The organism is Streptomyces sp. NPDC039480 (assembly GCF_055597165.1).
Genome location: NZ_JBVITX010000014.1, coordinates 115,344 through 228,271 on the forward strand (window position 1 = coordinate 115,344; position 112,928 = coordinate 228,271).

The following is a 112,928-nucleotide window of genomic DNA, read 5'->3' on the forward strand; positions in this document are numbered from 1 at the left end:
GCCATCTCCGTCACCGCCACCGCCTGCCAGTCCTCGTCCGGTGACGGCGCCGCGGGCTCCGCCGGGAAGGGCACCCCGTCCGCCGCGTCGGGAGCCGCCGACTACAACCCGACGGCGTACGACAAGCTCAAGGACGGCGGGACCTACACGACGGCGGGGACGTTCGACGAGCAGGGCAACCCGTTCAACGTCAACGGCACTCTGACGGCGTCCCGGGTGTGGGCCTGGTACAACGCGAACGCGATCACCTTCTCGCCGACCGGTGAAGTCCACTACAACCCGGACTACTTCAGCGATGTGAAGGTGTCCGTCAGGGGCGGCAACCAGAAGGTCGTCCTGACGATCAACAAGAAGGCCACTTTCAACGACGGAACACCCATCGACTGGACCGCGATCAAGGCCACGTGGAAGGCCAACAACGGTTCCGACAAGGACTACGCGGCCTCGACCACGGACGGCTATGACCAGATCACCGACGTCGCGCGGGGCAAGGACGACAAGCAGGCCGTCATCACCTTCAAGGGCGTCAACGCCTCCTGGCCTAGCCTGTTCTCCACGTTCCTGCATCCGAAGGCCGCGAAGGTCGACAACTTCAACAAGGCGTACGTGAAGAAGGCGCATCCCGAGTGGGGCGCGGGCCCGTACACGGTCGGCAAGTGGGACACCCACTCGGGCAACATCACCTTCGTCCGCAATCCGAAGTGGTGGGGCAGGAAGGGCAAGCTCGACAAACGTGTCTACGTGAACCTGGAGTCGACCGCGGCGGTCAACGCCTTCAAGAACGGTCAGCTCGACTACGTCTCCGCGGTCGACGCCGAGAGTCTGAAGCAGGTGAAGGGGATCAAGGGCACCGAGACCCGGAGCGGTGGCAGCCCGTTCGTGTATTCGCTCTACTTCAACACCAAGTCGTCGGTTCTCGGGGACAAGGCGGTGCGCAAGGCGATCCAGGAGAGCGTCGACCGCAGCCAGATCGCGAAGATCCAGTTCCAGGGCCTCGACTACAAGGAGCCGCTGCCCGGCTCGGCGCTGCTCTACAGCTTCCAGAAGGGGTACGAGGACAATGTCTCGGCCGTCCTGAAGTACGGGCCCGACCAGGCGAAGAAGGACCTCGACGCGGCGGGCTGGAAGCCCGGGAGCGACGGGATCCGGGAGAAGGGCGGCAAGAAGCTGGAGGTCGGCTACACGCTGCTGGGCGACGACCCGCTGGACAAGGCCACGGCCGGCGCCCTGACCGCGATGCTGAAGCCGGTCGGCGTACGCCTCACCGTCAAGAAGGCCGACCAGGCGGACTTCGCCGGCATCCTCAACGAGCGGAAGTTCGACCTGATCCTCTCGGGCAACCGCTCCATGGACCCCTTCGGGGCCCGCTACCTGTGCGAGACGTACTGCTCGGACCGTGACTCCAACCTCACCGGGGCCGGGTCCCCGGCGCTGGACGAGGAGATGCGCGCCACGGCGGACATCGCCGACCCGGACAAGCAGGCAGCGGCGGCGAACAAGGTGGAGCAGAAGGCCCTGCGGGACTACGCCCGGCTCCCGATGTTCAGCGGCCCCTCGACGTACGGCGTGAAGAAGGGCCTGGCGAACGTGGGCGCGACCATCTTCCACAACCCGCTGCCGGAGACGGTGGGCTGGGAGAAGTAGGCCTCTCCCGGGCAGCCGGGTCCGCTCACTCCCTCGCCCCTGACGCCCCCTGCCCAGGTGCCGCCGTCCCCGGCGCCATCGGGTCCGGGGGCGGTGGCGGCGGTGGCCCCACCGTGCCCTCGCGAAGGCGTTCGAAGACGAGGTCGAAGGTGAAGCCCGCCGTGAAGCCGAGCGGGATGGTGAAGAACAGCAGGCGGCGCACGTCGAGGGTGTCGAGGAGCGTGGGCACGCTGAGGAGCTGGGAGGCGAAGTACAGCAGGACCGAGACCAGGCCCGCTCCCAGGCCCCGCACCGAGGCCCGGCCCCATCGCGCGTCGCCGTCGAAGGAATTGCGGATGATGGCGCCCGCCGCCGCGGCCACCAGTGGGGCGCCCACCAGGACCACCAGGTCCTGCACGCGGGCCGGGCGCGGCGGACTGGCCGTGACCAGGCCCGTCAGCGCCGTGACCAGGCACACGGCGGCCGCGGCCAGCCCGGTCGCCGCACGCCGCGTCGCCGCGTGCTGCTCGCTCTCGGCCTCCGCGAGCCGCCGCAGTTTCCGCTCGCGCTGGCGCTGAAGGCAGGCGACGAGCCTGGCGGCGGAATCCGCGGACCAGTTGTCGCCCATGAGGCGGATGTCGGCGTCGTCCGCGTCGTTGCGCACCCGGTCGAAGTTGACCCACACCTGGCCCGCTCCGCCGCCGAAGGCCGCGACCGGTACCAGCGGCAGCCGCTGCGACAGGGCGACGATCCCCGCCACCCTCGTGGACTGGCCGCCGCCCATCAGCAGGACTCCGTCGCACACCAAGAGCGTGCGGTAGAAGGCGACTTCCCACTCACCGCTGGTGTCCCGCAGGATCTCCACCCGTACGTGCGCGCGCGGCGACAGGCCGAAGTCCACGTCGCGGTGGCGCGGCGGGTACGCGGCCACCCGGCCGGGCAGCCCCTCGGTGCAGGCGTCCGCGTAGCCGCGTACGACATCGGTCTCGATGTACTCCGGGTTGCTGGAGAAGACCGCCACGTCGCACCCCGCGCGGGCCAGTTCCGCACCCAGCTGACGGCAGGCCTCGGGCGCGAGGTGCGACGCGACGAGCGGGTGGGCGAACGTACGGTTCGGGTCCACGCTGCCGATCACGGCAATGAGCGGACGCGGCGCGTGTGACGAAGGCATGCTCCAGTCTAGCCATGTGGGGCCGTACGGCACCGGGGCGCGGGAGCGGTCCGCGAGCGCCCGTGGTTCCGTCCGCGGTTCCGTCGCCCCATGGTGTACTCCACGCCCGAAACGGGGAGGGAAAGGAACATGTCCGGCAGTAGCCGTATCCGCCAACAGGCGCGCATCCCCGCCTATTTCAGCCACAGCTACTGGGCGGAGGACCGGGAGCTGAACGAATACTTCTGGGACCTCTTCTGGGACGAGGGCTTCACGTTCGCCGTCGACCCGAAGACGAATCCGTTGTCCCCGACCCACCTCGAACTGCTGATGCGGCAGAGCGCCTGCCTGGTGGGCGTGGTGACCCGCCGCGAGGAGGAACGGCGTTACCGTGCCTCGCCGTTCATGGTCCACGAGCACGATTTGGCCCTGCAGGCGAAGAAGCCACGCCTGGTCTTCATGGAGAACGGCGTCTCGGCCGGCTTCTTCCCCGCCGCCGACGAGCAGCGCGTCGTCTTCAACCGGCGCCGGCTGCCAGGCCCGGAGGAACTGCGCCCCGCCATCGCGCGGTTGGCCGCGCGAAGCGGACCGGAAGGGCATACGGCCAAGGGGCTGATCGGCACGGTCGGGCTGATCCTGCCGGACGATCCGGCGTACCGCGCCGCCCTGCCGTACATCCGGGACTCGATCGCCCACGCGGGCTACGCATCACGGGAGATTCCGCTGGACTTCCAGGACGTGTTCGAGTTCCTGCTCGCGGTCGACGCCTGCGACTTCGTCATCCTCGATGTGGCCTCGCCCCACGCGGCGGACTGGGTCTTCCCGCTGCTGCACGGCCGGTTCGTCCCCACGCTCAAGCTGATCCACGAGCCGCCGGACGGGAGTTACGTGCCGCGTCCGTCCCCTCTCCTCAGCGGCGCCGCCCTGCGGGCCGTCGAGCAGGCCGACCGCATCGCCGTGTACTGGACCCATCCCGAACAGCTCGGCGGCCGGCTCCAGGAACTGGTGGACCGCTTCTACCGCCCACGCCTCGAGTTCGAGACGTACGAGGAAGGCATCGGCTACTTCCGCAGCCTGGGCCGCGCCGAGGGCAGCGTCTTCCTCAGCAACGCCTTCGAGGACAACTCCCTTGCGCAACAGGTATGCCGCGCCTTCGATCTCCACAACCTCCCCTACTTCCACTACCTGCGCCGCAACTCCATCGAGCTCGGCGCGGACTGGCACAGCCAACTGTCGGCGAACGTCGCGGCCTGCCGCGTCTTCGTCCCGCTGATCAGCCAGCGCTACTGGGACAGCAAGTACTGCCGGGAGGAGTACCGCATCGCCGAACGCCTGCGTGCGGACGGCCAGTTGGTGATCCTTCCGTATTTCCTGGAGGCCGGGGTCGCCGGGCAGGTCAGCTTCCAGGGGCGGTCCGTCGACCTGCTGGGCCGCGACGAACAGGTCGCCGTCATCGGCCAGGACGTCGACCGTGAGTTCGTCGAGCGCCGCAGGCTCCGGGAGCGCCTGGATCCCGGGCGCTCCATGCCGCCGGACGGTGCCCCGGCCGGGCGGCACGCCGACATCGCCGTCATCAGCCTGCTGCCCGAGGCGCACCAGGCGCTGCGCCGGCATGTGGAGACCACCGGTGCGCGGATGGAGTCCGTACGGCGCGGCGCCGGCCGCACCTGGCTGCGTGCCGGGATCGAGGCGGTCGGCCGCAGTACCGCGTACGAACTGGTGCTGGCCGAGCCCTGCGGCGGCCCGGACGGCGTGGGGGGCGCGTTCGCCGCCACGATCGAGGAGTGGCGGCCGGAGGCGGTGGTCTTCGTCGGTGTCTGCTGCGGCCTCGGAGCGGACCTGGCTCCGGGCGATGTCGTGATCTCCAGCCGCGTCCACGGCTACACCCTCGACGAACTCGACCAGGCCTGCCTGCCGCGCACCGACCGCAGCCATCTGGCGCACGAGGGGATCATGGCCCTGGGTGAGAGCATGCACCTCAACCACGCCTCCTGGGCCGCGAGTATCTATGAGCAACCGCCCGCCGCTCCGCCCCGGCAGGGCGGGCCCGGCATCCTCGTCGGCGCCGTCGCCTCGGGGGACTCCCCCGTCGGCGGGAGCGCGGACCCGGCACTGCGCCCGCTGCTCGCCACGTGGCCCGACCTTGCCGCGGTGGAGCTCGACGGCTCCGACGCGGCGGGGGCCGTCACCCAGGTCCGCCGCGCCGGTCGCACCCATGTCCCCGTCTCGCTGGTGTGCGGGGTGGCCGGTACGGAAGGAGCCGGGGCAGGGGCCGGTTCGCACCGTCCGGACCAGGACAAACTGTGGAAGGCGTACGCCTCCGATGCCGCCGCCACGCTGCTCGTCGAAGCGATCCGACGGGCGTGGCCGAGCCCGCCGAGGAGCGCCGGATGAACTTCCGCAGACACCGGACCCACCGCTCCGAGCAAGGGAGTTGGGTGCCCGCTCCGGCGAAGACGGACGGCGTGGAGGTCCCCGAGGGCCTGCACGCGCTGGTCGAGGTCCTCGCGGAGCACGCGCACGACAACTGGGCGCGGCAGCGCCTGGCGGAGGGCTGGCGGCACGGCCGCCGCCGCAGCGACCGCAGACGCACCCATCCGCTGCTGGTGCCGTACGCGGATCTGACGCACGAGGAGCAGGAAACGGACCGCCTGCTGGCTCTGGAAACGGTCAAACTGATCCTGCTGTACGGCTACACCTTCGAAGAACCGGACCCGGACAGGAAGTGACCTTGCGCAGTCTGACCTTCGTCATCGGAACGGGCCGAAGCGGCTCCACCGCGCTGTCGGGCATCCTCAACAGCCACCCCGACGTGCTCAGCCTCAACGAATACATGGCCTCGGTCGGGGACACGGCCTTCCCCGAGGGTTCCGTGTCGGGAGCGGAGTTCTGGGAGGCCCTCTTCCGGCCCACTCCGTACTTCGCGGGCATGATCCGCAGCGGGGTGCTGATGCCGGAATTCCTCTACACCCGCCGCCCCGGGCGGTACGCGGCCGAGACCACGGGCATCCCTGCCCTCTCCCTGATGGTGCTGCCCCACCTCACCGACGATCCCGACGGTCTGCTCGACGAGATCCGTACGGCGGTCCTCGGCTGGCCCGACCGCACCGCCGCCGCACACCATGAGGCGCTCTTCGCATGGCTCGGCGCACGGTTCGGCCGCTCCCACGTCGTGGAGCGTTCCGGCTACTCGACGGGCTGGGCGGCGGGGCTGCGCGCGGTCTTTCCGTACGCGAAATTCGTGCATCTCTTCCGGGACGGGCCGGACTGTGCCCTGTCCATGAGCCGCCATCCCGGGTACCGCGTGATCACCTTGATGCGTGAGATCCGGGAACGGACGGGGGTCGACAGCTTCGCCGATCTGACGGCCGAGCAGGTGCGGGCCCTGCCGCCGGAACTCGCAGCCCTGCTCGGCGACCGCTTCGACCCGGCGATCGTACGAGACCGTGCATTTCCCCTGCGCCGTTTCGGTGAGCTGTGGTCCGAACTCATCGTCGAAGGGGTCCGCTTCCTCGACGACCTGCCGCACGACCGGCGCATGGCGCTGGCCTACGAGGACCTCATCGACGCGCCGCGCCAGCAACTCACCCGCCTCGCCGCGTTCGTCGGGGTGGAGCCGTCCCCTCAGTGGCTGGACGGGGCGTGTGCCCGGCTCGACGCCGGCCGCCGCGGCTCGGCCGAGAAGCAGTTGACGGCCACCGAACTCGACGAGCTGAGGAACAGCTGCGCTCCGGGCACCCTCGCGCTGCGGAAGCGGCCGGACCGGCCGGACCCCCTGTGACCACCGCTCTCGATGAGGAGCGGTGGTCACAGGGCCGTGTGCCGGGTTACGGCAGGCGGACCGACTGGGCGTGCCGGAAGATGTCCTTCGGGTCCCACGCCGCCTTCGCCTTCTGCAGGCGGGCGTAGTTGCCCTTGTAGTAGAGGCTGTTCCACGCGGTCGACGAGGTGTTCCAGGCGGCGTCGCCGAGGTCCTTGTCGGGGTAGTTCACGTAGCAGCCGTCGTTGATGTCGTTCGGCACCGGGACGCCGCCGGTCTCCGCGTACACGTCCTTGTAGAAGTCGCGGATCCAGGCCAGGTGCCTGGCCTCGTCGGCCGGGTCGGTCCAGTAGGTCTGGTACTGGAGCTTGAGCACCGAGTCGCGCTGCGGCACCGCGGTGTCGCCGGGCTTGACGCTGTTGATGCGGCCACCGTACGAGTCGACCTGGAGCAGCGCGTCGCCGTTGCTGTAGTCGGTGCGCGTCAGGTGCTTGTACATCGCCTTGATCTGGGTGGCGGAGAAGCCCTTGCGGGCGTACGCCGACTTGTACTTGCCGTACAGCGTGGGGTTACCGCCGCTGAGGTAGTCGGTGGCGATGTACCAGGGCAGGGTGCGCGGCTTGGCGAACTGCGGCATGGCCGCGTGCTCACCGGACCGCTGGGTCATCGCCCGGCGGGTGACGCCCACGCCCGCGGAGACCGCGGCGAGATAGTCGTCCAGGAGGGCCTGGGCATCGGGGACGGTGGCGTCCATCTGCGTGAGCAGGACGATCTCCGACCGCTCGGCGTTGGCGCGCTGGTTCAGCTTGAGCAGGCCGAACAGGGAGTTGTACTTGGAGTCCGGCGCACTGTTCCGCTCGTGCCAGGTGCCCCAGTTCTGCAGGAGCCGGGTGAAGGACGCCTCGGTCATGTCCTTCCAGGGGAAGGCCGTGGCGTGCACGAAGACCTCGGACGGCGGCTTCGGTAGCAGTTTGGAGGGGTCGGTGCCGGTGGCGCCGGGCGTGCGCAGCCAGTAGCGGGTGATCAGGCCGAAGTTGCCGCCACCGCCGCCGGTGTGGGCCCACCACAGGTCCTTCAGCGCGGTGTCGGTGGAGTCACGGGTGGCGACGACGGCCTTGGCCGTGCCGTTCTTGTCCACGGTGACGACCTCGACGCCGTAGAGGTGGTCGACGGTCAGGCCGTGCAGGCGGGAGAGCAGGCCGTAACCGCCGCCGGATATGTGGCCGCCGGCGCCGACGGAGGCGCAGGAGCCCGCCGGGAGCGTGACGCCGTACAGCTTGTAGAGCGTCTCGTATATCTGGAGGTTGGAGGCGCCGCCCTCGACCGCGAAGGCGTTCCTGCCGCTGTCGTAGTAGACCTGCGTCATCCCGGACATGTCGATGACGACCTGGACGTCCTTGTTGAAGACGAAGTCCTCATAGCAGTGGCCGCCGCTGCGGACGGTCAGCCGCTTGCCCGCGGCGACCGCGTCCTGGACGGCCCGCACGGCCTGGGCGGTGGTGGTGACCAGGCGGACGTAGTCGGGCTTGGCGACCCAGCGCTGGTTGATGCCGCGCACCAGGTCGGGGAAGCGGGCGTCGCCCGGGGCGACGGTGATGTAGTCGGGCGTGGCGGGGGTGGTCTGCGCGCCGGTGGCGACGGCGGTCGCGGCCACTCCCCCGGGGCGCGCGGGTGCCTGGGCGGCCGCGGACGGAGCGGCGGTCAGAGCCGCCCCGCCGGCGACCGCGGCGGCGCCGGTGAGGAGGGATCTTCGACCTACCGATCCGCCCCGCTTCTCCGCACTAGAGTCGATTGTCTTGTTTGTCTTTCGCATGGACACACTCCACCAACTGGTCGTGTTGCAGGGGAAGTTGAAGACGCATCGAACGATGATCGATCACGACACTAGCCCAGCGAGGCAGGGGCGACGCAATAGCTTCAATGAGAAAACTGTCCGAACTGCCGGTCACGCCATGGTTGGTTGCAACATGTGCAACTATGCGTGCCCGATCGCACCCGAGAACAAGGCCGACGGCGTGCCAGGGGTCACTTCTTGGGGCAGGTTTCCTGGGTCACCTTGCCGCCCGAGTTGGCGTGTTGCCGAAGGGGACCGTGGAAGAGGTCGGGGTAGTCCTCCACGTAGCCCTCGAAGGGGCCGGCGTTCTTGTAGGGGCACTCGGCCCTGAACGTGCCAGCGGGTGGGACCGTCTGCGCGGTCCGGCACCGACGGCGCGGGGGGTGGGGCTGAGCATGGGACTCCTGTCCAGAGCTGGGCTGTACACAGCCCAGCCTCGACCCCACTGCTCACGTTTCGCTCACGTTTCACACACGCCCTGCCCACACACCCCGCGCCGGTCTGCTCGGCCGGCACTTGGCTTCAGTACACGGCCGAGCCGGGGTCAGAACCGGGTGTCGTCGGCCACCGGGACCGAGGCGGGGGCCGGGGCGGGTGAGCGCTTGAACTTGGCGGCAGCGGGGGGCTTGGTGCCGCAGAAGGCCGGTTCGAGGGTGTTGGTCAGGGCCTGGGTGACCCCGCTGTTGTTGGAGGCGTTGGCGAACGCCACGACCGTGCGGCGGCCGTCGCGGGTGGCGAAGGACTGGGTCTGGTAGCCCTGGACGATGCCGCCGTGGCCGTACACCTTTCCGCAGGACAGGGTGATCTCGCGCAGCCCGAGCCCGTAGGAGACCTTCGCCGTCGGAGTGGGCAGCGCGGTCGTCATCTGCCGTACCGACTCGTCGGAGACCAGACCGCCGGCGTCGCCCGCGAGCAGCGCCGACAGGAAGGTGTCCAAGTCGGCTGCCGAGGAGATGACGGCACCGGCGGAGCCCACCCAGGAGCCGTTCTGCTCGGTGGAGTCCAGGAGCGGCTTGGTGCGGTCGTCGTTCGTCAGGTAGCCGGTGACGTGCGCCCCTGTGATGGTCTTGCGGGGAACCACGTAGGACGTCTTGCGCAGGCCGAGCGGCTCGATGATCTGCTTGCGCAGGGCCTGCGCGTAGGACGTGCCGGTGATGTGCTCGACGGCCATGCCGAGCAGGACGTAGTTGGTGTTCGAGTACGAGTAGCGCGCTCCCGGCGTGAACTGCTTGCCGTGCTTCACCGACAACGCCACCAGCTCGGCGGGCCGGTAGACGGTGTTGCGGATGCGCTGCTCGAACGCGCTGGTGGTCTCCTCCCCCGGCTGCTCCAGGAGGTCGTTCGTGTGGTCGAAGACCCCGGAGCGGTGCTGGAGGACCTGGCGTCCCGTCATGTCCCAGTCCGCGGGCAGGGTGCCGGCCGGGAGGTAGTCGCGCAGCGGTTTGTCCAGGTCGATGCGTCCCTGCTCGGCGAGGCGCAGCACGAGGACGGACGTGAACATCTTGGTGTTGCTGCCCACCCGGAACCGCCGGTCGGTCTTCATCGCCGTGCCGTTCAGATTCGACTTGCCGACGGCGACACGCAGGTTCCGGCCCGCGTCGTCGCGGTCGCGCACGACGGCGAAGGCGCCGGGGGCGCCCGCGGCGACGGTGCGGTCGAGGGCGGCACGCACCGGCGCCGGGTCGGTCTGCGAGCTGCCCCCGGGCTCGGCCACGGCCGTCGTCGCGCCGAGCGCGGCGAACACCGCACCGGTCACGGTCACCGTCGCGGTACGGCGGAACTTGGTTCTTGTCATCAGGTGTTGCCCCCACCTTTGGTGCGCTCGATGCGCTTCAGAGAGCGGGCATCGGTCGGTGCCCGCCTGGCCATGATCGTAACGACAGTCGGCCGACGGCTCGGCCTACGGCACGTGAATGGCAGGCCAAAAGGGCGGCGCCCGTTCCGGACGCCGCCCCTCACTTGACCGATTCAGGGGTTACTTGACGTTGACGCCGGTCCAGGCGGCGGCCACGCGCTTGTACTCGGTGGAGTTCGCGCCGTAGAGGTCCTTCGCCGCCTTCAGCGTGCCCTTACGGGCGGCCTTGTAGTCGGTGGTCGAGGTGAAGTACGTCGTCAGGGCCTTGTACCAGATCTTCTCGGCCTTGCCGCGTCCGATGCCCAGCACCTTGGAGCCGTCAGCGGTCGGCGAGTTGTACTCGACGCCGTTGATCCGCTTCTTGCCGCTGCCCTCGGAGAGCAGGTAGAAGAAGTGGTTGGCGATGCCCGAGGAGTAGTGGACGTCGACGTTCCCGGCGTTGGCGCTCCACTTGTCCAGGGAGCCGCCGTCCTTGCTCGGCTTGTCCATGTACCGCAGCGGGGTGCCGTCGCCGTTGATGTCGATCTTCTCGCCGATGAGGTAGTCACCGACGTCCTTGGGATTCTTGGCCTTGAACTCCACGGCGGCGGCGAAGATGTCCGAGGTGGCCTCGTTCAGGCCGCCGGACTCACCGCTGTACTCCATGTTGCCGGTGGCCGAGGTGACGCCGTGCGTCATCTCATGGGCCGCGACGTCGATCGACGTGAGGGGCTTCTTGTTACCCTCGCCGTCGCCGTACGTCATGCAGAAGCAGCTGTCGTCCCAGAAGGCGTTGACGAAGTTGTTGCCGAAGTGCACGCGCGACGTGGCGCCCTTGCCGTCGCCGTTGATGCCCTTGCGGCCGTGGACGGACTTGTAGTAGTCCCAGGTGAGCTGGGCACCGTAGGCGGCGTCGACGGCGGCGGTCTGCGCGCTCGAGGGCCGACCGTTGCCCCAGACGTCGTTGGCGTCCTTGAAGAGCTTGCCCGAGCCGCTCTCCGCGTGCTTCATGTCGTAGGTGCGGTGGCCGCCACGGGCCTTGTCGGTCAGCTCGTAGCCGCTCGCGACCTTCTTGGAGCCCACCTTCACCTTGCCGCTGTACTGGCTGTTGCCGGTGCCGTTCTCGATGTCCTGGTACTGGTACAGCTTCTTGCCGGTCGCGGCGTCCGTGATGACGTGGAGCCGGCTGGGCGTGCCGTCCTTCTGCACGCCGGTGACGACGGTCTCGTACGCGAGGACGGGCTTGCCGGAGGCGGCCCAGATCACCTTGCGCGGCGCCTGCGCGTCGGCCTCGGCGGTCTTCGCCTTCGCGGCGGACGACTCGGCGGACTTGGCGACGGAGGACTTCGCCAGCTTCGCGTCCGTGGAGGCGACCTTGACGGTGGCCTCGGTCGCCTTGGTGACACCCTTCAGCTTGCCGCTCTTGGCGGTGTGCACGACGAGGTCGCCGCCGAGGACGGGCAGACCGTCGTAGGTGCGCTCGTAACGGGTGTGGGTCGTACCGTCGGCGTCCTTGATGACGTCACGGACGACCAGCTTCTCCTTGGCACCCAGACCGATCCGGTCCGCGGTCGCCGATCTGTCGGCGCTCGCGTCCTGGAGGAGATCCGCGCGGGCCGACACCGACAGGGTGACCGGGGAGCCGGACGGCTCGGTGTCGTTGTCCGGCTGGGCCGAGGCACCGGTGGTCAGTCCGGTGGTGAGCAGCGCTCCGGCGACAACGGCGGTGGCGATCGCGAGTGTCGAACGCTTACGGGATATGTGAGAGGTCACGCGGGCTCCATCTGTGGGGGCCCGGGAGGCATGGAGTGCCGCCCGGGGCAGAAAAAAGACGCGACGCGGGCGTGCAGCGTGTTGCTGTACGAGCACCGTGTTGCGGGGAAGCGTGCCATTCGAGCCAGGTACATGTCAGCATTTGGGCTGGATGTTGGCCGAATATGGTCCGTTGAGCGATGGTCGACATACGCAATGCGAACAGGCCGTTAACGCGGACGGCACCGGCAACGCGCGCGCCGCCCCAGGGAGTTGTGCACCCGGGGCGGCGGCGTGTCTCGGTGAGGGCGGAGCCCTTGTACAGAGATGGGATTACGGGAAGGTGACTTTCCGGCTGCTGACGCAGCTGTGTCCGGCGCGCGGCAACGGACGGAACCCCGGCTCGAGGGGCCGTTCAGTCCTGGTGGACTTCGTTGCGGCCCGGCCCGCCTGACAGCTTGTCGGTGCCCGTCCCGCCCCACAGGACGTCGTCGCCGCTGTTGCCCCACAGCGTGTCGTCGCCCGCCTCGCCGTACAGCTTGTCGTTGCCCTTGCCGCCGTAGAGGACGTCGTCGCCGCCCTTGCCGTGCAGGACGTCGTTGCCGTCCTCGCCGTGCAGCGTGTTCTCCTCGCCGGTGCCGGTCAGGGAGTCGTTGCCGGGGCCGCCGAAGCAATCCTGGCTGCAGCGGGTGAGGGTGTCGTTCCCGGCGTCGCCCCACGGGCCGAAGCCCATCGGGCCGCCGCCACCGTCGAGGCGGTCGTCGCCGTCGCCGCCGTGCAGGAGCGCGGACTCCGACGCCTTGATGACATCGTTGCCCTTGCCGCCGTAGACCCCGGCCCAGGCTTGGCTGTCCAGCCCGAGGGACGCGGTGTCGTTCATGTCGCCGAGGTCGATGTCGTAGCTGTCGGAGTCGTCCGAGTTCTCCGGGATCTTCACCGCGCAGCGCACGGCGGTGCGGTCACCCTCCTCGGGATACGCGCACTCGTCCCACTCCGCCGCGTCGGCGGAGATGGTGATGTCGTACTGGTCGTGGAAGGTGAGGACGTAGTAGGAGTCGTTCTCGCCACGGTGGTCGATCTTCTCGTCGACCGTCACCTTGTTCTGCTGCCCCGGCGCCGCCTTGTACCAGAGCTCGCCGTCCGCGACGACGACGGAAGCCGTGGACCGAGCGGCGGACGGGGCGGCGGCTTGGGCGGTCGACGCCGTTAAGGCGGCCGTGCCGAGAGTCAGGGCAAGAGTGGCGGTGGCCGCGATGGTCCGGTGAATGCGCATGCGGAAGTGACCTTTCGAGAGGTACGTGTGCGGTGGTGCTTTGGTCACCCGGTTAGACAGGAGGCCTGGAAACGGAGTTGCCCGGCCGCTCATGAACAGCGGCGGACAGTGTGGTGACCGGTACGTGGACGGCGCCGCTGCGAGGGCCGTCCACTATTTGAGTGAACGGATCCCGGCAGACCTCTGGAATCGGCACGGCCGTTGGGGCGGCATCCCGCGTGCTCGGCCCGGTTCGGCCAACTCGCCCGGCGGCGGCAGGCCCGGCAAAAAGGCCTTCGTACCGTCACGTCTTCGGAGAGAGTGATGGCCCGTTAGAGGTAGCATCGCTCGCCTCAAGTGCGAGCCTTCGACCCAAATGGGAACCCCATGACGAGCCTTGGCGCATCCGTAGCCCGAGCCCTGGAACTGCTGGCGAAGGACCTCTCGGTCGACCAGTATGTCGAGGCGCTGCTGTACGAGACGGGTGCGAGGCGTCGGCTCGACCTGGCCGACCTCACTCCGGAGGAGCAGGCGAGCCTGATCGCCGGCCGCGCCGTGGGGGTTCTGCCCTCCGAGGACGCCCTCGCGGGGGCCGTCCGGGCCGCGCGGGAGGAGGGTCGGCCGCTGCGCGTGAAGCTCGGCATCGACCCCACGTCGGCCGATGTCCATCTGGGGCACGCCGTGCCCATGATCGTGCTCAGTCGCTTCCAGCGCATGGGCCACGACGTGGTGCTGATCATCGGTGACATCACGGCGAAGATCGGTGATCCGTCCGGCCGGTCCGACGAGCGCCCGCCGCTCACGGACGAGGACATCGCGCACAACCTGGCGACCTACCGGGACCAGGTCGCGCCGTTCTTCGACTTCGAGAAGGCCGCGTTCCGCCGCAACAGCGAATGGCTCACCGAAGTCCGCCTGCCCGAAGTCGTCCGCATCCTGTCGCAGATCCCCGTGTCGATGTCACTCCAGCGGGAGGACTTCCGTACCCGCCTCGCCGAGGGGCACGGCCTGGCCATGTCGGAGTTCATCTACTCCGTGGTCATGGCGATCGACTCCGAGCGCGTCGAAGCCGACATCGAGCTCGGGGGCTCCGACCAGCTGCTGAACATGCAGATGGGACGCAAGGTCATGGAGATCGCCGGGCAGAAGCCCCAGCTCGTCATCACCATGCCGTTGATCGAGGGCACCGACGGCACCGGCGCCAAGATGAGCAAGAGCAAGAACAACTACATCGCGCTCACCGCCACGGCCGACGACATCTTCGGCAAGATCATGTCGATCCCCGACCGGCTCATGGTCCCCTACCTCAAGGCGTGGACCGAGTGGACGGACGCCGAGGTGGACGCCGCCGTCGCCCGTGTCGAGGACAAGAGCCTGCACCCGATGGACCTCAAGAAGGTCCTCGCCGGCGAAGTCGTCGCCGCCGTGCACGGTCTGGACGCGGCGATGGCCGCTCGTCGGCACTTCACGGCCCAGTTCTCCCGGCGCAGTTTCGGGGACGTCGACTCCTTGCCCCTCGTCGACGCGTCTCATGGCGGCGACAGTGTCGGCTCCGTGCTGGCCACGCTGGAGTTCACCACCAGCATGTCGGCAGGCCGTCGCCTCGCGAAGCAGAACGGGCTGCGCTTCGTGCTCGAAACGGAGAATGGCCCCACGGATGTCACATTGTCCGAGGACGATATCGCACGGCCCTTGCGTGAGGCCATTAGTGAGGCGCTTGCGACAACCGGTCTTTCCGGCTCCGTGGCCGGTATCTACCTCAAAGCCGGGCGCAAAGTAGCCAAAATCAACGGCATTCTCTAAGGGCATTACCCCGGGCTATTGCGGGCTGATCAATACCTTCGACCACCTGCAACAACCGACGACGTCGCCACTGGTCATCGTCGCGGACGGGCCGACACCGCAACAAATGCCATGTCTCGATCCCTCCTCTTAGCCGGTAGTTGACCGTTGACCCTATGTGAAGGGGCTGCTAGCGTTCGAGCTCCCCTTACTCGTGCAAGCACCACCCACAATTGGGAGGTCACAAGAGTGAGTACTTCCATCAATGCCAAACCCAGGTTGGCGGTCGGCCAGGTCGGCGCCGAAAGCCTTTCCTATTTGCGGGACGAGGCCGACGGCCTCGGCAAGAAGGCGATGGAACTGACGGATTCATGGGGCCAGGCGATGTTCATCCTGGACCGCGAGACCGTCGAACGGCTCTTCAGCGTCATCGGATTCTCCGATGACGTCGTCTCCGGCGTGTACGACGGTGTCTGCGACATCGCGTACGTCGAGCACAAGGTGACGGGCGAGGCCGCCCGCGCCGAGTTCACCTACCATGCCCTGGACGCCGCCTGCCTGGTGCTGCGTGGATTCTCCGACCTCGGCACGGCCCTGGGCGAGGTCGACGACAGCAACGCGGAAAAGCTCATCACGACAGAGCGCGCCCTGTTCGACCGCATCATGGACAGCCTCCCGGACTACTGCCGGAACCTCATGTTCTCCCCCGAGGTCGCGGCCAGGGTGGTCACCTCGCTGGGCGGCAGCGTAAGCGCTGACACGCTGTACGAACTCGCCCTGCAGTTCGGCGGCCAGAGCACCAAGGATCTGGAGGGGCGCCGCGGCGTCTCCACCCAGTTCATCCGGGCCTTCACCCTGACGCTCTCGGCGACGGTGTAGCCCTCTGACGCTGTCCAGCCGGCCCGGAGTCGGCTGGACAGCCTTTTCCATGCCTCTTTCTCACCTCCTGATGTCTGGATCACCTGATGCGCGGCCTCACGCAGCAACAGATGGAGCATTACCGGAGAGAGGGCTTCGTAGCAGTTCCGGCGCTGCTGCCCGAGGAAACAATCCGGCTCGTCGACGCCTCCATTGCGGAACTCGCCGAGAAGACGGACGCCGAACTGATCGACCGTGTCTTCGAGTTCGAGCACGAACCCGTCGACGGGAAACGGGTGCCCCGCCGCCTGTACAACCCGTACGAGCAGCACGAGAACTTCCGGAAGCTCGCCGCGGACGAACGCATCACCGACTGCGTGGTCTCGCTGCTCGGCCCGGACCTGGCGTTGCAGCACAGCAAGCTGAACCTCAAACCGGCCAAGGTCGGGGCCCCGGTCGACTGGCACCAGGATCTGACCTATTTCCCGCACACGAACGATGACTTGGTGGCAGTCCTCATCTACCTCGACGACGCCACCGAGCAGAACGGCTGCATCGAGGTGCTGCCTCGGCGGCACCGGCGTTTCCTCGACCACACCCTCAAGGACGGCACCTTCGCCGGCCGGATCACCGAGGACCTCGACGAGGAACGGTACGGCGCCCCGGTCGCGGTGGAGGGCACGGCCGGCAGCGCGATCTTCCTGCATCCGCTGGCCCCGCACCGGTCCGCGAAGAACGTTTCGACGGAACGGCGCCGGGCGCTGATCTACCAATACCGAGCGGCCGACGCGTTCCCCATCTACACCGGGCCGCATGTAGTGGACGTGGAGAACTGCGCACACCACATCCGGGGCGAGCGGTCTTCCGTCGCGCGTTTCGGCGGCCCGCAGCCGGTGATCCACCGGCCCAAAGGCAGCCCGAAGTCGCTGTATCAACTCCAGGAGATGTCGCAGAAGTAGCGTCCCCACCGAACACCCGAGTGCGTCACCCGGGTGAAAATCTCCGGAAGGTGACATGCTGAGCTCGAACCTGCTCGAAGAATTCGCGGACCAGGGCTATGTGATCGCCAGGAACGTCCTTGATCCGGATACGGTGCTGCAGCCCGTCATCGACGAATACGCGTCCGTCGTCGACCGGTTGGGGAAGCAATGGATCCCCGACACATACGACCCGAGCGCGCCCCCCATCGAGCGCATGCTGCAACTGATGCGGGAAACCCATGGCGCCTGCTTCCAGGCCATGGACATCACACTTCCGCTCGAGGACGACATCCTCCCGGACACGCCGATGCATCTGGGCCCCGCGGTCTTCCATCTGCTGCGGAACGAAGCGCTGCTCGACGGTGTGGAGTCATTCATCGGCCCCGAGATCCTGTCCAACCCGGTCCAGCACATGCGGATCAAGCCTCCGCAGCGCAGCATCTCCGCGAAGAACCAGGCGCACACGCTGACGCTGACCGGTAAGACGTCCTGGCATCAGGATCTCGCCGTCGTGACGGAAGACGCGGATCAGACGAACCTGATCGGCGTATGGCTCCCTCTCAACGAGGCGACCACGGAGAACGGCTGCCTGCTGGTCATTCCGGGAAGCCACAAGCTCAACCTCGTGCATCACTGCGACACACCGACGTTCCAGGGAATCCCCGAGCACCTCATCGGCGAGAAAAAGGTGCCCCTGCCCGTTTCCCCGGGGGACGTCATCTTCCTGCACCCCCTGATCATGCATGCCTCCCTCCCGAACGTCAGCGACGGTGGGCGGTGGAGTTTCGACCTCCGATACAGCCCTGTCGGCCAGCCGACCGGCCGCCGCTGGTACCCGGAATTCGTCGCGCGGAGCCGCGCCCACCCGGAAACCGAGCTCACGGACCCGGAACAGTGGGCGGAATCCTGGCGGTCGACCCAACGCGCCCTCGCGGGCAAACCGCGCCCCGCCTTCGCCCGTTGGGATCCGGCAGATCCTCTGTGCGCCTGAACCGAAAGGTCATCGCGATGATTGACCTGGATACGCTCAGCCGCGGCAGCGGGTTCTCCCTCCACGAGGGCCCGCCCCGCCTGGCCCTCGTGCACCATGGATTCCGGGCGAATCAGATCGGGTTCGCGGACGCCCGGCAGGACCGCTTCACCGACCGGTACGCCTCGCTGGGCCTCCTCAATCTGGCACGCTCCGCACAGGCGGACCACGAGTCGAGAAGAATCCCGTACCGCCCCGAGTTCCGGTATTTCGACGAAGACCACTACGCGGACGACGCACGGCTCGCCGAGGACATCACCGCGTGGCTGCGCCCGGCGAAAGCACGGTTCGTCCTGGTCAGTCTGTATTCACTGGCGTTCGAGCGCACCGCGAAAATGCTGGCGACGCTGGACCCTGCGGAGGTGTGCATCGTCATCGGCGGTGCGCACCCCACGATGGCTCCCCGGGCGGACTTCGCCCATGTGGTGGTCAGGGGGGAAGGCGGCGCCGCGCTGCGGCACATCCTGACCGAGTTGCTGGAGCCGTCCTTCGGGGAGGGCCCCGAGGCCCGCGGCATCTGCTTCACCCGCGGCGGCGAGTCCCATATGAGCCCGCCGGCGTTCGACCGGTCCCTCGCCACGATTCCCGCACCGGCCTTCCGGTACGACCTCACCAGGTCACCGGACAACTCCGTCGAGCGAGTCCGCGTACGCTGGTGGAAATCCCTCGGCAGGCGCCCGCAGATCTACATCTGCACCCAGAGCTGCCGTTCCCGCTGTTCGTTCTGCTCGACGTACGTCATCCACGGAAACCTGGTCTCACGCCCGGCCGCGCTCGTATCGGCCGATCTCGACTACATCATCGACGAGTTGGGCCATGACTCGATCGAGTTCCACGACGACGATCTGCTGCAACACGACGAGCTGGACGAGCTCCTCGCCACCCTCGGCGCGCGCCACGTGCCCTGGAGCTGCAACGCTCGCGCCGAGTTCATGGACTCGGAGATCGCCGGAAAACTGTACCGGGCGGGCTGCCGGAAGGTGTTCCTCGGCATCGAATCGCTGAACCAGCGCACACTCGACTACTACCGAAAAGGCACGACGGTCGAGATGAACCAGAACGCGGTGAGAGCGCTCGACGCCGCCGGAATCGGTGTCGTCTGCGGCTTCATCATCGGCGCCCCGCACGACACGGTGGACAGCATCGTGTCCGACATCGACCGGGTCCTCGAACTGCCGATCGTCTTCCTGAGTTCGGCCATCCTCACCCCGGACATCGGCACCGCCGAGTTCAGCCGGGCGAAGAAGCGGATACCCCTCCTGAACTCCCTCGGCGACGAAGGTACGCGGATGAACATACGGCCGCGGCCGGACCTGTTCGGCGCGGAAACCCCCTACGGACTGCCGACCGTGTGTGAGGCGGTGTCGAAGAAGCAGCTCAACGAGCTGTACGCGCTGGCCAACTGCTCGTTCTTCCTCAAGCCGTCCAGCGTGGCCCGTATCGCCCGTCTGACGCCGGCCGACCGTATGGAGGAAGCCGAGGCATGGTGCTCGGTCCAGCTGGAGCGGGCTCGGGAGCTAGCGGAATCCGCGGAGCTCGACGTTGTCCGCACCCGCGCCGCCCAGCTGCTGGCAGCACGCATATGACGGCCACCGGCCGGACCCCGCTCCCCGGAGGGCTGCGGGCCTGCTTCGACGCCCTCGCCGACCCCGAACGTCGTATCGCCGCGGAGTTCCTGAGGGACAGAAGCCTGGGAATCTCCACGCGACAGCGTCGACACCTCCTCCAGCAGCACTACCTCGCTTCGCGCTCTCTCATCAGTCCCCACACGACCGGCGAGATCCTCGGCTTCTGCCGGACGATTCTCACGACTCCGCCGGAGGTCGCCGGCTGCGTCGTGGAAGCCGGCAGCTACAAGGGGTCGAGCTCGGCGAAGTTCAGCATCGCGGCCGGCTTCGCGGGCCGGCGCCTGATCGTCTGCGACTCCTTCGAAGGGCTTCCCCGTATCGACGAGCAGCATGGTCTGAGCATCACCGGACGACCGGTGATCTTCAACGAGGGAGACTTCGCGGGGTCCTTGGACGAGGTCCGCACGAGCGTCGCGAGATTCGGCACCCCCGACGTGTGCGACTACGTTCCCGGCTGGTTCGAGGAGTCGCTGCCCTCGTGGAGCGGGCCGATCGCGGCCATGTACCTAGACGTCGACCTGGCGGCCTCCACACGAGCCTGCCTGAAGTACCTCTACCCGTGGGTGTCACCGGGTGGCCGGGTCTTCTCCCAGGACGGCCATCTCCCCCTTGTCCTCGAAGTGTTCGAGGACAAGCGGTTCTGGAACGAGGAACTGGGGGCTGATCCGCCCACGATCACCAGGATGGGCGGCGAGAAACTGATCAGCTTCACGAAGCCGTGACAACTCTCTCAGTACACGGAACGCTTTTGCTCAGCAGGGCCTCTCACTACCTGTACGGCTGTACCCCTGTGAGAGGAGTTGTTCTGCACAATGCGTCGCTTTCGTGTACTGCTGCTGACCGCGCTGGTGTTGGTCACGGGCTCGATCATCTCGTCCCCTCCGGCCTTCGCCGTCATCGGCGGAGCCAAGAGCACCTACGGTCCGTGGGCGGTACGCATGCTCGTTGACGGCAAACCGGCGTGCACCGGAACCGCGGTCGCCCGCCAGTGGATCCTCACCGCCTCGCACTGCTTCTACGAGCAGGCGCAGCCGGTCGCCGACAAGCGGATCTCGTTCCGGGTCGGCAATCTCGACATGCGGAGGGGCACCACGGTCCGCCCCATACCCCGCAAGCGCGTGGGCAGCGCGCACGCCGACATGATGCTCGTCAAGGTTCCGCCGATGAACATCCCCACGGCGCGCCTGGCCACGGTCGGCGTCAAACGCGGCCAGGCCGTGCGGGTGTACGGATGGGGTGCCACCTGCACCACGGACGAGAGCGCCTGCCAGTCCCCCGTCCTCAAGCAGTCGAACCTGAAGGTCGTCCGGCCCAACGACCCCCTGTGCGCGGGCCACACCGCGCCGGGCGGCCCCGACTTCTGCATGAAGAAGGTCTCGGGGATTCCCGCCGGGGGCGACTCCGGAGGCCCGGTGATGACCGTCGGCCCGCGTGGCACCGAAACTCTCATCGGCGTCTTCAACGGCTCGGACCGGGAGAAGAGCGCAGAGGCCGGGGAGGTGTCCCAGCAGCTCTCCTGGATCCGCTCGGTCATCCGCCGCTAGCGCCGCCACGTGACGCGGCGCCGGCATGACACCGGCGCCGCGTCACGATCGAGGTCGTCCACGCATCGGCCCGTGGCCGTTCGTGGCAGAGTCGTCTCACATGATCGATACTTTCGCGAAGGATTACCTGCACAACGAGCTGCGACTGATGCGCGAGGCACTGGTCTGGAAGCTCGACGGGCTCGCCGAGTACGACATCCGACGCCCGCTGACCTCGACCGGCACCAACCTCCTCGGCCTGGTGAAGCACCTGGCCCTCTGGGAGTCCAGGTATTTCGGCGAGGTCTTCGACCGGCCGTTCCCCGAGGCGCTGCCCCGATGGGACGACACCGCCGAGCTCGGCACCGACATGTGGGCCACCGAACACGAGACCCGCGAGGAGATCGTCGACCGCTACCGTCGGGTTTGGAAGCACGCGGACGCGACGATCACCAGCCTCGCCATCGACTCCCCCGGCCACGTGCCCTGGTGGCCACGCCCCGACGTACAGCTGTTCAACATCCTGGTCCACGTGCTCACCGACACCAGCCGGCACGCCGGGCACGCGGACATCCTGCGCGAACAGCTCGACGGCTCGACAGGGACGTCAGCCGAATACGCGACCCAGCAGGGCGATGCGGCCTTCTGGGAGGCTCGTCGAGCGGAGATCGAACGAGCCGCCAAAGCAGCCGACGCCGCGTCCGGCCGCTGACGTGGTCCTAGGTCGGAGGTCGGTGGGCAAGAGGCGCGTGGCACCCCAAGATTGGCGGCGTGACATCTCGTAGCTTCGACGTGGACACGTTCCTGCAGCAGCCGCTCATCGCTCGCATGGCCACCGACGGGCCGACCGTGCGCCCGGTCTGGTTCCTGTGGGAGGACGGCGCATTCTGGGTGCTGACGGGCCCGTGGACCCGCTTGTTCGACCGGGTGAAGAACGACCCGAACGTCGCGCTCGTGGTGGACGAGTGCGATCTCGTGACGGGTCGCGTCCAGCAGGTGATCGCCCGGGGGCAGGCTGAGCTTGTGCCGTTCGACGTGCCGCGGGGTCGACGCAAACTGGCCCGTTATCTGGGAGCGGACGAGGCTCTGTGGGATGCGCGGTTCGTGAGCTATCTGTATGACGACCCGAGCGAGCGAGGCACGATGTGGCTGCGGTTGTCGCCCGCCTCGCTCACGGCCCAGGACCTCAGCTATGCCGTCGTCCCGTCCTGAGCCGTGAGCCCTTCGTCGCTGCCGTGGATCAGGTCCCCGGCTTGCGGCCGTACACGAAGACGTCGTCGCCCTTGCGCAGCGTGTTCCAGTACTTCACGGCGTCCTTCTTCGTCATGTTGACGCAGCCGTGGGACCCCGGCGGGGACCACACGCTGATGCCGACGGAGTGGAACGCCTGGCCGCCGTCGAAGAACTGGCTGTAGGGCATCGGCACGTGGTAGATGCTCGACACGTGGTCGATGTTGCGCCAGTAGACCTTCTTCAGGCCCGTGCGGGTCTCGTGGCCGTTGCGGCCGGTACGCACCGGCACCGGACCGTACTTGAGGTTCTTGCCGTCCTGGATCCAGCTGAGCTGGAGCGTCAGGTCGACACAGGCGATGCGCCCCTTGTCGGTCGGGCACTTGCCCGCCTTGTTGGGGTTGTCGCCCACCGCCTTCTGCTTGTTCATGAGGTTCATGACGCCCCAGGTGACGCTGCCCGCGTACCCGGCGTTCGGGCTGATCTTGTGTTTCGTCTGGAAGGCCTTGATGGCCTTGCAGTCGGCCGGCGACTGCTTGCCGTCCACCGGGCGGCCGAGGAACTTCTCGACCTGCTTCTGGTACGGCCCGGTCTGCGTCGAGCACGATGCGGCCTGAGCGCTACCGGCGCCCACCGCCACCGTGAGCGGGGCCACCAGCATGGTGATCCCCAACGCCACGGCTCCTGATCTGCGTATGTCCCCCACTGCTGCCCACTCCTCATTCGTCACGCGGCATGCGTCGTTCGTCCGCGGGTCGGATTCCACCTGCTAGACAGGCCGGACCCGTGGTTCGTTGCAGGACGAATTGGCACAGATGTGTAACAGAGGGGGATGCGACGAGGTGCACAGCGGACCCGACGTCGCTGACCACGACTCGGTGATCATCGTTCACGGAGTGCAGAAGGCGGCTGCCCGGTCCCGGCGGCCGTTTCGCCGGGGCCACCCGTGCTGTCGGGTGGCGTCGGCGACTGCTGGGGGATGACGGCGGAGCCGCCTTCGGCCTGGCACTCGAAGTCGTACAACAGGCAACTCGTCTCCGGGGGCGGGACGGTGCTCGGGCCGCTTTCCATCGTGTTGGTGGGGGCGCGGGACGACTCGGAGTCGGGCGTGGTGCTGCCACGGAACACGGCGATCGAGACGATGACGATGCCCACGCCGACGATGGTGAGCACCGCGCTCAGCAGGAAGCCGGTAGTGCGGCGAGAGGGCCGTGGCACGTTCACAGCGTTCCTTTCGAGGGGGGGCTGGGACGCCGGACGTCTGAATTTACGACGGACTCGGGGTGCGGTCACATGCCCGGTCGAAGCGGTGCAGGCAGGCTTGGCCGGTTTTCGATACCCGGTGTGAGCGGGCGAGCGTGCCAGCCAGCCAGCCACAAGATGACGTGATTCCGCAACTGCCCTGCGCCGGGACCTGCCATGCTGAGCAGGTTCGAGTCGACCCTCACACCCTGGAGGTTTGATGCGTGCAGGCGTCGTTGTCGCCGCGCAGCCCGGTGTCGAGGAACTCGCTGTGCGGGCCGAGGAGTTGGGCTTGCACAGCTTCTGGGTCAACGACACTCCGATGGTCCACGGCGACCCCTTCGTCGCCCTGAGCCTGTGCGCGAAGGCCACCAGCCGCATCAGGCTCGGTATCGGCGTGACCTCGCCGGCGCTGCGTTCGGCACCGGCCGCCGCGAGTGGGCTCGCCAGCATCAACGCCCTGGCACCGGGCCGGATCAGCTGCGGAGTCGGCACCGGAAACACCGCCCGGCGCACCCTGGGCATGCGGCCGACCACGGTGGCCCGGCTGGAGAACTTCACCGCCGCACTGCAGGACCTGTGCGCCGGCCGTTCGACCGAGTACCGCGAAGGTGACCGGGTCCGCGACATCCGGTTCCTGCACACCGGGGCGCAGGTGAACACCGTCGACCCGATCGAGTTCGTCGTGGCCGCGCTGCTCGGACCGAAGGCCGCCGCCGTCGCCGGGCGCCGCAGCGCCGGCCTCATCTCCGTCGGCCTGCTGGACCCCACCGCCTGGCACGCGCTGCACGAAACCCGCCACCACGCCGCGCCCCATGACCCCGACTCCCCTACGGACACCCGTGCGAACTCCTACTTGCTCACTGCACTCCACCTGCTAGACGAGGACGAGCACCCCCACAGCGACGCGGCCCGGGACGCGACAGGTCACCTCGTCCTGTCCCTGCTGGCCTTCGCCGCCGACACAGCCGCCGACACACCCGCCTTCTCCGAGCAGCTCGGCCCCGAGGAACGCGACGCGGTGCGGCGGCTTCTCGACCGGCGCGGCACCACCTCCACCGCGCCGGACCGGCACACCAAGCTCTACCCCAACTACCTCGGCCGCATCGCACCGCAGGACAGGGACCTCGTTCTGCCCTCACTGATGAACGCCCTGGCCCTGGTCGGCACCCGCGACGACCTCCTGGCCCGCATCACCACCCTGGAACAGGCCGGCGTCGACGAACTCCTCATCCAGCCGGTGATCGACCCACCCACCGAGATGGCCCAGCTCGCGAAACTTCTGACCTGAGTTTCAACAGTCGAGTTGGTCGGCCAAGTCAGCCAGGTCGTCGGCGTGCATGTCGAACCTGTCCGAGGAGGTGGGCGGGTCGCCGACGGGACGGGCGACGTATGCGGTGCGCAGGCCGAGGTTCTGTGCTCCGCGCAGGTCCCAGGCGTGAGCGGCGACCATCAGGAGCCGCTCCGGCGGTCGTCCGGAGACGGTGACGGCCAGCTGGTAGACCGCTGGGTTCGGCTTGTACGTCTGGGCGTCTTCGGCGGACAGCGCCTGATGCCAGCGCAGTCCGGCGTGGGCGTTGAGTCCCAGCAGCGCCGTCCGGCTCGCGTTGGAGAGTCCGATCAGCGGGAAGCGTTCGGCGAGTCGGGCGAGCCCTGCCACGGTGTCAGGCCACGGCGGGAGCCTGCGACCTGACAGGGCCAGCGCCGCTACGGCGGCCGGGTCGTCGACTCCGGCGGCGTCGGCGACGCGCCGGGCGGCTTCCAGATCGAGGGCGTCACTGGGGAGGTAGGGCCGGACGCCGTCGAGGATGCGGCGTTGCTCGCGCTCGATGTGCTGCTGCCACAGCGACAAGAGCTGCTCGGCCTGGGGATCGTCGATCGACGGGTCGAGTTCGCGAATACCGGCGCGGATACCGGCGGGTTCGTCGACGAGCGTGCCGAGCACGTCGAACACGACGGCATCGATCTCCAGCTTTGACATGGGAGCGGTCTCCTGGACGAAGCAGGGGCGTAAGAGGGGCTGTTGGCCGAACGCAGCGGCAGCCGCCCTGATTCCCGAACCACCGATCACACAGCTGATCCGGGTTTCCTGCGCTGGTTCGCGTTGAAGCGTGCCTTCTTCTCACGGTTCCCGCACGTGTTCATGTCGCACCACTTGCGGGTGCGACTCCGACTCGTGTCGAAGAAGGCCGCTCGGCACGTCGGCGACGCGCACAAGGCCAGCTTTCCGTCTCGTTCGCCTGCGATGATGCTGACCGCGTCGGCGGCGATCACGCTGAGGGCGTCCTCCACGCGGGACGCCGAGCCGAGCTGCCAGCGCCGCTTGCCCTCGGGCGTCAGGATCGCCGCGGCCCGGCCCTGAGCGCTGCGGTCATTGATGACCTGGACAGCGGCAGCGGGGAGAGCGTCCTGGCTCGCGGCGGCTGTCGCGGCGGCGTGAATCGACTCCCTCAGCTCGCGGGCGAGGTCGAGCTGGGCGGGGGTGCAGGAGTCCACGGCGAGGCCGCTCACCGCCAGCCAGTCGACGAGTCGCTCCGGCGTGGGAATGCGTTCCACCGCGTCGCCATGACGCTCCGACAGAGTGCCCGTGAAGCTGGTGGCCAGCACACTGCCGAGGCGGAAGTCAGGGAACGCTGCACGCATGGAACCACCATAGCTGGTTGCGGCGCGGCTCGATGTGCTGCTAGAACCGTCATTGCCGGTTCTCGACGGATCGTGGCCGGTTCCGCGATGGCCAGGAGGTCTCATGCCCCGCCCGACCAGCGACGTACAAGCATTTGAAACCCACGCGACCGACGCCGACCTCGACGATCTCCGCGCGCGACTGGCCGCGGCGCGGCTGCCGGAGGCCGAGACGGTCCATGGCGCCGCGCCCGGCCCTCGTCGATGGGAACAGGGCGTTCCTCTCGCCGACCTCGTCGACGTCGTGAATTACTGGCGTACTGAGTACGACTGGCGGCCGTTCGAAGAGCGCCTCAATCGAATCGGCCAGTTCCGTACGACCATCGACGATCTGGGAATTCACTTTCTGCACCGCCGGTCCGCGCGCGCGGATGCCACTCCCCTGCTCCTGACACACGGCTGGCCGGACAGCATGGTCCGTTTCATCGATGTGGTGGACGAGCTGGCGGATCCACGGAATGCGGACGCGCCGGCTTTCCACGTCGTGGTCCCGTCGCTGCCGGGATTCGGTTACAGCGACAAACCGACCACCACGGGGTGGAGCACCGAAAAGATCGCGGCCGCGTGGGTGGAGCTGATGGAAAGGCTCGGCTACAGCCGCTTCGTAGCCCACGGCGGTGACTGGGGAGGCAATATCACCACGGTTCTCGGCGGCAGGTTCCCGGCGCACGTCATCGGCATCCACAGTACGTTCGCGGAGGCGCCGCCCGGGTCGACGACGGACGGGCTGACGGCGGTCGAGCGCCAGTGGGCAGAGGAGACCCGTGACTTCTGGCGCCACCGCGCAGCGTACGCGAAGCAGCAGGCGACCCGGCCGCAGACCATCGGCTACTCACTCGTCGATTCACCGGTCGGGCTCCTCGCCTGGATCCTCGACAAGTTCGCCGAATGGTCGGACACCGAAGACAGCCCGTTCGAGACGATTTCCATGGACGCCCTCCTCGACAACGTCACCCTGTACTGGCTGACACGGACCGGTGCGTCGGCGGCCCGCATCTATTACGAAAGCCACAACTCACTGGACCCCGAACTCCGCGTCGACGTCCCGGCGGCACTCACCATGTATCCCCACGACGTCGAGAAGTGCCCGCGCCCCTGGGCGCAGGAGCGGTACCGGCAGATCGTCCGATGGAGGACACCCGAAAACGGGGGCCATTTCCCGTCGCTGGAGATTCCCGAGTATTTCGTCAAGGATCTGCAAGAGGGTCTCGCCGCAGTGCTGGCCGCCCATCGGTGAACGCGGCTCGTGCCGGGTGAGGAAGCCGGCTGAGGAAGCCGGGTGAGGAAGAAGCGGACGAGAACGCGCCCTTGCGGCTTGTTGGAATGTCCATGACCATGGGCCGCATGTCGCAGCAGACGGGCACTTCCCGGCGTACCGTCCTGACCGCGGCCGCGGCCGCCACCACGGCCGGAGCCGTCGGTCTGCAGACGGGCCCAGCCGCCGCGCGTGACGGCGGCAGGCCCACGGCCCAGGAACCGCCGCGTGAGCTGCGCGCGATCCTGCGGGAGATCGACCACCGACGCATCGAGGCGACGGTGCGGCGGCTCGCCGCGTTCGGGACCCGGCACACGCTGTCCTCGCAGGACGACCCCGTACGCGGCATCGGCGCCGCCCGCGACTGGATCCTCGCCGAGCTGCGGCGCCACGCTCGGGCCTCGGGCGGCCGGATGACCGTCGAGCTCCAGTCGTACGTCCAGGAACCGGGCCCCCGCATCCCCGCTCCGACGCGCATCACCAACATCGTGGCCACCCTGCGCGGTTCGGCGTCCCCCGACCGGCTGTACGTCGTCTCCGGGCACTACGACTCGCGCGCCAGTGACGTCATGGACTTCACGAGCGACGCGCCCGGAGCGGACGACGACGCTTCCGGGGTCGCGGTCGTCATGGAGCTCGCACGCGTCATGGCGACCCGGCGCGTCGGCGCGACGCTCGTGTTCGCGGCCGTCGCGGGCGAGGAGCAGGGGCTGTTCGGTGCGGCGCACATGGCGGAGCAGTTCAAGCAGCGCAAGGCCGACGTGCAGGGAATGTTCACGAATGACATCGTCGGCAGCTCCACCGCCGACGACGGCACCCGCGACCCGCGGACGATCCGCCTCTTCGCGGAGGGCGTGCCCTCGTCCGAGACACCGGAGGAGGCCGCCGTCAGACGTTCGGTGGGCGGCGAGAACGACTCGCCGACACGCCAGCTCGCCCGCTTCGTCGAGGATGTGGCCGCGAACGACGCGACCGGGATGCGGGTGCGCGTCGTCTACCGCCGCGACCGCTACCTGCGCGGCGGAGACCACATCCCCTTCCTCGAACGCGCCTACCCCGCGGCCCGGTTCACCGAGCCCGCCGAGGACTACGCCCACCAGCACCAGGACGTCCGTGTGGAGGACGGCAAGCAGTACGGGGACCTGCCGGAGTTCTGCGACTTCCCGTTCGTCGCGCGCGTCGCCCGCGTCAACGCCGCCGCCTTGTGGAGCCTCGCCCAGGCCCCCGGCACCCCGCGCGGCGCGAAGATCCTCACCGCCGCGCTGACCAACGAGACCGAGCTGGTGTGGGAGCGCGGCACCGAGGCCGATCTCGCCGGGTACGAAGTCGTGTGGCGCGAGACGACCGACACCGACTGGACCCATGTGATCGACGTCGGCGACGCCACCCGTCACACCGTCGACCTGTCCAAGGACAACGTCTTCTTCGGCGTACGCGCGGTCGGCCGCTCCGGCCTGCGCAGCCCTGTGGCGTTCCCCGCTCCGCAGCGCTGAGTCGCCACGAGGTCGGCGAGGGCCGCGTGGGACGGGGTGTCCTGTTCGGCCGCGTACGTGACCAGACACTGGTCGCCCTCGTCGGGCAGGCGCAGCGTCTCGCGGCGCAGGGTCAACTCACCGGCCGCGGGATGGCGCAGCCGCTCGACGCCGTGCGCGTGCTCCCCCACGTGGTGCTCGGCCCACAGGGCGCGGAAGTCCTCGCTGCGCACGGACAGTTCGCCGAGCAGGTCGCACAGCCGGTCGTCGCAGGAGTGCCGGCCCAGGTCCATGCGCAGGGCCGCGACGGTGCCGCGCGCGGTCTCCTCCCATGCCTCCCGGTCCGGGTACAAGCCGCGCACGGCCGGGTCGAGGAAGATCAGCCAGGCCGCGTTGCGCTGCCCGGGCGGCAGGGCGTCGAAGTCGGTGAACAGCGCCCGTGCCGCTCCGTTGGAGTCCAGGATGTCCAGTCGGCGTCCCAGGACGTACGCGGGCACCTCGCCGAGCGCCATGAGCAGCACCCGCACGCCCGTCCTGACCGGCTGCGGGTCGGGCGGCGTGGAGGACGGGTGACGCAGGGCGCGGGTGAGGTGGCCCAGGTGCGCGCGTTCGGCTTCGTCCAGGCGCAGGGCTCGGGCGACGGCATCCAGGACGTTGTCGGAGACGTTCTGGGTGCGGCCCTGTTCGAGCCGTACGTAGTAGTCGACGCTCACCCCTGCCAGGTCCGCCAGCTCCTCCCGGCGCAGGCCGGGCACGCGTCGACGGCCGCCGAACGGGCGTACGCCGAGGTCCTCAGGTCGCAGCCGGGCGCGGCGGGAGCGGAGGAACGCGGAGAGCTCGGTGCGGAAGTCCATGGATCAAGTGTCCGTCACAGGGTGGTTCTGCCAGACCCAGGGTCGAGCGGAGCCCTGGGTGGGCGTGTGGATCTCCGTCAGAGTCGGTACCGCAAGGCGGCGCATGCGCCGTGAGCCGACGAAGGACCTCGCACTGAGCCGGCGAAGGACCTCGCGCCTAGCGCGGTCCGGACACGCACGTCGGGTCTGGCGCCTCGCGCCTCGCGCCTCACCACTCGTACTTCTGGGAGACCACCATGACCATCACCACCGAGACCACCAAGACCACCGGGACCACCGAGACCGCCGAGCAGACAGCCTCCCTCACCCGCCCCCTCACGGGCCGGGTGGCCGTCGTGACCGGAGCCTCCAGCGGTATCGGCGAGGCCACCGCGCGCCAACTGGCCGCGCAGGGTGCGCGCGTCGCCCTGCTGGCCCGGCGCACCGATCGTCTGGAAGAGCACGTGGCCCGGATCGAGGCCGCCGGTGGCACCGCCCTCGCCCTGCCGACCGACGTGACCGACCCCGCCTCGCTCACCGCGGCCGCCACCGCCATCCACGCCCGGCTCGGCCGAGTGGATCTCGTCGTCAACAACGCCGGACTCGCCCTGCCCGACCTCCTGAACGGTGACGGGACCGTCGGCGCCAACTGGCAGCGGATGATCGACGTGAACGTCACCGGCGCGTTCGCCGTCGTGGAGGTGTTCGTCCCGGACCTGCTCGCGGCAGCGGCCGAGCGGGGCCACGCGGACCTGGTCAACATCTCGTCCGCGGCCGCCCAGACCGTCCTGCCCGGCTTCGCCGGATACGCCGCCTCCAAGGCCGCCTTCAGCCACCTCTCCCGGAATCTGCGGGCCCGGCTCAGCCCCGCCGACGTACGCGTGACGAACATCGAACCCGGCACCGTCGACACCGAGTTCCGTGACCACATCGACGACCCGGCCATCAGCGCCGCCGTGCAGGAGGCCGTGGGCTCCATCGAGGGCATCCCCTCCGGGGACGACGTCGCCGAGCTCATCGCCTTCGCCGTCGGACGCCCGCGACACGTCAATCTGTCCCAGATCTCCGTACTGCCCACACGAGAAGCGTAATCATCGACGTGCTCTCCCGGAGAGGGTCTTCTCCTTGACGCTACTCTCTCCGGCAGCATGCCCCTCCACCGGCCGGCCGCACCAGGAAGAAGGAGAAAGCAGCATGGCGATTCAGCGGATGGACAACGTCGGCATCGTCGTCGAGGACATGGACGCCGCCATCGCGTTCTTCGTGGAACTGGGTATGGAGCTGGAGGGCAGGGCGGAGGTCGAGGGTCCCGTCGCCGACCAGTGCACCGGACTCGACGGCGTCCACTGCGACATCGCGATGGTCCGGACCCCGGACGGCCACAGCCGGCTCGAGCTGGCGAAGTACCGCAGCCCGGCGGCGGTCGGCGCCGGGCCGCGCGACCGGCCGCACAACATCCTGGGCACGCACCGCGTGATGTTCGCCGTCGACGACCTCGAGGACACTGTGGCCCGTCTGCGCCCTCACGGCGCCGAACTCGTCGGCGGGATCGCCCGGTTCGAGGACAGCTATCTGCTCTGCTACCTCCGGGGCCCGGAGGGCATCATCGTCGGACTGGCCGAGCAGCTGGGCTGAGCAAGGTGCTCAAGGGCGAGGCGTGGTCGGCCGATGGCTGAGGCATGCACTCACTTTCTGTGATCAGGGATCGCCACCCTCTCGCCCGGCGCCTGCTCGGGACAGTTGCCGGACTGTCCGCCATCTTGCTGTTGGCCCTTGCGCAGAGTCCCGCGGCCCGACCGGCCGAGGCGGTCACGCCGCACCCGGCGGTGACCGCGGACGGCAAGGGTCTCCGAGCGTTGTTCGGCTCGGAGAACCGGGTGATCCGTACGCACGAACGGGTGATCGCCGTGACCTTCAACGCGGCCTGGAACGACGCCGGCCTCGGCACCATCCTCGGTGAACTCGCCCGCCACCGCGCGCCCGCCACGTTCTTCCTGACGGGCGACTTCGCCGACCGCCACCCCGCGGTGGTGAGGAAGATCGCGGCGTCCGGCCACGGACTGGGCAACCATTCCTTCAGCCATCCCTACTTCAAGGACCTGGACGCGGCGGGACGACAGCACGAAGTGAGGGCGGCGGGCGCGGCCCTCCGCGCGGCCGGGGCGGGCAGCGCGGTGACGCCGTTCTTCCGGTTCCCGTACAGCGAGACCAGTCCCGCCCACATCAGGGAAGTCAACGCTCTCGGGTTCGCAGACATCGAGTTCACCGCCGACACCAACGGGTGGAAGGGGACCGAAGGCGGCATGACGGTGGACCGCGCGGTGAGCAGGGCGCTGGACGCTCTGCGTCCGGGAGCGATCCTGCAGATGCACGTCGGCGCGTCACAGGGCCGCACCGAGGTCATCGACGCCCAGGCCCTGCCTCGTATCCTCGACGCGGTCACCGCACGTGGCTACCGCGTCATCGACCTGCGCACTCTGCTCACGCCGTGAACCCCCTGAGTCCCTGAACCACTCGCCGTCACGTGGGCCTGACCGAACACGCCTCGTCAAGTACGCTCGGCCACGCGTTCGGGAAGCCGGGCGCACCCAGCCGAAGAGTCCAACCCCTCCGGGGACGAGTCCAACCGCTCCGCCGGGTAGAAGATGTCGATGTCGACCTCCTCGCCGCCCACGATCTGGGTGTCCCACGCACCGCTGCGGACCAAGGTGTACAGCGTCTGACTGTGCAGCGTGTCCAAGTGCTTCAGGAGCGTCGCGTCGTCCGGCATGCCGGGGACCCGGGGCGCCAAGCGGTCGCGAATCGTGCGAAGTTGCGCCATGAGCGCAGCAAGGTCGGCCTCCCGGTCCAGGGCACGCCCTGGCTCCAGGGACTCCGACACACTCTCCTGGATCTTGTCCTTGATGGCCCGCGTCACCCCGTGCTCATCCGTAGTGATCATGGAGTTCCAGGCGCGGCTCTTGTGCCGGTACTGGAGCATCGACATGGCCGCCTCGTGACGGACGAAGTCCGCGTCGCGGAACGGTCGCCCCCGCCAGGTGCCGCTGAGGGACCGGGCAAGCGAGATGACCGATCCCCAGCCGCTGTTGAGGCCGCGGCCCGGCCAGAAGTGGATGGCGTTGGCGGCCTCCCCGAGCAGGAACCCGTACGTACCGGGGCCGGCGGCTGTCCTCGGATACAGCCGCGCGGTGAACCGGGGCCGCTGCACCATGTCGAGCCGGAACGCAGTGACAGCCGTCAGGTCCGACTCGGGCACGGCGAAGAGCGCCAGTCCCTCCTTGACCCGCTTCCACAGCGCCGACCCTTTGATCAGGGCGGGCAGGAAGAGGGTGCTGTGGGTGTCACAGCAGAAGTCGCCGTCCTCGCTCCGGTTCATCACGCACGGGCGTGAGGCGATGCACTCCTCGAACACCTGCCGGACGGGGTCGATCCCCACAACTTCACTCGCCTCCTCGTCGGTCAGCCGCATGTTGAGAAAGCCCTCGCCACGCAGGGAGTTGAGGAGGAAGCGGTTCTGGGCCACTGTGAGCAGCACGGACATCGGATCCGGGAGCCGCGACTTCACCTTCAGGCCGAGCACTACGTCCTGGAGATGCGCGCCTTCCAGTGAGTAGATGGACTTGTCGGCCTGCCCGAACTTCTCGGCGAAGTGCTCGCGCGTCCGGGAGCGGCCGCCTTCGCAGATGGCGAGCACGTGGTCCGCGGACGCGGTCTTCTCGTGCTGGAGCGCGTCGAACCGCTCCGGGATCAGGCGGATGCGGTCCGGCTTCTCGTTGGCCAGCTCGAGGAGGGTGTCCTCGACGTAGGCGATACGGATGTTCCGGGGGTTGTGCCCGTCGATCGAGTCCGGACCTGCCGGCCACATCTCGCTGTACGCCCCGTCCCTGAACAGCCTCGCCCGCACCTCTTGGGGAAGGCCCAGATACTGGCGGCTCTGGACGGTGACGACCTGCTGCCGCCGAACGTTGCCGTGCTTCGCGTCCTTCCAGACGATCCTGTCTCCAGCCCGGGTCCAGCGACCGTCGTAGACCGTGATCGCGCCCCGGGGACCCATGAGGGATTCGAGCAGCAGGGCGAAGGCCAGCCCGACGGGGCCGCCGCCCGACACCGTGACCTTGAGCACCGGTACCGGCTGCTCGGCAGGGGGAGGTGTGAGCACCTGGAGCACGGAGAGGTCGATGATGGTTTCCATCGGATCCGCCGCCTCGAAACGGAACGTTTCCTCCCCGATGGTGATCAGGTCGCCGGGCTGCAGCACGTGGGAGGTCGCGCGTTCTCCGTTGACGTACGTGCCGTTGCTGCTGCCCAGGTCGTACAGCATGAAGCCGTGCCCTTCACGCCGTACCTCGGCGTGGAACCGCGAGATGCTCACGTCGCGGATCACCACGTCGTTCGTCGGCTTGCGGCCGAACGTGAGGGGCTTCGTGCCAATCCGGAACCGCTCTCCGGCCAGGGCGCCTTGACGACTGACAATCTCAGGAGGCATGGGTCCTCAGATTCCCTTCACTCGACGAGCCGGGCCGCACAGCGAGGACGGCCTGACCGAGGCCGCCGTGTGTCCGTGTCTCACTGAGTTGATACGGGGGGCTGCGGGCGTGCGTTCAGTTGCACATTTCGATTGCCGGAAACCCGCCCCCACGCCCTTGTAGGTTGGCCGGATGCCTGAGCAGAGCGAGATCGAGCGGATCACCGCGGTGTGGGTCCGGCTTACCGGATGCTTGGCCGAGTGGGCGCCTGCCTCGTACGCCTCGTTGCTTCCGCCGGCGGCTGCGGACGCCGTCGCTGCCACAGAGGCGCGCCTGATACAAATTATGCGGAGGCGCCGACACGTTGCAGTCCGGGTTCCTCACTCGCCGGTCGCGCCGTCGATGAGTTCGCGCGCGACGTCGAGGTGGCCGACGTGGCGGGCGTACTCCTGGAGGAGATGGAAGAGGATCCGGCCGAGTGAGGGGGCTTGATCCGGTGTCTTGAAGCGGCCACCGACACGTGCCTTGTCGCTTAAGGCGGCGCCCGTCAGCAGGGAGTTCGCTGCGGTCACCTCCGCCTGATAGGCGGCCATGACCCGTGCGGTGGGCGTGCCGGCGGCGACCGTCCATTCCTCTGCGTCTCCGCCGGGTGGACAGGCGACGACGTCCACGGCGCCGAAACCCCACCGCAGCCACCGGCGTTCGACCCACCCAAGGTGCTGGACCAGCCCGAGAGGCGACCAGCCCAGCGGTTCGACAGGAGCGCGGAGGGCGTCGTCGGACAGTCCGGCGAGCTTGCGCATCAGCGTCTCGCGGTACCAGTCCAGATAGCCGAGGAGGAGTTCATGGGCGTCGGATACGTCCACCGCCGGGCCGTCGAGAAGCGCGGGAATCTTTTCCGAGGGCTGCGTCATCCTCCGAACGTAACGTGGGCACGGAGCAAACCGCACCTCCCCGGGGCATGGCCTTGGTGTGGCTGCGTTTCAAGGATGGGATCGACTGGAGCGACCCGCGCGCAGGGGGCCGGTACGGACACAACGTGGCCTCCAGGGACACCGCCTACGACTTCCTCGTCGAAGGGCTTTCGGAGGACATGGAAGCCCGCAGCCCGAAGCGCTCGGCCCAGGCCGTCACATCGGCGGTCGTCGCATTGCCGCCGCAGACCACCAAGCCGAGCCTGGCACCCTCGCCGACGCGCTCCAGTACCTGGCGTGCCGCGGGCAGCAAGCATCCGGCGGCCGGTTCGGCCCAGACCTTCGCGTGGTCGGCCAGGTCGAGGGTGCCCTGCACGGCCTCGGCGTCGGTCACCGTGAGGACATCGGTGACCAGCGCCGAGACATGTTCGTAGGTGAGCTGGGAGGCGCTGGGGGCGCTCAACGTCGAGACGATGGAGGACAGTTCGGCCCGCACGGGTCCGCCGAAGGACAGGGCCTCCGACATTGCTGCCGCGCCTTCGGTCTCCACGCCCCAGATCCGTACACCGGGACGGCGCGCGTGCAGCGCGGTGGCGACCCCGGAGATCAGACCCCCGCCGCCGATGCTGACGAGTACGTCGGTGAGCTCCCCGGCGTCCTCCGCGAACTCAAGGCCGACCGTGCCCTGGGCGGCGATGACGACAGGGTCGTCGAAGGGATGGACCGGGGTGAGCCCCTTGGCCCGGAGTTCGTCCACGAGGGCGAACGCGTCGTCCATGGTGTCGGCGACGATGACGCTCGCCCCGGCAGCTTCGGCGATGTCCACGGCGTGGCCGGGGGCGGACCGTGGCATGACGACGGTCGCCTTGATGTCCAACGCGCCGGCCATGACCGCGGTCGCGATGGCGTGGTTGCCGCCGCTCACGGCCACGACCCCGGCGGCGCGTTCAGCCTCGGTGAGTGTGAGGAGCTTCGCCGCCGCGCCACGTGCCTTGAAGGAACCGGTGCGCTGCAGGAGCTCCAGTTTTACGGTGACATTCGCGCCCAGCAGCGCGGACAGCCCGGGGCTCGGCACCGTCGGGGTTCGAATGACGTGCCCGGTGAGCCGCTCGGCTGCGGCTTCCACGTCCGCGACAGTGATCAGCACGTTTGCCTCCGTCACATGATCCGAGCCGCAGGGACATCGCGGCGGCCGTGTGGGCGCCGCGCGCACACGGCGATCAACCGCGCGGCAGTTCGATCATCCTACGCCGTGCATGCTCTGGCCGACACGGGCTGAGAGGCTCCGCTGTGCCCGCCGCCCGCCACACGTCAAAGCGCCGCATCGGTGTCGGTGTCGGCGTTGAGGGCGTCGAGCACTGCGTCGCCGTTCGCCCTCGCCCACTCGGTCAGCACGTGGATAGGTTCGATCAGCGTCTCCCCGAGCGGGGTCAGTTCGTACTCGACGCGGGGCGGCGCCTCGGCGTAGGCGTGGCGGCGAACGAGTCCGTGCGCCTCGAGCCGTCGGAGCGTACGTGTGAGCACCTTGCGGGAGATGCCGCCGATCAGCTCGATCAGCTCACCATGGCGCACCGGCCCCTTGCTGAGGCCGGCGAGCACGACCACCGTCCACTTGTCGGCGATCAGTTCGACCGCCAGACGCGCCGGACAGTCGGCGAGAAAGGGATCACCGGGACGGAAACCGCTCATGGCGCCAAAGGTACCTGTTGGTTCCTATCGGAAACCTAGCGTGGGTTCTCTCCCCCTTACCCAAGCCAGGAGAGGCGTGCGAAGCATGCGAGTCATCACCCAGCAGACGCTCGGCGGTCCCGAGGTGCTCACCATCGTGGATGCGCCCGAGCCGGAGCCGCTCCCGACCGAGGTCCTCGTCCGCGTCAAGGCGATCGGACTGAACCCGCTGGAGGCGCGCCTGCGTGCCGGTGAGTTTCCGCTGATCGGCCGACCGCCGTTCGTCCTCGGCTGGGACGTCAGCGGCGTGGTCGATCAGGCGCCGCGGACGTGGCGGTTCAGGCCCGGTGACGAGGTGTTCGGGATGCCGCTGTTCCCGCGGGCGGCGAACGCGTACGCCGAAGTCGTGCCGGCACCGGCGCTGCATCTGGCACGCAAGCCGGCTTCGCTCTCGCACGTCGAGGCGTCGGCGTTGCCGATCGTCGGGCTGACGGCGTGGCAGGGTCTCGTCGACCTCGGTGGCGTGATGGAGGGCGATCGCGTCCTGGTCCACGGCGGTGGTGGCGGAGTCGGCCACGTCGCGATCCAGATCGCGAAAGCGCGCGGCGCGCACGTGATCACGACGGCGGGCGGGAGCAAGCGGCAGTTCGTCGAGGGGCTCCGCGCCGACGAGGTGATCGACTACACGGCGGTCGACTTCACCGAGGCGGTCCGCGACGTCGATGTCGTGCTCGACACGATCGGCGGCGACACGGCCGAGCGGTCGCTCGCTGTGCTCCGCCCAGGTGGTCACCTGGTGACGGCGGTGGCCGAGGAGGACGCGGAGCTCATCGCCAGGTACGAGGCGGCCGGCATGCGCTTCAGCGGCATCGCGGTCGACCAGGATCCGGTCGCCCTACGAGGTCTCGTGGAGCTCGTCGAACAAGGCAGGCTCCGTGTCCACGTACAGGAGACGTTCCCGTTCGAACGCGTCGCCGACGCACACCGGCTGCTCGACAGGGGTCACCTCCAAGGCAAGGTCGTCCTCACCGTCTGATCCCCTTGTGGGGCATGGCGTGAGCGAGGCCCACCCGCTGAGCCCCCCCCTCAAACTTGTGACACCCCTGTGACCGGAACTATGGCCTCCATCACATGTGCAGGCTTCGCACCCTGATCAGATGACCGGATGGCCAAACCCGCCCGCCTCCGTCCGGCTCTCGCCCGCACCCCCGCGGTCCTGTCGGCTCTTGCCGCGATCGCTCTGCTGCTCACGGCCTGCGGGACGGAGCACGCAGGTGCCGGTGCGGCCGAATCGCCGTCCCGTACGCAGGTCGAGGATGCAGGCAAGGACGGCGTACGGATCACCTCGCTGACCCTCCCCTCCGCTTCTCCCTCGCCCACCCGCAGCTACTCGGTCTCCGTCGACAGCCTCGCCACGGACTCGGGGATCAGTGCCACCTACGAGGTCACCAACGAGAGCGCCGAGTCCCTGACCTACTCGGTCACCTTCACCTTCATGAGCGGTGACGGTGGGGCCGTGACCAACCAAGCCGTGACCGTGCGCGATGTCCGCTCCGGGAAGACCGTGCGGGGCACGGTCCGGGCCGGGGAACTGCCGCCCGCCGCGCCGCGAGTGACGCAGGCCAAGGTGCTCGAAGTGGCCAAGATCCCCGCGAGCGAGGCGCCGGCGGAACCAGGCACGTGCCCCGCCTCCGGGATCCGGATCAGCGCCGACAAGGGCGACGCGGCCATGGGACTGCGCGTCGTGGGCCTGCACCTCGACAACTGCGGCACGCGCGACTACACCGTCGAGGGCTACCCGCTGCTGGAGCTCCTGGACGACGGCCTCAAGCCCGTCGAGGGCGTCAAGATCCTTGACGGCAGCAGCGAGATCACCACTGGCGCCGGGCCCGACAAGGAGCCCCGCCCCGTCACGCTCAAGCCCGGCGAGTCGGCGACCGCGAGCCTGGTCTGGCGCAATACCACCGAGTTCGGCACGCCGGTGAACGTACCCAATGTGCGGGTCCGAGCAAAAGCCGGTGCCGACCCGGTGACGGTGACCCCGAACCTCGACCTCGGAACCACCGGCAAGCTCGGGGTCAAACCGTGGGAGAAGGCGGATCGTTGAGCGGACCCTGCGAGGTTCGCTTCTTATCGCGTGCCGCTTCCGCCGACCGCGCAGAGCCTGACGGTCGGCAGTGACTGTCAGTGGTAGCGGTCATACTGCGCGCCATGGAACCCAGCGCAAGTGGATCGCTCCCCCGTACCGCCCGGGCAGCTGCCCTCGAAGCCAACGCAGAAGGTTGCACCTACTGCTCCTGGGGGTTGGCTGAAGGGATAGATCACGTGATTCCCATGGACAGCGGTGGGCGGGACGACGTCAGCAACATCGTTCCGGCGTGCCGGAGTTGCAACAGCAGTAAAGGGAACCGGACGGTCTTGGAGTGGAAACGAGATATCCATGCCCGTCCGAGCGGCACCGGAGCGTCGGGCTGGACATTCGGGGGACCCGACTATCACGACCCGGACAAGGTCATCGACCTGCCTGCCGACAGCATCACGGAGCATGTCGAGAAAGTGCAGCGCGAGGTGATGGAGAACTTCGCGGCACACGAGGCCAGAGAGGCCTTACGGCTCGTCGACGATCTCAACCGCTTCATCGCCCGACTCGGCAACCTGTCGCCGGATCGGCGCTCCTCGCTAAAAAAAGAGGCAATGCTGCGCCTTTGGGATCACGAGGACATTCTTCTCGCTGACCCGGCCCAACGACGACACGCCTTGTGGAAGGAAGACATGAGGCAGATCGACCTCAAACGGGCGCTACGTAAAGCCTCTGACGCTTCGTAAAGCCTCGGGATGCCTCGGGCCGCCAGAAACGTGCGTCGTTGGCCGGTTCTGGATCGTATGGCGAGGCTGAGCTTCCGTAGGCTCGGCAGGACAGGACTCGCCTGTCACACGAGTAGCCCCTGGGGGTTGGCGTGCTGTACGCATTGGCCTTTGAGCGGGTCGGCGTCGTGGTGAGTGACCTCTATTTTCTGAATCCGAATCCGCTGCGCGGGCAGGAGTCCCCCGAGCGCGGGGTGCGGCTGGAACTGCGAGTTTTCGAGAGTGGTGAGCTGCCGGGTTCGATGTACTCGGCACGCCCCATCACGATCGATCGCCCACTGTGGCGGGTGGATCTCCTCCAGGACGCGAACGCCGCCCCGAACACATTCGACCGCACACACCATCACCCCGACATCGTCGGCTGGGAACCCGGTCCGCGGACGTTCGTCGAGGAGCTGTCCAACGAACCGCTGGCCTGGCTGACCGGGAAACTCACCGACATCTCCAGCCTGTTGGATGAGGCCGGTATCTCTCCGGACGAGATCTCTGCGGTCGACGCAGACGGCCTCCGCACAGCTGCTCCTGAGATCGTGGACACCGTCCGCCGGATGCTGGACCGGGTATGGGCCGGCGACCTCGGCCTTCCGGGGAGCGGCCTGGATTCGGGAGCGGTGACCAGCATGAGAGCCGGCTGGCTCTAGTCCGCCCCTCTCCCCCCAGCACCGCTGACCGTCGGAGCCGGACCGAGGTCGGTCAGTCCTGCGGCGGCTGGGTCGTCCACAGACGCAGCTTGTGAGGGTTGCGTATCGCCCAGATGCGTGTGATCCGGTCGCCGGTGCCGTCGAACGCCACCACCGTCACGGTGACACCGTTCCGCTGCGCCACCAGGCCGGGTCGGCCGTTCACCATGCGTTCCAGGATCGTCAGGCCGGACAGCCTGCGGGCGACGTCGACGAAGCCGAGCGCGATGTGCTCGGCGTCCTCGGCCGGGCCGGACGTGCTGGCCAGGCCGCCCGTGTCGGCGATCGCCTTGACGTCGGGGTCGAGCAGGGCGACGAGCGCTTTGATGTCCTGGGCCTGCCATGCCTGCTTGAACGCACGGACGAGGCCTGCTTGTTGCGTGATCGGGGCCGCGGGGGACTCCGCGGACCGGATCCGGCGGCGGGCCGACGAGGCCAGGTGGCGGCAGGCCACCGGAGTGCGGCCGAGGATCTCGGCTATGTCGGCGAACGGGTAGCGGAAGACGTCGTGGAGGACGAACGCGACGCGTTCGGCCGGGGTCATCGAGTCCAGGACGACCAGGAAGGCCATGCTGACCGACTCGTCCAGCGTGACGCGGTCGGCGGGGTCGACGGTGGTGCCCTCGGTCAGCCCCGTGCCCCTCTCGGTGAGGTCGGGCAGCGGTTCGGGCAGCCAGTCGCCCGTGTAGCGCTCACGCCGGACCCGGGCCGAGCGGAGGATGTCCAGGCAGATGCGGCTGGCGACCGTCGTCAGCCAGCCGCCGACCGACTCGACGTCGTCCCGCTGCTGCTGGGACATGGCATACCAGCGTACGTAGGTCTCTTGTACGACGTCCTCGGCGTCGGTCAGGGAGCCCAGCAGCCGGTAGGCGAGGTTCGTCACCTGCCGCCGCTCGCTGATGAGCGCGTTCAGGCTCCCGTCGGCGTGCTCGTGCCCCGGCTCGGATGTGGTGGTCATGGTCCTGTCGACTCCCTCGATGACAGATGGCGGAGGCCAAATGCCATATAGGCGAATGGTGGCTGTCTTACCCGTACGACGAGACCCCGCCCCGAACTGTGCCGTCACCCGCCCCATCCCTCGCCTCGTCGCACATTCCGCGACCCCGCCTCGTCGGAAGGCCCGGACACCGAGCAGCCACGCAGAAAGGGATGGTCATGGCAACACAGAGCGCAGGTTCCGCGGGTGGGCCGCAACCGGGAGGGGCTGGACCGCAGCCGGGAGAGGCCGGGCCGCCGCGGGGAGCGACTGGCCCACACTCCGGCGGGGCGGGGCCACACTCCGGCGGAACTGGGCCGCACTCCGGAGGCGCTACGGATCCGATACCGGCTGCGCACCCCAGGCGCTGGCTCGTCCTCGCCGTCATCTGTTGCGCCTACCTCATGGTCGGCCTCGACCTGGCCGTGATGAACCTCGCGCTTCCGGACGCGCAGCAAGATCTCGGCTTCACGGACGGCGACCGTCAGTGGATCGTGACCGCGTACGCGCTGCCGTTGGGGAGTCTGCTCCTGTTCTGCGGGCGGCTGACCGACTTGATCGGCCGCAAGCAGGCCTTCCTCATCGGGCTCGCCGGTTTCGCGGTCGCCTCCGCCGTGGGCGGCGCCGCGGACAGCTTCGGCATGCTGGTGACGGCCCGGGCCTTCCAGGGAGCCTTCGCCGCACTGCTGTCGCCCGCCTGCCTGTCCGTCGTGTCCACAACCTTCACCGACCCGAAGGAGCGCGGCAAGGCCTTCGGTGCCGTCGGCGGTGTGATGGCTGCCGGTGGCGGACTGGGCCTGATCATCGGCGGTGCGCTGACGGACAGCCTCGACTGGCGCTGGTGCATGTACATCAACCTGCTCTTCGCCGGTGTGGCGTTCATCGGCGGCGTGACGCTGCTGGCCAAGCAGCCGAAGGCGGGCGCACGGATGGACGTCCCGGGCGTGGTCGCCGCGTCCGGCGGTATGTTCTGCCTGGTCTACGGCTTCGCCAACGCCGAGGACGGGTGGGGCCTGGCCTCCACCTGGGGCTTTCTCGTAGCCGGTGCCGCGCTGCTGTGCGTCTTCGGGGTGTGGCAGACACGCGCCGGGAATCCGCTGCTGCCGCCCCGGGTGGTCGCGGACCGCAATCGCGGCGGCGCCTACCTCACCATGCTGTTCGTCGGCGCCGGCTTCTTCAGCCTGTTGCTTTTCCTCGTCTACTACATGCAGACCGTGCTGGGTTACTCGGCCGTCGTCGCGGGCTGCGCCATGCTGCCGACGGTCGCGTGCACCATCCTGGTGACCGGCGTCGGAGGCTCGAAGCTGGTGCCCAAGTTCGGCCCGAGGCCACTGATTCCCACCGGCCTGGTGGTCAGCGGGGTCGGCATGGGCTGGCTGTGGTACATCGAGGTGGACTCCAGCTACGCCGGGGCACTGCTCGGACCGCTCGTCGTGATCGGCATCGGCACGGGACTGATCTACTCCGCCGTGGCGAACACCGGCACCTCCGGGGTGGCGCCCGAGGACGCCGGGGTCGCCTCGGCATGTGTCAACACCGGGCAGCAGATCGGCGGTGCCGTCGGTACCGCGCTGTTCAACACGATCGCGGCAGACAAGACCACCAGTTGGCTGGCGGACAACGTCCAAGGCCGACCGTCCCCCGGCGAACTTCGCCAAGCGGCGCTCGAAGGCTACGCCGCGGTGTTCTGCTGGGCCGGTTACGCCCTGGTCTTCGGCGCCGTCGTGGCCGCCGTACTGCTGCGCAGCGGCCCCCTGGCCACTCCGCCGGGCAACTCCGACGAGCCGGCCGAGCCACTTGCGGCAGGCCGAGCCTGACTGTCGTCTCGAACGCGCCCGTACCCGCCGGGCTGCACCTCGGCATGGCCAGGCGCAGCCCGGCGGTTCACTCGGCGAGGGTGAACGCCCCGTCGACGAGGACAGGGACCGCGGTGCAGGCGTCCGCTTCGGTAGCGACGGCGACGTCATCTGCGTAACCCCCTCTGATGAGTTCGCGCCCTGAGGCGCTCGCGACCACCGCGGCGGTGACATCCGGTGTCGCCTGGAAGGTGGCTGCGGCCAGCGTCGCTTCCGGCGACAGTGCGTTTCCGAGTCGTTCTCGTTCACGCGGCAGCGGTGACAGCAGAGAGAGGTGGGACAGCAGTCCGGAGATGATCGCTCCTGCGCCCAAGAGGTCCTCCATGGCGGGCCTGAGGCTTCCGTCCGGCCAGCGTTCGCCGGAGGCGATCACCGCGACCGGGCGCTCGGCCGTCCCGTAGCCGTGGCGGACGAGCCAGTGGCTCACGGCTGTCGCGTTCCTAAGGGCGCCGGCTATCACGGGTGCTTCACCGGCCGAGGCGGCGATGGCGGAGCCGTTGGGTGAGGGAAGTATCAGGCGGGGGGTGAAGGGGGCGCGTCGCAGGGCGGAGGGTGACAGGGACCAGGGGGACGAGGCGGTGGCCATGCGGCGTCCGACCGCCAGGTCCGCCCCCACCTGCTCGGCGAACGCGGACGCGGTCGCGTCGCGCCACCGGTACGGGAAGACCCGTGTCCCCGCCTCGACGGCGACCGTCACCGAGGTCGTGAACGAGAGCACGTCCACGACCACCATGCACGCGACATCCGCCGCCAGCCGTTCGGCACCGGTGGGTCCCCACTCGAACCGGACCCCGTGGCCTGTCTGCAGATACCAGTCGTCATCGTCCATGGCCGACGATGATTCCAGGAGTCCAGCAGGGGCGGCCCTGCTGCTCTCCCGCCGGTCCTCCACCGGGTGCGGATGAAAAGGGGTGGAGGGGCCGAGTTCCCTGAGGCAGGCTCGACCCATGCCTTCAGAGTTGCAGAACGTGGCGATCGACTGTGCGGATGCCTATGGACTGGCCCGGTTCTGGAGCGAGGTCACCGGGCGTCCGCTGCATCCGGAGGACAAGCCCGGCGACAAGGAGACCCAGGTGATGCTGCCGACGGGTCCTCTGCTGTTCTTCAATCAGGTGCCCGAACCCAAGACGACGAAGAACCGGCTCCACCTGTGCCTGCGCCCGGACACCACGCGCGAGGCAGAGGTGGAACGGCTGCTGGGTCTCGGCGCCACCCTGGTCGGCGACCGTCGGGAACCGGACGGCTCGGGATGGGCCGTCCTCGCGGACCCCGAAGGCAATGAGTTCTGCGTCCTGCGCAGCGCGTCCGAACGTGCGGCCGCCTCTTACTGACGTCGTTACGTCGCAGGCACACCGGGCTCACCCTGATTGCAGCGGCAGGTTCCAGAACTCGGCGTAACGGCGACCGTGGTGCAGCAATTCGTCATGGCTGCCCTCCTCCACGACTCGGCCGTCGTCGAGGAAGACGACGCGATCGGCGCGTCGGACCGTCCGCATCCGGTGCGCGACCATCACGACCGTCCGGCCCGCCATCAGGCGTTCGATGCCTTCGTGGACGACCGCCTCGTTCACCGGGTCCAGTGCGGAGGTGACCTCGTCCAGCAGCACGATCGGGGCGTCCTTCAGCAGCGCTCGCGCGATCGAGACGCGCTGGCGTTCGCCGCCCGACAGCAGGGCGCCGCCCTCGCCGACGTTCGTCGCCCACCCGGCGGGCAGCCGTTCGATCACCTCGTCCAGCCGCGCTGCGGCGGCTGCCGCTCGTACATCGGCCTCGTCCGCGTCGGGGCGGCCGAGGCGTACGTTCTCCTCGATCGTGCCGTCGAAGAGGTAGGCGTCCTGGAAGACAAAGGAGATCCGCGCCATCAGCACCTCCGTGTCGATCGCGCGTACGTCCACGCCTCCCACGCGTACCGCGCCCGCGTCCACGTCGTAGAAGCGCGCGAGGAGGTGCAGCAGCGTGCTCTTGCCCGCGCCCGACGGGCCGACGACGGCGAGGCGCTGCCCCTGGGCCACGGACAGCGACACGTCGTCGATCACCGTGCGGTCACCGTGCCGGAAGGAGACGGAATCGAACTCCAGGTCATGGCGTACCGGCTCGACCGGGGCGGCGGGTTCGGGCAGCGGCTCGGTGCGCAGCACCGTGTCGATCCGGGCCAACACTGCTCGCGCGCCGCGCAGTTGGCCGCCGAGGTCGGCCAGCGAGAGCAGTGGGTCCGCGCAGCGGGCGGCCAGGACCAGGAGCGTCAGGACCTCCGCCGTCCCGATGTCCCCGCCCAGCGAGAGATAGGTGCCCAGCACCAGCGAACCGGTGAACACCGCCTGCACCACGAGCGTCAGCCCGACGACTCCGGGCAGCGCGGTCAGGGTGGCTCGGCGAGCGGCGCGCTCGACTGCGCGGAGCGAGTCGTCGAGCAGCTGGAAACGTTCTGCCGTACGCCCGCCGGCCCGCAGCACCGGCTGAGCCTGCAGGAATTCGATGACCCGCCCGGTGGCCTCATCGTCGCGTGCGGACCGTTCCGCGTCGCCCGCGGCCATCGAGCGTGCCGTCCAGAGCTGGATCGCCGCCACGACCGGCACGGCGGCCAGCGCGGCCAGTCCCATCTGCCAGTTGATCGCGAGCATCACGGCGACGATCGTCACAGGGGGGACACTGGCGGAGATCAGAGGCACCAGCAGGTGCGCGATCACACCCATCGCCTCCAGGACGCCGCGACTGGCCAGGACGGACACCTCTCCGAGGCGGCCCGCGCTGTACCAGCCGATGGGCAGTCGGGCCAGGTGGTCCCCGAGCCGGTGGTACATGCCGCGGAGCAGCGCGGTGCCGACGCGGAACCCGGACAGGTCGCTCACGTAGCGCAGCCCGGCGTAGACCGCCACCGCGGCCCCGAAGGCCAGCAGCCACGGCCAGGCGTCTTCGGGTGTGCTCCCGAACAGTGACCGCAGTACCGGGACCAGCAAGGCGTAGGACAGGCCCTCGGCCACCGCTGTCGTCGTCATCAGGGCCACGGCGCGGCGCAGCGGCCGGCCGTACTCGCGTCCCAGTACGCGGAGCAGCAGATGGATCATCGGGACTCGCCTCCCTTGTGTACGTTCCCGTGTGCTCCGGGCTCGACAGACGCCGCGACCGCCTGCGGGGCCGAATGCGGATCAGGACACTCAGCAGAATGCTGCGCGTGCCAGAATTCGGCGAACTTCCCGCCCCGCCCCCGTAGTTCGGCCGGTCTGCCGCGTTCGACGACCGCTCCGCCGTCCAGCATCACGACGGTGTCGGCGTCCGCGATGGTCTCCAGGCGGTGGGCGATGACCACGGTCGTCCGCTCGCCCTTCAGCGTCGCCAGGGCCCGTCTTACCGCCTGTTCCGTCTTCGGGTCGGCGAAGGCGGTCGCCTCGTCGAGTACGAGTACGGGTGTGTCCGCGAGCAGCGCGCGGGCGAGGGCGATCCGCTGTGCCTCGCCGCCCGACAGTCCGGCGTCCTCGCCGATGACGGACTCGTAGCCACGGGGCAGTTCGAGGATCCTGTCGTGGATGTTCGCCGACCGGGCGGCGCGCACCACGTCGTCCTGGTCGGCATGCGGTACCGCCAGGGCGATGTTGTCGGCGACGGAGGCGCGCAGCAGCCGTACGTCCTGGAAGACGAAGGAGACCGTCCGGTAGAGCTCTCGGCTGTCGAGCTCACGGAGGTCGACGCCGCCGAGGAGGACCGAACCGTGGGTGGGGTCGAAGAACCGTGGCAACAGCTGGACCAGCGTCGACTTACCGCTGCCCGAGGGGCCGACGATCGCGGTGACCGTCCCCGGTTCGAGTACCAGGTCGATCCCGCGCAGCACCTCGTGACCGACGTGGGCTTCGGTTCCGGTCCCGGCTTCGGTTCCGTAGGCGAATCGGACGTCCCGCAGTTCCACTCGGTGCCCCTGGGGCGTGACGGGCTGTGCGGGTTCCGGCAGCGGCCGCACCGCCAGGACGTCGCGGATGCGGCCGACCGCGCGTCTCGCGGCCTGCATGTCGTCGAAGCCGTGGCCGAGTGCCTCCACCGGAGCGGTGAGGCCGAGGCCGAGCAGCAGGAAGGGCAGCAGGTCGGCCGGGGCCAGGTCGCCGCTCGTGATCAGGGTCGTGCCGCCGATGAGTACGACCAGGAGTACGAAGGGCGGGGAGAGTGCGAGCTGCATCCCCGCGGCCACCCTGGAGAGGCCGTGCACCCACCGGTGGAAGGTGGCGACGAACGCGTCGGTGGCCGTCAGGAACCTGCGGTGGGCGCGACCGGAGGCGCCGAACGTCTTCACCACCGCTATGCCCTGCACGAACTCGACGACGGAGCTCGAGATCCGCCCCATGGCCGTGTCGAACTCCTCCTGCTCGCGCAGCCGGGTCGGTGTCATCATCAGGGGCACCAGCGCCACCGCGAGCACCACGGGTATCAGCGTGATCAGGGTGAGCAGCCAGTCGACCGTGAACAGGTAGATCAGCGACGCCAGCGGGACCACGAACGCGGAGACGAGCTCGCCGGGGGCGTGCGCGATGAACGGGTGTACGGCGCCGACGTCCTCTCCCACCACCTTGGCCAGCTCGCCAGTACCGCGCCGGGAGAGCCAGCCGATGGGTACGCGTCCGAGGCTCGCGGCCAGCCGACGGCGGAACGACAGCTGCACCTGGCCGTCCAGCAGATGTCCGATCCCGGACGCCGCGGCCGTGCACAGCAGGCGGACGAACAGGCCGACCGCTCCGGCGATCACCGCGAACCAGACGTGATCATGGTCGATCGGGTCGGGTGACAGCAGTGCCCGGCCCAGTTCGACGACGGCCAGCAGCGGCGCGAGGCCCGCGAGGGCGCCGATGACCTGCAGGGACACGACGGCGGCGAATCTCCAGATGTACGGGCGGAGCAGCGCCGCGACGCTCGGCGGGCCCGTGTCCGGTGGTGGTGCGGTCTGTCTTGGCTGCGGCGCTTCGAGGTCGGGATGCGTGGCAGCCGTGAGGTCGGGATGCATGGCCGCCATCCTCATCGGCGCCCGGCCGGAGATCACCCGCCAACCGTCGGGCGTACCTCCCTGTTCACGCACCGATCGGCGCTGCCGCCCCGCGCGCCCCGAACTCGTCATCGCACTCACACCGGAGAAGTCGAACGAGAACCTACAAACCGTGACACGGGCCTGCACCGCCGTCTTCCATCGACAGCGCAACGGACCATACTGGTCGGGCCCCGATCACCTACAGAACGAATCCATGGCCAAGAACAGCACCTCCTCGACCGCCGTCCCCGACACCGCGTGGCTCGGGCGCGGGCGCCACCTGGGGCCCGAACCCGAACAGGACGTCCGGCGCAACCTGATCGCCCTGAAGGCGGCCGGGGTGCTCGACGACTTCCTGGACCTCGACCCCGTGGCGGCGGCCGCCTCCACCGTCCTGCACCCGCGCGACGAGTCCGCCGACCCCGGCCCGTCGGCCCGCCGCCTCTTCGAGGCCCGCTGGCGCGTGGCCGAGGACGTCACGGTGCGCGCACAGCTGACCACGTACGATCCCGAGGTCCGCCGCAAGGAGGACGAGGGCGTCACGTGGACCCTCGCCGCCGAGGCGGAGCAGGCGTGGGACGATCGCTGGCCCTCCCCCGCTCTCATGTTCTGGCCCGACAGTGATCAGGTCGCCTGGGATCACGACACGGTGGCAGGCGTGCGCCTGCGGTCGACGAACCACCTGCCGAAGGACGACGACGAGCTGCGCCACCTGCTGCGGGACTGCACCCGGCAGAGCTGGTTCATCCATGTCGTGGTGCACGAGGCGATGACTCCGGACGCCAAGGGGCAGCAGCCGATCTCGACGTTCCTGCCGCCCAGCCTGCGGCACCAGGTGGTCGAGCACCGGGGCACGCCGGAGCAGGCGCAGATCGCCGACTTCGCGATGAAGCGCGAGCTGGGTGTGCGGATGCCGCGCGGCGGCGCCGTCGTCCTGCCCACGGATCCGCAGAGTCCGGAGTACGACGCGGAGCGTTTCACGGTCCGCACGGTCTTCCTGGACGGGTCCGAGCCGACCGAACTCCTCGACAGGGTGAAGGAGTTCGCCGCGCTCCCCCGGCCCATGCCGCCCGAGGCCGAGCGGGCCCTGACGCGGCTGCGCCAGGGCTGGCATCTGCTCACCCCCGAGGAGGAGCTGGTCCACGCCCAGGACATGGTCGCCAAGTACGCCGAGGCGCTCGACGCCATGACGACCTCCCGCGACCTGTACCGGGAGGCGGCCGAGGCGGCGCAGGCGGCGCTGGCCGAGGTGACCGGCGGAGACGGTGTGCCCGGGCCGCCCGCGACAGGCCAGGCCAAGCCGGAAGGCTCCCCCCTGAGCGCACTCACGAAGGCTTTCGGCCGCTTCCGGGAGCCGAAGAAGTAGGGCCCTTCAGAGCCGGCCAGGTGCGTCGGGTGGAAAAGCCGGTGCGGGCGGGGTGGTTCGTCTTCGTATACTCGTGCGAGCTCGGAAAACGAGGGGGAAGACGGTGAAACTTGCCGAGGCGCTGGCAGAGCGCGCGGAGGCGACGCGACGCGTGGAGCAGCTGCGGGCGCGCGTCGTCAGCAGTGCGCGGTATCAGGAGGGTGAAACTCCGCCTGAGGACGCGGCCCAGCTGCTGGCCGATGCCGGCGAGGTGCTCGACACCCTCGAATCGTTGATCCGGCGCATCAACCGGACCAACGCGTCCGTGCGGCTCGGAGAGCACGGCACGCTCACCGACGCGCTCGCGCGCCGGGACGTGCTGCGGCTGCGCCACTCCGTGGTCACCGCGGCCGCGGACGCGGCGGCGGGCACGGGCGAGCGGGGCTACGGGCGGCAGCTGCGGTCCGAGCTGATGATGCTCTCGGCCCTCCCGGTCGCGGAACTGCGCGGTCAGGCGGACGTGCTCGCCCGGGAGATCCGTGAGGTCGACGTGCGCATCCAGCGCGCGAACTGGGAGGCCGACCTGCTGGACTGAGCGGAAGGACCGACCGCACCGAGTGGGCGGTCCGACCGTACGGACGATGGGGAGCAGGTAGCTGTTCCGGAGGCGTGCACACACCGCGGGCCGGCGGATTCCGGCCCACTCCTGGCGCGTGAAGAGCAACGCAGGGGTTCGATTCCCCGATGACAGTGCAGCTCAGCACCGCGTACAGGTGACAGTGCACCTTGCACAGCACATCACCACGTGCAGATCCGGGCAGTGAGGGCGGGTTCGGGGTCTCCCCCATCACACATGTCCGGCCTGCCATCACACATGTCCGGCCGGCGCCGCGCAGGCATCAGGCCTCTCCCACCTGCGTGATCCGTTCGTCACCGAGGTTTCGCTGGACGTCTTCGAGGAGAAGGCCCAGCAGTTCGGTGAGCCGCGCCTGCTGGTCGGGCGTCAGGCCGCCGATCAAGTCGGCTTCCCTGCCCAGCACTTGGTCGACCGTCGCCTCCACGAGGGCGTGGCCCGCCTCGGTGAGGGTGACCTCGACCGTACGAGGCCGGCCTTCCCCGGGGCGGCGGGTGACCAGGCCTTCGCGTTCGGCACGGGCCACCCGCTGGGAGACCGCGCCCGCCGTGACCATCGACAGGTGACCCAGCTCGCGGGTGGTCAGGGTGTAGGGCGTGCCGCTGCGGCGCAACACGCTGAGCAGGTCGAGTGTCGCCGTGTCCACGCCGGCGCGGGCGAGAACGCGTCGCCGGTCGTCGCCGAAGAGCTTGGCCAGCTGCCAGATCGGCGTGACGATGCCGATCGATGTGGCGGGGGTGCCGGGGCGCTCACGCTCCCAGGCGGCAGCGATGTCCCGTGCGGTGTACGCGGCAGTCCCGCCCGGCACGGAGTCACCCCCCTCCGCCATTTTTGGACCTGGTCCGCCCTCTCCCGTGCCCCTCGGACCTGCGCTCTTCGCATCTGCACCCCTCTCGTTCGCCGCCTTCATGTCCGGCCCCTCCTTCATGTCCCGCCTCCTCAGTGGTACGTTTAGCTCTAAATTTAGACCTCAATGGATGTTCGGAGTTCAGCTTATGACACGCACCGTCCTGATCACCGGCGGCGGCACCGGAATCGGCCGCGCGACCGCCCGGCACTTCGCGGAGCGCGGCGACACCGTGTTCGTCACCGGCCGCCGTCCCGAACCCCTCCACCTGCTGGCAGCCGAGACCGGTGTACGCGGCGTGGTGTGCGACCACACCCGCCCCGAGGCGCTCACCGCGCTCCTCTCCCAGCTGCCGGAGCGGATCGACGTCCTCGTCAACAACGCCGGCGGGAACACCGACTTCGACGCCGACCCGAAGCAGGACCTCGAAGTCGGCGAAGAGGCCGATCTCGTCGCGTACGGGCAGGCTTTCCGCGACAACCTGGACGCGAACCTCGTCAGCGCCGCGCTGACCACCAGGGCGCTGGACAGCCGGCTCGCGGCCGGTGGAGCCGTCGTGCACATCGGGTCGATCGCCGGCGCCCAGGGGTCGGGGGCCGGGGCCTACGGCGCCGCCAAGGCCGGACTCGCCGCCTGGAACCTGGATCTGGCCCGCACCCTCGGGCCGCGCGGCGTCACCGCCAACATCGTCGCGCCCGGCTACATCGCGGACACCGAGTTCTTCCGGGACCACCTCGCGGACGAACGGCGCGAGCAGCTCGTGGCCGCGACCTCGACGGGCCGCGCCGGTTCACCGGAGGACATCGCGGAAACGGTCGCCTTCCTCGCCTCCCCCGGAGCACGTCACATCACCGGCCAGGTACTGCACGTCAACGGAGGGGCGTACATGACCCGTTGAGGAGCACCGCGTGAACTGATGTGCGCGCCACGGCTGTTGCGACGTAGGTTGTGCGTCGAACAGTCCACGCCACGGTTGAAGACGGACGGTACCCATGACCGACCACGCCACGACGCCCGGTCCGGCGGCGCACCCGAAGATCGACACATCGGTGCCGCACTCGGCCCGGATCTGGAACTACTGGCTGGGAGGCAAGGACAACTACCCCGTCGACGAGGCGGCGGGCGACGCGTACAGCGCCGTCTTCCCCGGCATCGTCACCGTCGCCCGCAGCAGCCGTGCCTTCCTGCGCCGCAACATCACCCACCTGGTCTCCGAGGCGGGCATCCGGCAGTTCCTGGACATCGGGACCGGGCTGCCGACGGTGGACAACACGCACGAGGTCGCCCAGCGCCTCGCCCCGCGGGCCAGGATCGTCTATGTGGACCACGACCCCATGGTCCTCACCCACGCCCGCGCCCTGCTCACCTCGACCCCGGAGGGGGCGACGGCCTACATCGACGCCGAGCTGTCCGATCCCGACCGCATCCTGGCGGCCGCCGCCGACACACTGGACCTCGGCCGCCCCACCGCCCTGATCCTCAGCAACATCCTGGGTCACATCGCCGACTACGACGAGGCGCGCGCCATCGTCACCCGGCTCATGGACGGTCTGCCGTCGGGCAGCTATCTCTCCATCAACGACGGCTCACGGGGCATCGACGCAGCGTACGAGGCGGCCCAGGACGCCTACAACGCGTCCGGCGCCGTCCCGTACTTCCTGCGCCCCGTCGACCGGATCGAGGCGTTCTTCGAGGGCCTGGAGCTTTTGGCGCCCGGGGTCGTGTCGGTCCCCTTCTGGCGCCCCGACCCCGGCTCTCCCGCCCAGGAACCCATCGGTGAGCACGGAGGCCTCGCCCGCAAGCCGTGACGCCCCGGTGAACCGAACGGGTCAGGCCGCACCGGGGGTCAGACGGAGCCCAGGTCCGACGAGTACCAGCGCTCGGGCCGCAGGTAGTAGACGGCCTGCTCGCCGTGCTCCTTCCAGGCGGTCTCCACGTACGACTCGACCTTGTCGGCCGGGAGGTAGCGCGCCGAGATCTCACGCAGCCGCTCGATGGTCGCGTCCTCGGAGCGGACCACCGGGCCCTCCACGGAGACGTACCGGACGGTCGGCTCCAGGCGGTCGACCATCAGCGAGAAGCGTCCCGCGGCGGCGATCAGCCGGCCCTTCTTCGAGTGCCGGCCCGTCATCACCCAGAGCTCGCCGCCCGGCGCGTACTGGTACCAGATCGGCAGCGTGAGCGGCGCCCGGCCCTCCCCCGCCGCCACGGCCAGCGCGCCGATGTGCGGCTCGGCAAGGAACTGTTCGCGCTCTTCGACGCTGAGCGACATGGGCATCTCCTTCGAAGGCTTCTGCTGGTGATGATCCTCAACTCCCCTGTCGGCGTGGGTATTCCGCTGTTGCGGTCGGTACGTCGCGAGCTTTTCCGCGCCTTCACTCGTTCGGGTGGTGTTCGGGGGCCAGTCGGTGTGAGGTCGGGCGGGTCCGCGAGGCTGGGGAGCCGCCATTTGTGCGGGACAGCACGCTTCGCGGTACGGGAACAGCACGCTTCGCAGTATCGGGAACAACCGCAGCACAGTACGGGAACAACCGCATCGCAGTACGGGACAGCACGCTCGAAGGTTTTCTGACTCGCTTGACGGGAGAGTCACATGGCCGCGTCCCCCTCGCCCGAGCCGTACCAGCTGTTGCGGGCGACCGACTTGCTCGATCTGCACTTCGCGTTCCTCGGACTGCGCCTGGAGCGCCCCCTCATCGGACCCCGACGGCTGGTGCGCAAGGATCCGGAGCAACCGGCCTTTCTGGTGGTCACGTTCGGCCCCCAGCATGTCGCCGAACAGGCCTTCTTCGAAGTGAGCCCGGGGCTGCCCGATTCGGGGACGCCGGTGTCCGGTGCGGCAACACCGGCCGGCAGCGAACCCCACAAGCCACCACCGGTCGCCTCACGCATCGGCGGCCGCAGCCTCCTGGTGTTCACGGTCGCGGCCGACGCCATAGTCGAGTACACCGAGTCCGGCCTGCTCACCGCCATGCGGACGCTCCCGATGCGGGTGGTGGACGCCGCCGCGGAGCCCGCCTCGGCAGACCGGTCGGCCCGTGCCGTGACCGGTCGCTCCCTCGATGTGTTCCAGGCGCTGCGGCTGGCCCGTACGACGGCGGAACTGACCGCGCGGTACGGGCCGGACGGGCCCCTCGCCGCCGGACTCCTCGCCGTGCCCGCCACTGCTGAGGCCACCCCGGACACCGACCCGGACGCCGTCGCCGGCCCCGGCCCGGAGAACCCGCTGGCGGACGCCGCCAACCCCCGCACCGGCATCGAACTGCCCTACCGGCTGCTCCTCTCCCCACCCGGATCCGCGACCTGGACGCACCCCACCTCGCTGCCCGACCCGGACGACCGGGTCGAGCTGTGGCACACCCGGATGCCGGCGGGACACGCCCGTGCCGTATGGACCCGCGACCCCGAGTTCGATCCGGCCGACCCGCGCGCCCTTCCCGCCGGAGGCAGCGAGTTCACCATGGCGCTGGACCGCAAGGACCGGTCCTCCGTGGTGCACCTGAGCTCCAACCGGAACCTGTCGGGCGGCTTCTCCCCCGCCCCCCTGGACGTCGACCATCTCATCCTGTCCGCCATGGGCGGCTGGCTCGACTCCCTCGGCCAGTGGCACAGGCCCCCGACCGGCTTCGACGTCACCCAGTGGCGGCACCGCGCCGCGCTGGGCCGGGACCACTACGTACGCGTCATGTACCGCGGCCGTCTCTGGCCGTTCGGACACCTCGCGGACCTCGTCAAGGTCACCGAGCGCAAGTTCGACCACACCCGCCCCGACCACGCCGCCTATCTCAACCAGCGGTTCTTCATCATGGTGCGGGAACCGGTGCGCAGCTACGGGCAGTCGGAGGGCAACGACGACCAGAAGCGGCTGCGCAGGCTCTTCCCGTTCACCAGCGTGCGGCTGCTCACCCTGATCACGCCGGACCTGCAGGAGCCGCAGCCGATCCCCGGCCTGTCCCCGATCGGTGGCCACCCCGGCGAGAAGCTCGCCTTCTTCCCCGTCTCCGCCACCGAGGACCCCTTCCCGTTCCAGGTGAGCATGACCGACCTGGAGGGGCGCCTCGTCGAGTTCCGTACGCCGATGGCCTTCGTCGGCAACCTCGTCCACGAGAACAAGGCCGATGTCCAGGTCATCGTCGACTACTACGAGCGCCTTGTGTCGGAACCGGCGCCGGAGCCGCCGGACCTCAGCAGTCCGCTCGTCCGGCGTGCCGTCGCCGACGTGCGCGGCCAGTCCATCGCCTACGCGCCCAGCCGCAAACCCGGCGACACGACCCTGTCGACCGGACAGCTGATCTGGGGCGCCGTGACCACCGAAGCCATCCTGGCGCTGGATCCCACGGATCATCCGCGCTTCCTGCCGACCGTGCGCTGGGCACGGGCCGTCGTTCCCGCGCTCGCCCGGTTCGGCGGCTTCGAAGGCGACGGGACGCAGTCGGTGTTCTATCCGGAGCCGTACGTGCGGAACGCCTTCGGCGAGGCGAACAAAGGGCAGGTCTTCGTCGAACTGGCCGCGCCCGTCGACCTGTCCTTCCGGCACTCCGGTCAGACCGCCGGCGCGCTCGCCCAGCCCAACTTCCCCGTCGCAGGGCTCTCCCGTCTCACCGGACCGGTCGCCGCCACGGCTCCGGTCGCGGCGGCGGGTGCCGACCCCGTCGACAAGTGGGCCAAGCTCGCCCAGGGCAGGTTCAACCCCCTCGACTACTTCGGGGAGCTGGCCGGGGCGAAGCTCTTCGGGATGTTCCCGCTCACCGAGATCCTGAGCGAGATCGGCCTCGACAACCTGAAGGCGCCGAACTTCTTCTCCGCGACCGTCGACGCGGTCACCGGCTTCCTCGGCGACCTCCGCGGTCTGCGCGACCTTCTGGCCTCCGTCGAGGAGCAGTTCCCGGAGACCGTGGACCTGGTGCTGCGCGCGACCGACGCCGCGGCGGCCTTCGCGCAGATCCTCGTCGACTACATCACCAGCCAGCTGGAAGGCGCACCGGACCCGACCACCATCGAGGAGGTCGAGAACGCCTTCACCGCGTTCTCCGACGCGCTCACCGCGCTGCGGCTCGGCCTGCCCGCCGGGGTCGACGCCGGGGTGCGGCAGCTGCTCGGCCGGATCGCCGACCAGGTCGCCACCTGGGACAGCGCGGTCGGCCAGGCCCTCGCGCTGAAGAAGGCGGTCGAGCTCGCCGCGCTCGGCGCCAAGTTGCCGGACGTCGTCAACTCCCGCCTCCAGTGGCAGCCCGACATCAAGGCGTGGACGCCGGGCAAGCCGACGCCGACCAAGGCGGAGGACGCCGTGTTCTGGCCGACGGGGAAGCTGACGCTCGTCACCGACCTGCGCGGCTCGCTGCGGCCCGACGTGCCGCAGGCCGCGGACGTGACGTGCACCCTGGGCAAGTTCGACCTGCGCATGGTGCCCGGCTTCGACGCCGTCGTGCTGCACTTCGACCAGATCCGCTTCAGCATGCGCGCCGGGCAGAAACCCGACGTCGAGGTCAAGTTCGGCGGCGTCGACTTCGTGGGGAACCTGGCCTTCGTCCAGACCCTGCGCAACATCATCCCCCTCGACGGTTTCAGCGATCCACCGGCGATCACGGTCGACGGGTCCGGGATCCACGCGAACTACTCCATGCAGCTGCCGAGCGCTGCCATCGGCGTCTTCAGCCTGGAGAACCTCTCGCTCAACGCCGCGATCTCCGTCCCGTTCATCGGTGACACACCGCTCCAGGCCGGATTCGCGTTCTGCCGACGGGAGGCGCCCTTCCGGCTCACGGTGTCGATGCTGGGCGGCGGCGGCTATTTCGGGATCGTACTGAATCCCAAAGAGATCGCCGTGCTGGACGCCGCCCTCGAGTTCGGGGCCGCCGTGTCGATGAACTTCGGCGTGGCCAGCGGCAGCCTGTCGGTGATGGCTGGGATCTACTTCCGGCTCGACCTGGCCAAGGACACCGTGACGCTCGTCGGCTATCTGCGGGCCCGCGGCGAGGTCGACGTGCTCGGCATCGTCTCCGCCTCCATCGAGCTCTACATGGAGCTGGGCTACAAGGACGGTTACGCGATCGGCCGGGCCAGCCTGACCATCAGCATCGAGATCGGCTTCTTCGAGACCTCGGTGACGATCCGCTGCGAGAAGAAGTTCGCGGGCAGCGGCGCCGGAACCGCCGCCTTCGCGGCGGGCACGCCCTGCCCCGCCATCAGCCCGCCCTCGTTCGTCGACCTCATGTCCCCGTACGCCGACCCGGTGACCGGCGCCCGGGTCGACCCTGTCCTCGACTACTGCACCGCGTTCGCGGAGGTGGACTGACCATGGACAGCATCCGATGGACCGTACTGCCCGACGGCGTGGCCGACGCGGACACGGTATGTGTGTCCGTGCTTGTCAGCCCCAGCCTGACCGGGATCGGCGCGCTCGGTCAGTCCGCGTACTTCGCGCAGTGGCCGGAGCGGCTCGCCACCCTGCTGCCGGCGCTGTGGCTGCAGTTCGACAGCCCGGCGGGCACGGTCGTCAAGAGGCTCCGGCCGACCGACCGCTATCCGGCAGCCGATCCCACCCTGTGGCGCGCCCTGTTCCGCGACGACACCTTCGTCCGCCCTCCGCCGCGACCGCCCACCACGCTGGCCGCCGACGAGCGGCGCACGCTGCGCTCGTATCCCGGCAAGCTGGTGCACGACGAGGTCACCGGCCTGTACGAGGCGGTCGCGGTGGACACCACACGGAGCAGGCTGCAAACCGAATGGGCCCGTGACGAGCGCTCCTTGTGCGAGGAGCCGCCGACGGATCACCGCGGCTGGGAACTCCCGGCGCTGTACCGGGTCATCGACATGGTCTCGGACCGGGTGCTCGAACTGGGGCGCGACCTGAAGTGCGGGTACGACATCCTGGAGAGCGCCCTCGATCCGCGCGGCGTGCACGCGGTGGACGACGACGGTCACCGGCCCCGTTACATGGACCGTACGAGCGAGGCGTACACCGGCGAAAACAGCAGGATGCTGCCACTGGCCGAAGCCGCCCGCTTCTACGACCGGGGCAAGGAGCCGGACGCTCCGGAGCTCGCCGATGAGCCGGCGCACCGGGTCGACTTCCACGAGGCGTGCGGGCTGCTGGGCGACTATCCGGAGTTGCAGCGGCGGTTCGGCCTCGTGCTCGACCTGAGCTTCGCGATGCCGGCCGGCGTGGCGGACGGCGCGAAGGTCCGGGTGCACTTCGACGACAGTCTCGCCGACGCGGCCACTCTGAACGCTCCGGGCAAGTGCCCGTGGACGCAGATCCGGTTCACCCGGGGCAGCGTGTTCCAGGCGGCCGTCACGGACGGCACACCGCTCAGCGACCGCATGCTGAACCTCGGCGACCGCGAGGCCTGGCACCTCACCGAGCTCGACGTGGACGGGGCCGCGCTCAAGCACGTCGACTACGCCCGCTCGATCGACAGCCTGTGGAACAGCGATCTGCCGACGGGCCCGGAATCGGTGGCCCACCTGGTGTCGGGCACCGGCACACCGGCGGCCCGCGGCGCCGGGATCACCCTGCTGCACACCGACCGCGACCGGCATCTCGCCGGACTCATCGGTGCCGACCTGAGCCGCCAGGTCGCCACGGGTGACGCGGTCCTCACCGCCATGGATCTGCTGCGCGGCTACCGCGTGGACATCGGCGTCGTCGATCCCGCCACCGGCCGGGTGGCACAGTGGCGTTCGCTGCTGCGGCGCAGGGGCCGCTACACCGTCCGCAGGCCGGGACAGCCTCCCGTCAAGATCCAGGTCCGCCCCGACGAGGGCCTGGTGCGCGCCAGCGCGGTCACCGTCGACGCGGCCGACGACCGGCAACTGTACGGACACCAGGCCGTGTTCGGCTGGGACGGCTGGAGTCTGGCCGCTCCGCGCCCGGGCCGCACCATCGGCCTGGACGACCAGCCGGAAGCGCCCGCCCCGCCGGTGTCGCCGGACGTGCCGCTGGACACGAAGTTCGCCCCGGAGCCCGGCTCGCTGCCCGCGCTGCGCTTCGGCCGCACCTACCGCATGCGCGCCAGGGCCGTCGACCTGGCGGGCAACGGCTTGGAGCACACGGCGAGCACTCCGGACGCCGTGCACTCGGACGCGATCACGTACGGCCGCTGGGAGCCGGTGCCCCAGCCCGTGGTGATGCCACTCCTGCCGTTCAACGAAGGCGAGTCCACCGAGCGCCTGGTCATCCGCAGCACCGTCACCGACGACGGCCGGGCGATCTCCACCGACGAGTACGCCCTGCGGCGCTCCGACATCCCCGACCACGATGCGCGCTCGGAGGTCGACGGACTGGACCGGCGGTACAAGCCCATCTCAGAGCGGCACGTGGCGCCCCCGAAGACCGCTCTGCAGATGGCCGAGGAGCACGGCGTGTTCGACGCCGTCTTCGGCCCGGACAAACCCGATCAGGTGCGTGAGGAGTACGTCGCCGTCGCATCGCGCGAGTCCGGTTCCTTCCTGGACACCAAGGTGCGGGACCCCGAGTGGCCGTACCTGGAACACGATCTGCTGCGTGCGGGCGAGATCCACATCGCCAAGCACGACGTGCACGATCCGCTGCCGCTCACCCGGCTGCCCCTCCCCCGCCGCGGCGCCTGCCTGGAGCAGGGCGAGTTCGTGGTGCACAGCGCCGACCAGCTGATCCTGCCGTACCTGCCGGACGTACTGGCCGCCGGCGTCATGCTGCGCGGTCTGCCCGGTGACACGGAGAACCGCAAGATCCCGTTCCCCGGCCCGTGGCCGCAGGCCAAACCGTTCAGGATCCGCATCAACGAGGGCGACGGAGAACCCCGTTGGCGCGACGGCCTGATCGAGCGGGTGCTCGACGTGTTCCTCACGAAAGGCGAGATCGCCACGGTCAGGCTGAGTTGCTACCTCGACGCGGACAAGCTGCCGCTGCTGCGCCAGTGGAACCTGCTGACCACTTCGCCTTTCTGGGCGGACCTGTCCGACGCCGACAAGGCCTTCGTCACGCGGGCGAGCGCCGACGGCGAGAACTGGATACTGACGCCGTGGGTCGAACTGACCCTGGTGCACGCCGTGGAGAAGCCGGTGCGCCCGCCGAGGCTCGACGGACTGGCCTGCCACCGCACGGCCGAGCAGACCGCGGCGCAGCTGACGGGAACGCTGACCAGCCATGCCGAGAGCAGTGGTCACGTCGAGCTGGACGCGCACTGGAGCGAGTGGCTGGACGACGTCACCCAGCCCGCGCCCACCCGCATCGCCGGGCACACCCACCTCGAGGACATCAAGGTGGCCTACGTCGCGGACGAGGAACACGTCGACCGCACACACGAGTTCAGCGACACCAGGCACCGCGATGTCCGCTACACCCCGACGGCCGTCACCCGGTTCCGCGAGTACTTCCACCCCACCATCACCGACGACCGGGCCAACGTCACCCGCGTCGGGCCGACCGTCGCGCCCCTGGCCGTGCCCAGTTCGCGTCGGCCCGAGCCACCGGCGATCGCCTATGTCGTGCCGACCTTCCGCTGGCAGCGGACCGTCGACGAGGTTCGCGGCGCCGTCACCCGGCACCGCAGGACCGCGGGCCTCCGCGTCTATCTGAAGCGGCCGTGGTTCTCCTCCGGTGACGACGAGATGCTGGCCGTGCTCCTCGACCCGGGCGGCACGGCCCTGCCGGACACCTTCGCCACCCGCTGGGGCGTGGACCCCGTCTGGGCCGACACGACGGTCCTGCCGAGCCCCGCGGCCGCCCACTTCCCGAACGCGGCGAAGCGCCTCACCGGCCTGCGCCTCGCGGAGTCGACCGACGCGGCGCCGGTGGCGGTCGACGCGGTGGCGTTCGCGCCGACGTATCACTCGGAGCGGCGGCTCTGGTACGTCGACATCGACGTGGACTTCACCGACACGGCCGTCACCGGGACGACGTATTTCCCGTACGTGCGGTTCGCGCTGGCCCGCTACCAGCCGTACTCGGTGGACCCGTTGCACCTGTCGAAGGTGGAGCGCGCCGAGTTCTCGCAGATGGTCCCACCGCGTTCGGTCACCGGCCGCCGGGAGGGCGACCTGCTCTCCGTCCGGCTGACCGGCCCCGCGACGTACAACGAACTCGGTGAGCTGAGCGGCACCGGGGCGGTCGCCGCGGCCGCGAGCCGCCGGGTCGTCGTGAGCGTGCAGGGCCGGGCGAGCCTGCAGTCAGACGAGATGGACTGGCGGCAGGTGGGCGCTCCGGTGGAGCTGACGTGCCGTCCCGACGGCGCCGCGTTCGCCTGGAGCGGGGGAATCCCCGCGCCGACCGGGCAACTGCTGACCTCGTACCGGCTGCTCGTGCAGGAGTACGAGCTCTACCGCACCGACCAGGACACGGCCACGGACACGGTGACCGTGCACGGCTCCGCGCTGCCCGCGGCCCGGCGACTGGTGCACGCCGACTACTTCGGTCTGGCCGTCGGCCTGCTCGGGCGCGTCGACTTCGAGCTCTAGTCAACTTCGCGCCCCTCGGTTCGCGCTCCACGATTCGAGCTCCTCGATTCGAGCTCCACAGGAGGAAGACGATGTCACGACGCCCCTTCGTCAGCTGCCTGATGGCGCTGGTCCTGGCCCTGATGTGGTCATCGCCCGCGTCCGGTGCCCCGGCGAGCAGGTTCAACGACCCGCAGCCGCATCGTGGCGGCGCGGAGATCCGCATGACCTACGGCGGCCAGACGGCCGCCTGTTCGTCGGGGTTCGCCGTGCGCAGGGTCGAGGACGGCAAGCGCGCCATGACCACGGCCGGACACTGCGCGCCGACCCGGACGGAGGCGACCTCGGGGGAGTTCCGGTTCGGCACGTTCGTCAGGTCGTTCTACGACGACGCGGTGGACGCCGGGCTGATCAGCGGCACCCGGATCAAGCCGCAGGTGTACGCGCCGACCCTCTGGACGGACGGCGGTACGCCGGGTACTCCCGTCGCCCGCCGCGTCCTCGGCAAGACGGACGAGCCGGTGGTCGGCCAGAGGGTGTGCGTCAGCGGCAAGGTGACCAAGCTGGTCTGCGACATCGAGGTGTACCAGCTCACCGGCGGCGTGTCCTGCAGCGACGAGGTGCCGCCACTCGTGTGCACACGAGGCCTGGTCCTCGCGGGCAAGGAAGGCGTGAACATCGTGCACGGGGGCGATTCCGGCGCGCCTGTCTTCGTGCCGATCGACACGGAGATCGACGGGCACAAGGTGTACGGCGCCATGCTCGTCGGCATGCTGGTCGGCGGCGGCCCACGGCGCCAGGGAGGCCCCGAGGACCTGGTCACGTTCCACACGGTGAAGCAGATCGAGTGCGCCCTGAACGCGAGGGTGCTGACAACAGCGGAAGCGGAATCGGGCGACACGACACCACCGCCTCCTCGGCGGGACTGCTCTTGACCCGCCGCCGTATACCCGGTGCCGGATGCCAGGTGCCAACGACTACCGTGGGCCGCCCACAGACAAGGCCGAGAGGTGCACATGGTGGCTCACACACCGGCCGAGCGCGTTCTGGCAAGCTCATTCACCTCCGATGACGGCGCAACCAGGTTTCATGTCACCGACCTGACGGCAGAGCACCATCAGAACCGCAGCGTCACGTTGACCTACCGGCTCAGCGTCGAGCGCAAGGGCCACGCCGACGAGTGCTGGGTGTTCACACTGCCGTGGAGCGACAAATCCTTCGCGGACGTATTCACCTCGTCCGCCCCCGACCCTGAGCGCCTGCGCCAACTGGTCCATCTGGTGCGCAGCCTCATGGGCGACTGGTGGGACCTCAAGAGGTCCAACCGCCACTTCGCGAAGATGGGACGTCGGTGCTGCTGATCTGTGGGTGCGGAAAGGACGTGGGAGCCTCGCTCCTTTCGTCGCTTTCTCCACTGCCGGGCGGCGACATGATCATTGGAGACTGCCGGGCATGACTTCGCCTCTGACGTCCGACCCGACCCGCCCTGCGAGCAGGACCCGCTCCACGCCCCTGGTGTTCGGCGCGGGAACGGTCATCGGCGTGCTCGGCGGGATGATCGGTCTGGGCGGCGCGGAGTTCCGTCTGCCGCTCCTGATCGGTCTCTTCGGGTTCGCGGCACTCTCCGCGGTGATCCTGAACAAGGCGATGAGCCTGGTCGTGGTCCTGGTCGCGCTGCCCGCCCGCCTGGGCGCGGTGTCCGCTGCCGAGGTGGCAGGGCACTGGCCGGTCGCGGTCAACCTGCTGGCCGGGAGTCTGCTGGGCGCGTGGGCCGGCGCGGCCTGGGCGGTACGGATGCGCGGCTCCACCCTGTACAAGGTGCTGGCGGCGCTGATGGTGCTCATGGCGGCGGCGCTGCTGGTCACGCACATCGCCACCGTCCAGACGCTCGCGCTGCCGCTGTGGGCTCAGGTGTGCTGCGGCGTCGTGGCGGGCTTCGGCATCGGGGTGGTCGCCGCCATCATGGGCGTGGCCGGCGGTGAGCTGCTGATCCCGACGATCGTGCTGCTCTTCGCGGTGGACATCAAGACGGCGGGAAGCCTGTCGCTGCTGGTGTCGCTGCCGACCATGCTGGTCGCCTTCGCGCGCTACAGCCGCGACGGCAGCTTCGCGGTGCTGGGTACCCACCTCCGCTTCGCCCTGGTCATGGCCGGGGGCTCGATCGCCGGTGCGCTGCTGGGCGGGCTGCTGCTCGGCGTGTTCTCCGACCTGGTACTCATCCCCGTACTCGCCCTGATCCTGCTCGTGTCCTCGGTCAAACTCGCCCGCCACGCCTGAGCCACGGCGCGCCCCCGAGCTGGCCCGTCGTGGTCAGCATCACCCCGCTGGTCCTGCCATGACGGGCGCGTGCGCGGTGCGCCGTCGAGACGCTGCGGGGCGCGGCACACTGCGGGCATGAGCAGATACGCCGAGGTCATCGTCCTTGCCCGCGATGCCGAAGGAGTGATGGAACCGCTCACCCGCCCGTCCGCCGAGCGCGAGTGGTACCAGTGCTTCACCCGCGTCGACAATTCCGTGTTCTCGGGCGCCCACTCCAGCTCACGGGAGTGCTACGCCTGGGTCGTCCAGTTCACCCGGCTCAACTGGTACGGGCTGTTGCCGCACTTGGAGTCCCTGCCGTGGCCCGACCCGTACTCCGTCCAGGTCCTCGTCCGCGACGAGGAGGACGACTGCTTCGGCCTGTGGATGCTCCACGACGGCAAGCTCACCGAGATCCCTCTCCCGCGCACATCCCGGCACCTCGCTCCCGGCATCAGCGTCACCGGCACGCTCAGCAGAACCGACCGGGACCGAACCGGACCGTACCCACCACCGACTCATCCTTCTGGTCCAACTGGCCCAACTTTGCCTGCGTGAAGTACGAAGCACGGTGTATGGATCACCCCTGAGAAGAATGTCGCGTCAGTGCAACACGACGGGGGTGCGGTCGGTCATGGGTCGACGGAAAGCGTTCTGGCCCTGCGCGGGCTCACCGGAACGCCGACGCCGGGCCGCGCTGTTGGTGGCGGTCGCCGCTGGTGTCGCGGTCCTGCTCGGCTTCGGATCGGGGGTGGCACCGGGGGCCGTCGCCGGCCCCTCGCCCACCCCGCCCGTCTACACCCAGTGGGGCCCTCCGCTCACGAAGACGACCATTGACGACGACAAGTTCATCATCGACGCGAACGGTGTCCCGCACCGCATCGGTGACACGGGAGACAACGACAACGCGAACGCCGCTCTCGCCTTCATGAACGAGCAGTTGGGGAAGGCGGGGCTGGCCTATGACCGCAGGACCAGGACCGGTTTCGAGTACATCCACCAGAATGACAAGAAGGATCCGCTGGTTCCCAAGGGGAGGATCGCCTCGGGCGCACTCTCCGGAACGACCGCCGACATGCTGAAGCTCGGCTGGAGCAACGGACGGCTCGTCAGCGTGGACGTCCTCGACTCGACGGGCACTTCCCGCTCCTCCACCAGCCCCGTCGACATCGGCTCCTTCACCAAGACGATCAACAAGAAGCTGCCCGGCAACGACAACCAGGCCGACAACGTGGTGTTCGTCGCGGAGAACAGAGCACAGGCCGAGGTGGTCGCGAAGGAGTACCAGGGCAATCCCCATGTCCGGGTCATCCACATCGGCTCCCGCTACGACACCGGGGAATTCGAAGCCGGGACCGCCGCGATGAAGCAAGCGGCCGGCCATCTGTTCACCGCTCGGCCGTCGAACTGCCCGCCGACACAGGCGCACAGCGTGCAGCGCCCCGCTGCCACCAGTTACGGCTCCGGCTCCGGCGTGCAGCGAGCCGCCTTCACGGTGGGCCGCACCGCAGACTGCGGCGAGCAGAGTCCGCAGAAGCCCGGCGGCCTCGCGCAGGGGCTCGCGGCCGGTGCCCAGGGCGCGGGCGGGATCGACTTCACCCGGCTCGAACTGCGCTATCTGGCCGATCCGGGCCCGGGCAACGGCCTACGGTATGCCTTCCAGGCGCCCGTCGGCCGATCCGGCAAGGGAAGTTCGCTCACGGGTCTCGCGGACGCGCGGAAGGCTTCCGACTCCTTCTTCACCTGGCTGCAGCTGGCCCCCTCGACGTTCTGGGTCAACCTCAACCCCAACGAACCCGACCGGATCATCGACTCCCGGCTCGGCCGCACCGATACGGGGCGGGTGCTGCTGGAAGCGGACCTGATGCTCAAGAAGACGACCGGAGAGCTGATCCACCCGGACACGGAACGCGGCGCGGACTACTGGCAGTCGCTGTCGGGCGAGTGCACGTCGTTCCGCACCTGGATCGTGCCTTCGCCCGCGACGGTGCACACCAAGGGCGACGAGCTGCACATCCTCAAGGCGCCGCTGGACGTCCAGATGGAGACGCAGTACCTCAAGCAGCACGACGGCTCGGGCAAGGCCTCGTGCCCTCAGCAGTCCGAGCAGGTGCAGGAGCACAACGAGTCCCAGTTCCGGCGGATGATCCTGCCCCACGTGGTCAAGGCGGTAAACACCGCTCCGGAGTACGCCGAGCTGCGGCGCGTGTACCTCAGCAGGATCGCCGCCGAGTGGTACCGGGAGCTGAGCCTGCGCAAGAGCACGACCTACGGGGCGATGATCGACGCGGGTGACGTCGACGCGTATGTCACGCGAGAGAAGTGGAAGCCGAGGGACACCTTCGACGCGTATGTGCGCTCGTACACCAAAGGCGAGTTCAAGGTGACGCACCGTACCCGCAAGGACGATCACGTGTACGCGAAGACATACATCTACGGCGGCGTCGACTTCACCAAGGTACGCCTCACCTCTCTGAGCGCCGGCCAAATGGAGACTTCCTGGCCCACGCTGACCCGCAGCGTGAGCCAGTCACTCGACGAGCCCACGAGCGACCGGGTGAAGGGACAGGCCTGGCTCGGCGGAGGCGTCCCGGCGAAGGACAACAACAGCGACAGCAGCAGCGGCAAGGAAACGGCCCTGGGGCTGCCCGAGCGTGAAGACGACGAGGGCTTCGTGGCCGCGGCGGGGCGGTGGCTCGGGGTGGCGGGCATCTCGCTCTTCGGGGTGCTGGTGCTGCGGTCCTTGATCCTCCGGCGCCGCGCCAGGCGGATTTCCTCCTGATACTTCCCGGCGTCCAGCCCTTGCGGGGCAAGGGCTCCCGGTGACTTCCAGTGATCTGCACGACGAACAGAAGGACGGCACATGTCAGTGGCTCAGGGCATCTTGGTGGCGATCGTGACGGCCCTGGTCGGAGTGCCCTTCCTGGCAGTGCTCGCTGTGTGGGCGACAGGCGACACGGAAACCGAACAGCCCGGAGCCGACGCCCAGCGCGTCACGCTGGAGAAGGGCACGACGGACACGGACAGCGGCTGGGACAGCGATGCGACAGAGGGGTGCTGTGTCCTCCTCATCGTCACCCTGGCCATCGTCCTGGTGGAACTGGCGGTGGCCGACCCCGGCCCCAACAACGGCTACGTCTGGACGATCACCGCCCTCTCCGTGGTGATGGTGGCGGCGGTACCGGTCGTGCGGTACTACAAGGGCGTACGCGGTCTGCCGCTGGCCCTCCACGTGTCGGGCGCGCTGACGCTGGCGACGGCCTGCCTGACCCTCGGTGTTTTCATCACCGAGCCGCCGACCTACCGACTCGGGTTGGCCCTGCTCGCTGTCGTCGCAACAGGTGTGGCCACCACTTCCGTCCTGGCTCTCATCCGGGCCGAGGTGACGCTCACCGTGGTGCCGGCTGCTGTCGCCGTACTGGTGGCCGTATTCGGTGCCGTCGCGGGGTCCATCCACGACTCGGCCGAATACGCCATGCGCTACGGACACCCGGTGCGCATGAAGTTGCCCACCAGGTGCGCGGGTAATGAGGGGATGGCGTGCGCGGTCACGTGGAACCAGACGGACCACGGGCCCTCCCCCGTCTTTGAGCACGGCCAGGAAGTCACCGTCCACTTCAGCCCGGAGGGCCGGTCCCGTTACGGGCGCTACTACGCGCTCGGCGGTTTCTACAAGCCGGGCGACGAGAACGACCCGACCCTGGTCTCCCTGGACACCCGGGCCATCGAGGACAACGCGTACGTGACCACCGGCTACAAAGCGGACTCGCTGACGCCGCTGGGCCGGTTCCGTCTGCCGTGGCCGGTGTGGGCGGCCCTGCCCTTCTTCCTCTTCCCGCTGGCGCTGCACCTGTTCCTCGTCAGGCACAGGGCGACGCAGCCACTGCGGCGTCGGACGCGCCGCGGCGCTTAGACGGCCGCGCGGAAGCGCAGGCTGGTGATGAGGGGGCGGTTGCTCCGGAGGATGGGCAGGGTTGCGGCCCGGGAGACCACGTGGCCCGTGAGGCCGCGGCCGGCGGGGAGGGGGATGTCCCGGATCTCGGTGATGGCGGGGTGGACGGCTTGAAGCGTCTGGTGTCCGTCGGCGTCCATTCCCCAGGGCATCGGAGGGAGGCGGTAGCCTCCTGGGCCCTTTCCGCCGGTCCGGCACCGTGCGCTGAAGCGGCGCGAGACGGTGTCGAAGACCATCGTGCCACCGGGAAAGGTCTCCGCGCAGACGGCGATCAGTCGGTGTGCCCGGGTGGCGTCCAGGTACATCAACAGCCCCTGGGCGGTGACCAGTACGCCGCGCGAGGGGTCCACGAGCTCTGTCCAGCGGCTGTCGGGGTCGCGGCTGATGTCGCAGGGGACGTGGCTCTGCCGCTCGCCGTGCGGGAGTACGCGGGTGCGCAGCGCGAGCGGGTCGGGCAGGTCGACGGAGACCCACCGCACCCGACCGTTGTCGACCCGCCAGAACGTCGTCTCCAGGCCTTCACCGAGTGCGATCACGGTGCCTTCGGGGTGAGCGGAGAGGAAGGTGCGCACCACACCGTCGAACGCGCGGGCTCGCAGCGCGAGGGTCTGGGCCACCCAGGGCCGGGCGGGGCCGAGCCGTTGGCGGAAGGGGAAGTCCAACTCGCTCACCAGCCGGACCGCTTGGGGGTCCGGCAGTACGGTGTCTTTACGGGCCGCCTCGGCCGCGCGGTGGTAGAGGGTCCATAACGCGGTTTCTGCGACTCCCGTGAAGTCCGTCGTGGCGGGGGACTGCATTGCGCACCTCTCTTCCTGGCCTGCTCGGCACCCACGCAGGTGCCGACTTCGCCAGTCCAGTGCACTGCTCAACGGTCCGGCCCCCGATTCGGTCACCCCCTCACCGCGAGCACGCGTCCGGCGGATCAACGTGGGAGCCGCGCGTCCACCCGTACGCGTTCGCTCGTCCCGTCCGAAAGGAACGCCGCCAGCGCCGTGCCCTCCTCCTCGACTTCGGCGTGCTCCGCGCGGGAGAGGCTCCGCAGCGGGGTCACCAGTACTGTCTCCTTCTCCACGGTCCACGTCGCCGCGACCCGGCCGTCGACCAGGACGACGCGTTGCCCGGCGACCGACAGGCCGCGGTGGGCGTCGTGGATGATCCGGCTGCGGTCGTCGTAGCCGAGGATCGCGTTGTCGAACGCGGGCAGGAAGCGCACCGGTGCGGGGGTGTCGGGATCCGGGCGCGGGGCTTCGGGCAGGTCGAGGAGTTCGCGGCCGCGCTCGTCGCGGAAGGAGACCAGTTCCGCGCGGGCCGCGGTGACCGCGGCAGGTAGTCCGGCGAGGCCGCTCCAGGCGCGCAGGTCCGCCGTGGCGGCGGGGCCGTAGGCGGCCAGGTAGCGGCGCAGGAGGGTCTGGCCGACCGGATCGGAGCCGTCCGGGGAGGGCGGGTCGATGTCCCGTCCCAGCCAGGAGGAGAGCGGGGCGTTGCGCACGCCGGCCTTCGTGCGCCACAGGCCGCGCGGCGGCACCTGGACCATGGGTACGAGACCCCCGATCAGCATCTCCCCCAGTGAGCGCGGCGGCGGCGCCGGCCAGCGGTCGGCGACGGCTCGCGTGAGCTCGGCCATGGTGCGCGGCTCCCCGTCGGCCAGCACCGCCCGGCCCGCGGCGGCGAGTTCGTCGAGGTCCACGCCGTCGAGGTCACGGCGGTAGACCCCGAGCACCCGCTGGCGCAGCATCGCGTCGTGCCGGGAGCGCCAGGCCAGGGCGTCGTCGGCGGTGACGAGGTGGATCGTACGGCGCATGAGGTGCGTACGGACCACGCGCCGCTCGACGAGCAGGTCGGAGAGGGTGCCCGGTGCGAAGGCGCGCAGCCTCGACCAGAGTCCGACGAACGGCTCCTGAGGTTCCTGTGCCTGCAGACCGCAGAGGTGCGCGACCGCGTCCAGGGCGGGCATGTCGGCGCGGTCGAGGAGCAGTTGGCGGGCGAGTGTGGCGCGGCCGAGGGTTCGGGTGTCGAGCACGGTCGGGGGTTCGGTGGGCATGGGGCCGCTCCTCGGGTCTTTCGGGTCTCTCGGGCCGAGGACCACCGTCACAGGAGATGCGGTCAGGTTCTGTCCTCCATTCCCCGTTTCCGCCGTCGGAGCGTTTCGCACCACCGGACCGCCGCGTGCCAGGAGAGTGCCGTGTGCCACCCGATGCGGTGCCCTTCCTCGGTGGTGAGGGGAAGCACGCAGGGATCCATGTGCGGGCACCGCTCCCCCTTCGGCGGGAAGGCGACTCCTGTCTCTTCCTCCATGGCGGCGAAGAAGCGGCGTCCTTCGGACGACTGCCGCGACGTGGTCCAGGAGTACTCCGTGCCTGCGGTGAGGGCCATGTGGACGGCGTGCCGTCCGAGGCCCTGGCCCTGCCAGTGGGCGGCGACGGCGATGTTGCCGATGTGGCCGAGCCGGCACGGGTGGCAGATCTGATACTCCAGGCCGCCCACTCGGCGGTTGTCGGGGTCCAGCATGGTGACGGCCCGGCGGCCCGCCGGCAGCGTCTCGACGACGTGCTCGAAGTGGATGGCGGGCGGCCGGGCCGGACGACTCACTCGACTCTGCCCTCTCGCCGTGGCTTAGCTATGCGGGGCTTTGCGTGGGCCCTTCTATTCGTCGCTCCGGACCCGTTGGCGAGAGCGGTGGCGTCCTGTGTGAAGGCCCACGTCATCTTCGGCTCCATGGCGAAGCGGAACATCCGCTGTACGGGTGGTGTGCACAGGAGGGTGATCACGGTTCCTGCGACGAGGGTCACCGTGGTCTCACCGAGCGGCCGGTGGACCCAGTCGGCCTCGTACCAGTCCCAGAAGCGGGAGCCCTTGGCGAGGAAGCCGTGCAGGAGGTAGCCGTAGAGCGTGCCGGCGCCGAGGACCGTGAACCACAGCTTGCGTCCCGGCACCCAGGCGAAGAAGCAGGCGACGAGGACCAGTGAGCAGCCGAACAGCGCGAGCGTCATGACGGCGCCGGACCAGCCGGGCGCCGCCAGTTCCTGGGCACTGTCGCGGCGGTAGAACCACGCCGCGTTCATCCGCGGAGCGGCCCAGTAGGCGAAGGCCGTCGCCATGGCGAAGACCGGTACGGCCAGGATCCGGGCCTCGCGCCTGCGCACCAGCTGGAAGTGCGCCGGCTTGAGGAGGAGGCCGAGGACGAAGAAGGGGAGGAACTGCAGGACGCGTTGCAGGTCGAGGTCGTCGCCGATGTCCGGGGAGACGGAGGCGAGCGCGGCGATGGCGAGCGCGAGCGGCAGGGGCCAGCGCACGATCTGCCAGAGCGGGGTCGTGAGCCGCCAGATGAACAGCGCGGCCAGGAACCAGGTGAGGTACCAGGGGTCGAGCAGGCTGATGGGGTAGTCCGGGTCGCCGCCCGCCCACCGCTTGAAGAAGGTGTACGCGACCTCGAAGATCACGTAGGGCACGGCGACTCCGGTGACCAGGCGTTTGATCCGGTGCGGGCTCGCGTCGAAACTGCGGGAGAAGTAGCCGGAGATGACGATGAACGCCGGCATGTGGAAGGTGTAGACGGTGATGTAGAGGGCCGCGGCGGCCCTGCTGTCACCGCGGAGCGGTTCCCACGCGTGTCCCATGGCGACGAGGACGATCGCCAGGTACTTGGCGTTGTCGAAGAACGCGTCACGCTGCTTGGCGGGCTTCGCCGCCCGCCGTGACGCGCTCGGAGCCGTTCGCGCGGCCGAGGCAGGACGAGGTGGCGGCGGGTGCTCGATGGGCCGCAGAGGAGGCAGCGGCATCGCATGACGATGACGGCCCGTCGGCCGTGAGGTCTCACTCAAGGTGCCTCCCCCGGTGACCCCGGGCCTGAGAGATCGCGTCGTGCGTCAGATGCGGGTGTTGCGCCGTCGCAGAACATCTCGGGCACCTTAGCGATACTTCTACAGTCGCGTAAAACCCTCTGGTCATAGCCCTCCCCATGCGGTACAGGCGTCACGAGTACCCAGGAGAACGGGCAAAGGAACAGGGCCGGCCCGACACCCGAGGTGTCGAACCGGCCCTGTATGCCCGAGATGAGCGGGGTCAGCCGTGTGTTCAGTCCGTGCCGAACTCCATCGCGGCGCGGTCCAGGAGCTCGTCGTCGGCGGAGACCCGGCCGCGCGAGGCGATGGCCTCCGCGCCGCCCTCCGGCATCTCCGGCATCGTGCCGATCAGGCCCGTCGCGGCCGCCTGCGCGGCGCCGATGGGCGTGCCCGCGGCGGTGCCGATCAGGCCGAGGCCCGCGTACTGCTCCAGCTTGGCGCGCGAGTCGGCGATGTCGAGGTTGCGCATGGTGAGCTGGCCGATCCGGTCCACCGGGCCGAACGCGGAGTCCTCGGTGCGCTCCATGGAGAGCTTGTCCGGGTGGTAGCTGAACGCCGGTCCCGTGGTGTCGAGGATCGAGTAGTCCTCACCGCGCCGCAGCCGCAGCGTCACCTCACCGGTGACAGCCGCGCCCACCCAGCGCTGCAGCGACTCACGCACCATCAGCGCCTGCGGGTCGAGCCAGCGGCCTTCGTACATCAGCCGGCCGAGGCGCCGTCCCTCGTTGTGGTACTGGGCGAGGGTGTCCTCGTTGTGGATCGCGTTGACGAGGCGTTCGTACGCGGCGTGCAGCAGGGCCATGCCCGGCGCCTCGTAGATGCCGCGGCTCTTGGCCTCGATGATCCGGTTCTCGATCTGGTCCGACATGCCCATGCCGTGGCGGCCGCCGATGGCGTTGGCCTCCATCACCAGGTCGACGGCGGAGGCGAACTCCTTGCCGTTGATCGTCACCGGGCGGCCCTGGTCGAAGCCGATCGTCACGTCCTCGGCGGCGATCTCGACCTCGGGGTCCCAGAACCGCACGCCCATGATGGGCTCCACGGTCTCCACACCGGTGTCCAGGTGCTCCAGCGTCTTGGCCTCGTGGGTGGCGCCCCAGATGTTGGCGTCCGTGGAGTACGCCTTCTCCGTACTGTCGCGGTAGGGCAGCTCGTGGGCGAGCAGCCACTCCGACATCTCCTTGCGGCCGCCGAGCTCGGTCACGAAGTCGGCGTCCAGCCAGGGCTTGTAGATCCGCAGCTGCGGGTTGGCAAGGAGGCCGTAGCGGTAGAACCGCTCGATGTCGTTGCCCTTGAAGGTGGAGCCGTCGCCCCAGATCTGCACGTCGTCCTCGAGCATCGCCCGGACGAGGAGGGTGCCGGTGACGGCGCGGCCGAGCGGCGTGGTGTTGAAGTACGCGCGGCCGCCCGAGCGGATGTGGAATGCGCCGCAGGTGAGCGCGGCAAGGCCCTCTTCCACCAGCGCCGCGCGGCAGTCGACCAGGCGCGCGATCTCCGCGCCGTAGGTCTTGGCGCGGCCGGGCACCGAGGCGATGTCGGGCTCGTCGTACTGCCCGATGTCGGCCGTGTAGGTGCACGGGACGGCGCCCTTGTCGCGCATCCACGCGACCGCGACCGAGGTGTCGAGACCGCCGGAGAAGGCGATGCCGACGCGCTCGCCGGCGGGGAGGGAGGTGAGGACCTTAGACATAGGAAGAGTATGCATCATCGCGCATGGTCATGCAAAGACGTGCATGACCGGCCGCCACCGGAGCGGGTACGCGGGCTGCGGGACGGAAGTCAGGCCGCGCCGTCGAACGGCGTGATACGGCGGTACGCGGCCCGGGCGTACCACACCCGGGCCGTCGCCGTGCCGATGAGAGCGGCGGCCAGCAGGCACGCCACCCAGCCGGGATCCCGGTGCCCGGCCCAGGAGAGCTCGCCGGTGGGGTGGGTGGCGAAGACGTTCAGCAGGGCCCAGCACAGCAGGGCCGTGCCCGGCGCCGCGACGAACCGGCCGAGCATGCCGAGCAGCGCCGCAAGGACGGACAGCGCCGCGAGGGCGAGGCCGGTGCGGTCGAGCGCGCCGAGCAGGTCGAACGTGATCACCAGCACCAGGGAGCCCGAGCAGGCCGTCGTCCAGACGAACGGCGTGCCCATGGGTTCAGGAACGGCTCTTGCGCCCTTGGCGATGTACCGCCACTCCACCACCGTCGATTCCTCCCCACACCGGGCGCCGGGTGCGTTACCGGGCTCCCGGCCTCTCCCCGGCCGGATCCTCGTACGACGCGACCGTCGCACCGCACCGGCAAGGAGCGGGGCGGGGTCACGGTCTGTCGGCCGATTCTCCCACCCCGTCCCGGAAATGCCGAGGTCGGTCTCGGCGACCGACGTCACACGCGGGGCCCCGCCGGGGCCGAGGAGTGTCGAGGAGTCGATATATCAGTACAACTTGTTGACGGCCGTCGCGGTCGTGGTCTTGAAGTCGGCGACCTGGGCGTTCGCGAAGTTGCCCATCTGGCCCCACTGCACGAGCGTCACGGTGTTCCCGTCGCGGCCGACGGAGAACATGTTGATGTCGGAGGCTCCCCACGTGGCGGTGGTGTGGACGCCGTAGACGTGTGCCCCCTCCTCGGCGTTCACCTTGCCGTAGTACTTCTGCTTCGCGGTGATGTCGGGGTACTGCTGCATCACCTTCTTCGCACAGCCGTCGAGGTTCTTGCGCAGGAGGGCGGCGAAGTCCTTGGCCCGCTGTTCGCTGCGCTCGACCACGGTCACCTGCAGCGCGCCGGTGTCGAGGTCCGTGCGGTAGGCGCGGTGCACGGAGATCGACGGCAGCGCCTCGCCGACGCACATCGGCAGCGGGTCCGGCTGTCCCGCCGTCACCGGTCCCGCGGTCCACGCCGACGAGGAGTGCGGCGGCAGTTCGGACGGCGCGAGGAAGCGAGGTGTGCCGGCTGCGGCGGCCGGCACCGTGCCGGCCACGACGCCCGCCGCCGCCAGCGCGGCCCCCATGACGAACATCCCCTTGGTCCCGCGCCTGTTCATCTTCTTCGTCTCCACGGTTTGCCCCATCTCACTTGGTCAGAGTGCCTGTTCGGGCGTTCGATGTCGCCCTTTGGTCCCACGCCACGTACGACCAGCGACCCCACACGCTCGTTGCCCCCGCCGACGTCACAGCTCTGTCCGCCATGTCACCGAACGGCAACAGCCCCCGGCCGCAAGGGAGTCACCCCGCCCGCAGCCACTCCTCCAGCGCGAGGAATTCGGCGTCACCGAGGCCGTACCGCGCATCGACCCGGCACAGCAGAGCCCGCCCGGGGTGATGCGCCGCGACCCAGGCACGGTCCACATCGCCGATCTCGTCGTCGACCCACGCGAAGTCCCGGCCGGCCGCCCACCCCACGAGCGTCGGCGTCTTCCAGTGCAGCCCGCCCCGTCCGTCCGCGTCCGACGGCTCGGGCCAGTCCACCAGCGGCAGCCGGGGCAGGCCGAGCCGCGGCGCCACGTACTCGTTCGCGTCCGTCATCCAGGTCGTCGCCCACACCAGGTCGCACGGCAGCGCCAGCAAACGGGCGCCGAGTCCCGGATCGGCCCTTGCCAGCAGCGGGTTCGCCCCGGCATCCGGTGCCGCGGGACCGGCGGGGTATGTCGGATAGCCGTCCGGCATCTCCCGCGACGTGGCACCGAACGGGATGAGGGGGCCGTCGACGTCGAGGAAGAGGAGGGGGCGCTGTTCCGGGCTGTGCACGCGGGCACGTTACCGGTGGGTCACGGTGTCCTGGAGCGGGGCCCCCGCCGCTCGGCGGTGACCATCGCACGATTCACTCGTTTGACGGAGGTCAGGACGTAACACCGTCAGCCTTCGGAAGGCCCTTCGATCGATGAGCACTTCGCAACGGCGCCGCGTGAAGGGGCCCAAGCCGGTGACCCTCGAGCGCGCCGAGGCCGTCATCGTCGACCAGTACACCCGGCTCGTACGCCTCGCCTATCTCACGCTGCCCAGCGCTCTCAGCCGGCACCGGCGCGTCCTCGCCGCACATGCCCTCGTGCAGCGCGCCCTGCCCGGCTTCCTGCCGCCGCGGGCGCCGTCGCCGGTTCCGCGGCCGAGGACGGGCGACCGCACGCGGGAGACGGCGTGGATGACGGCTCGTGTGCTGGGCGCGGCACTGGCGCGTGAGCGTCGGCCGCGCGGCTGGCCGAAGCGTCTGCCGCCGCCCCGTGCGCTGCGCCCCACGCTGCCGGTCGTCTGGGGCCTGCGGCTGTTCCCCCGCGCCGGTGGCACCGAGGAGATCGCGCTGGCGCAGACCCTCTCCAGGGTGTCCGCGCCCGCCCGTGCCGCGTTCGTGCTCGGCAGTCTGGACGGTCTGGCCCGTGCCGAGGTCGTCGAACTGCTCGCGGCCGCCGACGTGTCCGACCCGGAGGAAGCGCTGCGTGCCGCCTGCCGCGTCGAGGAGGCCGTGGGGGACGCGGCGGGCGCGCTGCTGCGGTCGCAGGAGTTCGACGCCTGTTCCGTCCAGACCCGGCCCACCGATCTGCTGCGCCGCAGGCGCCGGTTCCGGCTCGGCTGGTGCGTCGCGGGGATCGCCGCGCTCAGCTGCGCCGTGCTGACGACGCTCGACTCCGTGCCCCTGCCCGGGGACGGCCCGTCACGGCCCTCGGGCGGCCGCCCCGCGATCAGTGCCGCCGCGCTGCTCCGCACCTCGCCCGACGTGTGGGCGGACACCTCGCGGGTGGACTTCACCGCGTGGCCGGCCCGCGGTTCCCGCGCCGACGACCGCGCCCTGCTCACCCGCGCGCTCTCCGCGTGGACCGAGCCGCCGCGCGGCACCCGTGTCCGCGCCGCCCGGGCCACGACCACCGAACCGCCGCCCAGGACCACCCAGTTGCTGTACGCCGACGTCGTGGGCGGAGAGGCCGTCGTGCTGTTCCACGACGGCCGACGCGTGGTCCGCTACGGCGAGCCGCGCTCCGTGACGGAACCGGCGTCCCTGGACTTCTCCCGCACCGACGACGCCGACGTCACCACGGCGGCGGCGCTCGCCGTCAGCCGTGCCGACGGCAAGGCCCGCTATCTCACCGCTCCGTGGATCACGGAGGCCCAGTCCCGTGATCTGCTGCGGCCCGACGCGGCCGGCCACCCGCTCGACGTGTCCGGCGAGGGTCTCACCGAGGCGGTCGACACCCCGTCGGGCGCGGGGCCGTGCGACAGCCTGCCCGTCATGCAACTGCGGTCCTCCGCCAGGATCGTGGAGAAGCACGCCTTCCTCGTCGCCGACCTGGGCGACCTCGCTCCGGCCCACCTCAGCTACACCCCGCCGCCCGGCACCGGCGCGCCGGCCCGTCAGCCGCGCGAGGCCACCAGCGGTGCGGCGCTGGCGGCCTGGGCGCGGGGCGCGTGCCACCTCTCCGGGCTGCGGGGCGACGGCGTACGGGCCGTCAATCAGTGGGACTTCGCCGAGCAGGAGTTGCCCGAGGACGGCGGTCGCGCCGTGTGGTCCTGCACGCGCGCGTCGACGTGGCGCGGACCGGGCAGCGTACTGCTCGGGTTCCGTACGTCCTCGGAGTCCTCGCCTTCGCGGGTCGTCGGGCGGGCCGGGCCGACCGCCGCGTGCAGCCGGTTCGGCCAGCATGTGGTGGCGAGCGCCCGGTGGACGGCGGGTTCCGGGCACCGGTATCTCCTCGCCGCGGGCAGCCGCGACGTCACCCGGATCTCCGTGACGTCCGTCAGAGACGAGGTCGACGCCGAGAAGCGCGGCCGCTTCCTGGCCGTGCGGGCCCCAGAGGACGCACGGGTGACGGTGCGGGCACGTCTTGCGGACGGCGGGGAGCTGGCCGAGGTGGGGGCCGACGCGTCCCGTGGGCATGGTCCGGGGCAGGCCAGCGCGGGTGGCGGGCGTCGATGACGTAGTGGTGCGCGTGCCGCCAGCCGTGCGGTCCGGCGTGGGCGTCGGCGAGGTGGGGGTCGTCGGCGGGCAGGGTGGTGTGGAGGTGCGCGAGGCGGGCCGGGTCCCGGGCCGGCCACAGCAGCGCGGCCGAGGTCGCGGCGGCGAGCGCGACGCCGGAGAGCACCGCGGCGGCCGTCGTCATTCCGGCGGCGGAGGCCAGCCAGCCGGCCAGGGGGTAGGTGAGCAACCAGCAGCTGTGGGTGAGGGCGAACCGGGCGGCGAACGCGGCCGGCAGGTCGGCGGGCGCGGCGGAACGGCGGACCAGCCGGCCGGCCGAGGTCAGGACCATGGAGGAGCCCGCGCCGAGCAGCGCCCAGGCGGCCAGGAGTCCCGGCCAGGACCACGTTCCGTGCGCGAGGCCGATGGTGGACGACGCGAGGGCCGTGCCGAGCACGAAGCCGCCGGGCAGCATCACCGGGCGGTCACCGAAGCGCTCCACGGCACGCGGCACGAGCAGGGCGGCCACCATGGAACCGGCGCCGAACGCGCCCACGGCCAGCGACACATCGCCCGCCCCGCGGTGCAGGTGATCCCGTACGAGCACCACGGTGTTGACGACGACCATGGAGCCACCGGCGGCCGCGGCGAGATCGAGCGCCAGCAGCGCGCGCAGCCGGGGTGTGGCCCAGTGCAGACGCGCGCCGAACGTCGCCTTGGCGCGGACGCCGCCGCCGCGCTCGACCGGGAGCGGTGTGGGCAGGACGACCGACATGACCAGCGCGGCGGAGGCGAGAAAGCCGAGGGCGGTGCCCGCGAACAGCCAGTCGTAGCTGATCAGCGCGAGCAGCCCGGCCGCGAGCACCGGGCTGAGCAGGCTCTCCAGTTCGTAGGCGAGCCGGGCGAGGGACAGGGCGCGGAGGTAGTCGCGCTCGGCCGGCAGGATCTCGGGGAGGGTGGCCTGGAAGGTGGGCGTGAAGGCAGCCGACGCGGCCTGCAGCAGGAAGATCAGGACGTACACCTGACCCACGTGGCCGACGAACGGCAGGGCGAGCGCGATGCCGGCCCGGATGCCGTCCTCGCGACCAACAGGGCCCGGCGGGGCAGGCGTTCGGCGAGGGCGCCGATCACCGGAGCGAGACCCACGTAGGCGACCATCTTGATGGCCAGCGCGGTGCCGAGGACCGCGGAGGCTGCCGCGCCCGCGAGGTCGTACGCCAGCAGGCTCAGGGCGACGGTCGCCAGACCCGTGCCCGCCAGGGCCGTGACCTGAGCGGTGAACAGGCGGCGGTACGTGCGGTTCTGGAGCACTGAGCGCATGGGGGTGTCCCCTGGGTCGGTGGCCCGGACCCCTCACGGTAGACGACGTGTGCGCACCTGCGCACGCGTCGTACAGAATCGCGCGTTGATCGTACGCAAACACGCTGATCGCTACGGAAATACGCCGATCAGGGGTGCCAGGGCGCCCCGGTGACCTGGTGGTCCGCGTGGTTCAGCGCCTCGGTGACCAGGCGGCGCAGGTGGCCGTCGCGCAGCGAATAGACCATGCGGCGGCCGTCCTTGCGGGCCTGGACGAGGCCGGCGAGCCGCAACTTAGCCAGATGCTGGCTGACGGCGGGCCGCGCCGCCTCACTCACGGTGGCCAGTTCGGTCACGTCCGCCTCTCCCCCGGCCAGCAGCCACAGCAGGTGCAGTCGGGTCGGGTCGGCGAGCAGCGCGAACACGGTCGTGGCGGTCTCCAACTGCTCTTTGCCCGGACTCCGTTGGTGCCCATGGTGTGCAGGTGAGGATGGGGCGCGCTCCGGCATGGCCTCATCGTAGGCGGGATTCGGATGTGGTAGTTCTGGCATCGATGCGGTCGTAGCTGCGCGCCGAGCCCCACAGTGCAGTCGCTCGCCTCATCGAGCGGGCTGCCCCCGGCGTGCGAGGTCGGCCGGGTGCTCACCGGTCGCGTGATGGCGCGTCCGATCAGTCCCGCGTGGTCAGCCGGTCGAGTTCCTCGGTGATCGCCGTCCGCAGCAGGTCCACCCGGCCGTACCGGTCGTGCAGGTCGTTCCCGTCGTGCGCGGACGTCAGCGCGTACCGTTCGTCGTGCCAGTGCTCACGGGGGTAGAGCCAGACCGGCATCCGCACCAGGTCGGCCGGTTCCCACGCGAAGCGCGGCCACACGTGCGCGTGGAGAAAGCCGTCGGTGTTGCCGAGGATCTCCAGGTTCACCCTCCGGAACTCCGGGTCGAGGCGTCGGCACGCCCGCTCGACGGCTTCTCCGAGCGCGTCCATGTCGGAGAGAAACGCCAGCCGTTGCACCTTCGGGAGGTCGGAGAGCCGCTCCACGCGCGGGTCGTCGGCCAGGAGCACCGAGTACCCCGGCAGGAACTGAACGTCCCCGAACGCCGCGAACCCCGCCGTCAACCGCCGCATCACGGTGGGGTTTTCGCCACGCAGGGCACTTCCGATGCGGTCCGTACGCCAGTCATCCGTCATGACGGCAACCTATGCGATCGCGGCATCCCACCAACTGCCCCGGTCAGCGGTGGTGCGCGATCAGGAGGCGTGCCATCGACTGGGCCCGCAGCGCCGCGTCGGTGTCTCCTTCGGCCGCCGAAATGATCGCGCCCTTCATCAGGATGTGCCACGACCGGGCGAACGAGTCGGCGTCGCGCAGCTCGGCTTCCTCTGCCATACCGCGTACGAAAGAGCGGATGTTCTGCAGGTACTTGATGCAGGCCAGGCCCAGCGGATGCTCCCAGCCCATCTCCAGCAGGACGTTGATGAACGTACAGGCATCGAACTCGTCGCTGCGGAACCACTCGTCGAACACGTCGAAGATGGCGAGCAACTGTTCCTCGGGGGTGCCGCCCCTGCTGCGGGCACCCGCCGCGACGAGGCCGAGCGTCCACTGCCGCTCCCGGCAGGCGAGGAAGGCGAGCACGAGATCGTTCTTCGAGGGGAAGTGCCGGTAGAGAGTCGCCTTGGCGACTCCGGACCGCGCGATGACCTCCTCGACGCCGACATCGCGAATACCGCGTCGCGAAAAGAGCTCGTACGCGGTCCTCAATATCCGTTCACGAGGCGTCAGTTGGCCCGTCTCCGTCGGCGATTCGCTGTCCATCACCGTCCAGAATAGCCCTGGACAGAGCCGCCGCCCGCTGCCATGGTCTAGGCAAGACGCCACGAGACAGACTGGTCTTTCTGCCCCTTCCGATCCGTGGCATTCCGGCCCGACCACCACCGCAGGTCCCGGTGTACGCACCGACCGGCAGGACAGCCGAAACGCGGGAGCAACCGGCACCTGCCCCCACCGGGACCCCGACCGACGGGTGGGGGCGCGGGTTCCCTGGCGCGCCCCTCCCACCAGGTGAATCGCCCCCCATCCGTCGGCTGGGACGCTCCCGGCCGGTTCCGGCGTCCTGAAACCGGTGTGAAACCGCGCTGAACGCGGTGTGCCGCAGCCTCTGTCGCATGAGTCCTACGACGAGAACGGCCGCTTCATCCACCAAGACACGTACCGCTTCGCGCGAGCTCGCCATCGCGGCGTACGGGTTGCGCAAGGCGTACGGGGACAAGACCGTCCTCGACGGCATCGACCTGACCGTGCCGACCGGCAGCGTCTTCTCCCTGCTCGGCCCCAACGGCGCCGGCAAGACCACCGCCGTCAAGATCCTGTCCACCCTCATCACCGCCGACAGCGGCCAGGTCCACATCGCTGGACACGACATCGCCGCCGAGCCGCAGGCCGTCCGCGCCGCCATCGGCGTCACCGGGCAGTTCTCCGCCGTCGACGGGCTCATCACCGGCGAGGAGAACATGCTCCTCATGGCCGACCTGCACCACCTCCCCAAGCAGCAAGGACGCCAGATTGCCGCCGAACTGCTGGAGCGCTTCGATCTCACCGAAGCCGCCCGCAAGCCCGCCGCCAGCTACTCCGGCGGCATGAAGCGCCGCCTCGACATCGCCATGACCCTGGTCGGCAGCCCGCGCATCATCTTCCTCGACGAACCCACCACCGGCCTCGACCCCCGATCCCGCCACACCATGTGGCAGATCATCCGGGGTCTCGTCGCCGACGGCGTCACCGTCTTCCTCACCACCCAGTACCTGGAAGAAGCCGACCAACTCGCCGACCGCATCGCCGTCCTGAACAACGGCACCCTCGCCGCCCAAGGCAGCGCCGAGGAACTCAAGCGGCTCGTCCCCGGCGGACACGTCCGGCTGCGCTTCAGCGACCCCGCCGCCCACCGAGCCGCCGCCCACACCCTGCACGACGCAACCCGCGACGACGAAGCACTCGCACTCCACCTGCCCAGCGACAGCAGTCAACGCGCCCTGCGCACCCTCCTCGACCGCCTCGACACCGCCGGCATCGAAGCCGACCACCTCACCGTCCACACCCCCGACCTCGACGACGTCTTCTTCGCCCTCACCGGCAACCCCGCACTCGCCGACCAGAACCCGGAGGGCACACGATGACTTCCCTCTCCCTCGCCGTGCGCGACTCGTCCACGATGCTGCGCCGCAACCTCCTGCACACCCGCCGCTACCCCTCCCTCACCCTCAACGTCCTGCTGACGCCCATCGTCCTGCTCCTCCTCTTCGTCTACGTCTTCGGGGACGTGATGAGCGCCGGCATCGGGGGCGGCGGCGCCGATCGCTCCGACTACATCGCCTACCTCGTCCCCGGCATCCTGCTGATGACCATCGGTGCCACTCCGGCAGGTACCGCGGTGTCCGTGTCGATGGACATGACCGAGGGCATCACCGCCCGTTTCCGCACGATGGCGATCCACCGGGGCTCCGTGCTCATCGGGCACGTCGTCGGCAGTGTGCTCCAGACGATCCTCAGCGTGGCCCTCGTCGGCGCGGTCGCCGTGGCCATCGGCTTCCGGTCCACGGACGCCACCGTCGTGGAGTGGCTGGCGGCTTTCGGGCTGATGACGCTGGTGGCCCTGGCGTTCACCTGGATCGCGGTCGGGATGGGCATGGCCAGCCCCCACCCCGAGGCGGCCAGCAACAACGCGATGCCGCTGATGATCCTCCCGCTCATCTCCAGCGCTTTCGTGCCGGTCGACGCGATGCCCGGCTGGTTCCGGCCGATCGCCGAGTACCAGCCCTTCACCCCCGCCATCGAAACCCTGCGCGGCCTGCTGCTCGGCACCGAGATCGGCCACCACGGATGGTTCACCGTCGCCTGGTGCCTCGGCCTGTCCGGACTCGGCTACCTCTGGTCCACGTCGTTGTTCAACCGGGACCTGAAGTAGCCGGCACCAGCGCGCGGGCCGCCGCCCGCAGCTCGTCCCGCCCCAGGGCGGCGTACTCCGACACCGCGTCGGTGTACGCCGCCCTGTCGGCGTTCTCGGCCGCCTGCCGGGCGCGGGTCTCCGACATCGTCGGCTGGAACTCGCGCAGCACCCGCAGTCTTTCGGCCATCGCGATCAGCCGTACGGCAGCGGCGTCGCCGGACGCGATACCCGCCATGCCGAGGGCATGCAGCACCGTTCCGATCACGGGGAGCTCCATGGGCGAGCCGGCCGGGCCGCCGAGCAGCGTCCGCAGCAGCCGTCGCAGTCTGCCGACCGGTTCCGCGACCGGTTCGAGGCGGCCGGCGTGGGCGTGCGCCGTCACCGCCGCCGACTGGATCGCCAGGGCCCACGGGTCGGCCCACGGGTCGCCGTCTCCCATCGGGCGGGCCTCCGGCAGCCGCTCCACGGCCCGCCGCCACAGGCTCAGCCCGGTCTCCGTGTGTCCGCGGGCGAGTGCGATCTCGGCGCGTCCGCCCAGGTCGGGGCTGTAGAAGGCGTCCTGCCGCGGCGTGCGGTCGCCCTCGGCCTGCCGCAGCCAGTACTCGGCCTCTTCGGGGTCGCCGCGCTGCAGACAGGCGAGGACGAGGGCGGAGCGGATGCCGATGTAGTCGTTCGCGTCACCGAGCCGCGGCAGCATCGCGAGCGCGCCCTTGAGATACCCGTACGCGGCGTCGCCCCGCCCTGTCTTCAGGCACAGCTCGCTCAGCCGCGAGTGGCACAGGAGCTGCAGGGACGGGTTGTCGATCTGCTCCAGTGCGGTGTTCATCCGTCGAGCCGATGACAGCGCGCGGTCGATGTCGTGCTCGTACTCCCAGATGTACGTGGCGACGCACTCGGCGACGGCGGCGACGAGCGGCTGTTCGCTGTCGCAGAGCCGGCGCAGCACTGCGTGGTGCGGAGGGAACATGTCGGGGATCGCGCTCAGCACGAGGGCGGTGGCGCGCAGCAGGGTGTCGGGCGGGGCCGGGGGCAGCCGCCGCAGGGTGACGAGCTGCCGTCCGACATGCGCGCCGTGACCCGTGAACAGGCTGGGTGTGCACAACACGGCGGCGGCGCGGGCGACTTCGACGTACTCCGGCTCGGGGTGGTAGTGCGACAGCGGTGGGCCGGTCTCGACGGCCAGTGCGGTGAGGCGGGGGAAGTTGGAGTCGGTCGACCACAGGGCGGCGAGGACGGCGGTGACGGCGGCGGTGGTCGGGCCGTCCGTGCGGGACAGGGCATGCCGCAGCGCGGCCACGAGGTTGTCCTGCTCGGCCTTGACGAGCTCCCTGGCCGCCAGGGGTGCGGGTCCGGCGAGCACGTCGTGGTGCGCGACTCCGAAGTCCCGCGCCCAGGCGAGGAGCCGTCCGACGGCCGCTTCTTCCCCGCCCGCCTCCGCGCGCCGGGCCGCGCTGAACTCCCGTACGGTCTCCAGCATGCGGAACCGTACGCCGGTCGGGGTGTCGGCGACGGTGAGCAGCGACTGGTCGGTCAGCTGCTCCAGCAGGGACAGCGCGTCGTCGCCGAGGACGTGCTCCGCCGCTTCGCCGGAGAAGCCGCCGGGGAAGACGGACAGCGTGCGCAGCGCCGCTCTGGCCGGCTCCGTGAGGAGGTGCCAGCTCCACTCCACGACCGCGTGCAGTGTGCGGTGGCGCTCTGGCACGTCCCGCGCGGCGCCGCGGAGGAGCGCGAACCGGTCGCCGAGGCGGCGGGCGATCTGGGGCACGGAGAGGACGCGTACGCGCGCGGCGGCCAGCTCCACGGCGAGCGGCAGCCCGTCGAGGTGGCGGCAGACCGCGGTGACCTCGTCCATCGGCAGGTCCACGCCGGGCCGGGCGGCGCGGGCGCGTTGGGTGAACAGCTCGACGCAGGTGTCGAGGCCGAGCTCCGGCAGGGTGTAGAGCGCCTCCGACGTGAGGTCGAGCGGGGACCTGCTGGTGGCGAGCACCCGCAGGTTCCCAACTGTCGAGAGCAGGGTTCGTACGAGGTGGGCGGCGCCCCGCACGACGTGTTCGCAGTTGTCGAGGACCAGCAGCGCGGGCTCCGTGCCGAGTACGGCGCGGATGCCGGCGACCGGGTCGGTCGTGGCGTGGCCGCCGATGGCTCCGTACCGGCCCTCTCCCGCGCCGAGCGCGGCGGCGACCTCCGCGGTCACGTCCTCGTCCGCGGTGACGCCGGCCAGCGGCACGACCCGCACCACTCGCTGTTCGGCCCGGCGGCCGACGGCGTGGGCGAGCCGGGTCTTGCCGAGGCCGCCGGGGCCGATGACGGTGACGGCGCGGGAGTGGCGGAGCAGCCGACGGACGGCCGCGATGTCCTCGTCGCGGCCGAGGAGCTGGTTCGGCTCGTGCGGCACGCTGTGCCGGTCCGCGGGCGTCTCGCCGTGGAGGAGTTCCCGCTGTACGGCCTTGAGCCGGGCGCCCGGGTCCGTGCCGAGTGCGTCGCGCAGCTCACGGCGGTACGTCTCGTACCGCGTCAGCGCGGCGGCCGGGCCCGCCGTCGTGGCCTCGGCGCGCAGCAGCTCGGCGAGCACCTCCTCGTCGCGCGGCTGCGCGGCGGCGGCCACGGCCAGCGGTTCGGCCGCCTCCGCGTGCCGTCCGAGGCGGGCGAGCGCGAGGGCCCGTGCGCGTACGAGCGTGGCGCGCGTGGGGGCGCGTTCGGCGCGCAACGCGGCGACGGGGTCGTCCGTGCCGTCGGCCTCCTCCGGGGTGCCCTCCCACAGTGCGAGCCCGGCCTCGGCCGCCGCGAGCGATCCCGCGTGGTCCCCGGCCCTGGCCCGCTCCGTGCTCGCGGCGGCGTGCAGCAGCAGGGCGGAGGTGTCGACCCGGTCCTCGGCGAGGCCGAGCCGGTATCCGGTCGGCGTGCTCACGACGACATCGGCGCCCAGCTGTGCCCGCGCCCTGGACACGAGAACCTGCAGCGCCTTTCCCGGCCGCTCGGGCAGCGCGTCCGGCCAGAGTCCCGCCACGAGCCGCTCGACGCCGCAGCCCGTGCGCGGTTCGGCCGCGAGCAGCGCGAGGAGGGCGCGGAGCCGGGGTGCGGTGACCTCCCGGCCGCGGTGGGCGACACGCGGCAGCAGGGTGAGGTCGATGGTCACCCCGGCAGATTAGCCAACGGCGGATGGGCCGACCCACACCGCGCACCCCGGTGAGGACCTCGTGACGGTGCAGCGCATACCGTGCCGTACAACCGGGTTGATCTTTGGTTGACCAGCCCCGCTACGGGCTGTGCCCCGCGCAACGGCCCACGGAAGGAATGACTTGCCCGTCAAGACAGTGCAGATCGCCACCGCGGACGGCGTGGCCGACGCGTTCGTCGCCGTTCCCGACCAGGGAGAGCGGCATCCGGGAGTGCTGCTGTACCCGGACGCCTTCGGTCTGCGGCCCGAGTTGGAGAAGAAGGCCCGCGAGCTGGCCGGGCACGGGTATTACGTGCTCGTCCCCAACCTCTACTACCGGCACCGCCCGGCGCCGGTGCTCGACCTGCCCGAGCACATCGGGGCAGAGGCCAGGCCCGCGGTCTTCGCCCAGGCGATGCCGCTGGTCGAGGCGCACACCACCGAACGCGTGCTGCGGGACGCCGACGCCTACCTGACGTTTCTGACCGCCCAGCCCGAGGTCGGCGCCGGGCCGGTGGGTGTGATCGGCTACTGCCTGGGCGCCGCCCTGGCGATGCGCACCGCGACGGCCCACCCGGAGCTGGTGGCCGCCGTCGCCGGATTCCACCCCGGCTTCCTGGTGACCGACGCGGCCGACAGCCCCCACCGCCTCATCGACAAGCTGACGGCCGAGGTCCATATCGGCCTCGCCGAGGGCGACTTGACTCCTGAGGGGATCGACGAGCTCAACCGGGCCATGGACGCCGCGGGGGTCGAGTACAGCACCGAGATCTACCCCGATTCCGTGCACGGCTTCACCATGTCCGACACCGACGCCTTCAGCGCCTCCGCGCTGCAGCGGCACTGGGACCGGCTGCTGCCCCTGCTCGCCCGCACCCTGACCGACCGCTGAGGGTCGGCTGAGCCTCAGCGGCCCTGCGCGCCCTCCAGTTCCTTCTTGAGGTTGTGCAGGGTCCTGTCGATGTTCCGCACCTGGAACGCCGCGAAGGTGTGGCCTCCCGTGGCGATCCGGTCGAAGACGTTCGCCACGGGATCCGGCCAGGACCGCCGGTCGTCCGTCCAGGTCTCGGTCACCCGCGTCGCCGCCTCTCCCGCCACCTCGGGATCCGCTTCCTCGAAGCGGTACTCCCAGGTGGCGATGGGGGCGCGCAGGCGAGGGCGCTTGAGGCCGATCGCGTGGACCCGGAAGGCGAAGCGGCTGCCCGGGTCCGCCGCGGTCACCGTGCAGCGGGTGGTCCAGCGGACCGCTCCGCGCTTGTTGTGCCCGTCGAAGACCAGGCCCACCCGGGCAGGTTCGTCCGGGCCCGGCACGGTGGCGCCGAGGTTCTCCGGGCTCCAGCGGCCCATCCGCGCGGGCCGGCTGAGCTGCTCGTACACCGCTGTCGGCGGGGCCTGGACCACGATGCTGCGGGACACGGTGAACGTGCGGGCCATGGGGAATGCTCCGTTCCTGGACGGCCCCCGACCTTACCCGCCAGTAGGTCGGGCGGGAAGCGGCTGGTCCTGGCGGTCGGCGAACGGCGGTCGTGCCGGGGTTGCCCGCTCCCTCGACAGCGCTCTGACGATCTGCTGGGCGAGCAGCGGGTCCGCCGGGAGCGTGTGCGCGGCGAACCAGCGGGCGGCCGACGGGTCGGGGGACGGCTCGACGAACTCCGCGCCCGCGTAGTCGTCGAGCGGGGGGTCGTAGATGTATCCGGTGACCACGCCGTGCCGCACCAGGCGGTCCACCAAGGTGTCCCGGTCCTGGACCAGGAGCGGCACGCGGAAGAGCGGCGGAGGCGGCCCGTCGTCCGCGGTGCGGTCGCGGAGCGCCGGGGACGCCCAGGTGGTGCGCGCGAGCAGCGAGGCACCCACGGCGCGCCGTGCGAGGTCGTCGTCGATGCGGGCCGTTCGCAGTCTCAACTGGCCGCGGACCAGGGCCCCGTGGCGGGAGCGGTAGCCGTGCAGGTCCACGCGTACCCATGGTTCGTACGCGGTGAGGCTCGGCGCCTCGGAGGCGCAGCGGGCGAGGCGGGGCGCGTGGAGGTCCATGCGGAAGGTGTCGCGCTCCAGCATCCCGAGGCGCCGCATGGTGCGCCACACGGGGCGGACCAGGTGGAGGCGACGGACGGCTGAACGCGCCAGCGGGCGCAGTGTGGTGGTGAGGTCGGTGCGGAGGCTGCTCGGCACCAGGAGGTCGTCGCGCAGTGCTTCGAGTCTTCGGCGGGTGCGCTCGTCCTCGACGGCGAGGAAGCCGCCGGCCATCGCCGCCACGTGCTTGGAGAGGCTGAACGCCGCGGCCTTCCCGAACGTGCCGACCGGGCGGCCGTCCACGCGGGTGCCGATCGCGTGGGCGGCGTCCTCGAACAGCGGGATGCCCAACTGGCCGCAGCGGCGGCGCAGTTCGACGACGCGGTCGGGCATGCCGTACAGGTTCGTGGTGAGGACGGCGTCCACGTTCCGCCAGGTCTCCTCCGGGACGGCGGCGGGGTCGATGTTGCCGTCCCGGGCGGAGACGGGGGCCTGCACCGGGCGCAGGCCGGCCGCGAGGACCACGAAGAGGATCACGTCGTCGTTCACCGGCGACATCAGCACGCGCGCGCCGGGCCTGCACCAGTGCCGCAGCGCGAGGTAGAGCGCGAGCCGTGCCGATGGCGTGTAGAGGCATGGGCGCCCGAGCCGACGCGCCATCGCCGTGGCGAGCCCCGATCCGTACGACATGCTCAGCCTCCGTTGCCCTGGATGCCGTCGGGTGGGGGCGGGTCGCGGATCTCAGGCCGCGGTCCATGCCCCCATCCCCTGGCCTGAGAGGCTCAAAGGTCGCGAAACCGTACGCATGTGTCAAGAGAACCGACGGCCTCCGGTTACTGGCAGTACTCGGCTTCCATGACCGTCTGCATGGACCCCTGGTCCCAGTCGGCGTTGTAGCTGAAGGCGAGCTGGTGCCGGCCGTCCGCGGTGCTGACGGCCAGGGACAGCCAGCCCACCATGCCTCCGCCGTGGCCCCAGAGCGTCGTGCCGCAGCTCGTCGTCATGCGGGTGATGCCGAGGCCGTAGGCCATGTCCGGTGCGTTGGGGACTGTGACGGTGGTCTTCATCGCCTTGAGTTGCTTCGGTGGCAGGAGCTTGCCGCGCAGCAGGGCGTTGTAGAAGCGGTTCAGGTCGCCGGTGGTGGAGATGATGTCGCCGTCGGCCCAGCCCTGTGACCCGTTCATCTCGGTGATGTCGTCGATCCGGTCGGGGTGCGACGCGAAGAGCTTGGAGTAGCCGCGGCTGCTGGGCCGCGGCAGGTGGACGCTGTTGCCGGGGTTGGTGGTGGCCTTCAGCCCCAGGGGCTTGATGATGCGGTCGCGGACCTCCGCCTCGTACGTCCTGCCGCCGACCGCCTCGATGATGAGCCCGGCCAGGACGTAGTTGGTGTTCGAGTACGAGTGTCTGGCGCCGGGCTCGAACAGCGGCTTGTGGGCCAGGGCCACTCGCACGTGTTTCTCGGGCGGCAGGGTGTCGTAGCGGTGCTTCAGGTAGCCGTCGCCCCGCATGTACGTGTCGAGGTACTTCTCGTCGGCGAGGTAGTCGAACAGGCCGCTGGTGTGGTTCAGGAGCTGCCGGACGGTGATCTTGCGCCCGTCGTTTCCGTTGCCGCGGATCAGGCCGGGGAGGTGGCGCTCCACCTTGTCGTCGAGATCGAGCTCGCCCTCCGCCTCCAGTTGCAGAAGGACGGTCGCCACGAACGTCTTGGTGATGCTGCCGACGCGGAACCGGTCGTTCTTGCCTCGCGGGGCGCCCGTGGTGCGGTCCCCGACGCCCGATGTCGACGCCCAGACTCCGTGGCGGTCGCGTGCCTGTGCCGTGATGCCGGGGGTGTGGCCGGCCCGCACGGCGGCGTCCATGGCGCGCTGGGTGGCCCGATGGCCCTGCGCCGCGGGAGCCGTGTCGGGTGCCTTCGGTGTGTCCGGCACGGCCTGCGCCGGGGCGACGAAGGCCGTGGCGGCCATCGCGACCGCCACGAGACCCACCACGCCGGCCTTCGAGCTCTTCCGTAACGCCATTACGCACTCCTCGCTCTGGTCCGCGGGGCATCCGCAGCCCCTTGTGCGGCAAGACCGCGAACGGCCGCCCGAGGTTGAGGGAAGTCAGCCCGCCGTCCAACTGCGAAGCTTCTCGGGGTTGCGGATGGCCCAGATCCGCTTGATCTTCCGGTCCGCGACCTCGAATGCGAACACCGTCACGACGACGCCGTCCTGTTCGGCCACCACGCCGGGCTGGCCGTTGACCGTACGTTCCAGGAGTGTCATGCCGTCGGGCCTGCGGCGGGCGATCTCGACCCAGGCGCGCGCGACCTGCTCGCCGCCTTCGATGGGGTCCAGGAAGGTGGTGGCGAGGCCACCCCCGTCGCCGATCGCTGTGGCGTCGGGGTCGAGCAGGCCGATCAGGGCGTCGATGTCCTTGGCCTCCCACGCCTGCTTGAAGTCCCGGACGAGGCCGGCGCGCTCGGCCGACAAGGTCACGGAAGGCTGCGTGGCACGGGTGCGGCGACGGGCCGAAGAGGCCAGCTGGCGGCAGGCCGCCGGGCTGCGGCCGACGATCTCGGCCACTTCCGCGAAGGAGTAGCGGAAGACGTCGTGCAGGATGAACGCGACGCGTTCGGCCGGGGTCATCGAGTCGAGCACCACCAGGAAGGCCAGGTGGACCGACTCGTCCAGGGTCACCCGGTCGGCCGGGTCGACGGCCCCACCGCCCGGTCGACCGCTGATCCACTCCGTGGGCTCGGGCAGCGGCTCGGGGATCCATTCGCCGACGTATGTCTCTCGCCGGGCACGTGCCGAGCCGAGCACGTTGAGGCAGATACGGCTGGCGACCGTCGTCAGCCAGGCGCCGGGGGAATCGATGGCGTCCTGCTGCTGCCGGGACATGGCGTACCAGCGGGTGTACGTCTCCTGCACGGCGTCCTCGGCCTCGGCGAGGGAGCCCAGCAGCCGGTAGGCGAGATTGATCAAGTGGCGCCGCTCGCTCATGGGCGCGTCGAGTGCTGGTTCCGGCCTGCGCAGTCCTGGCACGGACGGCGGCGTGGTCATCGTGACGGCTCCCTCGGTCGTGTCTGCCTTCACCTGAACGACAAGACAGCGTGCCGGAAAGTGAGGCCGGCGCGTCACCTCACATTCGGTGGGGCCGGATTGTCGAAGTGCGAGACGAACTCGCCGACCGCTCCGCCGTGTTGGCGCGGCACCATCCCAGGGAGACACCATGAGCCTGTTCCGGCTTGACGCCAGCATCCATCCCGGCACCTCGGCCAGCGCCGAACTGGCCGACATCGTGGAAGCGGAGTGGACCGCGGCCCACCCGGACGAGCCGGTGGTGCGCCGCCATCTCGGCACCGATCCGTTGCCCGCCGACGCCTGGGCGCTTGCCCACATCGGCGCTCTGACGCCGGAACCCGACCGTACGCCCGCCCAGCGCGACGCCCGCCTGCTCGCCGCATCGCTCGTCGCGGAGCTGACGGCCGCCGAGGCGGTGGTGCTGGCCGTGCCGCTGTACAACTTCGGTGTCTCCCAGCACTTCAAGACCTGGGTCGACCTGGTCATCGCCGGGGCGCCCCTGGGCTGCCCGCTGCTCAAGGACAAGCCGACCGTCCTGGCCACCGTGCGGGGCGGCGGCTACACCAGTGGCACGCCACGCGAGGGCTGGGACCACTCCACCCCGTACCTCAGGCGCATCCTCGCCGACCTGTGGCAGGCCGACCTCACCGTCGTCGAACGGGAGCTCACCCTCGCCGCCACCTCCCCCGGCATGGAACAGCTCAGAGACCTCGCCGCCGACCTGCACACCAGAGCACTCGTCGCGGCGGGGGAAGCCGGCCGCGTGACCGCGACCAAATGAATCGAGTGAGGGGCGACATGGCGATGCATCAGGCAGCACTCAACAAAGCGGCGTTCAGTCGGCTGCACGAGGCCCAGAGCAGCGGTGACGTGGAGCTCTTCCGGAAGGCGGTCGACGAGGTCGTTGCCCCGGACGTGCTGATCCGCACGCCGTTGCCGGTCGACGCGACGGGAGCGGAAGCACTCAAGCAGGTGGGCGCGATGCTTCTCCGCGCGTTTCCCGACCTGAACGTCGAGGTCGCGGACGTGATCGCGGAGGGCGACAAGGTCGTCTACAGGAACACCGTTACCGGAACCCACCAGGGCGAGTACATGGGCGTCCCGCCGACCGGCAGATCCGTCACCTATAGAGAGATCATGATCGTCCGGTTCGCCGACGGCCGCATTGTGGAGACTATGGGGGGTCGTCGACGTCCTGGCACAGCTGAAACAACTCGGCGTGCTCCGGGCGTGAGCGGCAGACGGCGGGGCAGGCGTCAGCACGCCGTGTCGTTCCGCCAGACGAAGACCTCGGTGCTCGGGCTCGGTTCGGAGAACCGGCCCGACGCGGAGGCGTTCCCCAGCAGTCGGCGCAGGTCCGCCTCGAAGTGGTCGAGTTCGGCTCCGAACAGGTGCGGTGCCGAGCTCGACAGCGAGAACACACCCGCGACGACGTCGTCGGCCGAGCGTTCCAGGGCCGGTCCGCCGGGGACGACGTGGCGCTGGGGGCCGGAGAAGCCCGCCCGGGCGAACACCGCCGCCTCACCGCCGGGCGTGCCCCGCGGCAGCACTCCGCGTCCTGCCCGGCGGACCGGACCCAAGTAGCGCCTGACCAGTTCGGCCACGGCGTCGTGGGGCGGGGGCGGGTACGGGAGCCCCTCGACGGTCCGTGGCTCCGACTTCAGGTCGGAGATGTGCACCAAGGCGCCACCGGGGTGCAGCATGCGCTTGACGGTCGCCGCCACCAGGTCGCGGTCCATCCAGTGGAAGGACTGGGCGAAGGTCGCGACGGTGAAGGTGCCGAGCCCTGCGGGCAGTTCCTCGGCCCTGGCCCGCACCCAGCACGTCCGCCCGGCCACTCCCCTTGCGGCAGCGGCGCGGCCGGCTTCGGCGAGCATGTCGCCGTCCGGGTCCACGCCCACGACTTCGCCGAACAGCGGGGCCAGGGTCAGCGCGACGGTTCCCGGCCCGCAGCCCACGTCGATGAGGCGGCCTCGCCCGTCGAGGTGCAGGGCATCCGCGAGGGCGTCCGCCAGCCCGGGCGCGTAGGGAAGCCGTCCGCGCGCGTAGTAGGCGGCGGCTCCCGCGAACAACGTCTCGTCCCACTCCCAGTCGGCCACCATGCCCGCTCGCCACCTCTCGTACCACCGGCTACCGGCTACCGGTCCACTCCTGCGAGGAAGGTACGCGGCAGTGAGCGGTAATCTGGATCTTTTCCCGCCAGAGGAGTTGCACCAGTGGAGTTCCGGCTGCTCGGAGCGGTTTCCGTCGCCACTGAGGTCGGCGTGCTGCCGCTCGGTCCCGCCAAGCGGCGCAGCCTGCTCGCCGCTCTGCTGCTCAGGCCGAACCACCCGGTCCCCGTCGGCCAGTTGACGGAGGCACTGTGGGACCACGAGCCGCCGGTGCGGGCCCGCGGAGTCATCCAGGGGCATGTGTCGCGGCTGCGGGTCCTGCTCGCCGGTGCCGACGCCGACATGTTCGGCGTCGAGCTGGTCACGCAGGGCACGGCGTACGTCCTGCGGATGCCGGAGTCGCTGCTGGACGCGCACCGTTTCGAGGAGCTGGTGACGCTGGCCCGCAGCCAGCGTGCGCCCGCCGACGCCGTGGCGATGTACCAGGAGGCGCTGTCGCTGTGGCAGGGGCCCGCGTTGACCGGCGCGTTTCCGAGTCAGCCGCTGCAAACGGCCGCCCAGGCGCTGGAGGAACTCCGCCTCGCCTCGGTGGAGTCGCTGGCCACCGCCTACTCGCGGATGGGTGAGCACGCCCGGGCCGCGGCCGTGCTGCGCGCGGAGGCCGGTGTCCATCCGCTGCGCGAGTCGCTGGCCGCCGCGCTCGTGCGGGAACTGCAGCGGGCGGGGCGCCGTTCGGAGGCGCTCGACTGCTTCCACCGCACCCGGCGGCTGCTCGCCGACGAGCTGGGGGTCGACCCGGGCCGGGAACTGGCCGATGCCTACACCGATGTGCTGCGCGGGGAGGGGGAGGGAGGAGACGCGGCTCGGGAGCCGACTGCGGCCGCCCGGACCGGGGCCGGCGGGGCACCGGCTGCGGCGACCAGCACCCCCGCGCCGCCGGTGACCACGACCGTGGCCGCCGCCGCTCCCCCGCCGGCCCCCGGGATGCCGCCTTCCCCATCGCCTACGCCCTTGCCTCTGCCTCCACCCCTACCCTTGCCGGGCACGATCGATCTGCTGCCCCGCATGCCGCGCGGCTTCCACGGGCGCGCCGCGGAGCTCACCGCGCTCTCCCGGGCCGCTGCCGGTGAAGCGCCCGTCTGCCTGGTCACCGGACCCGCCGGAGTCGGCAAGACCGCTTTCGTGGCGCACTGGGCGCACCGCAACCGCGAACTGTTCCCCGGCGGCCTGCTCTACGCCGATCTGCGCGGCTTCAGCGACACGGGCGAACCGGCTCTCCTGGAAGTGCTGCGGGAGTTCCTGCTGGCGCTCGGTGTCGCGCCGCGTCGCGTCCCGGAGTCGGCAGGCGGCGCGTCCGCGCTCTTCCGGTCCCTGTGCGCCGACCGCCGACTCCTCGTCGTACTCGACAACGTACGTGCGTCCGAGCAGGTCAGGGAGTTGCTGCCGGGTGGTGCGGAGTGCGTGACCGTGGTCACGAGCCGGTACAGGCTGCGGGGGCTCATCGCGTCCGACGCCGCCCGGCCCGTCCCCTTGGACGTCCTCGAAGCGGAGGACAGCACCGCCCTGCTCACCGCGGTGCTCGGCAAGGAGCGGGTGCTCGCGGAGGAGGTGGCGGCGCGGCGTCTCGCGGAGTTGTGCGGGGGGCTGCCGCTCGCGCTGCGGGTGGCGGCCGCGAGGCTGGCGGACCAGCCGGACTGGTCGCTGAGCTCGATGTGTGCCGAGCTCTCGGACGAATCACGCCGGTTGAGCCTCCTGGACGTGGAGGACACGGGTGTCCGGGCGGCGCTGCGGCTGACCGTGCGCAGGCTGCCCGACGACGCCGCGCACCACTTCGCGCCGCTCGGACAGCATCCGGGCACGCACGTCGACCGGTACACGGCCGCGGCCCTCGCCGGCACGGACCCGGATACGGCCGAGGCGGCGCTCGACAAGCTCACGGCGGCACACCTCGTGATCAGGACCGCGCCGGACCGCTGGACGCTGCACGACCTCGTACGGCTGTACGCGCGCGGCCTGGACGCCGGGCCCGACGCCTTGACGCGCGGGCTCGACCACAGTGTGGCGACGGCGCTGGCCGCCGCCGACGCGGCCGAGCCCGGTGACGAGTCGTGCTTCACGCTGCCCACGGACTTCCGTACACCGCCGGCCACCAGGGAGTTCGCCGACCGCGAGCAGGCCATGGACTGGTACGCGGCCGAGCGTGACGACCTGACGCTGGCGGCGGCCGCGGCGCACGCCGCCGGGCTGCACGGCAGGACGTGGCGGATCATTCTGGCGCTCTGGCCGCAGATCGTGTGGCGGGTGCGGGACGACTGGACTCCCTTGCTGCGTACGGCACTTGCGGCGGCGGAGGCCGACGGCGACGCGCGCGCCGAGTCGCGGGTGCGTGCTCTGCTCGGCTGGGTCCTGACGGAGGAGGGCCGCACTCCTGAGGCGCTGGTCCATCTGGAGGCCGCGCCCGTACTCGCCGCCCGCGCCGGTGACACGCGCGGTGAGGCGACGGCGCTGATCAACCTGTCGCTCGCGCAGGCCGAACTCGGCAGCCCCGAGGAGGCGGCGGAGGGGTGCGCGCTCGCGGCGGAGCTCGCGCACAGCGTCGGGGACCGGAACACGGAGCGTCTGGCGCTGTACCACCTCGCCCGGCACCGTCTCGACGCGAGGGAGTGGCAGCCGGCCTTCGAGACGGCCGTCGCCGCCCTGGACCTCGACAGTCCGTCGGAGGCATCCCCCGCTGCCCGGGTGCTGCTGCGCACCGTGATCGGGCAGGCGCTGCTGGGGATGGGAGACGAGACCGAGGGCATCCGGCGCCTGGAGAGCGCGGCCCGCGACGCGGAGTCCTCGGGCTACGACGACGGCGCGGTCCGCGCGCTCGGCGCACTGCTACGGGTCTCGGCAGACGCGGGCCTGCAGGCGCGGTACGAGACGGCGATGGTGCGGCTGATGGCTCGGACGTGATGGGGGGGTAGTTGGTGGCTCGGACGGGGTGGTGGGGCGGCTGACGCGGCTCGTACGGGGTGGCGGCGCGGCTGACATGGCTCATACGGGATGGCGGCGCGGCTGACACGGCTCGTACGCGATGGTGGCCCGGCTGACATCGCTCGTACGGGATGGTGGCCCGGCTGACATGGCGCGTGCGTGGCGATGGCGCGTGCGGGACGGGGACCGCCCTGACAGTGGCGCTGGTGCTGGGACGGCCGTGCTGGTAGCGGCTGCGTGACGGTGGGGGCTGGCCGGGCCTGCCGCGACAGTGGCGAGTGTGTGCGGTGACGCCCGTGGCGATGGCGCTGGTGCCTGCGCGGCCACGACGGTGGCCCGCCGCTGTCGCGGCCGTCACGCTGACGGTGACGTGCGCGAGCCGGTGACGCACGTGGCGGTGCCGGCACAGCCGTGGCGACGGCGCGTGCATGCCGGTGACATCCCTGACGCGGCGCTGGTGCCGACGCCGGACGGTGGGGCATGCGAGCCGGTGGCGTCCGTGGCGAGGCGCTGATGCCACCAGGGCACGACGGCGGCGCGGTGCTGCCGCGGCCATGGGGGTGACGCCCGTGACGGTGCCGCTGGTGCCGGCACAGCCGTGGCGGCGGCGCGTGCGAGCCGGTGATGTCCCTGGCGTGGCGCTGGTGTCGGCGCAAGCGCGACGGTGGCGCGTGCGTGGCGGTGGTGTCGATGCCGGCGCGCCCCCGAGAGGGGTGGTGGGGGTGCCGCTGGCGGTCCGGCGACCGAGGGAGGGTCCGCGCCGTGGCCTGTCAGGTGTCCGGCGAGGTCTCCTCGTCGGGCGTGCGGGGGGCGGTCGTCGTCTGCGTGGCGTGCTCGGTGAGTTGTTGGTTCACCTCGCGTGCCTGCTCGGCCAGCGCGCGGGCCCGGGCCTCGGCCTGGTCCGCCCGGGCGTTGATCCGGGCGATGTCGTCCTCGATGACCTGGAGCGCCAGTGCGGTCGCGGCGTCGGCGTCCTGTGGAGGCAGGTCACCGGGGAGGCCCTCCAGGGCGTTCTTGACCGCGGGGATGCCGCCGCGGTCGTGGATCTCTTTCCAGTACGCGTAATCCATTGCGCCATCCTGGCCGATCGGCCGGGGCCGGCGCGAGCCGCGGCCCGCCCGGCGCCCGTGCCGCGCCGACGCCGGCGCCGCTAGGACGCCGGCCCGGTGGGCGTACCCGACCGGGCGGCGGGGGTGCTGAAGTCCAACAGGTCCTCGGCCGTCTGCTGCGTCTCCTCCGCGGCCTTGCGGGCGGTGGCGACGACGTCGCCGTGCTCCTGGACGAGGGTGTGATAGATCGGCGCCTGAGTGGCGTCATTGGCCGGCATGACCTGCGGCTCCTTGTTCGGTGACTGCGGTGATCGGGTCGGCCGTGTGCGGCCGACCCGCGACCTTACGCGAACTCGGTGCCCCGATGGCACCCGGCCCCGATCATGAGACGGCCGCTTGTGACCACCTTCACACGCGACGGCCGGCTCAGCCGCACTCGGTGTCCTGACCGGGCCTCTTGCCCGTGGCCAGGAAGCGGGTGACCGTCCGGTCGCCGCATGCGTTGCCGTTGGCGAGGTAGACGTCGTGGCCGGTGGCGTCGACCGTCACCATGACGGCGCGGCGGCCCAGCGCCTCGCGCAGCTTCAGGGCGCCGCTCAGCGGGGTGTTGGGGTCGCGCTCGTTCTGGACGAGGAGGATGTTGGACGGGCCGCGGTCGGTGATGCGGACCGGGGGCTCCTTCTGCTGGAACGGCCAGGCGGCGCAGAGCATCGCGTTCCTGGGCATGCCGGCGGTCAGCGGGTACTTGGCGCGGCTCTCGGTGACGCCCTTCTGATAGACGGCGGGTGAGGTTGGCCACGCGACGTCGTTGCAGAGGGTCGCGGAGCCGACGGAGACGGAGTTCCGCACCGCCTTCTCGGGCGGCGCCGGCGGTGCGGGCGGCAGTTGTCCCTTCTGGGCGCCGAGCATCAGCCGGGCGAGGCCGGGGAAGTCGTCGGGGTCGGCCATCGCGTTGAGCATGGTCTGACGCAGTACGTTGCCGTTCAGCACCGGCGGGTTGGCGCCGGGCCAGGGGATCGGTTCGCGGTCCAGGCGGGCGGCGAGGCGGAGGAAGAGCGGGCGCACTTCGGCGGCCGTGTCCGCCAGGCGGTTGTCGTTACCCGGCTCGGAGGCCCATGCGGCGAACTCCGGGAAGGTGTCCTCGACGCCCCGCTCGTGTGCCGCGAGCCAGCCGCGGCCGACGCGGCGCGGGTCGGGATCGTCGTTGCTGTCCAGCACGAACCGGTCGGTGCGATGCGGGAACAGCTGGCTGTAGACGGCGCCCGTATACGTGCCGTACGAGACCGCCCACGCCGAGAGTCTCTCCTCGCCGAGCGCGGCGCGGATGCGGTCGATGTCGCGGGCGTTGTCGGCCGTGCTGATGTGGCGCATCAGCTCGCCGCCGTTGCGTGCGCAGGCGTCGGACAGGCGTTTCGCCGTGACCATGTTCTGGGTGACGGAGCCGTCCGGGGTGGTCCAGGGGCGCAGGTTGGTCGGCGCGAGGTCGGCGTGTGCGAAGCCGCAGTCGACCGGGTTGGAGCGGCCGAGGCCGCGGGGGTCGAAGCCGATCAGGTCGTAGGCGTCCCGCACGCTCTGGGGCAGTTTCTGCCCCTTGCCGGACGGGTCGTTGATGCTGGACCCGCCGGGCCCGCCGGGGATCAGTAGGAGGGCGCCGCGCCGAGCCGCGGGCTTCTCACTGGGGATGCGGGAGACCGCGATCTCGATCTTCTTGCCTTCGGGGTGGGCGTAGTCCATCGGCACGTCGAGCGTCGCGCACTCCTGCCGGGTGTCCAGGCCCAGGCCCTCGCACTTCGTCCAGTCGAGCGCCGCGGTCGCGCCGGCGGTCGTCGACGCGGAGGCGGCGAGCGGTGTGGTGAGGGTGAGAACGGCGGCGGAGGCGGCGAGCAGGGCGGTGTTCCGCTTGATCTTCATCGTACGGAGGGTCTTGGTCACGTCGAGGATCTTCGTCATACGGAGGATCTTCGCCGCCGGGGAGGAGCGGCCACATCCTCCCAACTGGCGTATCCGCATGGGGGTTTACCCCGACCGGCCACCTAGGGGGCCGTGAGGAGCGCCCCTGTGCGGGTACTCGCGGACGGACGCAAGGAGGAGTCCATGCCACTCACGTTCCGCAAGAGTTTCCGGATACTTCCCGGGGTTCGACTGAACCTCAACAAGCACTCGTGGTCCCTCACCACGGGAGGCCGTGACGGGCCCCGGCGCACTCACAGCAGCACCGGCCGGCGCACCACGTCGATGGACCTGCCGGGTCCCTTCGGCTGGCGGCGCACGACGAAGCGCCGATGAAAGCCGGCCGGTAGCCGCCCGGTAGCCGCCACACACATAAATGCGATGCCGTGACGGGACAGGTCCTGTTACGGTCACCGCCATGAAGAAGCGTGCCGCGATGACGACGACGCCGGAGAGTGTCCCGGCGCGCTGAACGATGTGCTCAGTTCGAAGCCCCGGGGCGAGTGCCCCGGGGCTTCGTCGCGGAAGGTCACTCGCCCGATGTCCGCGAGGAGACCTCAAATGAACGACGTGACCCCGGCCGACGCCTACGCCGACGCCGCCGACCACCGCAGACTGGGCCGCGCACTCGGCCTGTTCGGCACCGATCCCCTGATGGGCGCCGGACTCCCATACTGGCTGCCGGCCGGTGCGGCCGTGCGGCACGCCCTGGAGGAGTACGTCCGCGACGCCGAACGGCGCGCCGGATACCGGCACGTGTACTCGCCCGTGCTCGGAAAGCGGGAGCTGTACGAGATCTCCGGGCACTGGTCGCACTACAGCGACGACATGTTCCCGCCGATGGACGTGGGCGGCGAACAGGTGGTGCTCCGGCCCAGCCTCTGCCCGCACCACGCGCTCATCTACCGCTCCCGGTCCCACAGTTACCGTGAGCTGCCGCTGCGCATGGCCGAGCTCGGCGGCATGTACCGCGCCGAACTCTCCGGCGTACTGGGCGGGTTGAACCGGGTGCGGGCCATCCACCTCAACGACGCCCACATCTTCTGCACCTTGGAGCAGGTCGCCGACGAGGCGAACGCCGCCCTGGGGATGATCCGTCGGGCGTACGACGCACTGGGCATCCGCCCGGCCCGCTTCCGGCTCTCCCTGCCCGGTCCCGGCGGCAAGTACGTCGCCGATCCGGAGAAGTGGCGGCGGTCCACCGCGCTGCTGACCGAGGTCCTCGACCGGTCGGGGCTGCCCTATGAGGCGGTCGAGGGCGAGGCGGCGTTCTACGGGCCGAAGATCGATGTCCAGGTCGTCGACGGAGCGGGCCGCGAGTCCACTCTCTCGACCGTCCAGATCGACTTCCACCAGCCCGAACGGTTCGATCTGCGCTACGTCGGCGCGGACGGCGCCAAGCACCGCCCGGTGATGGTCCACCGCAGCGTCATCGGCAGCGTGGAGCGAGCCGTCGCCCATCTCGTCGAACAGCACGGCGGGGCCTTCCCCGCCTGGCTCGCCCCGACCCAGCTGGTGGTGCTACCCGTCTCGGAGGCGCAACTGCCCGCTGCCGAGCGCCTCCTGCGGCGCTGCGCGGAGCTCGGGCTGCGGGCGGAGCTCGCCGGCCCCGGGGACGGAAGTCTGGGTGCTCGCGTCCGGGCCGCCCGTCTCGTGCCCTACCAGGCCGTCATCGGCGCGAAGGAGGACGCCGACGACCTGGTCGCCCTGCGGCTGCGGGACGGGCGGCGCCTCGACGCGCTGCCCGCCCCGGAGGCCCTGGCTCGCATCGGCGCCCTCGTCGGGGCGCACCGGGCCGAACTGTGGGACGCCTGAGCGCGCCGCGGCAGGAGGCGGGGGTCAGAATGCGCCGACGACCAGCGTTACGCCCATGACCGTCATCGTCGCCGCGATCAGGAAGTCCAGTGCCCGCCACGAGGCGGGCCGCGCGAAGAAGCCGCTGAGCAGCCGCGCGCCGTAGCCGAGCGCGGCGAACCAGCACACGCTGCCGAGCATGGCGCCGACGCCGAAGGCCCAGCGGAGCCCGTCGTGGCCGGCGGCGACCGAGCCGAGAAGGAGGACCGTGTCGAGGTAGACGTGCGGGTTGAGCCAGGTCATGGCCAGGCAGGCGAGCAGCGCGCCGCGCCGTGATCCTGCCATCTCGCCGGTGGCCGTCATCGCGGTGGGGCGCAGGGCGCGGCGCGCGGCGATGACGGCGTACGAGAGGAGGAAGCCTCCGCCTATCAGGCCGACGAGGGTCATCGCCGGGGGCCAGGCGGTCACGAGGGTGCCGACTCCGGCGACGCCCGCGCCGATGAGCACCATGTCGGAGAGGGCGCAGATGGCCACCACGCTGAACACCGCCTGACGTCGGATGCCCTGCCGCAGCACGAAGGCGTTCTGCGAGCCGATGGCGACGATGAGCGAGAGTCCGGTGCCGAATCCGGCAGCTGCGGCGGTCAGTGCTGTTCCCATGGCTTTGACGTTAAGGATCACTGACGTACTAAGTACAGGTAATGATTCTGATGTACCTTAAGCAATTGTGATGCCGCATACCGAGAAGGCCAAAGAGGCCGGGCAGACGAGTCTTCCGTCCGGGGCGCTCTCGGAGCTGCCGCTCGAGCATGTGCGAACGCTCCTCGCCGTCGTCGACGAGGGCACCTTCGACGCCGCGGCGGCCGCCCTGCACGTCACACCCCCCGCAGTCAGTCAGCGCGTCAAGGCACTGGAGCGCCGCACAGGGCGGGTGCTGCTGATGCGCACGAAACCGGTGCGGCCCACCGAGTCGGGGCAGGTCGTCGTGCGGTTCGCCCGGCAACTGGCCCGCCTGGAGCGGGACGCGCGCGCCGAACTCGGCATCAGCGACACGGGCGAGCCCGCCGTCCTGCCGGTCGCGGTGAACGCGGACTCGCTCGCGACCTGGTTCCTGTCCGCCCTGGCCCGGCTCCCCGATGAGCCGCGGATCTGTTTCGAGCTGCGGCGCGAGGACGAGGACCACACGACGTCGCTGCTGCGCGAAGGCTCGGTGATGGCCGCGGTCACGTCGTCGCCGGACGCGGTGTCGGGCTGTACGGTGCGGCGGCTCGGGCGGATGCGGTATCTGCCGGTCGCCTCGCCCGGCTTCGCGGCACGGTGGCTCGGTGACTGGCCGCGCGTGCCGCTCGGGGAGGTCCTCGCGGACGCGCCCGGGGTGTTCTTCGACCGTCGCGACTGTCTGCAGGACGACTTCGCGCGCAAGGTGACGGGCGGGCGCGGGGCGAGCCCACTGCGGCACTACGTCCCTTCGTCGCGCGGGTTCCTGGAGGCGGTCGAGGCCGGTCTCGGCTGGGGCGTGGTGCCGCAGGCCCAGGCCGAGCCCCGGTTGCGGGCGGGCGCGCTGACCCTGCTCGACGCCGACCGGGTCGTGGACGTACCGCTGTTCTGGCAGCAGTGGAAACTCGACTCCCCGGCGCTCGCCGCGCTGGCGGACGCGGTGGTGGCCGCGGCCGGCGAGGCCCTGGACCAGTGACACGCGGCGGACGGGCGGCGGACAGAACGTGCGCTGCGGGCGACTCGTGTCTAGCGTCACTGGCATGACGACTGATCCGCGGAGTTACGAGCTTCTGCTGGTGCCCGAGTTCACCGAGCGCGGGACGGGGACGATCGGCGGTGACAGCGCGCTGCGGTCCGCGGTGGTGGTCGCCACCGGGGAGACCGGCGCGTCCGGCTACCCGCGCTACGTCGGGGGCGGCATGGAGGCCGACATCGACCCGGCGACGCGGTCCGTCGAGGCGCTGCTCGTCGACGGGGCGGAGCTGGACTACGGGCTCTCGGTGCGAGTCGCGGACCGGTCGGACGGCTGACGTTCCGGTACCGCGCTGACCTCAGACGGTCGCAGACGGTCGCAGACGGACTCAGACGGTGAAACAGCGTTTGAGGGGAACCCTCGTGTCGAACGCCACCCCACGTGCACCACGCGGTGGCGTCCGACAGAACTGAACGCGGAATTCCACGAGGGATTCCACACCGAGGAGCGAAAAACGAGTGGCCGAGCAACTCACCCATCAGTCCGGCGACGAGTCCGTCGGCCTGAAGAAGGCACTGACGACTCCCCTGCTCTACTTCTTCATCCTCGGAGATGTGCTGGGGGCGGGGGTGTACGTCCTCGTCGGGCAGGTCGCCGCCGAATCGGGCGGCGCCGTCTGGGTGCCCCTGGTCCTCGCCCTGCTGCTCTCGCTGCTGACGGCCTCCTCGTACGCCGAGCTGGCCACGAAGTATCCGAAGGCCGGGGGCGCCTCCCACTACGCGACGCTCGCCTACGGGCCCTTCGCCGGTTTCCTGGCCGGGTTCTGCATGCTGGCGGCGGGCATCGTCTCCGTGGCCGCGCTGGCCCGGGGCTTCGCCGGGGAGTATCTGACCGCCTTCGTCACCCTGCCTGTCGTCCTGGTGGCGGCTCTCTTCCTGGGCGCCCTGGCCCTCCTCAACGCCCGCGGCATCAGCGAGTCCACCCGCGCCAACGTCGCCGCGACGATCATCGAGGTGGGCGGTCTCCTGCTGGTCGTCGGCCTCGGCGTGTGGTTGTTCCTGCGCGGCGACGGCGACGCAGGGAGGCTCGTCCAGCTCGGCACCGCGGAGAAGGGGGCCGCGGCCGGGGTCCTGAGCGGCACGGTGCTCGCGTACTACTCCTTCGTCGGCTTCGAGACCTCCGTCAACGTCGCGGAGGAGACCCGCGACCCACGCCGTTCCTACCCCCGCGCCCTCTTCGGCGCCCTGGTGACGGCGGGCGCCGTCTACGCCCTCGTCGGGATCGTCGCCTCGGTGGCCGTCCCCACCGAGACGCTGGCCGACTCCAGCGGCCCGCTGCTCGAAGTGGTGCGGGAGGCCGGCGGGGTGCCGCCGAAACTGTTCAGCGCCATCGCCCTCGTCGCCGTCGCCAACGGCGCGCTGCTCACCGGCATCATGAGCTCGCGGCTGGCCTACGGCATGGCGCGGGACGGGCTCCTGCCGCGCTTCCTGACCCGTGTGCTGCCCGGCCGCCGCACCCCGTGGGCGACCATCGCGGTCACGACCGTCCTCTCGTTCCTGCTGGCCCTGACGGGGGACGTGGAGACGCTCGCGTCGACCCTCGTGCTGCTACTCCTGGTCGTGTTCTTCCTCGTCAACACCGCTGTCCTCGTGCTGCGCCGCGACCGCGTGGAGCGCCCCCACTTCCGGGCGTACACCGCCCTCCCGGTCCTCGGCGCGCTCTCCTGCGTGCTGCTCGCCACGCAGATCGAGGCCGAGGTGTGGACCCGCGGCCTGATCATCCTCGCGGTCGGCGTGGCCCTCGGCGCGGTGTCCGCCGTGCGCCGCCGCAGGGCGTCATCGCCGCGCTGAGGCTTCTACGCCGAGGCCGGGCCGGGCAGGGGCGACACCGGGCGCTCGAAGAACGTCTCCAGGGAGACGGTGGCCTGTGTGCCGCTGACCCCTTCGATCGCGTACAGGCGGCGGAGCACGTCCTGCAGCTGCTCGGTCGTGGCCGTGCGGACCTTCACAAGGACCGAGGCGCTGCCCGCGATGACGTGCGCTTCCTGTATCTCGGGGATCGCCGCGAATGCGTCCGCGGACTCCCCCATCCACGCCGTCGATTCGACCATCACGAAGGCGAGCACCCCGCGGTCGAGCGCGGCGGGGTCCACCTCGACGGTCGTACGCCGGATGACGCCGCGCTCGCGCAGCTTGCGGACCCGCTCGTGGGCGGCGCCCGCGGAGAGACCTGCTCCCTTGCCCAGGGCGGCGTACGAGATCGTCGCGTCCTCCTGGAGGAGGGCGATCAGCCGACGGTCCATGTCATCCACAGTCACCATGGCGCAACCATACAGCGTTCTGGCATAGTCATGATCGTCCGAACAACATTCGGTTCTTCACCGCTAAGGGGTATTCATGTCCGGCGACGACAGCACCTCCCTGTACGAGATCCTGGACGAGCGGTTCCGTACGGGGCGGTGTGCGAACGGGGACGACCGGCTGGAGAAGCTGTACGGGGGCTGCCGGTGGGCCGAGGGTCCGCTCTATCTGCCCGCCTGGCGTCAGCTCGTCTGGAGCGACATCCCGAACGACCGGCTGCTGCGCTGGGACGAGGAGACCGGCGCGGTCTCCGTGTTCCGCTCGTCGGCCGGGCACGTCAACGGCAACACCATCGACCGCGAAGGCCGGCTGATCTGCTGCGAGCAGGGCAACCGCCGGGTCACCCGCACCGAGCCCGACGGCCGGATCACCGTGCTCGCCGAGCGGTTCGAGGGGAAGCGGCTGAACAGCCCGAACGACGCGGTCGTCCGCTCGGACGGTTCGGTGTGGTTCTCGGACCCGGACTTCGGGATCACCAGCGACTACGAGGGCAACCGCGCCGACCCCGAGATCGACGGCCGCAACGTGTACCGGATCGACCCGTCGACGGGCGAGGTGCGGCTGGTCGCGGACGGCTTCGGGGCGCCGAACGGCCTGGTGTTCTCGCCCGACGAGCGGCAGTTGTACGTCTCCGACACCGGGGCCGGCTGCATCCGGGTCTTCGACGTGCGCGAGGACGGCACGCTCTCCGAGGGCAGGGTGTTCGCCGAGGCGAAGGACGACGTCGGCCGGTTCGACAACCTCCGCTTCGACGACGGCGGCCGCCTGTGGGCCGCCGTCATCGAGGGAGGGGTGCACTGCTACGACCCCGACGGCACCCTCATCGGACGGCTGCGGGTGCCGGAGCCGGTGTCGAACATCGCCTTCGGCGGCCCGAAGAACAACCGGCTCTTCATCACGGCGACGAGCTCGCTCTACTCACTGGTGATGGCCGTGACGGGGCTGCCGCGGGTGCGCGCCTGATCGGGCGCGGCGCGCGGGTGCGGCCCGCTCACTCCGTGGCTTCCGCCTCCACCGGCTTGGGGATGAGGAAGGACGTCGCGAAGGCCGCCGCGATGAGGGCGACTCCGGCGATCATGCCTGCCGTGTAGCCGGCGGGCGACGTCTTGTCGGCCGGTTCCGCGGCGGTCTGCACGGCGTAGAGGACGGCGAAGCTGAGGCCCGCGCCGAGGTTGAAGGCGCCCGCGTTCAGACCGGGCAGGAAGCCCGGGTTCTCCTTCGGGGAGAGCACGATGCCGAGGCCGTTGAGGACGATGTTACCCACGCCCGCGTAGGTCACGCCGATGAGGATCGACGCGGCGAGGAGGAGCAGCCGCGAGTCGGCGTGCAGTGTGAACAGCATCAGCGTGACCGTCACGGCCGAGCCGATGAGGCCGAGGCGCAGGATGCGGCCGTAGCCGTACGTGGCGGCGAGGCGTCCGGCGAGCGGGCCCATGGCGAGGCCCGCGAGGGCGTACGGCGTCAGGGTCCACCAGGCGGACTGCTCGGCGCTCATGCCGAAGCCTGCCTGCGCGTCCTGCGCGAAGGCGGGGATCATGCCGTTCATGACGGCGAACACGCCGGTCATGGTGAGGACCGTGGTGAGCAGCAGCGCCCAGGTGGAGCGCTGCCGCAGGTGGCGGGTGGCGACCAGGGGGTGGCTGCTCCGGTCCTCGATGCGCCAGAACAGGGCGAAGGCGATGGCGGTGACGACGAACAGGGCGACGACGAGCGGCCAGTTCGCGTTGCCGAGCTTGCCCGCCTCGTTCAGGGCGATGAGGGCCGCGCCGACGGAGATGACCAGGAGGGTGACTCCGGGCCAGTCCATGCGGGTGTCGGTGGTGTCGACCGCCTTCGACTCGGGGGTGAGGACGGCGACGAGGACCGTGGCGAGCGCGGCCACCCCTGCCATGGTCCAGAACACCGACTGGAAGCCGTGGTGGTCGGCGAGGTAGCCGCCCGCGAGGGAGTCGACGCCGGCGATGCCGCCGTTGACGGCGGTGATGACGCCGAGCAGTGTGCCGTACTTCTTCGGCTCGTGGACCTCGTTGCGCAGCATGATCAGGCAGAGCGGCACGGTGGGTCCTGAGACGCCCTGGATGACGCGGCCCGCGAAGAGCATCGGCACGCTCTCGGCGAGCGCGGCGACGACGCAGCCGACGACCATGAGCGCCAGCATTCCGGTGAGGACTCTGCGCCGGCCGATGAGGTCGCCGAGGCGCGGCAGGAAGAGCGAGAAGAGCGCGGCCGAGGTGAAGAACGCGGTCTGGGTGAGGCCGATCTCGGCGGAGGTCGCGCCGAGGGAGTCCTCGATGTTCTTCAGGGCGGGGCTGAGCATGCTCGCGTTGAGCTGGAAGGCGAAGCAGGCCGCGAGGAGCGCGGTGACCAGGACGCCGATGCGGACCGGACGGGAGCCGCGGGCGCCGCCGGGTGCGGCGGCAGGCTCGGTGAAGGAGGCGTTCATGCGCTGACGTCGCCGATCCGCTCGAGGGCGTCCACGATCAGGTCCCAGAAGCGCGTGTGGTCCAGGTCGACGGCGACCTGAGTGTGGCAGTCGTCGGGGGCGGGCGCGCGGAAGTCCGTCACGGTCATGCCGAGCGTGAGCGTGCCGGTCAGCTCGACGTCGACGGGCGCCTTGCGGACCGTCATGACGCTCGGGTCGATGACGTACGCGACGGCGCACGGGTCGTGGACCGGCGGCGCCTCGAAGCCCTGGGCCTCCAGGTACATGGCGCCGAAGAAGTCGAGGAGCTCGTTGACGAAGAGGGCGGGCTTGGTGCCGACCTTCGCGATGCGCTCGATGACCTCGGGGGTGGCGAGGGCCTGGTGGGTCAGGTCGAGGCCGACCATGGTGACGGGCCAGCTCTCGTTGAAGACGATGTGCGCGGCCTCGGGGTCGATCTTGATGTTGAACTCGGCGACGGGGCTCCAGTTGCCCGTGTGGTAGCCGCCGCCCATGAGGACGACCTCGCGGACGCGCTCGACGATGCGGGGCTCCTTGCGGGCGGCCAGGGCGATGTTGGTGAGGCCCGCGGTCGGGACGATGGTGATCTCGCCGGGCTCGTGGGCCATGACCGTGTCGATGATGAGGTCGACGGCGTGGCGCTCGTCCAGGGCGAGGGTGGGCTCGGGCATCAGGGGGCCGTCGATGCCGCTCTCGCCGTGGATGTCCGGGGCGTTCTCGACGTCGCGTACGAGGGGACGGGGGCATCCCGCGGCGAAGGGGACGCCGGTGATGTTCGCGATGCGGGCCACCGACAGGGCGTTGCGGGTGACCTTCTCCAGGGTCTGGTTGCCCACCACGGTGGTGACGGCTACCAGCTCGACATCCGGGTTGCCGTGCGCCAGGAGCATGGCGATGGCGTCGTCATGTCCGGGGTCGCAGTCCAGGATGATCTTTCGGGGCATCGCGGAACCTCTTTGTTCGGCTGAGCCGGCGCTGCGCGGCGACGGCTCGGGAAAACGTTCTCCGAAGACTGTGTGCACAGGTGCGAATTATGTCAATGGCCGAAACCACACCCCTGCAAACGCGCCCGGAACGGACAGGGACCGGAGCGGGGCAACTATGACGCAACCGGCGTAATTTGCCCTCGAAACAGGGTCTGGTCGTGGGGAACGCCCGCTGATAACGTTTGCCGAAATTTGATCGGCTCGTCGAAAGGGTGGGCGCGGCGTGGGGGACGTAACGCTGAGAGATGTGGCCCGGGCCTCCGGTTGCTCCGTCGCCACGGTCTCCCGGGTCCTGGCCGGCACGCGCCCCGTCGGCGCGGAGACCGCCCGCCGTGTCCGCGAGGCGGCGGACGCGCTCGGCTACCGCCCCAACCACGCGGCCCGCGCCCTGCGCAGCCGCTCCACGGGCACGGTCGGGCTGGTCCTGCCGCAGATCACGAACCCCTTCTACCCCACGCTGGTGCGGGAGTTGACGCACGTCCTGCACGCCGACGGACGGGCCGTGCTGCTGGCCGACTGCGACGACGACCCGGTGGCCGAGGCGGAGTACATCGCCGACCTGCTGAGCCGGCAGGTGGACGCGCTCCTCGTGATCCCGGCGGACGAGGAGCGCAGCCGGGCGGCTGTGGCCGCGGCTGCGGCGCGGGTGCCTCTCGTCCTGATGGACCGTGGCTGCGGTCCGGGCATCGCCGACTCCGTCGCCGTCGACAACACCGCGGGCATGGCTCTCGTCCTCGACCATCTGGCCGCCGCGGGGCGTCGCCGGGTGTGCTTCCTGGGTGCGGCGGGGACGGCTTCGGCGGCCGTCGAGCGGCTCGCCGCCTACGCCGCGGGGGCCGGCGCACTCGACCCCGGCGCGCCGGACCGGGTGGCCCTCGGCGACTTCTCCGTCGAGTGGGGGCGGGCCGCGGTCGACGAGGTGTGGCCCGCCCGGCCCGACGCCCTCGTCTGCGCCAACGATCTGATCGCCATCGGGGCGCTGCAACGCCTGCAGCAGCTCGGCGCCGACGTGCCCGGCGAGGTCGCCGTCACCGGCTTCGACGACATCCCGATGGCGGCACTCTCCGCCCCGGGCATCACCACGGTCCGCCAGCCGGTGGCCGAGCTGGCCGCAGAGGCGGCACGACTCCTCGGCGACCGCCTCTCCGACGGCACGGACGGGCCACGCCGCGCGATTCGGCTCGCTCCCGCACTTGTGGTGCGGGAGTCGAGCACGCGGGACACACCGGGGAGCGGACGGTTCGGTGTACCGCCGGCGGCGCGGTCGGCGGAACCGGTCAGCGCCACGACCGTCACGTGAGAACCCACACCACAGTCAGTCGCGGGACAGACGCCGCCTCTTTTCGGACATGAGGATCAGGGCTGTCAGGACGAGGATCCCGAAGACCGTGGCCCCGAGGCCGGCTGCCCAGAGGCTCGGATATTGCCGTGAGGTGTCGGTGCCGCCCGGCCCGCCTCGGCGACCTCCGCCGAAGGGCCACGTATCCACCACGGCCCCGCCGATGACGACCAGCACGACGAAGCCGCCGAGCGCCGCGCCCGCCCAGGCGAACGACCGGGCAGCGTGCCGCTGCCAGTCGAGGGAGGTCAGGGCGGCGAACATCAGCAGGAGCAGGCCGGGGACGGCCAGCCCCATCAGCACGGCGAAGCTGTGGACCCCGCCGGGCCAGGAGGCTCCGGCCCAGCGCCAGACGTCCTGCCCCCAGAGCTCGCCCCCGACCGCAGGGACACAGACGACGCACGCGATGACCACCACCATCGCGAGACAGGACTTGTAGTCCCGTCGGCGGGTAGGCGCAGGCGCCCCATCCGAAACGGGCGCCTGCTCTTCGTCCTGCTCCACTGTCACGTATCCCTGGTCGTCTCGACGCCAACGGACCATGCCCTCGTCGGCAGTTCCAGCGTGCTCGGCTGTCGACAGTAGCCCGGAGAGGCGACCGCGTCCCATGCTCGGCTCGTCGTGCGATGCGCCTGCGGTCACGAACGGGCAGAGGGGGAACGCGGTCGCCGCCCGAGCTGTCAGCCGGTCAACCGGTCAGCGGCGCACCCGCCACGTGAGCGAGTCGGACAGCAACGTGCGCAGTTCCGGGTCGAGGACTGCTTTCGTCGGGTTGGTGGCGCGGACCGTGAGGTGGTGCGTGCGGCCGTCGGACGGGACCCCCAGGGCGCGTGGGGTCACGGTTGTGTCGCCGTCGGCGTGGCGGACCTCGCGGCCGTCTACGCTCCAGCGCAGCCGGATGCCCTCCGCCGCCTGCACACGGACCTTGGTGTCGCGTCGCACGGTGCGGTCCGTGGGCGTGACCGCGGTGACGACGGACGCGTGCCGGTGGAAGCCCGCGATCATGGCCTCGCGGCCGGGCAGGTTGAACTCGCGGCCGAGCGTGCGCATGATCGAGTCGGTCGTGGGGCGGTAGAGGCCGCGCGGGTAATAGCCGCCGCCTTCGTACGCACCGACCTTCCCGCCGTCCGGCGAGGTCCGGCCGATCCACCGGTACCACTTCTTCTTCTGCGCCGTCAGCTGGTCGGCCCGCAGCTTGCTGATGTTGGTCTCCCAGGGCTCGGCGCCCCGGTACGTGCCGTACTCGTCGTACCAGTACTCGTCGGCCAGCTTGCCCAGCGAGTGGCCGGTCTCGTGGACGACGACCTGGTCGGACTGGGCGTTGTCCGAGGAAGCGGTGGCGATGCCGTCGTAGCCGGAGGGTGAGGTGATGTCGTTGTAGCCCGCGCCGCCGTACTTGGTGGAGTTGGCGAGGACGATGACGAGGTCGGGGTCGGCGGCCTTCTTCGCGTACGACTCGACCTTGTTGGTGTCGACGCAGAGCAGCCGCTCGATGCCGTCGCAGAAGAAGGCGGAGCCGAGCGCGGTGTCCTTGACGGTGCCGCTCGTCGGGTCGCCGGAGACGCCGGACTGCCGGGAGACCGCGTCGACCGCCCAGACGTTGAAGAGGCCCTTGTAGGAGGCGTACGGCTCGACGGCGGAGACCTTCGCCCACTTGGCGCGCACGTCGGCGTGGAAGTCCTCCTGCTGGGATGCGGTGTAGCCGTCGCCGATGAAGACGACGTCGAGCTTGGCGTCGGTCGGCCCCGCTTCGACGATCGGGACGACGTCGCCGTCGCCCTTGATCTCCGCGCGCTCCTTCGCGGAGAGCGCCGGGGAGGCGGGGACCTCGGTGTGCCGGGGGTGGCCGGCGGGGCCGGTGAAGTACTCGACGTGCTCGGTCCGCGCGGCGCCCGGCTCCGGGTCCGCCGCCGTGGCCGTGCCCGCGGGGCCGGTGGCGACGACCGCCGCGGTGAGGGCGATACCGGCGGCGAGGGCCGTGCGCAACGACCTGCGTCTGGCTCCACCGGATGCTCCACCGGATGCTCGACCGGGTATTCGATACGTGGGGGGCATGGGCGTCCTTTCGAAGTCCGCGATGTACGCGATATAAATGGCGAGTTAAGCGGGGTTAAGGCGCGGCTCAACGTAGAGGCTTCCGGGACGCCAGGCAATGGGTGTGCCTCAAGTTGCTTGCGGGGTGGACGAGTTCGCGCCGCCCTGAGTACATGGGCTCGACTTCACGTACGAAGAGACAGGCATCCGAAGCGACAGATGTCCGGAGAGGCAGCGGTGACGCAGAGGAGTTCCGGGGGCCTGCTACCCGACGACCCGGCCGAGATCGGCCGGCGCGTCCAACGCCTGCGCGGCGAACGCGGGCTGACCCAGCGCCAGTTGGCCGAGCCCGCCTACACCCCCGCGTACGTCTCCACCCTGGAGTCGGGCAAGGTGCGCCCCTCCGAGGCCGCCCTCCGCCACCTCGCCGCCCGCCTCGACGTCAGCTACGAAGAGCTGGCCACGGGCCGCCCCGCCCACCTGGCCGCGGGGCTGCGCCTGCGGCTGACCGACGCGCGGCGCGCCCTGGCCACCGGCGCCCCCGAGGACGCCGCCGCGCTGTTCGGCGCGCTCCACGAGGAAGCCGTCGAGCACGCGCTCGTGGCCGAACAGGCCGACGCCCTGCTGGGCCTCGGCGACTGCCTCCTGGAGTCCGGCGACCTCACCGGCGCCCGCGACCGGTTCGCCGCCGTCGAGCGGCTCCTCGCCGACGAGCCGCTGCCCCGCCGCGTCCCGGCCATCAGGGGCCGCGCCACGGCCCACCTCCTCACCGGCGAACTGCGGTACGCCTGCTACCTGTTGGAGAGCACCCTCGACGAGCTCGACACCGCGGGACTGCACGACCCCGATGCCCTGCTGCTCCTCTACACGGCGTCCATCGCGCCGTACATGGACATGGGCGCACACGCGCGGGCCGCGCACGCCGCCGAGCTGGCGCTCGCGCTCGCCCCGCGGGTCGACGATCCCGCGCTGGTCGCGGGGATGCACCGCGGCGTGGCCCGCACCCTCATCGCCGAAGGCCGCATCGCCGAGGCCGACGCGTCGCTCGCCAAGGCCCAGGAGCTCTACCGCCAGCTGCACATCCGCACCGAGCTCGCGCACTGCCACTGGATGCGCGGGTACGTGCACGCGCAGGACGGCGATCTGGAGCGCGCCGAGACCGAACTGCGCACGGCCCGCGACATCCTCGCCTCCAAGCGGGCCGCGCTCTTCACCGAACAGGTCGAGGTCGAGCTCGCGGACGTGCTGCGGCGGCGCGGCAGGGCCGAGGAGGCGGAGGCGCTGCTGCGGCCGCTGCTCACCGCGGACGACGACGAGACAGGGGGCGCGGGGACGCTCGGGGCCGGGTCGCTGGGGGCCGGGCGGGGCGCGGT

98 protein-coding genes and 2 pseudogenes (2 of these 100 cut by a window edge) are annotated in these 112,928 nt (G+C 70.3%); 52 read left to right on the plus strand and 48 right to left on the minus strand.

Going from position 1 to position 112,928, the window contains the following annotated elements; all coding sequences use genetic code 11:
- Positions 1-1,644 carry the 3' portion of an ABC transporter family substrate-binding protein gene (locus ACZ56E_RS34825; protein WP_471220471.1) on the plus strand. 39 nt of this gene lie to the left of the window's left edge, so the window shows 1,644 of its 1,683 coding nt (coding positions 40-1,683); its start codon lies beyond the left edge, outside the window; the stop codon is at positions 1,642-1,644.
- Positions 1,645-1,669: 25 nt separating this feature from the next.
- Here ACZ56E_RS34825 and ACZ56E_RS34830 read toward each other — a convergent pair whose 3' ends face one another.
- Positions 1,670-2,758, minus strand: coding sequence for a hypothetical protein (locus tag ACZ56E_RS34830; protein WP_471220473.1), 1,089 nt, complete (start codon positions 2,756-2,758; stop codon positions 1,670-1,672).
- 165 nt (positions 2,759-2,923) lie between these two features.
- Here ACZ56E_RS34830 and ACZ56E_RS34835 point away from each other — a divergent pair, with 165 nt between their 5' ends.
- Genes ACZ56E_RS34835 through ACZ56E_RS34845 form a run of 3 tightly spaced genes read left to right on the plus strand, consistent with a single transcriptional unit; the run spans position 2,924 to position 6,554 of the window.
- Positions 2,924-5,167, plus strand: coding sequence for a TIR domain-containing protein (locus tag ACZ56E_RS34835; RefSeq protein ID WP_471220476.1), 2,244 nt, complete (start codon positions 2,924-2,926; stop codon positions 5,165-5,167).
- Positions 5,164-5,502 (plus strand): RyR domain-containing protein, encoded by a 339-nt coding sequence (locus ACZ56E_RS34840; protein ID WP_471220478.1) that lies wholly within the window; start codon positions 5,164-5,166, stop codon positions 5,500-5,502. The genes ACZ56E_RS34835 and ACZ56E_RS34840 overlap by 4 nt, the downstream gene beginning before the upstream one ends.
- Positions 5,499-6,554, plus strand: a complete 1,056-nt coding sequence (locus ACZ56E_RS34845) for a sulfotransferase (RefSeq protein ID WP_471220480.1) — start codon at positions 5,499-5,501, stop codon at positions 6,552-6,554. Before ACZ56E_RS34840 ends, ACZ56E_RS34845 begins: the two co-directional genes overlap by 4 nt.
- Before the next feature lie 46 nt (positions 6,555-6,600).
- On the opposite strand, the gene ACZ56E_RS34850 is transcribed toward ACZ56E_RS34845, so the two are convergent.
- From ACZ56E_RS34850 to ACZ56E_RS34865, 4 genes are all read right to left on the minus strand, one after another.
- Positions 6,601-8,346: an FAD-binding oxidoreductase gene (locus tag ACZ56E_RS34850; RefSeq protein WP_471220482.1), complete on the minus strand. Its 1,746-nt coding sequence runs from the start codon at positions 8,344-8,346 to the stop codon at positions 6,601-6,603.
- Positions 8,347-8,911: 565 nt separating this feature from the next.
- Positions 8,912-10,162 carry a serine hydrolase domain-containing protein gene (locus tag ACZ56E_RS34855; RefSeq protein WP_471220484.1) on the minus strand — a complete coding sequence of 417 codons (1,251 nt, stop codon included), beginning with the start codon at positions 10,160-10,162 and terminating at the stop codon, positions 8,912-8,914.
- A gap of 180 nt (positions 10,163-10,342) precedes the next feature.
- Positions 10,343-11,974 (minus strand): M4 family metallopeptidase, encoded by a 1,632-nt coding sequence (locus tag ACZ56E_RS34860; protein WP_471220486.1) that lies wholly within the window; start codon positions 11,972-11,974, stop codon positions 10,343-10,345.
- A 394-nt stretch (positions 11,975-12,368) separates the two neighbouring features.
- Positions 12,369-13,226, minus strand: a complete 858-nt coding sequence (locus ACZ56E_RS34865) for a calcium-binding protein (RefSeq protein ID WP_471220488.1) — start codon at positions 13,224-13,226, stop codon at positions 12,369-12,371.
- Positions 13,227-13,592: 366 nt separating this feature from the next.
- On the opposite strand from ACZ56E_RS34865, the gene tyrS reads away from it, so the two are divergent.
- From tyrS to ACZ56E_RS34910, 9 genes are all read left to right on the plus strand, one after another.
- Positions 13,593-15,008 (plus strand): tyrosine--tRNA ligase, encoded by a 1,416-nt coding sequence (gene tyrS / locus ACZ56E_RS34870; protein WP_471220490.1) that lies wholly within the window; start codon positions 13,593-13,595, stop codon positions 15,006-15,008.
- A 228-nt stretch (positions 15,009-15,236) separates the two neighbouring features.
- Positions 15,237-15,866 carry a hypothetical protein gene (locus ACZ56E_RS34875; RefSeq protein ID WP_468611893.1) on the plus strand — a complete coding sequence of 210 codons (630 nt, stop codon included), beginning with the start codon at positions 15,237-15,239 and terminating at the stop codon, positions 15,864-15,866.
- An 86-nt stretch (positions 15,867-15,952) separates the two neighbouring features.
- A complete protein-coding gene (locus ACZ56E_RS34880) occupies positions 15,953-16,804 on the plus strand; it encodes a phytanoyl-CoA dioxygenase family protein (RefSeq protein WP_471220492.1) in 852 nt (283 codons plus the stop codon).
- Between the two features lie 100 nt (positions 16,805-16,904).
- Positions 16,905-17,816 (plus strand): phytanoyl-CoA dioxygenase family protein, encoded by a 912-nt coding sequence (locus ACZ56E_RS34885; RefSeq protein WP_471220493.1) that lies wholly within the window; start codon positions 16,905-16,907, stop codon positions 17,814-17,816.
- A gap of 17 nt (positions 17,817-17,833) precedes the next feature.
- Entirely contained in the window at positions 17,834-19,441 is a 1,608-nt protein-coding gene (locus ACZ56E_RS34890) for a B12-binding domain-containing radical SAM protein (RefSeq protein ID WP_471220495.1), read from the plus strand.
- On the plus strand, positions 19,438-20,205 hold the full coding sequence (locus tag ACZ56E_RS34895) for a TylF/MycF/NovP-related O-methyltransferase (RefSeq protein ID WP_471220496.1): 768 nt from the start codon (positions 19,438-19,440) through the stop codon (positions 20,203-20,205). Before ACZ56E_RS34890 ends, ACZ56E_RS34895 begins: the two co-directional genes overlap by 4 nt.
- A 90-nt stretch (positions 20,206-20,295) precedes the next feature.
- Positions 20,296-21,027 carry a S1 family peptidase gene (locus ACZ56E_RS34900; protein WP_471220498.1) on the plus strand — a complete coding sequence of 244 codons (732 nt, stop codon included), beginning with the start codon at positions 20,296-20,298 and terminating at the stop codon, positions 21,025-21,027.
- 100 nt (positions 21,028-21,127) lie between these two features.
- Complete coding sequence (locus ACZ56E_RS34905; RefSeq protein WP_471220500.1) at positions 21,128-21,718, plus strand: DinB family protein; 591 nt, start codon at positions 21,128-21,130, stop codon at positions 21,716-21,718.
- Positions 21,719-21,798: 80 nt separating this feature from the next.
- Positions 21,799-22,218 (plus strand): pyridoxamine 5'-phosphate oxidase family protein, encoded by a 420-nt coding sequence (locus ACZ56E_RS34910; protein WP_471220502.1) that lies wholly within the window; start codon positions 21,799-21,801, stop codon positions 22,216-22,218.
- Between the two features lie 28 nt (positions 22,219-22,246).
- Here the strand turns inward: ACZ56E_RS34910 and ACZ56E_RS34915 are convergent, their stop codons facing one another.
- Together ACZ56E_RS34915 and ACZ56E_RS34920 are read right to left on the minus strand one after the other, a co-directional pair.
- A complete protein-coding gene (locus tag ACZ56E_RS34915; protein ID WP_471220504.1) occupies positions 22,247-22,942 on the minus strand; it encodes a L,D-transpeptidase family protein in 696 nt (231 codons plus the stop codon).
- A gap of 176 nt (positions 22,943-23,118) precedes the next feature.
- Entirely contained in the window at positions 23,119-23,454 is a 336-nt protein-coding gene (locus ACZ56E_RS34920) for a hypothetical protein (protein WP_471220506.1), read from the minus strand.
- Positions 23,455-23,698: 244 nt separating this feature from the next.
- Here ACZ56E_RS34920 and ACZ56E_RS34925 point away from each other — a divergent pair, with 244 nt between their 5' ends.
- Complete coding sequence (locus tag ACZ56E_RS34925; protein ID WP_471220508.1) at positions 23,699-24,769, plus strand: LLM class flavin-dependent oxidoreductase; 1,071 nt, start codon at positions 23,699-23,701, stop codon at positions 24,767-24,769.
- Positions 24,770-24,772: 3 nt separating this feature from the next.
- On the opposite strand, the gene ACZ56E_RS34930 is transcribed toward ACZ56E_RS34925, so the two are convergent.
- Entirely contained in the window at positions 24,773-25,459 is a 687-nt protein-coding gene (locus ACZ56E_RS34930; protein ID WP_471220510.1) for a haloacid dehalogenase type II, read from the minus strand.
- Positions 25,460-25,545: 86 nt separating this feature from the next.
- Positions 25,546-26,121 (minus strand): CGNR zinc finger domain-containing protein, encoded by a 576-nt coding sequence (locus ACZ56E_RS34935; protein ID WP_471220512.1) that lies wholly within the window; start codon positions 26,119-26,121, stop codon positions 25,546-25,548.
- Between the two features lie 103 nt (positions 26,122-26,224).
- Here ACZ56E_RS34935 and ACZ56E_RS34940 point away from each other — a divergent pair, with 103 nt between their 5' ends.
- Both ACZ56E_RS34940 and ACZ56E_RS34945 read left to right on the plus strand, forming a co-directional pair.
- Entirely contained in the window at positions 26,225-27,397 is a 1,173-nt protein-coding gene (locus tag ACZ56E_RS34940) for an epoxide hydrolase family protein (protein ID WP_471220514.1), read from the plus strand.
- A gap of 107 nt (positions 27,398-27,504) precedes the next feature.
- Complete coding sequence (locus tag ACZ56E_RS34945; RefSeq protein ID WP_471220516.1) at positions 27,505-28,908, plus strand: M20/M25/M40 family metallo-hydrolase; 1,404 nt, start codon at positions 27,505-27,507, stop codon at positions 28,906-28,908.
- On the opposite strand, the gene ACZ56E_RS34950 is transcribed toward ACZ56E_RS34945, so the two are convergent.
- A complete protein-coding gene (locus ACZ56E_RS34950; protein WP_471220518.1) occupies positions 28,806-29,741 on the minus strand; it encodes a helix-turn-helix transcriptional regulator in 936 nt (311 codons plus the stop codon). The genes ACZ56E_RS34945 and ACZ56E_RS34950 overlap by 103 nt on opposite strands.
- Before the next feature lie 236 nt (positions 29,742-29,977).
- Here ACZ56E_RS34950 and ACZ56E_RS34955 point away from each other — a divergent pair, with 236 nt between their 5' ends.
- The 3 genes from ACZ56E_RS34955 to ACZ56E_RS34965 all read left to right on the plus strand — a co-directional run bounded on the left by ACZ56E_RS34955 (position 29,978) and on the right by ACZ56E_RS34965 (position 32,212).
- Positions 29,978-30,811 carry an SDR family oxidoreductase gene (locus ACZ56E_RS34955; protein ID WP_471220520.1) on the plus strand — a complete coding sequence of 278 codons (834 nt, stop codon included), beginning with the start codon at positions 29,978-29,980 and terminating at the stop codon, positions 30,809-30,811.
- 103 nt (positions 30,812-30,914) lie between these two features.
- Positions 30,915-31,355 carry a VOC family protein gene (locus tag ACZ56E_RS34960; protein ID WP_471220522.1) on the plus strand — a complete coding sequence of 147 codons (441 nt, stop codon included), beginning with the start codon at positions 30,915-30,917 and terminating at the stop codon, positions 31,353-31,355.
- 125 nt (positions 31,356-31,480) lie between these two features.
- Positions 31,481-32,212 (plus strand): polysaccharide deacetylase family protein, encoded by a 732-nt coding sequence (locus ACZ56E_RS34965; RefSeq protein ID WP_471220524.1) that lies wholly within the window; start codon positions 31,481-31,483, stop codon positions 32,210-32,212.
- A 56-nt stretch (positions 32,213-32,268) separates the two neighbouring features.
- Here ACZ56E_RS34965 and ACZ56E_RS34970 read toward each other — a convergent pair whose 3' ends face one another.
- From ACZ56E_RS34970 to ACZ56E_RS34985, 4 genes are all read right to left on the minus strand, one after another.
- Complete coding sequence (locus tag ACZ56E_RS34970; protein ID WP_471220526.1) at positions 32,269-34,206, minus strand: FHA domain-containing protein; 1,938 nt, start codon at positions 34,204-34,206, stop codon at positions 32,269-32,271.
- Between the two features lie 360 nt (positions 34,207-34,566).
- Positions 34,567-35,100 (minus strand): DinB family protein, encoded by a 534-nt coding sequence (locus ACZ56E_RS34975; protein WP_471220528.1) that lies wholly within the window; start codon positions 35,098-35,100, stop codon positions 34,567-34,569.
- A gap of 145 nt (positions 35,101-35,245) precedes the next feature.
- A complete protein-coding gene (locus ACZ56E_RS34980; RefSeq protein WP_471220680.1) occupies positions 35,246-36,244 on the minus strand; it encodes a threonine/serine dehydratase in 999 nt (332 codons plus the stop codon).
- A gap of 167 nt (positions 36,245-36,411) precedes the next feature.
- Positions 36,412-36,789 (minus strand): winged helix-turn-helix transcriptional regulator, encoded by a 378-nt coding sequence (locus ACZ56E_RS34985; RefSeq protein ID WP_471220530.1) that lies wholly within the window; start codon positions 36,787-36,789, stop codon positions 36,412-36,414.
- Positions 36,790-36,874: 85 nt separating this feature from the next.
- On the opposite strand from ACZ56E_RS34985, the gene ACZ56E_RS34990 reads away from it, so the two are divergent.
- The 4 genes from ACZ56E_RS34990 (at position 36,875) to ACZ56E_RS35005 (ending at position 40,274) form a co-directional block, all read left to right on the plus strand.
- Positions 36,875-37,804 (plus strand): NADP-dependent oxidoreductase, encoded by a 930-nt coding sequence (locus tag ACZ56E_RS34990; RefSeq protein ID WP_471220683.1) that lies wholly within the window; start codon positions 36,875-36,877, stop codon positions 37,802-37,804.
- Between the two features lie 129 nt (positions 37,805-37,933).
- Positions 37,934-38,875, plus strand: a complete 942-nt coding sequence (locus ACZ56E_RS34995) for a DUF4232 domain-containing protein (RefSeq protein WP_471220532.1) — start codon at positions 37,934-37,936, stop codon at positions 38,873-38,875.
- A gap of 104 nt (positions 38,876-38,979) precedes the next feature.
- Positions 38,980-39,594, plus strand: a complete 615-nt coding sequence (locus tag ACZ56E_RS35000; RefSeq protein ID WP_471220533.1) for an HNH endonuclease signature motif containing protein — start codon at positions 38,980-38,982, stop codon at positions 39,592-39,594.
- Positions 39,595-39,725: 131 nt separating this feature from the next.
- Positions 39,726-40,274, plus strand: a complete 549-nt coding sequence (locus ACZ56E_RS35005) for a hypothetical protein (RefSeq protein ID WP_471220535.1) — start codon at positions 39,726-39,728, stop codon at positions 40,272-40,274.
- A gap of 52 nt (positions 40,275-40,326) precedes the next feature.
- Here the strand turns inward: ACZ56E_RS35005 and sigJ (ACZ56E_RS35010) are convergent, their stop codons facing one another.
- Positions 40,327-41,271, minus strand: coding sequence for an RNA polymerase sigma factor SigJ (gene sigJ / locus ACZ56E_RS35010; protein ID WP_471220537.1), 945 nt, complete (start codon positions 41,269-41,271; stop codon positions 40,327-40,329).
- Positions 41,272-41,468: 197 nt separating this feature from the next.
- Between sigJ (ACZ56E_RS35010) and ACZ56E_RS35015 the strand changes: the two genes are divergently transcribed.
- Positions 41,469-43,106 (plus strand): MFS transporter, encoded by a 1,638-nt coding sequence (locus tag ACZ56E_RS35015; RefSeq protein ID WP_471220539.1) that lies wholly within the window; start codon positions 41,469-41,471, stop codon positions 43,104-43,106.
- Between the two features lie 67 nt (positions 43,107-43,173).
- On the opposite strand, the gene ACZ56E_RS35020 is transcribed toward ACZ56E_RS35015, so the two are convergent.
- Positions 43,174-43,974, minus strand: a complete 801-nt coding sequence (locus ACZ56E_RS35020) for a 2-phosphosulfolactate phosphatase (RefSeq protein WP_471220541.1) — start codon at positions 43,972-43,974, stop codon at positions 43,174-43,176.
- Between the two features lie 118 nt (positions 43,975-44,092).
- Between ACZ56E_RS35020 and ACZ56E_RS35025 the strand changes: the two genes are divergently transcribed.
- Entirely contained in the window at positions 44,093-44,476 is a 384-nt protein-coding gene (locus ACZ56E_RS35025) for a VOC family protein (RefSeq protein WP_468611846.1), read from the plus strand.
- Between the two features lie 27 nt (positions 44,477-44,503).
- On the opposite strand, the gene ACZ56E_RS35030 is transcribed toward ACZ56E_RS35025, so the two are convergent.
- Both ACZ56E_RS35030 and ACZ56E_RS35035 read right to left on the minus strand, forming a co-directional pair.
- Complete coding sequence (locus ACZ56E_RS35030; protein ID WP_471220543.1) at positions 44,504-46,210, minus strand: ABC transporter ATP-binding protein; 1,707 nt, start codon at positions 46,208-46,210, stop codon at positions 44,504-44,506.
- Positions 46,207-48,129 (minus strand): ABC transporter ATP-binding protein, encoded by a 1,923-nt coding sequence (locus tag ACZ56E_RS35035; RefSeq protein ID WP_471220545.1) that lies wholly within the window; start codon positions 48,127-48,129, stop codon positions 46,207-46,209. The genes ACZ56E_RS35030 and ACZ56E_RS35035 overlap by 4 nt, the downstream gene beginning before the upstream one ends.
- Before the next feature lie 235 nt (positions 48,130-48,364).
- Between ACZ56E_RS35035 and ACZ56E_RS35040 the strand changes: the two genes are divergently transcribed.
- A complete protein-coding gene (locus ACZ56E_RS35040; protein ID WP_471220547.1) occupies positions 48,365-49,516 on the plus strand; it encodes a hypothetical protein in 1,152 nt (383 codons plus the stop codon).
- A 103-nt stretch (positions 49,517-49,619) separates the two neighbouring features.
- A complete protein-coding gene (locus tag ACZ56E_RS35045) occupies positions 49,620-50,090 on the plus strand; it encodes a DIP1984 family protein (RefSeq protein ID WP_471220548.1) in 471 nt (156 codons plus the stop codon).
- A gap of 304 nt (positions 50,091-50,394) precedes the next feature.
- Here the strand turns inward: ACZ56E_RS35045 and ACZ56E_RS35050 are convergent, their stop codons facing one another.
- The gene (locus ACZ56E_RS35050; protein ID WP_471220549.1) at positions 50,395-50,958 is read right to left on the minus strand and encodes a MarR family winged helix-turn-helix transcriptional regulator; all 564 of its coding nucleotides are present in this window, start codon (positions 50,956-50,958) and stop codon (positions 50,395-50,397) included.
- A 166-nt stretch (positions 50,959-51,124) separates the two neighbouring features.
- Here ACZ56E_RS35050 and ACZ56E_RS35055 point away from each other — a divergent pair, with 166 nt between their 5' ends.
- Together ACZ56E_RS35055 and ACZ56E_RS35060 are read left to right on the plus strand one after the other, a co-directional pair.
- Complete coding sequence (locus ACZ56E_RS35055; RefSeq protein WP_471220551.1) at positions 51,125-51,874, plus strand: SDR family NAD(P)-dependent oxidoreductase; 750 nt, start codon at positions 51,125-51,127, stop codon at positions 51,872-51,874.
- A gap of 94 nt (positions 51,875-51,968) precedes the next feature.
- Positions 51,969-52,784: an SAM-dependent methyltransferase gene (locus ACZ56E_RS35060; RefSeq protein WP_471220553.1), complete on the plus strand. Its 816-nt coding sequence runs from the start codon at positions 51,969-51,971 to the stop codon at positions 52,782-52,784.
- 38 nt (positions 52,785-52,822) lie between these two features.
- On the opposite strand, the gene ACZ56E_RS35065 is transcribed toward ACZ56E_RS35060, so the two are convergent.
- Positions 52,823-53,248 carry a pyridoxamine 5'-phosphate oxidase family protein gene (locus ACZ56E_RS35065; protein WP_468611833.1) on the minus strand — a complete coding sequence of 142 codons (426 nt, stop codon included), beginning with the start codon at positions 53,246-53,248 and terminating at the stop codon, positions 52,823-52,825.
- Between the two features lie 321 nt (positions 53,249-53,569).
- On the opposite strand from ACZ56E_RS35065, the gene ACZ56E_RS35070 reads away from it, so the two are divergent.
- The 8 genes from ACZ56E_RS35070 (at position 53,570) to ACZ56E_RS35105 (ending at position 67,606) form a co-directional block, all read left to right on the plus strand.
- Positions 53,570-57,271 carry a hypothetical protein gene (locus ACZ56E_RS35070; protein WP_471220556.1) on the plus strand — a complete coding sequence of 1,234 codons (3,702 nt, stop codon included), beginning with the start codon at positions 53,570-53,572 and terminating at the stop codon, positions 57,269-57,271.
- A 2-nt stretch (positions 57,272-57,273) separates the two neighbouring features.
- Positions 57,274-61,416: a hypothetical protein gene (locus ACZ56E_RS35075; protein WP_471220558.1), complete on the plus strand. Its 4,143-nt coding sequence runs from the start codon at positions 57,274-57,276 to the stop codon at positions 61,414-61,416.
- A gap of 71 nt (positions 61,417-61,487) precedes the next feature.
- Positions 61,488-62,330: a chymotrypsin family serine protease gene (locus ACZ56E_RS35080; protein WP_471220560.1), complete on the plus strand. Its 843-nt coding sequence runs from the start codon at positions 61,488-61,490 to the stop codon at positions 62,328-62,330.
- A gap of 81 nt (positions 62,331-62,411) precedes the next feature.
- Positions 62,412-62,756, plus strand: a complete 345-nt coding sequence (locus ACZ56E_RS35085; protein ID WP_471220562.1) for a hypothetical protein — start codon at positions 62,412-62,414, stop codon at positions 62,754-62,756.
- Between the two features lie 7 nt (positions 62,757-62,763).
- Positions 62,764-63,672: a TSUP family transporter gene (locus ACZ56E_RS35090; protein ID WP_471220563.1), complete on the plus strand. Its 909-nt coding sequence runs from the start codon at positions 62,764-62,766 to the stop codon at positions 63,670-63,672.
- Between the two features lie 117 nt (positions 63,673-63,789).
- Entirely contained in the window at positions 63,790-64,251 is a 462-nt protein-coding gene (locus ACZ56E_RS35095; protein ID WP_468611823.1) for a hypothetical protein, read from the plus strand.
- A gap of 76 nt (positions 64,252-64,327) precedes the next feature.
- Complete coding sequence (locus tag ACZ56E_RS35100) at positions 64,328-66,475, plus strand: hypothetical protein (protein ID WP_471220566.1); 2,148 nt, start codon at positions 64,328-64,330, stop codon at positions 66,473-66,475.
- 81 nt (positions 66,476-66,556) lie between these two features.
- The gene (locus tag ACZ56E_RS35105) at positions 66,557-67,606 is read left to right on the plus strand and encodes a hypothetical protein (protein ID WP_471220568.1); all 1,050 of its coding nucleotides are present in this window, start codon (positions 66,557-66,559) and stop codon (positions 67,604-67,606) included.
- Here ACZ56E_RS35105 and ACZ56E_RS35110 read toward each other — a convergent pair.
- The 8 genes from ACZ56E_RS35110 to ACZ56E_RS35145 form a co-directional block, all read right to left on the minus strand.
- Positions 67,603-68,442, minus strand: a complete 840-nt coding sequence (locus ACZ56E_RS35110; protein ID WP_471220570.1) for a class I SAM-dependent methyltransferase — start codon at positions 68,440-68,442, stop codon at positions 67,603-67,605. The two genes, ACZ56E_RS35105 and ACZ56E_RS35110, sit on opposite strands and share 4 nt — an antisense overlap.
- 125 nt (positions 68,443-68,567) lie before the next feature.
- Positions 68,568-69,686: a winged helix DNA-binding domain-containing protein gene (locus ACZ56E_RS35115; protein WP_471220572.1), complete on the minus strand. Its 1,119-nt coding sequence runs from the start codon at positions 69,684-69,686 to the stop codon at positions 68,568-68,570.
- A gap of 62 nt (positions 69,687-69,748) precedes the next feature.
- Entirely contained in the window at positions 69,749-70,234 is a 486-nt protein-coding gene (locus ACZ56E_RS35120; RefSeq protein WP_471220574.1) for a GNAT family N-acetyltransferase, read from the minus strand.
- On the minus strand, positions 70,231-71,424 hold the full coding sequence (locus ACZ56E_RS35125; protein WP_471220576.1) for an acyltransferase family protein: 1,194 nt from the start codon (positions 71,422-71,424) through the stop codon (positions 70,231-70,233). Before ACZ56E_RS35125 ends, ACZ56E_RS35120 begins: the two co-directional genes overlap by 4 nt.
- 295 nt (positions 71,425-71,719) lie before the next feature.
- A complete protein-coding gene (argG, locus tag ACZ56E_RS35130; protein WP_468336889.1) occupies positions 71,720-73,177 on the minus strand; it encodes an argininosuccinate synthase in 1,458 nt (485 codons plus the stop codon).
- A gap of 89 nt (positions 73,178-73,266) precedes the next feature.
- Positions 73,267-73,626, minus strand: coding sequence for a hypothetical protein (locus tag ACZ56E_RS35135; protein WP_468611808.1), 360 nt, complete (start codon positions 73,624-73,626; stop codon positions 73,267-73,269).
- Positions 73,627-73,908: 282 nt separating this feature from the next.
- Positions 73,909-74,514: a hypothetical protein gene (locus ACZ56E_RS35140; protein WP_468611806.1), complete on the minus strand. Its 606-nt coding sequence runs from the start codon at positions 74,512-74,514 to the stop codon at positions 73,909-73,911.
- 181 nt (positions 74,515-74,695) lie between these two features.
- Complete coding sequence (locus ACZ56E_RS35145) at positions 74,696-75,136, minus strand: HAD domain-containing protein (protein WP_471220685.1); 441 nt, start codon at positions 75,134-75,136, stop codon at positions 74,696-74,698.
- 214 nt (positions 75,137-75,350) lie between these two features.
- Here ACZ56E_RS35145 and ACZ56E_RS35150 point away from each other — a divergent pair, with 214 nt between their 5' ends.
- Positions 75,351-77,372: a hypothetical protein gene (locus ACZ56E_RS35150; RefSeq protein ID WP_471220580.1), complete on the plus strand. Its 2,022-nt coding sequence runs from the start codon at positions 75,351-75,353 to the stop codon at positions 77,370-77,372.
- Positions 77,373-77,520: 148 nt separating this feature from the next.
- On the opposite strand, the pseudogene ACZ56E_RS35155 reads toward ACZ56E_RS35150, so the two are convergent.
- The 5 genes and pseudogenes from ACZ56E_RS35155 to ACZ56E_RS35175 form a co-directional block, all read right to left on the minus strand.
- A pseudogene (locus ACZ56E_RS35155) lies at positions 77,521-78,126 on the minus strand (MFS transporter); the annotation flags it as partial.
- Positions 78,127-78,359: 233 nt separating this feature from the next.
- Complete coding sequence (locus ACZ56E_RS35160; protein ID WP_471220582.1) at positions 78,360-78,671, minus strand: hypothetical protein; 312 nt, start codon at positions 78,669-78,671, stop codon at positions 78,360-78,362.
- A gap of 128 nt (positions 78,672-78,799) precedes the next feature.
- Positions 78,800-79,159, minus strand: coding sequence for an ArsR/SmtB family transcription factor (locus tag ACZ56E_RS35165; RefSeq protein WP_471220584.1), 360 nt, complete (start codon positions 79,157-79,159; stop codon positions 78,800-78,802).
- A gap of 160 nt (positions 79,160-79,319) precedes the next feature.
- Positions 79,320-79,835 (minus strand): diadenosine tetraphosphate hydrolase, encoded by a 516-nt coding sequence (locus tag ACZ56E_RS35170; RefSeq protein ID WP_471220586.1) that lies wholly within the window; start codon positions 79,833-79,835, stop codon positions 79,320-79,322.
- 43 nt (positions 79,836-79,878) lie between these two features.
- Positions 79,879-80,463, minus strand: coding sequence for a TetR/AcrR family transcriptional regulator (locus ACZ56E_RS35175; RefSeq protein ID WP_471220588.1), 585 nt, complete (start codon positions 80,461-80,463; stop codon positions 79,879-79,881).
- Positions 80,464-80,813: 350 nt separating this feature from the next.
- On the opposite strand from ACZ56E_RS35175, the gene ACZ56E_RS35180 reads away from it, so the two are divergent.
- The gene (locus ACZ56E_RS35180) at positions 80,814-81,821 is read left to right on the plus strand and encodes an ATP-binding cassette domain-containing protein (RefSeq protein WP_471220590.1); all 1,008 of its coding nucleotides are present in this window, start codon (positions 80,814-80,816) and stop codon (positions 81,819-81,821) included.
- Positions 81,818-82,609, plus strand: coding sequence for an ABC transporter permease (locus tag ACZ56E_RS35185; RefSeq protein WP_471220592.1), 792 nt, complete (start codon positions 81,818-81,820; stop codon positions 82,607-82,609). Before ACZ56E_RS35180 ends, ACZ56E_RS35185 begins: the two co-directional genes overlap by 4 nt.
- On the opposite strand, the gene ACZ56E_RS35190 is transcribed toward ACZ56E_RS35185, so the two are convergent.
- The gene (locus ACZ56E_RS35190; RefSeq protein WP_471220594.1) at positions 82,590-85,727 is read right to left on the minus strand and encodes an ATP-binding protein; all 3,138 of its coding nucleotides are present in this window, start codon (positions 85,725-85,727) and stop codon (positions 82,590-82,592) included. The two genes, ACZ56E_RS35185 and ACZ56E_RS35190, sit on opposite strands and share 20 nt — an antisense overlap.
- A 163-nt stretch (positions 85,728-85,890) precedes the next feature.
- Between ACZ56E_RS35190 and ACZ56E_RS35195 the strand changes: the two genes are divergently transcribed.
- Positions 85,891-86,640 (plus strand): dienelactone hydrolase family protein, encoded by a 750-nt coding sequence (locus ACZ56E_RS35195; RefSeq protein WP_471220596.1) that lies wholly within the window; start codon positions 85,891-85,893, stop codon positions 86,638-86,640.
- A 14-nt stretch (positions 86,641-86,654) separates the two neighbouring features.
- On the opposite strand, the gene ACZ56E_RS35200 is transcribed toward ACZ56E_RS35195, so the two are convergent.
- The 4 genes from ACZ56E_RS35200 to sigJ (ACZ56E_RS35215) all read right to left on the minus strand — a co-directional run bounded on the left by ACZ56E_RS35200 (position 86,655) and on the right by sigJ (ACZ56E_RS35215) (position 90,802).
- On the minus strand, positions 86,655-87,182 hold the full coding sequence (locus ACZ56E_RS35200; protein WP_468611781.1) for an SRPBCC family protein: 528 nt from the start codon (positions 87,180-87,182) through the stop codon (positions 86,655-86,657).
- Between the two features lie 33 nt (positions 87,183-87,215).
- A complete protein-coding gene (locus ACZ56E_RS35205) occupies positions 87,216-88,448 on the minus strand; it encodes a DegT/DnrJ/EryC1/StrS family aminotransferase (protein ID WP_471220598.1) in 1,233 nt (410 codons plus the stop codon).
- A gap of 143 nt (positions 88,449-88,591) precedes the next feature.
- Positions 88,592-89,776: a serine hydrolase domain-containing protein gene (locus tag ACZ56E_RS35210; protein WP_471220600.1), complete on the minus strand. Its 1,185-nt coding sequence runs from the start codon at positions 89,774-89,776 to the stop codon at positions 88,592-88,594.
- Positions 89,777-89,860: 84 nt separating this feature from the next.
- Positions 89,861-90,802 (minus strand): RNA polymerase sigma factor SigJ, encoded by a 942-nt coding sequence (gene sigJ, locus ACZ56E_RS35215; protein ID WP_471220602.1) that lies wholly within the window; start codon positions 90,800-90,802, stop codon positions 89,861-89,863.
- Between the two features lie 169 nt (positions 90,803-90,971).
- Between sigJ (ACZ56E_RS35215) and ACZ56E_RS35220 the strand changes: the two genes are divergently transcribed.
- On the plus strand, positions 90,972-91,604 hold the full coding sequence (locus ACZ56E_RS35220; RefSeq protein WP_471220605.1) for an FMN-dependent NADH-azoreductase: 633 nt from the start codon (positions 90,972-90,974) through the stop codon (positions 91,602-91,604).
- 23 nt (positions 91,605-91,627) lie between these two features.
- Positions 91,628-91,939, plus strand: a pseudogene (locus ACZ56E_RS35225) (ester cyclase); the annotation flags it as partial.
- A gap of 140 nt (positions 91,940-92,079) precedes the next feature.
- Here the strand turns inward: ACZ56E_RS35225 and ACZ56E_RS35230 are convergent.
- On the minus strand, positions 92,080-92,925 hold the full coding sequence (locus ACZ56E_RS35230) for a class I SAM-dependent methyltransferase (protein WP_471220607.1): 846 nt from the start codon (positions 92,923-92,925) through the stop codon (positions 92,080-92,082).
- A gap of 114 nt (positions 92,926-93,039) precedes the next feature.
- Between ACZ56E_RS35230 and ACZ56E_RS35235 the strand changes: the two genes are divergently transcribed.
- A complete protein-coding gene (locus ACZ56E_RS35235; RefSeq protein WP_471220608.1) occupies positions 93,040-95,889 on the plus strand; it encodes an AfsR/SARP family transcriptional regulator in 2,850 nt (949 codons plus the stop codon).
- Between the two features lie 791 nt (positions 95,890-96,680).
- On the opposite strand, the gene ACZ56E_RS35240 is transcribed toward ACZ56E_RS35235, so the two are convergent.
- The 3 genes from ACZ56E_RS35240 to ACZ56E_RS35250 form a co-directional block, all read right to left on the minus strand.
- Entirely contained in the window at positions 96,681-96,980 is a 300-nt protein-coding gene (locus ACZ56E_RS35240; protein WP_471220610.1) for a hypothetical protein, read from the minus strand.
- An 80-nt stretch (positions 96,981-97,060) separates the two neighbouring features.
- Entirely contained in the window at positions 97,061-97,237 is a 177-nt protein-coding gene (locus ACZ56E_RS35245) for a hypothetical protein (RefSeq protein WP_468611768.1), read from the minus strand.
- Positions 97,238-97,385: 148 nt separating this feature from the next.
- Complete coding sequence (locus ACZ56E_RS35250; RefSeq protein ID WP_471220613.1) at positions 97,386-98,909, minus strand: alpha/beta hydrolase; 1,524 nt, start codon at positions 98,907-98,909, stop codon at positions 97,386-97,388.
- A 144-nt stretch (positions 98,910-99,053) separates the two neighbouring features.
- Here ACZ56E_RS35250 and ACZ56E_RS35255 point away from each other — a divergent pair, with 144 nt between their 5' ends.
- Both ACZ56E_RS35255 and thrS read left to right on the plus strand, forming a co-directional pair.
- Entirely contained in the window at positions 99,054-99,245 is a 192-nt protein-coding gene (locus ACZ56E_RS35255; protein ID WP_471220615.1) for a DUF4236 domain-containing protein, read from the plus strand.
- 141 nt (positions 99,246-99,386) lie between these two features.
- Positions 99,387-100,724: a threonine--tRNA ligase gene (gene thrS, locus ACZ56E_RS35260; protein ID WP_471220617.1), complete on the plus strand. Its 1,338-nt coding sequence runs from the start codon at positions 99,387-99,389 to the stop codon at positions 100,722-100,724.
- Between the two features lie 24 nt (positions 100,725-100,748).
- Here thrS and ACZ56E_RS35265 read toward each other — a convergent pair whose 3' ends face one another.
- The gene (locus ACZ56E_RS35265; RefSeq protein ID WP_471220619.1) at positions 100,749-101,363 is read right to left on the minus strand and encodes a LysE/ArgO family amino acid transporter; all 615 of its coding nucleotides are present in this window, start codon (positions 101,361-101,363) and stop codon (positions 100,749-100,751) included.
- Positions 101,364-101,433: 70 nt separating this feature from the next.
- Here ACZ56E_RS35265 and ACZ56E_RS35270 point away from each other — a divergent pair, with 70 nt between their 5' ends.
- The 3 genes from ACZ56E_RS35270 (at position 101,434) to ACZ56E_RS35280 (ending at position 104,243) form a co-directional block, all read left to right on the plus strand.
- Positions 101,434-102,396 (plus strand): LysR family transcriptional regulator ArgP, encoded by a 963-nt coding sequence (locus ACZ56E_RS35270; protein ID WP_471220620.1) that lies wholly within the window; start codon positions 101,434-101,436, stop codon positions 102,394-102,396.
- Between the two features lie 64 nt (positions 102,397-102,460).
- Entirely contained in the window at positions 102,461-102,730 is a 270-nt protein-coding gene (locus tag ACZ56E_RS35275) for a hypothetical protein (RefSeq protein ID WP_471220622.1), read from the plus strand.
- Between the two features lie 181 nt (positions 102,731-102,911).
- On the plus strand, positions 102,912-104,243 hold the full coding sequence (locus ACZ56E_RS35280) for an APC family permease (protein WP_471220624.1): 1,332 nt from the start codon (positions 102,912-102,914) through the stop codon (positions 104,241-104,243).
- A gap of 5 nt (positions 104,244-104,248) precedes the next feature.
- Here ACZ56E_RS35280 and ACZ56E_RS35285 read toward each other — a convergent pair whose 3' ends face one another.
- Positions 104,249-104,704, minus strand: a complete 456-nt coding sequence (locus ACZ56E_RS35285; RefSeq protein WP_468612022.1) for an Lrp/AsnC family transcriptional regulator — start codon at positions 104,702-104,704, stop codon at positions 104,249-104,251.
- Between the two features lie 85 nt (positions 104,705-104,789).
- Here ACZ56E_RS35285 and ACZ56E_RS35290 point away from each other — a divergent pair, with 85 nt between their 5' ends.
- A complete protein-coding gene (locus ACZ56E_RS35290) occupies positions 104,790-105,716 on the plus strand; it encodes an SMP-30/gluconolactonase/LRE family protein (protein WP_471220626.1) in 927 nt (308 codons plus the stop codon).
- Between the two features lie 28 nt (positions 105,717-105,744).
- Here ACZ56E_RS35290 and uriT read toward each other — a convergent pair whose 3' ends face one another.
- Together uriT and uriH are read right to left on the minus strand one after the other, a co-directional pair.
- Complete coding sequence (gene uriT / locus ACZ56E_RS35295; RefSeq protein WP_471220629.1) at positions 105,745-107,196, minus strand: uridine transporter UriT; 1,452 nt, start codon at positions 107,194-107,196, stop codon at positions 105,745-105,747.
- A complete protein-coding gene (uriH, locus tag ACZ56E_RS35300; RefSeq protein ID WP_471220631.1) occupies positions 107,193-108,140 on the minus strand; it encodes a uridine-preferring nucleoside hydrolase UriH in 948 nt (315 codons plus the stop codon). The genes uriT and uriH overlap by 4 nt, the downstream gene beginning before the upstream one ends.
- Before the next feature lie 265 nt (positions 108,141-108,405).
- Here uriH and ACZ56E_RS35305 point away from each other — a divergent pair, with 265 nt between their 5' ends.
- Complete coding sequence (locus tag ACZ56E_RS35305) at positions 108,406-109,482, plus strand: LacI family DNA-binding transcriptional regulator (RefSeq protein WP_471220634.1); 1,077 nt, start codon at positions 108,406-108,408, stop codon at positions 109,480-109,482.
- A gap of 15 nt (positions 109,483-109,497) precedes the next feature.
- Here ACZ56E_RS35305 and ACZ56E_RS35310 read toward each other — a convergent pair whose 3' ends face one another.
- Positions 109,498-109,941, minus strand: coding sequence for a hypothetical protein (locus ACZ56E_RS35310; protein WP_471220637.1), 444 nt, complete (start codon positions 109,939-109,941; stop codon positions 109,498-109,500).
- A gap of 276 nt (positions 109,942-110,217) precedes the next feature.
- A complete protein-coding gene (locus ACZ56E_RS35315; protein ID WP_471220639.1) occupies positions 110,218-111,507 on the minus strand; it encodes a M64 family metallopeptidase in 1,290 nt (429 codons plus the stop codon).
- A gap of 267 nt (positions 111,508-111,774) precedes the next feature.
- Here ACZ56E_RS35315 and ACZ56E_RS35320 point away from each other — a divergent pair, with 267 nt between their 5' ends.
- A protein-coding gene (locus ACZ56E_RS35320) for a helix-turn-helix domain-containing protein (RefSeq protein WP_471220641.1) crosses the window boundary here: on the plus strand, positions 111,775-112,928 show its 5' portion. The gene runs 274 nt beyond the window's last position; 1,154 of the gene's 1,428 nt are visible here — the first part of the coding sequence; it begins with the start codon at positions 111,775-111,777; the stop codon falls past the right edge of the window.

What these genes read in the sequence shown, in the direction of transcription:
- ACZ56E_RS35275 (WP_471220622.1), top strand. Translation starts at nt 102,461, where the DNA reads ATGACGACTGATCCGCGGAGTTACGAGCTTCTGCTGGTGCCCGAGTTC.
- ACZ56E_RS34970 (WP_471220526.1), bottom strand. Translation starts at nt 34,206, where the DNA reads ATGCCTCCTGAGATTGTCAGTCGTCAAGGCGCCCTGGCCGGAGAGCGG.
- ACZ56E_RS35110 (WP_471220570.1), bottom strand. Translation starts at nt 68,442, where the DNA reads ATGCAGTCCCCCGCCACGACGGACTTCACGGGAGTCGCAGAAACCGCG.
- ACZ56E_RS35105 (WP_471220568.1), top strand. Translation starts at nt 66,557, where the DNA reads ATGTCAGTGGCTCAGGGCATCTTGGTGGCGATCGTGACGGCCCTGGTC.
- ACZ56E_RS34955 (WP_471220520.1), top strand. Translation starts at nt 29,978, where the DNA reads ATGACCATCACCACCGAGACCACCAAGACCACCGGGACCACCGAGACC.
- ACZ56E_RS34840 (WP_471220478.1), top strand. Translation starts at nt 5,164, where the DNA reads ATGAACTTCCGCAGACACCGGACCCACCGCTCCGAGCAAGGGAGTTGG.
- ACZ56E_RS34945 (WP_471220516.1), top strand. Translation starts at nt 27,505, where the DNA reads ATGTCGCAGCAGACGGGCACTTCCCGGCGTACCGTCCTGACCGCGGCC.
- ACZ56E_RS35200 (WP_468611781.1), bottom strand. Translation starts at nt 87,182, where the DNA reads ATGGCCCGCACGTTCACCGTGTCCCGCAGCATCGTGGTCCAGGCCCCG.
- ACZ56E_RS35040 (WP_471220547.1), top strand. Translation starts at nt 48,365, where the DNA reads ATGGCCAAGAACAGCACCTCCTCGACCGCCGTCCCCGACACCGCGTGG.
- ACZ56E_RS35115 (WP_471220572.1), bottom strand. Translation starts at nt 69,686, where the DNA reads ATGCCCACCGAACCCCCGACCGTGCTCGACACCCGAACCCTCGGCCGC.
- ACZ56E_RS35145 (WP_471220685.1), bottom strand. Translation starts at nt 75,136, where the DNA reads ATGCCGGACGGCTATCCGACATACCCCGCCGGTCCCGCGGCACCGGAT.
- ACZ56E_RS35165 (WP_471220584.1), bottom strand. Translation starts at nt 79,159, where the DNA reads ATGCCGGAGCGCGCCCCATCCTCACCTGCACACCATGGGCACCAACGG.
- ACZ56E_RS35250 (WP_471220613.1), bottom strand. Translation starts at nt 98,909, where the DNA reads ATGACGAAGATCCTCGACGTGACCAAGACCCTCCGTACGATGAAGATC.
- ACZ56E_RS35020 (WP_471220541.1), bottom strand. Translation starts at nt 43,974, where the DNA reads ATGGACGATGACGACTGGTATCTGCAGACAGGCCACGGGGTCCGGTTC.
- sigJ (WP_471220537.1), bottom strand. Translation starts at nt 41,271, where the DNA reads ATGACCACCACATCCGAGCCGGGGCACGAGCACGCCGACGGGAGCCTG.
- ACZ56E_RS35245 (WP_468611768.1), bottom strand. Translation starts at nt 97,237, where the DNA reads ATGCCGGCCAATGACGCCACTCAGGCGCCGATCTATCACACCCTCGTC.
- ACZ56E_RS35175 (WP_471220588.1), bottom strand. Translation starts at nt 80,463, where the DNA reads ATGGACAGCGAATCGCCGACGGAGACGGGCCAACTGACGCCTCGTGAA.
- ACZ56E_RS35015 (WP_471220539.1), top strand. Translation starts at nt 41,469, where the DNA reads ATGGCAACACAGAGCGCAGGTTCCGCGGGTGGGCCGCAACCGGGAGGG.
- ACZ56E_RS34900 (WP_471220498.1), top strand. Translation starts at nt 20,296, where the DNA reads ATGCGTCGCTTTCGTGTACTGCTGCTGACCGCGCTGGTGTTGGTCACG.
- ACZ56E_RS35070 (WP_471220556.1), top strand. Translation starts at nt 53,570, where the DNA reads ATGGCCGCGTCCCCCTCGCCCGAGCCGTACCAGCTGTTGCGGGCGACC.
- ACZ56E_RS34855 (WP_471220484.1), bottom strand. Translation starts at nt 10,162, where the DNA reads ATGACAAGAACCAAGTTCCGCCGTACCGCGACGGTGACCGTGACCGGT.
- ACZ56E_RS35085 (WP_471220562.1), top strand. Translation starts at nt 62,412, where the DNA reads ATGGTGGCTCACACACCGGCCGAGCGCGTTCTGGCAAGCTCATTCACC.
- uriT (WP_471220629.1), bottom strand. Translation starts at nt 107,196, where the DNA reads ATGAACGCCTCCTTCACCGAGCCTGCCGCCGCACCCGGCGGCGCCCGC.
- ACZ56E_RS35170 (WP_471220586.1), bottom strand. Translation starts at nt 79,835, where the DNA reads ATGACGGATGACTGGCGTACGGACCGCATCGGAAGTGCCCTGCGTGGC.
- ACZ56E_RS34940 (WP_471220514.1), top strand. Translation starts at nt 26,225, where the DNA reads ATGCCCCGCCCGACCAGCGACGTACAAGCATTTGAAACCCACGCGACC.
- ACZ56E_RS34960 (WP_471220522.1), top strand. Translation starts at nt 30,915, where the DNA reads ATGGCGATTCAGCGGATGGACAACGTCGGCATCGTCGTCGAGGACATG.
- uriH (WP_471220631.1), bottom strand. Translation starts at nt 108,140, where the DNA reads ATGCCCCGAAAGATCATCCTGGACTGCGACCCCGGACATGACGACGCC.
- ACZ56E_RS35140 (WP_468611806.1), bottom strand. Translation starts at nt 74,514, where the DNA reads ATGAACAGGCGCGGGACCAAGGGGATGTTCGTCATGGGGGCCGCGCTG.
- ACZ56E_RS35240 (WP_471220610.1), bottom strand. Translation starts at nt 96,980, where the DNA reads ATGGATTACGCGTACTGGAAAGAGATCCACGACCGCGGCGGCATCCCC.
- ACZ56E_RS34975 (WP_471220528.1), bottom strand. Translation starts at nt 35,100, where the DNA reads ATGACGCAGCCCTCGGAAAAGATTCCCGCGCTTCTCGACGGCCCGGCG.
- ACZ56E_RS35290 (WP_471220626.1), top strand. Translation starts at nt 104,790, where the DNA reads ATGTCCGGCGACGACAGCACCTCCCTGTACGAGATCCTGGACGAGCGG.
- ACZ56E_RS35310 (WP_471220637.1), bottom strand. Translation starts at nt 109,941, where the DNA reads ATGGTGGTGGTCATCGCGTGCGTCGTCTGTGTCCCTGCGGTCGGGGGC.
- ACZ56E_RS34985 (WP_471220530.1), bottom strand. Translation starts at nt 36,789, where the DNA reads ATGAGCGGTTTCCGTCCCGGTGATCCCTTTCTCGCCGACTGTCCGGCG.
- ACZ56E_RS35205 (WP_471220598.1), bottom strand. Translation starts at nt 88,448, where the DNA reads ATGTCGTACGGATCGGGGCTCGCCACGGCGATGGCGCGTCGGCTCGGG.
- ACZ56E_RS34905 (WP_471220500.1), top strand. Translation starts at nt 21,128, where the DNA reads ATGATCGATACTTTCGCGAAGGATTACCTGCACAACGAGCTGCGACTG.
- ACZ56E_RS35265 (WP_471220619.1), bottom strand. Translation starts at nt 101,363, where the DNA reads ATGGGAACAGCACTGACCGCCGCAGCTGCCGGATTCGGCACCGGACTC.
- ACZ56E_RS35180 (WP_471220590.1), top strand. Translation starts at nt 80,814, where the DNA reads ATGAGTCCTACGACGAGAACGGCCGCTTCATCCACCAAGACACGTACC.
- ACZ56E_RS34930 (WP_471220510.1), bottom strand. Translation starts at nt 25,459, where the DNA reads ATGTCAAAGCTGGAGATCGATGCCGTCGTGTTCGACGTGCTCGGCACG.
- ACZ56E_RS35230 (WP_471220607.1), bottom strand. Translation starts at nt 92,925, where the DNA reads ATGGTGGCCGACTGGGAGTGGGACGAGACGTTGTTCGCGGGAGCCGCC.
- ACZ56E_RS35210 (WP_471220600.1), bottom strand. Translation starts at nt 89,776, where the DNA reads ATGGCGTTACGGAAGAGCTCGAAGGCCGGCGTGGTGGGTCTCGTGGCG.
- ACZ56E_RS35220 (WP_471220605.1), top strand. Translation starts at nt 90,972, where the DNA reads ATGAGCCTGTTCCGGCTTGACGCCAGCATCCATCCCGGCACCTCGGCC.
- ACZ56E_RS35255 (WP_471220615.1), top strand. Translation starts at nt 99,054, where the DNA reads ATGCCACTCACGTTCCGCAAGAGTTTCCGGATACTTCCCGGGGTTCGA.
- ACZ56E_RS35060 (WP_471220553.1), top strand. Translation starts at nt 51,969, where the DNA reads ATGACCGACCACGCCACGACGCCCGGTCCGGCGGCGCACCCGAAGATC.
- ACZ56E_RS34925 (WP_471220508.1), top strand. Translation starts at nt 23,699, where the DNA reads ATGCGTGCAGGCGTCGTTGTCGCCGCGCAGCCCGGTGTCGAGGAACTC.
- ACZ56E_RS34950 (WP_471220518.1), bottom strand. Translation starts at nt 29,741, where the DNA reads ATGGACTTCCGCACCGAGCTCTCCGCGTTCCTCCGCTCCCGCCGCGCC.
- ACZ56E_RS35125 (WP_471220576.1), bottom strand. Translation starts at nt 71,424, where the DNA reads ATGCCGCTGCCTCCTCTGCGGCCCATCGAGCACCCGCCGCCACCTCGT.
- ACZ56E_RS35160 (WP_471220582.1), bottom strand. Translation starts at nt 78,671, where the DNA reads ATGCGCTCAGTGCTCCAGAACCGCACGTACCGCCGCCTGTTCACCGCT.
- ACZ56E_RS34890 (WP_471220495.1), top strand. Translation starts at nt 17,834, where the DNA reads ATGATTGACCTGGATACGCTCAGCCGCGGCAGCGGGTTCTCCCTCCAC.
- ACZ56E_RS35080 (WP_471220560.1), top strand. Translation starts at nt 61,488, where the DNA reads ATGTCACGACGCCCCTTCGTCAGCTGCCTGATGGCGCTGGTCCTGGCC.
- tyrS (WP_471220490.1), top strand. Translation starts at nt 13,593, where the DNA reads ATGACGAGCCTTGGCGCATCCGTAGCCCGAGCCCTGGAACTGCTGGCG.
- ACZ56E_RS35075 (WP_471220558.1), top strand. Translation starts at nt 57,274, where the DNA reads ATGGACAGCATCCGATGGACCGTACTGCCCGACGGCGTGGCCGACGCG.
- ACZ56E_RS35035 (WP_471220545.1), bottom strand. Translation starts at nt 48,129, where the DNA reads ATGCATCCCGACCTCACGGCTGCCACGCATCCCGACCTCGAAGCGCCG.
- ACZ56E_RS35095 (WP_468611823.1), top strand. Translation starts at nt 63,790, where the DNA reads ATGAGCAGATACGCCGAGGTCATCGTCCTTGCCCGCGATGCCGAAGGA.
- ACZ56E_RS35030 (WP_471220543.1), bottom strand. Translation starts at nt 46,210, where the DNA reads ATGATCCATCTGCTGCTCCGCGTACTGGGACGCGAGTACGGCCGGCCG.
- ACZ56E_RS35055 (WP_471220551.1), top strand. Translation starts at nt 51,125, where the DNA reads ATGACACGCACCGTCCTGATCACCGGCGGCGGCACCGGAATCGGCCGC.
- ACZ56E_RS35135 (WP_468611808.1), bottom strand. Translation starts at nt 73,626, where the DNA reads ATGGGCACGCCGTTCGTCTGGACGACGGCCTGCTCGGGCTCCCTGGTG.
- ACZ56E_RS35150 (WP_471220580.1), top strand. Translation starts at nt 75,351, where the DNA reads ATGAGCACTTCGCAACGGCGCCGCGTGAAGGGGCCCAAGCCGGTGACC.
- ACZ56E_RS35065 (WP_468611833.1), bottom strand. Translation starts at nt 53,248, where the DNA reads ATGTCGCTCAGCGTCGAAGAGCGCGAACAGTTCCTTGCCGAGCCGCAC.
- ACZ56E_RS35025 (WP_468611846.1), top strand. Translation starts at nt 44,093, where the DNA reads ATGCCTTCAGAGTTGCAGAACGTGGCGATCGACTGTGCGGATGCCTAT.
- sigJ (WP_471220602.1), bottom strand. Translation starts at nt 90,802, where the DNA reads ATGACCACGCCGCCGTCCGTGCCAGGACTGCGCAGGCCGGAACCAGCA.
- ACZ56E_RS35185 (WP_471220592.1), top strand. Translation starts at nt 81,818, where the DNA reads ATGACTTCCCTCTCCCTCGCCGTGCGCGACTCGTCCACGATGCTGCGC.
- ACZ56E_RS35100 (WP_471220566.1), top strand. Translation starts at nt 64,328, where the DNA reads ATGGGTCGACGGAAAGCGTTCTGGCCCTGCGCGGGCTCACCGGAACGC.
- ACZ56E_RS34850 (WP_471220482.1), bottom strand. Translation starts at nt 8,346, where the DNA reads ATGCGAAAGACAAACAAGACAATCGACTCTAGTGCGGAGAAGCGGGGC.
- argG (WP_468336889.1), bottom strand. Translation starts at nt 73,177, where the DNA reads ATGTCTAAGGTCCTCACCTCCCTCCCCGCCGGCGAGCGCGTCGGCATC.
- ACZ56E_RS34865 (WP_471220488.1), bottom strand. Translation starts at nt 13,226, where the DNA reads ATGCGCATTCACCGGACCATCGCGGCCACCGCCACTCTTGCCCTGACT.
- ACZ56E_RS34935 (WP_471220512.1), bottom strand. Translation starts at nt 26,121, where the DNA reads ATGCGTGCAGCGTTCCCTGACTTCCGCCTCGGCAGTGTGCTGGCCACC.
- ACZ56E_RS34995 (WP_471220532.1), top strand. Translation starts at nt 37,934, where the DNA reads ATGGCCAAACCCGCCCGCCTCCGTCCGGCTCTCGCCCGCACCCCCGCG.
- ACZ56E_RS35000 (WP_471220533.1), top strand. Translation starts at nt 38,980, where the DNA reads ATGGAACCCAGCGCAAGTGGATCGCTCCCCCGTACCGCCCGGGCAGCT.
- ACZ56E_RS35270 (WP_471220620.1), top strand. Translation starts at nt 101,434, where the DNA reads ATGCCGCATACCGAGAAGGCCAAAGAGGCCGGGCAGACGAGTCTTCCG.
- ACZ56E_RS34835 (WP_471220476.1), top strand. Translation starts at nt 2,924, where the DNA reads ATGTCCGGCAGTAGCCGTATCCGCCAACAGGCGCGCATCCCCGCCTAT.
- ACZ56E_RS34990 (WP_471220683.1), top strand. Translation starts at nt 36,875, where the DNA reads ATGCGAGTCATCACCCAGCAGACGCTCGGCGGTCCCGAGGTGCTCACC.
- ACZ56E_RS35050 (WP_471220549.1), bottom strand. Translation starts at nt 50,958, where the DNA reads ATGGCGGAGGGGGGTGACTCCGTGCCGGGCGGGACTGCCGCGTACACC.
- ACZ56E_RS34895 (WP_471220496.1), top strand. Translation starts at nt 19,438, where the DNA reads ATGACGGCCACCGGCCGGACCCCGCTCCCCGGAGGGCTGCGGGCCTGC.
- ACZ56E_RS34880 (WP_471220492.1), top strand. Translation starts at nt 15,953, where the DNA reads ATGCGCGGCCTCACGCAGCAACAGATGGAGCATTACCGGAGAGAGGGC.